Raw genomic sequence first — 96,068 nt, forward strand, 5'->3', positions numbered from 1 at the left:
CCGGGGGGGGGGGGCCCCCCGCCGCGGGGGGGGCCCCCGCCCCCCCCGCGGGCGCGGGCCCCACCCCGTACGGTCTCCCGGCCCCGGGCGGATGCCCGAAACCTCGGGTCAGCCGAAGACCACGCAGGACGCCGCGGGCGCCTCGATCGAGCCCGCGCGGGCGGGTACGCCGGTGTCCGGGTCGATGTCGAACCAGGTGACGTCGCCGGAGCGCTCGTTGGCCGCGTACAGGCGCCGCCCGGACGGGTCCAGGGCCAGGTCGCGCGGCCAGTGGCCGCCGCACGGCACGGTGGTGACCAGCTCGGCCTTCTCGCGGCCCGCGTCCAGGGAGAGCACCGCGATCGAGTCGTCGCCGCGCACGGCGGCCCACACGAAGCGTCCGTCGCGGGAGACGACGACCTCGGAGGGGTAGTCGGGCCCCTCGGTTCCGGCGGGCAGTACGCGCGTCTCGCCGAGCGGTTCGAGGACGCCCGCCTCCGCGTCCCAGCGGCAGGTGGTGAGGACGGGTTCGAGTTCGCCCAGGACGTACGCGTGCGTGCCCGCCGGGTGGAACGCCAGGTGGCGGGGGCCCGTGCCGGGGCGCAGCGGCGTCTCGCCGTGCGCGGTGAGGGCGCCGGTGGCCGGGTCGAGGCGGGCGACGAAGACGGAGTCGGTGCCCAGGTCGACGCTGAGGAGCCAGCGGCCGCTGGGGTCGGGCAGCACCTGGTGGGCGTGCGGGCCGGCCTGGCGTTCGGTGACGGGCCCGGAGCCCTCGTGGTGGAGCAGCCCGGTGTGCGGGCCGGGGGTCCCGTCGGGGCCGAGGGGTACGGCGGTGACGCTGCCGGAGGTGTAGTTGGCGGTGACGGCGTGGCCGTGGGCGAGTGCCAGGTGGGTGGGGGCCCGGCCGTGCACGGGGGCGGGCGCGCCGAGGGGGCGCGGCCGGGGGTCGCGTACGTCGAAGGCCGCGACGGCGCCCTCGTCGGTCTCGGAGACGGCGTACAGCACGTCGCCGTCGGGCGAGAGGGCCAGGTAGGAGGGGTCGGGGACGGCGTCGCTGGTGCCGGTGGCGGTGAGGGCTCCGGTGGCCGGGTCGACGGTGGCGGCGGTGACGCCGCAGCCTCCGGCGGAGGTGAAGGAACCGATGAAGGCCCTTCCGCGGGCCGTGCCCCCGCTGCTCGCGGTGCCGTCCGTGCTGCCGCCGTTCCCTGCGCTGGTGCTCACTGCGCTGTCCCCTCTCCGAACCGTTCGCGACCGCCGTCGGCGCGGGCGTGCGCGATGTGTCGCGCCGACGGTAGCAGGAGGTCTAGACCAAGTCGGAGGGCACGGCGAAGTCGAGCTGGCCCAGGCGGCGCGAGGCGCGCACGGGGACGGGCACGGGCGGGCTCGTGGGGGCGGGCGGGACCGCGGGGGCGGGGACCGGGACGACCTGCCGCAGAAGCGTTTCCCCGCGCGCCCTGGCCGAGGCCTCCGGGTGGTGCACGTACGCGGGGCTGGACGGCGTGTCGTCGTACGTGCGGTGGAAGACCGGGGTCGCCGAGCCGGAGATCGGCGGCACGATCCACGCCCAGTCGGCGCCCACCCGGCGGCCCCTGCGGTCCTCGCGGGCCAGGTGGGCGAGGAAGCGGCGGGACTCGGTGTGGTGGTCGCTGACGGTGACGCCCGCGCGGTCGAAGGAGTCCAGGACGGCCCGGTTCAGCTCGACCAGGGCCCGGTCCTTCCACAGGGAGCGGTCGGTGGAGGTGTCCAGGCCGAGGCGTTCGGCGACCAGCGGGAGCAGGTCGTAGCGGTCGGCGTCGGCGAGGTTGCGGGCGCCGATCTCGGTGCCCATGTACCAGCCGTTGAAGGGCGCGGCGGGGTAGCAGATCCCGCCGACCTCCAGGCACATGTTCGCGATGGCGGGCACCGCGTGCCAGCGCAGCGCGAGGTCGTCCCAGTCGTGCTCGGAGTGGCGTATGGGGACTTCGAGGACCGCGTCGGGCGGCAGCGGGAACCAGCGCGGCCCCTCCCCCGCCGCCTGGACCACCAGCGGCAGCACGTCGAAGGGCGTGCCGTCGCCGCCGGGCCAGCCCAGCGAGCGGGCCAGGGTGGCGAGCCCGGCGCCGCGCGGGTCGCCCTTGATGCGCCCGTCGGGCCGTACGTGACCGGCGTACCGCACCAGCTGTTCGTTCCAGATCCTCGGGCCGGGGCGGCCGGGGGCGTCGGGGGCGAAGACGGTGATGAGCGGGCGGATGCGGCCGCCGTTGGTGGCCAGCCGGAGGTGCTCGGCGCTCTCCCGGGCGACGCCGGCGGCGTCCCGTACCGCGCGGCGGTCGCGCACCCGCAGGGAGTGCCAGTACAGGCGGCCTATGCAGCGGTTGCTGTTGCGCCAGGCGACGCGTGCGCCGAAGACGAGTTCCTCGTGGGTGTGGCGGTACGTGCCGGTGCGCGCGATTTCTTCACGTACCGCTTCCAGGCGTGCGGCGGGACCCTGCGCACCCGGCTCCTCGCGGTGGTGCAGGAGCAGGAACTCCTCGGCGCGTGCGACCAGGTCGGCTACGTCCGATGCCCCATGCGGGTCCTCCGCGAGGCGCGGGAGGGCGGCCGGAACGCGGGCCGCCGCATGTGGACATCCCTGTAGGTTCTCCCGCATCGCACACCCCAGCGTGAGTCAGACGGACCGTTCGATGCGGCCCGGCATACCCACCGCGCGCGGTGATCCACCCTGTACGTGCCGTATGCACGTGCCCCGGACACGTGCCGGTCGTCGACGGCGCAGGTCAGCGGTGTTCCAGCGGTCGTCCACCCGCCTGTTCAGGCGGCTACGAGAGGGGCGCTCGGGGAGGAGCGCAGCGGCGCGGCCAGGTCCGCGAGCGCGCGCTCCAGACCGTGCAGGTGGTGCAGCGCGGCCTCGGCCCCCGGGTGGTGCGCGGGAGCGCCGACCGCGTCCCGGAGGGCGGGCGCGGCGTCCGGCGGCACCAGGGCGTGCACGGCGGCCTCCACGCGCCGGCACGCGGCGGCGAGCCGGGCGTCGTGCGAGGCGTCGGGGTCGGCGGCCACGACGGCCAGGCCGCGCACCTCGCGGGCGCAGTCGTCGAGCAGGGCGAGCACCTGGCGGGCGCGGGCCTTGCGGGCGCGCAGCGGGCTCAGCGGGTGCACCAGCGGGGCCAGCGCGATCCGTACCCGGCCGAGCAGCAGCTCCAGCTCCGCCGCGAGCGGGGCCGGGTCGGCGCCGTCGTCGCCGCCCAGGCGGCGGGCGGCGGCCGCGGTGCAGCCGTGGACGCAGGCCAGGGCCCGCTCGATCCAGGCGTTGGTGGCGCCGTGGGTGGTGACGGGGAGGACCAGGGCGACGCCGAGGGCCGCGCCGAGCGCGCCGACGGCCGTCTCCTCGAAGCGCAGCAGGAGCAGCCCCGGGTGCAGCACGCCGAGCAGTCCGTACAGCAGCCCGGCCATGACGGTCACGAAGAACATCATCCAGCTGTACGACGGCGCCGCCGTGTAGAAGATCCCGAAGACGCAGATGGCGACCAGCGCGGCGGTCGGCGCCGGGGCGCCCGCGATCGGCAGGGCGATCAGCAGCCCGGCCGCGATGCCCGCCACGGTGCCCAGCACCCGGCGGAAGCCACGCACCAGGGTCTCGCCGCGCGACGCGGTGTTCACGAAGATCCACCAGGCGGTGCCGACGGCCCAGTACCAGCGGTCGTGGGAGAGCAGCTGGCCCAGCGTGAGCGCGAAGGCGCAGGCGAAGGTCGCCTGGAACGCCTGGCGGGTCGTCGGCCGGGCCAGGCCCAGGCCGGGCAGCGGCGCGGGCAGCACCGGCACGGGCAGGCGGCGCTCCACGCACCACACGCCGAAGCGCACGGCCGAGGCCGCGGCGAGCGCCAGGGCCACCGCCCCGTACAGCTCGGGCAGCTGCCCCGGCACCGCGTGCAGGAACTGGGTGACGAAGAACATCATGAACGCGAAGATCCCCAGCGCGTGCCCGCGCGGCCCCCAGCGGCGCGCGTACACCCCGGCGAACACCACCGCGAGCCAGCACAGGTCGCGCAGCAGCGTCAGGTCGTGCAGCAGCGTCGCCAGCGCGAGGACGGGGAAGCCGACCACGGGCAGCAGGGCGGTGGTGCCGGCCTGGCCGCGGACGGTGGGGTCGCCGACGGTGAACAGGGCGAGCAGCGCGGCGAGGCCGCCGGTGATGGAGGCGGTGAGGGAGAGACCGCAGAGCTCGGCGGCGGTGACGGCGAGGGCGATGCCGAGGACGGCACGCAGCGAGACGCGCAGGCGGACGCGCCCGGGGTCGGGGGCGTTGAACATGCGGCGGACGCCGGTGCGGAGCGCATGGACCGGGCGGAGCGTACCGGGCGTACCGAGTGTGGGGGACATGCGGCCGGGGGTGGGGGTGGGGACGGCGTCGGGGACGCCGCGTATGCCCTGGGGGCTGTTCACGCCCGGCGCGCCCTCGGTGCTGTTCACCACGGACCCGGTCACCACGTTCTTCACGACGGTCGTCCCGCCCCCTCTGCCGTACTCGCTGTTCTGGATGTTCTGGGTGCTCTAGTTGTTCTGGCTGATCTGGCTGATCTGGCTGATCTGGCTGATCTGGCTGATCAGGGTGTTCACCGTCCGGGATCCGACGCCGCCGGTACACACCGCCGTCACACAGTCCCCGAACACGGCAAAGGCGCCGCGGGTATCCGGTGCGGCAGCGTCGCCCCACCGGCGCTTCGCAGCGCCATTTACTCGGAAAGCAAAACATTCGACCGCCCACTGGCTCAAGCGAGCTGTCTCTGGATGAGCCATTGGTACAGTCATGACGTGGCACGCAGTGCCAGGAGGAGGCCAACGGACCATGCCGGTCGATGTCGTCGACGTACTGGACACCCGCATCCTGCGGCTGCTGATCGAGCAGCCGCGCACGAGCGTGCGCGAGTACGCGCGCGTACTCGGCATCGCGCGCGGCACCCTCCAGGCGCGCCTGGACCGCCTGGAGAGGGAGGGCGTGATCACCGGAACGGGCCCGTCCCTCTCCCCCGCCGCGCTGGGCCACCCGGTGCTGGCCTTCGTCCACATCGAGGTCACCCAGGGGCACCTGGACGAGGTCGGGGACGCGCTGGCGGAGGTCCCGGAGATCGTGGAGGCGTTCTCGATCACGGGCGGCGGCGACCTGCTCACCCGGGTGGTGGCGCGGGACAACGGACACCTGGAGGACGTCATCCAGCGGCTGATCCAGCTGCCGGGGGTGGTACGTACGCGGACGGAGATGGCCCTGCGCGAACGCGTCCCGCACCGGCTGCTGCCCCTGGTGGAGTCGGTGGGCCGGGCGGCAGCGGGACGGGCGGCCCGCGGCGGGCGGTGAGACCGGGGCGGGCCGGGTGTGCGGGAGCGGGTCGGACGGGTGGGGGTGAGGGCGGGCCGGACGGGGGCGGGGTCGGCAGGATCCGGGTACGCCGCCGAACCGCTCGGGCCGAAAGGCCCTCCGGGGCGGCGACCGCGGTGGGGCATGCTGGGGATCATGAGCAGCACTGCGCCCACTTCGGTGATCTTCGACCTAGACGGCACGCTCGTGGACAGCGAGCCCAACTACTACGAGGCCGGCCGCCGGCTGCTCGCCGCGCACGGCGTCGCGGACTTCACCTGGGAGCACCACAGCGAGTTCATCGGCATCGGCACGCGCGAGACGCTGGAGATCCTGAAGCGGGAGTACGGGATCGAGGCCCCGATCGACGAACTGCTCGCGGCCAAGAACCGCACGTACCTGGACCTGGCCCGCTCCTCCACCGAGGTCTTCCCCGAGATGCGCGCCTTCGTGGAGCTGCTGCACGGCAACGGCGTGCCGATGGCCGTGGCGTCCGGCTCGTCGCGGGCTGCGATCGACGCGGTGCTGGGCGGGACGGGGCTCGACGCGTACCTGACGACAGTCGTGTCGGCGGAGGAGGTCGAGCGCGGCAAGCCGGAGCCGGACGTGTTCCTGGAGGCGGCGCGCAGGCTGGGGGCGGATCCGGCTCGGTGCGTGGTGCTGGAGGACGCGGCTCCGGGCGCGGCGGCCGCGCACGCGGCGGGGATGCGGTGCATCGCGATCCCGTACGTGTCGGCGACGGCGCAGGACCCGGCGTTCGGCGGTGCGGGGCTGGTGTTCCCGGGCGGGCAGGGGGAGTTCTCGGCGCGGCGGGCTTATGAGTACGTGCTGGGGTGCTGACGGACTGGCCGATCGCCACTGACGGCTGACGGCTGACGGCTGACGGCTGACGGCTGACGGCTGACGGCTGACGGCTGACGGCTGACGGCTGACGGCTGACGGCTGACGGCTGACAGATACCAGGTGACGGCTGACGAAGCTTGGGGTTTTGTCAGCCGTCAGCTGTTATCTGACAGCTGATATCTGCCCGCTGCCATCGGTCACACGGGCCGCTGTCAGCTGTCAGATGTCGGCTGTCATTGGCAGTCTGTCATCTGTCATCTGGCGGCTGGCGACTGTCACCTGACGGCTGACGGCTGACGCCTGTCATAGCCCCGTCTCGCCCCGCCCCACCCCTCACGCCGTAGCAGCCAACGCCTGGACCTCGTCGGCCGGCTGGCCCAGGGTGTGGCGGAGTGCGGTCGTGCGGGCCTGGGGGTCGGTCTGGTCCAGGAGCGCGGCGAGTACCGCGATGCGCGCCTGGCCCGCGCGCAGGGTGCCCGTCGGGACGGCGCCCGCGGCGACCAGGTCGACCGCGCCGCCGTGCGTGTAGATCTCCGTGACCGGGCCCGAAGGGACGCGCGTGGTCAGGGCGACCAGGACGCCCTGGCGCACCGCGTCGGCGACGGCGCCGACGAACTCCGGCGTGGCGTTCCCCGCGCCCGTGGCGACCAGGACGATGCCCTGGGCCCCGGCCCGCACGGCGGTCTCAAGCAGCAGCGGGTCGGCGTCGACGTGGTGCATGACCATGTCGACGCGCGGCAGCCGGGCGGTGGTGTAGGGCAGGTCGAGGGGCCGGGGGCGTTCGGGGCGGTGGCGTACGGCGACCTTGCCGAAGCCGACCTCGCCGATGCGGGGGCCCGAGGGGTCGGCGAAGGCGTCGGCGACCAGGGTCTGGGTCTTCACGGTGCCGCGGGCGGCGTGCACCTTGCCGTCGAAGACGACGAGGACGCCGAGGCCGCGGACCGTGGCGGCGGTGAGGAGGGCGTCGTACAGGTTGCCGGGGCCGTCGCCGTCGGTGGCGCCGAGCGGCCGCTGGGCGCCGGTGAGGACGACGGGCCGCTGGTCGCGGTGGTAGAGGTCGAGGAGGAGCGCGGTCTCCTCGAGGGTGTCGGTGCCGTGGGTGACGACGATGCCGTCGACGGTGGGGTCGGCGAGGACGTCGTGGACGCGGCGCAGCAGGGTGAGCTGCTGGGCGGTGGTGAGGCGGGGGCTGTTGACGTTGAACAGGTCGACGACCTCGGTGGTGAGGCCTTCGGGGAGGGCGGCGGTGGCGAGGACGTCGCGGCCGGAGGCGTCGGCGGCGTAGCCGTTGCCCTGCCAGCGGCTGGCGATGGTGCCGCCGGTGCTGATGACGACGATGCGCCGTTCGCGTATTGCTGCCATGGTCGTGACCCCTCGTGCTGCTCGTGGTGCTGCTCGTGCGACGCGGGTCGCACGGGCGTGCGCTTGCCCCTCTCGCAACGATAGGTCGATGGGCGCGCAATGTGCTTGCCAACATGTTCGGGCTTTGTTTCAGGCTGAGTGGATAATTGCGCCATGGACCAGATCGACAGGGATATCTTGCGCGAGCTGCAGCGCGACGGGCGGCTGACGAACCAGGAGCTGGCGCAGCGGGTGGGTCTGAGCGCGTCGCCGTGCATGCGCCGGGTGCGGCAGCTGGAGGCCGACGGGGTGATCCAGGGCTACCGGGCGGTGGTGAATCCGGAGGCGGTGGGCCGGGGCTTCGAGGTGCTGGTGTCGATCGAGGTGCGGCGGGACCGGGGGACGGTGGAGGCGTTCGAGGAGGCGCTGCAGGAGATCCCGGACGTGATCGAGGCGTACCGGCTGTTCGGCAGTCCGGGGTGCCTGCTGCGGATCGCGGTGGCGGACCTCAAGGCGTACGAGCGGCTGTGGATCGAGCGTCTGACGGCGCTGGCGGGCGTCACCGAGGTGAATTCGCAGATCATCATGAAGAGGGTGAAGGAGCCGATGGGGTTGCCGGTGGACCGGTGACTCCCCGTGTGCGCGGAGGAGTGCGGAATGACGCAGGCCGGTACTGATGGGGCCACGGCGGCCGGGTCGCCGACGTACGAGGACGTGGTGCTGGCGCACGCGCGGGTGGCGGGGCAGGCGCACCGTACGCCGGTGGTGACGTCGCGGATGACGGACGAGGAGCTCGGGGCGTCGTTCTTCTTCAAGTGCGAGAACCTTCAGCGGATGGGGGCGTTCAAGTTCCGCGGGGCGTTCAACGCGCTGTCGCGGTTCTCGGCGGAGCAGCGGCGGGCGGGGGTGGTGGCGTACTCGTCGGGCAACCACGCGCAGGCCGTCGCGCTGGCGGCGCGGGTGCTGGGGATCCCGGCGACGATCGTGATGCCGCTGGACGCCCCGGCCGCGAAGCTGGCGGCGACGAAGGGGTACGGCGCGGAGGTCGTGCCCTACGACCGGTACGCGCAGGACCGTGAGGAGATCGGGCGGGAGCTGGCGCGGACGCGGGGGCTGACGCTCGTACCGCCGTACGACCACCCGGATGTGATGGCGGGTCAGGGGACGGCGGCGAAGGAGCTGTTCGAGGAGGTGGGTGAACTCGACGTGCTGTTCGTGCCGTTGGGCGGGGGCGGGCTGTTGTCGGGGAGCCTGCTGTCGGCGGGGGCGCTGTCCCCGGAGTGCGCGGTGTACGGGGTGGAGCCGGAGGCGGGTGACGACGGGCGGCGGTCGCTTCGGGAGGGCCGGATCGTGCACATCGAGGCGCCGCGCACGATCGCGGACGGTGCGCAGACGCAGCACCTGGGCGAGCACACGTTCCCGGTGATCCGGGAGCGGGTGACGGACGTGGCGACGGCGACGGACGCCGAACTCGTCGCGTGCATGCGGCTGTTCGCGTCGCGGATGAAGATGGTGGTGGAGCCGACGGGGTGCCTGGGGTTCGCCGCGGCGCGTGCCCGGGCGGCGGAGCTGCGGGGCAAGCGGGTGGGCGTGATCGTGAGCGGCGGGAACGTGGACCTGGAGCGGTACGCGGAGCTGCTGGCGGGCTGAGGGGCGCCCGGCCGGGCGGGCGGTGCGGCGCCGAGGGTTCCGTACGCCTGGGGTTCCGGCGCCGGGGGTTCCCGTACGTCTGGGGTCGCGGCGGGCACGGGTGCGTACGACCTGAGGACGACGCGGAGATCGGCCGACGGGCCCTCTGGCGGCGGCCGGGGCGGGCCTAGCGTGGGGGAAACGCGACGGATCGGGTGTTTCGGACCGGGCTGACGCGTATGTCCCCCACCAGCCTCCGCACCGCTTCGAGGACCGCCGTGAGCCAGAGCCACCCCCGCCCGCGCAGCACCGGCCGCACCTGCTGCCTGTCGTTCGTCATCGCCGCCTTCGTGCTGGTGGTGGCGGGCGCGGGCGGACTGTACCTGGCCCTGAACAACATCGACTGGCTGAAGAAGAAGACGGGCGCGGCCTGGGAGATCACGTACGAGGCGGGGGTGAAGGGCGGCGGTGCCGGGGGCGCGAGGGCGACGCAGGTGACGTACGCGCTCTCGCCGGACCGCACGGAGGACCGGACGCTGGAGCGGCGCGCGGGCGCGGTGGCGCTGCCGTGGAAGGAGGTCGTGCAGCTGCGGGTCGGCGAGACGGCCCGGGTGGTGGTGACTCCGGCGCCGGGGGCGACGGCGACGTGCCGGGTGGTGCTGGACGGGGTGCGTACGGTCGCCGAGGGCGTCTCCCCGGCGCCGGGGAAGCCCGCGGTGTGCTCGGTGGTCACGAGCCCGACGCCGGAGAAGTGGCCGCGCTGAGCCGTCGGCCGTGGTCAGGAGCGCGGGTCAGGAGCGGCGGCGGGGCTTTCCGCTGCCGCCGCCGGTGCGCCGGGGCTTGGCGGCGGCCGCCTTGCGGGCACCGCCCTGCTGCCGGCCGCCCTGGCCCTTGGGCTTGCCCCCGGAGGGCTTGGCGCCCCTGCCACCCTTGTCGCTCTTCTCGCCCTTGCCGGCCGCCTTCTCGTCCTGGTCGGCGCGGCGGCCCCGGGAGCTGTTGACGGTGCGGCCGCGGACGATGCCGATGAAGTCCTCGACCAGGTCCGGGGTGGTCTCCTCGGTGCGCCAGGACAGGGCCACCTGCGACTGCGGGGTGCCCGTGACGATGCGGTACGTGAGGTCGCGGCGGTGGTGGAGCCGGGCGAGCGACATGGGGACGACGAGGAGGCCGACGCCCGCGGCGACGAGCTCGATCGCGTCGGCGGTGGTGGCGGGGCGCTCTACGGCGGGGCGACCGGGCGGCCGCTCCCAGTCGAGGGTGTCGTCGAGGGGGTGGAGCACGATCTCGTCGGCGAGGTCCTCGGGGGTGACCTCCTCCGCGGCGGCGAAGAGGTGGTCCTTGGGCAGGACCACGACGCTGGCCTCGGTGTAGAGGGGGATGGCGCTGAGTTCCGTACGGTCGACGGGCAGGCGCACGAATCCCGCGTCGGCCCCGAGGTCACGCAGGGTGGCGGGGGCCTCGTCGGCGGTGACCGGGACGAGGGCCAGGGGGATGTCGGGCAGGCGCTCGTTCCAGGTCTTCACCCATTTGCCGGGGGTCACGCCCGGTACGTACGCGAGCCTGAACGAAGGGGTGTCTGCCGAGCCTGTCACCCCGCCAGGTTACCCGGCGTGGTCAGCGGTCGCGCACGCGCTCGATACCCTTGGTGTCATGAAGTCGCACCAGAGCACCCAGACGATGAAGCCCGCCACGGCGGCGAAGAAGCTGGGTGTGTACCTCGAGGCCACCCCCGCCGAGTTCCAGGAGGGCGTGGTCTCGCGCGCGGAGCTGAACGCGCTGCAGACCGATCCGCCGCAGTGGCTGCGCGACCTGCGCGCCAACGGCCCGCACCCGCGTCCGGTCGTCGCGTCGAAGCTCGGCGTCTCGATCTCCGGCCTGGCGCGCGGCGGGGTGACCGAGGCGCTCACGTCGGACCAGATCGAGGCGCTGAAGGCGGAGAACCCGGAGTGGCTCCGCAAGGAGCGCGAGACGCAGGCGGAGGTCCGTAAGGAGACCGTCCGCCTGAAGGAGAAGCGCGCGGAGTCCGAGCAGAAGGACGCGTAACCGGGCATTCGCACCTGCCACCAACCGTGGTTCGGGGGCCATTTGCGAACCATCGAATGGCCCCGACCCTGCTTCTACCACACATCCCACTGATATCCTCACGTCCCACCCAGTACCGCACTTGGGTGATATCACGGGTCTCCGGGGGACATGGATGAAGCCGCGTCTGGTATTCGTGCACGGCATCGGCAGGGAGCAAGATGCCCAAGTCCAGCTGCAGGAATGGCTCACAGCTCTCGCCCAGGGGGCGGAGCGCGCCGGGCACAGATCGCGTGTTGACCAGGTCCTCAAGGCAGCAGCCGACGTCCGCTTTGCCTACTACGGCGATCTCTTCAGCCCACCGGCCGGGAACTCCTCTCACCCTGGAGAGCCCAGTCCGAGCCAACGTACGACACTGGCCGCACTGGTGCTCGACGCTGTGGACGAGCGGCTTCCGCAGGCGGATGACCTTGACGAAGCACGGCTGCTCCAGCAGACCAGGAAGCAGCTCATTCCGGAGGGCGAACCTCAAGGCATCGGAGATGTCGGGCGACGTGTCGGGAACGCGGTGACCACGCTCCTGGGCTTGCCCGGGGTGAGGTTCATCGGTAAGAGACTGACCACGGCGCTCATGGTGGGCACCCTTGATCAAGTACGGCGCTATCTAGAGCGCGGTGAAACGGACATCACCGGCGCCACCATCGATCAGCGCATTCGCGCACGCGTCCTCCAGGAATTGCATCCCACGGAGCCTACGATCGTCATCGCCCACTCGCTCGGCACGGTGGTGGCCTTCGAAGCGCTGCACGAACACGCTGGACCCGTTCCCCTCTTCGTGACGATGGGATCCCCCATCGGCCTTCGCGGTGCTGTGCGTCCACAGATCCACCCTCAACCCTTGCACACTCCTCATGGGGTCGGCGCGTGGCTGAACTTCTGGGACCGCGATGACCTCGTTGCGGGCTATCCCCATCTCGAGAAGATCGTGGCGGCGAACGAGTCCACCGTGAAGCCCGCCAGCACCCGTGTGGATTCGGATGGCTTGTCGGTCCACGGTGCCGCCCTCTACCTGGCACAACCTGCAGTGGCCGGGCCTGTCATAGAGGCACTCGAGGCAGTCGTGCTGCGATGACGCGGCACAACACGCCCCGCCATGCTTTGGTCGTGGCTCCACAGTGTCCAAGTCTAGAATTCCTGCAAAGGCTCCAAGCGACAGCCACCTCACTGAACGAAGTCCTTTTGGACGGGCAAGTGGGCGGATGTATGCCTGCCCTGGATGGACAGAGTTCGCTGCTGTACGGGGAGGACGCCACTCAGACTGCCATCAGGGATGCGGTTAGTAGAGCCGCCCAGCAAGCTGGAGATGCGGGGGCTGACCTCATTCTCGCCTTCTTGGGACACGGCAAGACCCAGGGAAATGATCCACGTCTTTATCTGATGGCAAGTGATTCGGATGAAGGCTCTCCCACCACGCTCATCAATGCTGGCGACCTCGTAGCGGGCGTTGCCAACACTCCGGGCATCAAAAGCCTCATTCTAGTCGTCGACACCTGTCACTCCGGCGGCGCCTTGCCCTCCATCGAATCCCTCACTGCCGGGGCCCGTGAGGGCGCAACACGAATATACGTACTCACCTCAGCACGTCCACACGAGTTGGCTTACGACCTCCAGTTCTCGCTGGCCCTTACCGAAATCCTCAGGGCCGGGCTTCCGTCTACAGATCCTTATCTACATCTAGAAGAGACAAAAACAGCACTCACGCTCACAAAGAACCTTAGATGCACATATACGATGTACGACGGGGATACGTCGCAACCCAAACCATGGATAGCACGCAACACTCGTCACCATGCACCGATCGAGGGCTCATTCCTAGGAGAGGTCGGTTCACAGGAACTCGCAAAATCCCTTGCCTCGCTGAGTGATTTTACGATGACTCCCGTATATGGCAATGCTGATTTGATTAGACTCAGGGAAAAACTAATCGCATACCGCCAGACGATTACTGGAGCATCAGGCTCCACGGCGGCGTCTCGGGCGATCGATATAACATCGAGGCTCACCCTGGCCCAGAGGACACTAGATCTGTTCTCCTCGTGGCCTGGTCAGGCTCCGCTCACAACTCAACGGATCCGGGAAACGGCACGAGAGATGGGTTTGCGTCATCAACTGCCTGCCCGCCTAGACGGCAAGGATCTCCTGCGCCACTGCGTTGAAGTACTGTTGATAAAGTCACCCACCGTCCAGCCGGCAAGCCTCATGGGCCCGATAACTCGATTTATTGCAGCCTTCGCCGCGCGGGGCGGAATCGATGCCACAAACCCCAGGATCATTGCATGGGCCACAGCAGCTGGATGCGAAATTGAACTGGCTGACGCCTTTTCGAAAATCGACATCGAATCCAAAGCCAGTCGGCTGCGATTGATCATCTCTCTCACTACACTACTCACAGATGAGTGGCCCAACACCGTCGAAGCCTGGCTCCTTAGCGACGCCAAGGAGCAGGACCACGTTTCCTATCAATGCATAAACACCCAATCCGGCACCGAAGCGGCGATCACGGATGTAATGAAGTGGGCACGCCGCCTGTCAAAGAAGCTACATCTCCCACTTCAACGTATTGAGATCTCAGCATCACCAGAAATCTTGACGCGTTGGCGCCCAGAGATGATCGTGGAAGTGCAGCGCCTTGGCGCCCAATACGACATAGTCTTGCGCTGGGAAGGGCTCCTTTCACCTGCCGCGTTGGATCTCGGCATCGCTGACATTGCACGTAAATTGCTGGAAACGATGCGAGATGATCCTCGCAACGAAGCTCCTGTCGACTGGCTCTCTACTGAGGATCTCGGCCGGCCGGATGAGCTCAACACAAGCTTTCAATCCAACAGATTTCAAGGCGCACTGGCACTTGATCATCACCCCGACAACCTGGCACAAGTAGTCGGTCAGGCACTGAAGTTCGTTCCGATCGTGATCTGGCCCTGCGACGACGCCCCACTTCCCGCGGCGGCAAAAGACACGCTGAGCAACAGGTGGGACCTGCTTCCTGCAGGCTTCAGCAATGCATACAGGGAGAGCTGGCTCACCACGCAACAGGTCGAATCAGACGTAAACTCGTTGGCCAAGTTTCGGGCGATTTGGAATGACGTGGAGTGGCTCGATTTCTGCGAGTACTTCGACCTAAACTCAACCGATGGAGCGATCGCAGAATGACGTGGAAACCTTACTACCGCGGCGATGGTACTTCACGAGCGGGTACACAGATCGGACCACCTCCTCCATGGCGTACCTTCCCTCGCAAGTCGCTCCACACCGAGTTCCATCCTCCAGCTGGTCTCGTCGAAGCAGTAAACGCTGCGCTCGCCATTTCGCGTCCTCTTCTGCTCACCGGTGCACCTGGGAGCGGCAAATCAACCGTGATCGAACAAGTGACAGCAGAGTTGGGTCTGGGAGATGTGCTGCGCTGGCACATCACCTCACGCAGCACTCTTGCGGACGCTCTCTACCGGTACGATGCGTTGGGGCGTATTCACGCTCAAAGGTTGGGCGACATCGACGGGACTGACGACATAGCCCCGTTCATTCGATTCGGCCCCCTAGGTACAGCGCTCTTGCCCGAGAACCGACCGCGCGCACTCCTCATCGACGAGATCGACAAGAGCGACCTCGATCTGCCGAGCGACCTCCTCGATGTTCTCGAGCGAGGAGAGTTTGAAATTCCCGAACTCGCCAGATATAAGTCCGAATCGGTTAACGTCCGCGAATGGGCTCGCGATGTTCAACATCCAATAGCAAAGGGAAAGGTTCAGTGCAGGTCATTCCCGTTTATCGTGATGACGAGCAACGGTGAACGTGATTTCCCTGCCCCCTTCCTCAGGCGTTGTGTGCGCTACACCATGCCAAAACCCACCATCGAATCCCTGACCCGTGTCGTGCGGGCACACCTTTCCATCGAGGATGCACAGCAGGGAAAAATAAACAATCTGGTGAAGGAATTCATTGATCGCGTCGATGCTGGCCAAGCGCTCGCCGTCGATCAACTGTTGAATGCTGCGCACATACTGACTACTAGCCATGCCAGTAGCGAAGAAGACACGGAAAAGGTAACATCCCTCCTTTTGCGTGAGCTGTCCGGTGCCTAAGGAAAAGGACCAACCTTCCGTTGCTGAGGCCCTCGCGCTACAGCGGGTCACGGCCAGCCTACGCACGGCGTTCCCCGGCATGGATGCTACGTGTCTCGCCGAGACCCTTTGGCTAGCGGCTCGCATGCGGGAAGAGCCGCCACCTGCTCTGTCGGGAACTATGCCACCCTCTCCAGAGGCGCAGCCGAACAGGCATGACCAACCAGGAGTCTCCTCTCCACGATTCCCCTCTCTCATTCGTGACTTCCCACCTGTTCCCCCTCCTTTTTCCTCAGCAAGACCGGCCCTTCACGAAGCGCTTCCTCAAGCCGACGCAACACTTCAGGGGCAGGAAGTCAGCATCCCTGGAGGTAGAGGATTCTCCTTCTCTCTTGACTTCGCCCGGGCACTGCGTCCCTGGAAACAGCGCTGGACGCACGGTCCACAGGACTTGCTCGATGTCGAAGCAATCGTCGACCACTATGCCCAAAGCGGCGAGTTGCTCCCGGAGTTCAGTTCTGCACCCGAGCGCTGGTTCGACCTGGCCTTGATCGTCGACCAGTCGCTCTCCATGCAAGTGTGGCGGCACACTATTCGAGGTTTCGAAGAGGTGCTGCGCCAACTCGGCGCCTTCAGGGCCCTGCACACCTACACGCTCGGCCTCTCCGAAAGAGGAGAGGTCGAGCTCCATGATCAGCAAGGGCGCCCAACTCGTCCACAGCAACTCGTCTCTGCTCAGTCTCGGCAACTGGTTTTGCTCGTGACGGACTGCGCGGCACCAGGATGGCGGCATGACGCCATCTGGCAACAGCTGCGTGAGTGGGGCCGGGTGGCCTGTGTCGCACTGGTGAATCCGCTCCCCGTGAGACTGTGGCGCCGGACGGGCCTGAGCCTGCCCATAGCGCGCGTGACACAAGCACAGCGAGGGGCCAGCAACGCTGGTTTCACACTGGACCTACCTGCTTCTCGTCCTGGCATCGCCGACCTGAAGCACTGGATGCCCATACCCACAGTCACCTTTTCGCCGCACTCACTAGGCAGGTGGTCGCAGACTGTCATGCGCGGAGCTCCCGAGGGGTGCGCTGCGGTGCTCATCCCGCCAAGCGATCACCCTTCGACCCTGCGTGAAGGACGCCAGCGTCCCCAACCGCGCGACGAGGAAGCCAGAACAGAAGGTTTCCTCAAGATCTCCGGAAGTACGGTCAGCCGTCTGGCCGTACTCTGCTCAACCTTCAACCGGTTGAGCATGGCTCTGCTGCACCTGATTCGGCAGGAACTCGTACCGGAGGCAACTACGGCGGATGTAGCGGAACTGATGACCAGCGGACTCTTTCAGCTCGAGGCCGGCATCGAAGGTTCCGTCGAGCTGATTGTCCCGCCCAAAGTGCAGGCTCGACTACGACGTGAACTGCGAGAGTACGAAGTCTGGAAGCTCACTAATGCGCTCACGGAAAGGATTACTGCAGACGCATTCCAACATGAAGCCATCATCGCAATGACCGCGGGCACTGGGGCGACCACCCAAGAGGTCCCTGCTGAAGCCCACCCATTCGCCCAGGCGATGTATGAGACGCTCGAACTCCTCGGAGTGAACAGGCCTTACCAAACAGAACACATAGAGCCGTCAGACCCAGAGCCCATAACGCCTGGTGACCGCACAACTCGCGCAGCCCTGAAGGGCGTCTTTGGTGGCGGTTCGCAGGGCGGAATTATCCCATCGACGACAACTCCGAATATTCTCATCTTTACCGATCCGCAGTCAGGTCATCAGTACGGGTACCATGACGGCTGGTTGGCCCCCGGGGATAGTTCCATACCCATCTTTGAATATACGGGAGCCGGCACTCTCGGTGATCAATCCTTCGGGGGAAGGACAGGAAGTGGCAACAAGTCAATTCTCAATCACGTCCAAGCCGGACGAGTCCTGCGTGTGTTCGCGGCTGATGGCAGAGTTGCCGGGTCAGGAACCAAATATCAGCGGTACATTGGCGAGTTCGCGCTCGATCCGAGCCAACCCTACGTCGTCAGGCAAGCCCCGGACAGCGCTGGGAACCAGCGTAATGTCATCGTGTTCCGATTCACACCCATTGGGGCATACAAACGTGACCCCCGCGACGAGATGCCCGCTGCGGAGAAGACTACGGTCAACATCATTTCTACCGCGAGCAGAACACACCCCACGCCTACTCTCGTCAGTGAATTTCAATCCCACTTGGAACGACGCGGGCACACTGTCAGACGTCATCAGATAAAAATCGCCGAGTCTACGCGAACACTACTCACCGACGTCTTCGATACAACCACTCAGACCGTATACGAGGCGGTCGCTTCTACCTCACGTCAAGATGTGCGCTTGGCCCTCGGTCGGCTACTCGACCTGCATAGAATCCTTTCAAATAGCCAAGTAAAACTAGGAATTCTTCTGCCTGGACCTTTGGAGGATTCCTCACTGAAGAGCCTACTTTCCGACAATAGCATCCTCACGGTTCATCGAAATGGAGACTCTTTCACCGAGGACGTGCTTCCCCTCTAGCCTTCTGGGTACGTACCTTTCAAGCTCACCGCCGATTCGGAGTTCGTCGCGACGGTCATGGACTTGGTCGGGCTCCATCACAATCCCCCGGAGGGCGCCGTGGTCTTATGCGTGAGGAGAAGTCTCAGATCCCGGCATTGAAGCGTTCCCAGCGGTGCTGCCTATGGCACCCGGGTGCCAGAACGCCGTACGAGCACTACCGGCATGGCACCACCAGCCCGTTCGTCCTGGGCCCCTCACAGCTCGCGCCCATTACCCCAGGAAGCTCAGTCTCACCTGGCGGTCCGGGTTGTCCTTGTTGGTGTCGACCAGGCAGACCGACTGCCAGGTGCCCAGGGTGAGTTCGCCGTCCACGACCGGGAGCGTCGCGTGCGGGGCGACCAGGGCCGGGAGGACGTGGTCGCGGCCGTGGCCCGGGGAGCCGTGGCGGTGCTGCCAGCGGTTGTCGGCCGGGAGCAGGGTGTGCAGGGCGGCCAGGAGGTCGTCGTCGCTGCCCGCGCCCGTTTCCAGGACGGCGACGCCGGCGGTGGCGTGCGGGACGAAGACGTTCAGCAGGCCGCTGCGACCGGCCGCGGCCCGGCGGAGGAAGGCGGCGCAGTCGTCCGTCAGGTCGTGGACCGTCTCCCGGCCGCCGGTCGCCACATGGAGCGTCGTCGTGGTGAATGCGTTGCTCATGCCCTCCATCGTGGACGACGGGCCCGACCATGTCGCAAGACCGGGCGTCCGCGTGTCGAGACGCCATTGACCCGGCGACGGTGGACTGGCTACGTTCTGCGCCATGTTGCGTACAGCCATGCTCACCACGCGCGGTCACATCGACCTGCTGCGGGTGGCCTCCGCCGCGTGTTGCCCCGGTCGCTGACGCCTTTTCGCCTTCCGCTCGTGGACGCCCGCTGCTGGCCGATCCGGTCCGTCGGGCGCGTCAGTCCGTCGAGTCGTCCGTGAAACCCACCGCGAGTTCCTGATTTCCTCCGTGCGTCCATGAGTTCCTCCGCCATGAGTTCCTCCGCGGCTTCATGGGCTGGTGAGTTCGTGGGCTCGTGAGTCCTTGAGTTCGTGAGTCCTTGAGTTCGTGAGTCCTTGAGTTCGTGAGTCCGTGGGTTCCTGAGCTCGTGGGTTTCTGAGTTCCTCCGCTCTTCGCGTGCGTTCCTGGAGCACCCTCCCGAGTCCCGTCATCCCGGGTCGGGGGCGCCCCTCCGGTGCACCCGCGCGCCCTCGCCCTGTCCCGCCCTCCCCCGCCCTGGAGTCGCCGTGACCGTCGACCATGCCCCGCCGGATATTTCGGCCATGTCAACATCCGATGGACCCGTGCCGCCCGCTTCCGCACCCGAGTTGGAGCCCGTCGTCGCGTCCGGCACCTCCCGCGCCCGGCGCTTCGCGCCGCCCCGCTGGCTGCGGCGGGCCGTCGGGCCGGTGGCGCTGCTGCTGCTCTGGCAGGTGTCCAGCTCCACCGGGCTGCTGCACGAGGACACCCTCGCCTCGCCCGTGACCGTCGCCCGTGCGGCCGGTGAGCTGATCGGTGACGGGACGCTGCCGAACGCGATGGCCATCTCCCTCCAACGCGTCGCGGTGGGGCTGCTGTTGGGCGGTGCGGTCGGGATCGTGCTCGCGCTGGTGTCGGGGCTCTCGCGGCTCGGCGAGGACCTGGTCGACGCGAGCGTGCAGATGCTGCGGACCGTCCCGTGGGTGGGGCTGATCCCGTTGTTCATCATCTGGCTCGGCATCGGCGAGGCGCCCAAGGTCGCCCTGATCGCCCTGGGCGTCGCCTTCCACCTGTACCTGAACGTGTACGCGGGCATCCGCGGCGTCGACGAGCAACTCGTGGAGGCCGGGCAGGCGTTGGGGCTCGGGCGGTTCGGCCTGATCCGGCACGTGGTGCTGCCGGGCGCGCTGCCCGGGGCGATGACGGGGCTGCGCTACTCACTGGCGACCGCCTGGCTGGCCCTGGTGTTCGGCGAGTCGATCAACGCGGACGCCGGGATCGGCTTCCTGATGAACCAGGCCCGCGAGTTCTTCCGCACCGACGTGATCGTCGTCTGCCTCGTCGTGTACGCCCTGCTCGGCCTGCTGGCCGACGCCGTCGTCCGCACTCTCGAAAGGCTGGCCCTGCAATGGCGACCGACCTTCACCGGCCGGTGAGCACGGCCGTACGCGTCGAGGGGCTCAGCCGCTCCTTCGACGGCCGTCCCGTGATCGATGATCTCGAACTGACCGTGCACAGCGGGGAGTTCGTGGCGCTGCTCGGCCGCAGCGGCTGCGGCAAGTCGACGCTCCTGCGGGTCCTGGCGGGCCTGGACCGCGACATCAGCGGCACCGTCCTGGTGCCCAAGCGGCGCGGTGTGGCCTTCCAGGCGCCGCGGCTGATGCCGTGGAAGCGGGTGTGGCGCAACGTACTGCTCGGCCTGGACGGCAAGCCGGGCCGGGAGGTGGCGGAGCGCGCGCTGGAGGAGGTCGGGCTCGAACAACGCTCCGGCGCGTGGCCCAAGACGCTGTCGGGCGGCGAGGCCCAGCGCGCGTCGCTGGCAAGGGCGTTGGTTCGCGAGCCCGATCTGCTGCTGCTGGACGAGCCGTTCGGCGCGCTGGACGCCCTGACGCGGCTGAAGGCGCAGCGCCTGGTGGCCGAGTTGTGGCAGCGGCGCGGCTGCGCGGTGCTGCTGGTCACCCATGACGTCGACGAGGCGCTGCTGCTCGCGGACCGGGCGCTGGTGATGCGGGACGGGGTGATCGCGTACGAGACGCCGGTCGCGCTGGACCGGCCGCGCGCGACGGGCGACCCGGCGTTCGCCGAGCTGCGCTCGCGGCTGCTGTCCGAGCTGGGTGTTGACGAGCCCGCCGCAGCCGCGTGAACCCGCGCCCTCGCCCTGCTCCCCCTGTCCGACGCCCCACCCCACGAGGATCCACGAGGAACCGCCCCATGAGACGACGTACCCTGACCGCCGCCCTGCTGCTCCCCCTGTCCCTGCTCGCGTCCGCGTGCACCGTCTCGTCCGCCGCCGAGGACGCCTCCGGTGGCGCCGGGAGCGTCGACGGCAAGGGCGCGCTGACGCTGAACGTCGGTGACCAGAAGGGCGGTTCGGAGGCGGTGCTGCGCGCCGCCGGCGAGCTCGACGACCTGACGTACAAGGTGAAGTGGTCGACGTTCACCTCCGGCCCGCCGCTCCTTGAGGCGGTGAACGCGGGCGCCGTCGACATCGGCGGCGTCGGCAACACTCCCCCGGTGTTCGCCGCCGGGGCCGACTCGAAGATCACCGTGGTGGCGGCGACCCACGGGAGTTCGGCGGGCGAGGCCATCCTGGTGCCCAAGGACTCGCCGCTGAAGGACCCGCGCGAGCTGAAGGGCAAGCGCGTCGCCGTGGCCCAGGGCAGCTCGGCGCACTTCCAGTTGCTGGCCTCGCTGAAGAAGGCGGGCCTGGAGCTGGCCGACATCAAGGTCAGCCTGTTGCAGCCGGCCGACGCGCTGGCGGCGTTCACCAGCGGCAAGGTGGACGCCTGGGCGGTCTGGGACCCGTACACCTCGCAGGTGCTGCGCAGCGGCAAGGGAAGAATCCTGACGGATGGTCAGGGAGTGACGAACGGGCTGAGCTTCTACGTCGCCGCGCCCGCCGCGCTGGCAGACAAGAAGAAGTCCGCCGCGCTGGGCGACTTCGTGCAGCGGCTGCGGCGCGCCCAGGACTGGGTGTTCGCGCACCCCGAGGAGTGGGCGAAGGTCTGGGCGAAGGAGACCGGGCTGCCCTACGAGGTGGCGCTGGACGCGGTGAAGCGCTCCTCCGGCACCCGGATACCGGTGGCGCTGGACCAGGCGGCCATCGACTCCGAACAGCAGATCGCCGACACCTTCGCCGGACTGAAGCTCATTCCGCGCACGTTCGACTTCGCCGACTACGTCGACACCCGCTTCAACCAGAGCCTCCCGCCGTCCACCACGCCGGGCCGCACCTATGGAAAGGCCTCCTGACGATGACCGTCCACCTGCACTGGTTCCTGCCCACCGGCGGTGACGGCCGTACGCTGGTCGACCGCCACGCCTACACCGACGGCGGGATCACCCGGGGCCGCGCCGCCACCGGGGTGCGCGCGCCCGACATCGAGTATCTGGCGCAAATAGCCAAGGCGGCCGAGCAGTTGGGCTTCGAGGCGGTGCTCACGCCGACCGGCACGTGGTGCGAGGACGCCTGGCTGACGACGGTGGCGCTGGCGCAGCACACCGAGCGGCTGAAGTTCCTGGTGGCGTTCCGGCCGGGGGTGATCTCGCCGACACTGGCGGCGCAGATGGCGGCGACGTACCAGCGGATCACGCGCGGGCGGCTGCTGCTCAACGTGGTGACCGGCGGCGACTCGGCGGAGCAGCGGCGCTTCGGCGACCACCTGGACCACGACCGGCGCTACGCGCGCACGGACGAGTTCCTCTCGGTGGTACGGGGGGTGTGGAGCGGGCGGCCGTACGACTTCGACGGCGAGCACTACCGGATCGACGGCGGGCTGACCGCGCTGCCGCCGGACCCGCTGCCGGAGGTCTTCTTCGGCGGCTCGTCCCCGGCGGCGGGTCCGGTGGCGGCGGCGCACGCCGATGTGTACCTGACCTGGGGCGAGCCGCCGCAGCAGGTGCGGGAGAAGATCGAGTGGATCCGGCGGCTCGCCGAGGAGCGGGGCCGCACGGTGCGGTTCGGCATCCGGCTGCACACACTGTCGCGGGACTCCTCGGCGGAGGCGTGGGCGACGGCCGCCCGGCTGCTCGACGACCTGGACGCGGAGACGGTCGCGGCGGCGCAACAGGCGCTGGGCCGGAGCGAGTCGGTGGGCCAGCAGCGCATGCTCGCGCTGCACCAGGGGGGCACGCTCGACCGCTCGGCCCTGGAGATCTCGCCGAACCTGTGGGCGGGCGTCGGTCTGGTACGGGGCGGTGCGGGCACCGCGCTCGTGGGCAGCCACGCGGAGGTCGCGGACCGGATCGAGGAGTACCACGCCCTGGGGGTGGAGCACTTCGTGCTGTCGGGCTATCCGCACCTGGAGGAGGCGTACTGGTTCGGCGAGGGGGTGCGGCCGGAGCTGGCGCGGCGCGGCCTGCTGCCGGCCCTGGCGTCCCCGCTGACGGGCGTCCCGGCGGCGAACGGCCGCCCGGCTTCGGCTCCGGGCGGGGCACCGCTGCTGGTGGGGGGTGGCCGGTAGGACCTGTCCGGTCGATCATGCCGGCATCGGTGCCGGGTGCCTTCTGGTTCTGCTGAGCGGTGGCTGGTGCGTGCGATCGCAAGGCGGAGGAGGGAAGCGGTGGGGTCTCCCCTGCTCGAGCGAAGCCGAGAGCTTGGGGAAGGAGCGTTGTTGACCGACGAGAACGCCGCGAGCGTGCGTGCCAGGCGCCGCGGCCCAGGCGTGATCGACCGGACAGGTCCTCAAGGTCTCCGCGGACCCGTGGACGTGGGGTGGGGCGGGAGGGGAGGGTGGGACCGGGTTCCTCCGGTGGGACCCGGGTTCCCCTCCCGTGACAGGAAGGCTCTCGATGGCCCCGCGCGACGCCCGCACCTCCCCCGCCGAGTCACCCGTGGACCCCTCGGGCGCTCAACTCCCTGCCAGTGCCCAGGTCGTGGTCATCGGGGGCGGTGTCATCGGCGCCGCCATCGCGTTCCACCTGGCGGAGGCGGGTGTGCGGGACGTCCTGCTGCTCGAACGGGACGCTCCGGCGTCGGGTTCCTCGGGCAAGCCGGTCGGCGGGGTGCGGGCCCAGTTCTCGGACCCGCTCAACATCGCGCTGGGGCAGCGGAGTCTGCGGGCGTGGCGGGACTTCCGGGAGCGGCCGGGCGCGGACGTCGGCCTGGACCCGGTGGGCTACCTGTTCCTGCTCGGCGACGAGGAGGCGGTGGAGACGTTCCGCGACGGCGTACGGACGCAGAACGCGCTGGGCGTGCCGAGCCGGATCATCACGCCGGCCGAGGCGGCCGGGCTGTGCCCGTACGTGGATCCGTCGTCGCTGGCCGCCGCCGCGTACTCGCCCGAGGACGGGCACGCCCTGCCGGGGGCGGCGGTGCTCGGCTACCTGCGGGCGGCGCGAGCGCTGGGGGCCCGGGTGCGCACCGGGTGCGCGGTGACGGGCATCGAGACCAGCGGGGGCGCGGTGCGGGCGGTGCGCACGACGGCGGGGAGCGTCCGCACGGGCGCGGTGGTGTGCGCGGCGGGCGCCTGGTCGGCGGCGGTGGGCGAGATGGCGGGCGTGACGCTGCCGGTGGTGCCGCTGCGGCGGCAGATCGCGCTGACGGGCCCGCTGCGCCCGGCGCCGCCGCGAATACCGTTCACCATCGACTACGGGTCGACGCTGTACTTCCACGGGGACGGTGCGGGCGGCCTGGTCCTCGGCCTGTCCGACGAACGCCAACAGCCGGGTTTCGGGCGCGATTTCAGCACGGAGTGGCTGGAACCGTTCCGCGAGGCGGCCCGGCTGCGGGCGCCCGCGCTCGCGGACCTCGACCCGGTGGGCGGCTGGGCGGGGCTGTACGAGGTGACGCCGGACCGCAACGCGCTGATCGGCGAGGCCCCGTCGGTGGGGCGCTTCCTGTACGCGACGGGCTTCTCCGGCCACGGCTTCCTCCAGGCGCCCGCGGTGGGCGAGGTGGTGCGGGACCTGTTCCTGGGGCGGGAGCCGTTCACGGACGTGTCGGCGTTCTCCGCGGGGCGGTTCGCCGAGGGGGCGGCGGAGGCCGTGGGAGGGGCGCGGCCCGAGGCGCACATCATCTGAGGGCGGAGACCGGGCCGGGGCCGGGGCCGAGGCCAAGGCCGGCAGTCCGGCAGTCCGGGCCGCAGCGGCCGGAAACCGGGGTCCGGTACCGCTGTTCAGCGCTTCAGCTTGACCATGACGGCCGCCCGGGCGATGCCCACGGCCATCCGGACGTCGGCGAGCTTCGCGGCTTGTTCGCGGGTGTGGCGCAGGCCTTCGCCGACGGACTTCTTCCTGGCGAAGGCCCGGTTCAGGCGCCGGGAGCACTCTTCGCTGATCGCCGCATGCTCGTACGCCCCGCCCGTCGCGACGACAGCGGCGAGCGGCAGTGCGGGAAAGCGCGCCTGGCCGTCCCGGATGGCGTTCAGGAGGTCGGCGAACGTCGCGAGGTCGGCCTTCGTCACGGTCCTTCCGGCCAGCCTGCCGCATTCCAGGCCGAGTTCTCCCAGCACGGTGTCCACGTCCTTGAGGAGCCTCGCCCGGTTGTCGAGCCGGCGCAGGACGAGGTTGACGACGAGCGCGATGAGGACGCAGATCGTCGCGGTGAGCGAGGTGAGGGTGAACGTCCCGTCGAATCCGCCGTCGGTGGCGGGGGCCTCGGCCGCGGCGAGGCTCTCCACCTGGGGGCGAAGGGCGCGGCACCACGGGGGCGGGGCAAAGGGAGGCAAGAGAAAGGAAAAGATCACGGATCGTCCTCACCGGTACAGGAACCCATCGGATTGCGCAGGGAATCGATCACTTCGCCTGTGTCGCGTGCTCCGAGTGGGACTGTCGCCGTTGGCTCTTTCGTCGTCTTGTCGTTTTGTCGAAACACCGGGCGCGGGAAGGGTCTTCGGCCGCTCAGCGTGTTCCACGGGCTCGCAATCCCGGAAGACGCTGGGCGGTCCCCCTCCCGTCAGTCGAGCGGATGGCGCCGCACGAGCCGGGCGATGGCCCCGTGGCGGTTCCGCCACGCCACGCGGCCGATCACCGACTTGCGGATGTCGTTGGACGCCGCGTACGCCGATGCGGCGAGGGTGGCCAGTTGGAAGAGGACGACTTCGCGCATCCCCCAGACGAGCAGCAGCGAGGTGCTCGCGGCCAGGTTGCAGGTGAGCGCCGTGGCGGTGACGGCCGGTCCGGGCACCTTCGCCACCCGGCGCCGGGTGCGCTCCTTGTGGGCCAGCCGGGTGGCACGGGCCAGCGGGAACAGGTCCCCGCCGTCGGCGCGCTGCGGCGGGCTGTCGTGCGCGGTGCGCGACGCGCCACGCGCGGGAGTGCGGCGCAGGCAGGTGCCGCCTTCGCCGTCTGCCGTGCCGCAGGCGAGTACGTCTGTCATCCTTCGCTCCTGTTCACTCGGGTGCTTCCCATCGGCGCCGGGGACCGGCGGGGAGCGCCGGGCGCCTCTTCCCCGGCTTCCTCGGCGGTGTCGCTTCCGTCCGGTCCGCGGCCGCCGAGGCGCTCCACCAGCCAGACCATCGCCTCGCGCGAGATCCCTGCCCCCGCCATCCCGGACCAGAGGTCTCGGGCGAGCTCGGCGACGCGCCCCTCCGACACCCCCATGAGCCGCGCGGTCACGTCCCGCGACGTGCCGGTGACGCATTCCAGGTGGAAGCAGACGCGCTGCTGCCCCTCGGGGCCGTCCAGGCCTTCCACGTGCCGGATCCCCTGGGCGACGGCTGCACGCAGGCGCCGGTGGGACCAGCCCTTGAGCGGGTGCCCGCGCGACTGTTCGCGGACCCACGGGGCGTGGATCCGCTCCAGGTCCTGCAGGTGGAGTCGCTTGGGACCGGGAGGGGCCATGAGATCCGCGAGCCTGAGCCGGAGCCGCTCCTCCACGTCACGCAGGAACGAAGCCGTCGACCACCGTCCGGTCAGGCCGTTCAGGTGTACCGCAGCCGCCTCGTCGACGAGTTCCAGGAACCCCGGGACCAGGGGCACGTGCTGGGAGTAGATCTCCATGATCCTGACCTCCAGCCAGACCTCGTCGGAGGGTGGCTCGGTGAGGGTCTTCCATGACATCGACACGTGGCGCTCCCGAAGTGTCTGCCGCACGCCATGCGTCCTGGCGTTGAGCCGACGCTACTCAGGCGCCCGTCGGCCGCACGGTGGCGTACTCACCGCTTGGAGTTCGCCGTACGTGCAGCTCAGAGGGCGTTTCGCACGAGCGGAAGGTTCCCCGGCGCGGAGAAAGACGCTCATCACACTTATGCCGCGCCCCCTCTCCCGCCCCGGGAAGATCCCCACCCCCCGCACGGTTGGTAGAACCGTGAACGATTTCGGGGTGCAGAACGTGGACGTGGACGTCGTCGTCATCGGCGCCGGGCAGGCCGGGCTCTCCGCCGCCCACCACCTGCGGCGGACGGGGCTCGTGCCGGAGCGGGACTTCGTGGTGCTCGACCATGCGCCGCGGGCCGGCGGGGCGTGGCAGTTCCGGTGGCCGTCGCTGACGTACGGCAAGGTCCACGGGATGCACGCGCTGCCCGGGATGGAGCTGACCGGGGCCGACCCGGCGCGGCCGTCCTCGGAGGTGATCGGGGAGTACTTCACGGCGTACGAGGAACGCTTCGGCCTGCGGGTGCACCGGCCGGTCGACGTGAGCGCGGTGCGCGAGGGCGAGGGCGGGCGGCTGCTCGTGGAGAGCTCGGAGGGCACCTACGCGGCGCGGGCGCTGATCAACGCGACCGGCACCTGGGACCGGCCCTTCTGGCCGCGCTATCCGGGGCAGGAGACGTTCCGCGGGCGGCAGCTGCACACGGCGGACTACCCCGGGCCGGAGGCCTTCGCGGGCCTGCGGGTGGTCGTGGTGGGCGGTGGGGCGTCGGGGACGCAGCACCTGATGGAGATCGGCGGTGTCGCGGCGGCCACGACCTGGGTGACGCGCCGGGAGCCGGTGTTCCGCGAGGGGCCGTTCGGCGAGGTGGAGGGCCGCGAGGCGGTGGCGAGGGTGGAGGAGCGGGTGCGCCGGGGGCTGCCGCCGCTGAGCGTGGTCAGCGTCACCGGGCTGCCGCTCAACGACGATGTCCGGGCCGCGCTGGCGAGCGGCGTGCTGGACCGGCGGCCGATGTTCGACCGGATCACCCCGACCGGGGTCGCCTGGGCCGACGGGCAGCACGTGGACGCGGACGTGATCCTGTGGGCGACCGGCTTCCGGGCGGCGATCGACCACTTGGCGCCACTGCGGCTGCGGGCGCCGGGCGGCGGCATCCAGCTGGAGGGCACGCGCGCGGTGCGCGACGAGCGCGTCCACCTGGTGGGGTACGGGCCTTCGGCCTCGACGATCGGCGCCAACCGGGCGGGGCGGGCGGCGGTCGCCGAGGTCCGGCGGCTGCTGCGGCGCGAGCCGGTCGCCGTCTGAGGGACGGACGCCGGGGCTCAGGCGCCCTTGCGGTGGCGGTTGAACTCCTCGACGTTGCGGCGCTGTTCCTCGTACGAAGCGGTGAAGCGGGTGTCCCCCGGCTTCACCGTGACGAAGTACAGCCAGTCACCCGGTGTGGGGGTGACGGCCGCCTTCATGGCCTGCTCGCCGGGGTTGTCGATGGGGGTGGGCGGCAGGCCCTTGCGCGCGTAGGTGTTGTACGGGCTGTCCGTGCGGGTGTCCTGGTGGGTGGTGTCCAGGGTGGAGCGGCCGAGGGCGTAGTTGATGGTGGAGTCCATCTGCAGCGGCATGTCCCGGGCGAGCCGGTTGTGGACGACCCGGGCGACCTTGCCCATGTCCTCGGCGGTGTCGGCCTCGGCCTGGACGATGCTGGCGATGGTGACGGTCTCGTAGGTGCTCAGACCGTGGCGCTGGGCGCCCGCCGTGATCCGGTCGGTGCCGAACCGCTTGCCCGCCGTCCGCGCCATGTAGCCGAGCAGGTCCTGCGGGGTGGTGTCCGCCGCGAAGGGGTACGTGGCGGGGAAGAGGAAGCCCTCGGGGTTGCCCTTGGCGGCGTCGGGCAGTCGCAGCGCGGTGCCGTCGGCGGTGGCGGCCTCGCGGGTGGTGCCCTCGGGGAGGTCGAGGGCCTGGTCGACGGCCGTGTACACCTGGGAGGCGCGCCAGCCCTCGGGGATCAGCAGGGTCTTCGTGTCCGCGGGCGTCTCGCCCAGGAGCGGGACCGCGACGGCGGTCGCGGCGGCCAGCGTGCTCGCCATCAGGACCAGGCGGCCGCGCCGGGTCAGCCGGGTTCTGCGCCGGGGCTCCGGGTGGGGGGACTCGTTGATCATGCGCGCACGCTAACCCGGCGGAGCGCGCGGATCGGACAGCCTGCGCCGGGCGGGCACGGGCGCTACGCCGACCGGCACCGGGCATGCGAACGCACGAACGCTAGAGCGGGTGTTCCCCGGAACGTGTGGCCGTGCCACGTTTCCCGGTCGGGCCGGTGCCCGGCGCACGATGCTTGTGGTGCGCGGGCGACGGGCTGCAGACCTCGTGGCGCGCTGTCCCACATCAGCAACACGCACAAGGAGAACGCACCACCATGAACCTCATCACCAACCTGCTCGCCGGCGTCTTCCACTTCCTGGGTTGGCTGGTCTGACCGTCGCCTGACGGTCCTCGACCGGGCGCCGTCGCTCCCCGTCCCACGGGAGCGGCGGCGCCGTCGTGCGTGTGGGAGGGGGTGGCTGGGCGCGGGGTCCGGCAGGAGCTTTCAGCGTGCGGTGGGGCAGCGGGGGCTTCAGCGTGCGGTGGAGTCCGCGAGGACCGCGTCCCGGGCGACCAGGGCCGCGTACCGGCCCTCCAGGCCGAGGAGTTCCTCGTGGGTGCCGCGCTCGACGATGTGGCCCTGGTCCAGGACGACGATCTGGTCGGCGTCGCGGACGGTGGACAGGCGGTGGGCGATGGTGACGGTGGTACGGCCCACGGACAGCGCGTCGATGGCGTCCTGCACGGCCTGTTCGGTACGGGTGTCGAGGGCGCTGGTCGCCTCGTCGAGGATGAGGACCGGCGGGTCGCGCAGGATGGTGCGGGCGATGGCCAGGCGCTGCTTCTCGCCGCCGGAGAAGCGGTAGCCGCGCTCGCCGACCAGGGTGTCGTAGCCGTCGGGCAGGGACGCGATGTGGTCGTGTATCTGGGCGGCGCGGGCGGCGGCCTCGATCTCGGCGTCGGTGGCGTCCGGCTTGGCGAAGCGGAGGTTCTCGGCGACCGAGGCGTGGAAGAGGTAGGTCTCCTGGGAGACGACGCCGACCGCGCGGGCGAGGCTGTCGAAGTCGAGGTCGCGCACGTCGACGCCGTCGAGGGTGACGCGCCCTCCGGTGACGTCGTACAGCCGGGGCACCAGGTAGCTGAGGGTGGACTTGCCGGAGCCGGTGGGTCCGACGACGGCGAGGCTGCCGCCGGCGGGGACGGCGATGTCGACCTGCTCCAGCGTGTGCCCGTACTCGCGGCCGTACGCCTCGTCGTAGCTGAAGTCGACCTTCTCGAAGCGCAGTTCGCCGCGGGCCCGGTCCAGGTGCACCGGGTGCGCGGACTCGGTGATCTCCACGGGCAGGTCGAGGTACTCGAAGATGCGCTGGAACAGCGCCAGGGAGGTCTGGATCTGCACGCCGGTGGAGAGCAGGCTCACCGAGGGCCGGAACAGGCCCTGCTGGAGCGAGACGAAGGCGACCAGGGTGCCGATGGATATCGCGCCCCCGGAGGCCTGGAGGGTGAGTCCGGCGGCCCAGTAGATCATCGCGGGCATGGCGGCCATGACCAGGCCGATGGTCGACATCCGCCAGCGCCCGGCCATGGAGGCGCGCACCTCCAGGTCGACGAGGCGCTCGGACTCGTCGGCGAAGGACTTCGTGAGGGAGTCGGAGCGCCCCATGGTGCGGCCGAGCAGGATGCCGCTGACCGAGAGGGACTCGGTGACGGTGGCGGACATGGCGGCCATCTGCTTCTGGCGCTGGGTGGTGACCTGCTTGCGCTCGTTGCCCACGCGGCGGCTGATCCACACGAAGACCGGGAGCAGCAGCAGGGACACGACGGTCAGCCGCCAGTCCAGGGCGAGCATGGCGACGACGGTGGCGACCACGGCGGTGAGGTTGGAGACCAGGGAGGTCGCCGTGGAGGTGACGGTCGCCTGCATGCCGCCGATGTCGTTGGCTATCCGGGACTGGACCTCGCCGGTGCGGGTGCGCGTGAAGAAGGCGAGCGGCATCCGCTGGAGCTGGGCGTAGACCGAGGTGCGCAGGTCGTGCATGACGCGCTGGCCGACGGTGGTGCTGACGAGGGTCTGCAGGACGCCGAAGACCGTGTTCATCACGGCGGCGGCGATCATGCCGAGGGCGAGCAGCGTGAGCAGGCCGGTGCGGCCCTGCGGGATGGCGGTGTCGAGGATCTCGCGCAGCAGGAACGGCGAGGCGACGGAGACGAGGGAGGAGGCGCCGACGAGGAGCCCCACGAAGGCCAGGCGGCCGCGGTAGGGGCGGAAGAGCCGCAGGATGCGCCGGATCTCGGCGGGCGGCTGGTCGTCGGTCTTGGGCGGTGGCGTCCAGGTGGACTCGGCGTGGATACGCATGGGCTCCTTCAGGTGGGGACGGGCCCGGTGCGGGAGGGGCCGCGGGTCGGGCAGCGAACTTTTGAGAGCATAGCTCATTGTTACCTATCTTCACAATGAGCGGAGTCCTGATATCATTCCCGGCATGAGCACTCCTCCTCCCCCGGCCACCCCGGCTCCCCCCGCTCCCGCGGTCCGTCCGGCCGTGGACGCCGACGGCCTGCTGGCCGAGCAGCTGCTGCGGCTGACCCGCAGGCTGCACCGCAGCCAGAAGCGGCAGCTGGAGTCGGCCGACATCGACATCACCCCGGCGCAGTCGCGCCTGCTGCGCACCGTCTCGCACTACGAGCGGCCGCCCCGGATGGCCGACCTGGCCGCCCGCCTCGAGGTGGTCCCGCGCGCCGTGACCAGCCTGGTGGACGGCCTGGAGGCGGGCGGCCGGGTGCGCCGGGTGCCCGATCCGACCAACCGCCGGGTGGTGCGGATCGAGGTCACCGACGAGGGGCGCGCCACCCTGCGGCAGCTGCGCAGCGCGCGCCGGGCCGCCGCAGAGGACATCCTGGCTCCATTGACCGTCGAGCAGCGCGAGGTGTTCGGCGGCCTGCTGTCCGCTCTGGTCGACGGGTCGCCCGAGCGCCACTGCTGAGCCCCGCGGGCCGGGGCAGAGGGGACCACGCCATGCCGCTGATGGAGCCGAAGCCGCAGTCGCTCAGGCCGGGCGGGAGCCGCCCGGCCGCCCCCGACCGCGTCCCGGACCACCTGGCGCAGGGCACCCCCGAGCCGCTGCGCGGGGACCTCACGGCGCTGCTGGGCGACCGGAAGGTGCTGTGGAAGGTCTCGGACCTGGTGCGGTACGCGTCGGACGCCAGCCCCTACCGGTTCGTGCCGCAGGTCGTGGTGGTCGCCGAGGACGTGGCCGACGTCTCGGCGGTCCTGTCGTACGCGCGGAGCCGGGGCCGCTCGGTGGTCTTCCGGGCCGCCGGGACGAGCCTGAACGGGCAGGCGCAGGGCGAGGACATCCTGGTGGACGTGCGCCGGCACTGGGTGGGCGTGGAGGTCCTGGACGGCGGGGCCCGCGCGCGCGTGGCGCCGGGCACGACCGTGATGCGGGCCAACGCGGCGCTGGCCCGGCACGGGCGGGTGCTCGGCCCCGACCCGGCGAGCGCGATCGCCTGCACGGTCGGCGGGGTCGTCGCCAACAACGCCTCCGGCATGACGGCCGGGACCACCCGCAACTCGTACCGGACCGTCTCCTCGCTGACCGTGGTGCTGCCCGGCGGCACCGTGGTGGACACCGGCGCCCCGGACGCCGACGCCGCACTGGAGCGGGCCGAGCCGGAGCTGTGCGCGGGGCTGCTCGCGCTGAAGGCGGAGATCGAGGCGGACCCGGAGCTGACCGCCCGGATCCGCGCCAAGTACGAGATCAAGAACACCAACGGCTACCGGCTGGACGCGTTCCTGGACGGGAGCACGCCGGTGGAGGTCCTGCGCGGCCTGATGGTCGGCTCGCAGGGCACGTTCGGCTTCATCTCCGAGGTCGTCCTGGACACCCTGCCGCTGGACCGCGAGGTGTCCACGGCGCTGTTGTTCTTCCCCTCCCTGCCGGCCGCCGCGGCGGCCGTGCCGCTGTTCAACGACGCGGGCGCGCAGGCCGTGGAGCTGATGGACGGCAACACGCTGCGCGCGTCGGTGAGCGTGGCGGGCGTGCCCGCCGACTGGGCGGAGCTGCCGGGCGGGACGGCGGCGCTGCTGGTGGAGTTCCGGGCGCCGGACGAGGCGGCCCTCACGGCGTACGAGGAGCGGGCCGCGCGGGTCCTTGAGGGCCTGGAGCTGGTGGCTCCGGTGGCGTCGGTGAGCAACGCCTTCACCCGGGACGCGGGCACGATCGGCGGGTACTGGAAGGCCCGCAAGGCGTTCGTGACGGCCGTCGGCGGCTCGCGCCCTTCGGGGACGACGCTGATCACGGAGGACTTCGCGGTGCCGCCGTCGAAGCTGGCCGACGCGTGCGAGGCCCTGCTGGAGCTGCAGGAGCGGCACGGCTTCGACGCGGCCGTCGCGGGCCACGCGGCCCACGGCAACCTGCACTTCCTGCTGGCGTTCGACGCCTCGGACCCGGCGGACGTGGAGCGCTACGCGGCGTTCATGGACGAGTTCTGCGCCCTGACCGTGGAGCGCTTCGACGGGTCGCTGAAGGCGGAGCACGCCACCGGGCGGAACATCGCGCCGTTCCTGGAGCTGGAGTGGGGCCCGCGCGCCACGGACCTGATGTGGCGCCTGAAGGAGCTGGTCGACCCGGACGGGGTGCTCGCCCCGCGGGTGGTCCTGGACCGCGACCCGCGCGCGCACCTGCGGGGCCTGAAGACCATCCCGCGGGTGGAGGAGGTCGCCGACCCGTGCATCGAGTGCGGTTTCTGCGAGCCGACCTGCCCCAGCCACGACCTGACGACCACGCCGCGCCAGCGGATCGTGCTGCGCCGCGAGATGGTGCGCCAGGAGGAGGGCTCCCCGGTCCAGGACGGCCTCCTCGACGCGTACGGGTACGACGCCGTGGACACCTGCGCGGGTGACTCCACCTGCAAGCTGGCCTGCCCGGTGGGTATCGACACGGGCGCGCTGATGAAGGACTTCCGCCACCGCAGGCACTCCCCGCGCGAGGAGCGCGTCGCGGCGCTGGCCGCCGCCAACTTCCGTGCCGTGGAGGCCTCCGCGCGCCTCGCCGTGGCCGCCGCCGACCGGATCGGCGACCGGCTCCTGGAGGGCGCGACCCGGCTGGTGCGCAGGGCGGTGCGGCCCGACCTGGTGCCCGAGTGGCTGCCGGAGATCCCCGGCGCCGCCGCGCGCGCCCTGCCGCGCACCGAGCGCCGGGGGGCGGTGGCCGTGTACTACCCGGCCTGCGTGAACCGGATCTTCGGCGGCCCCGAGGGCCGTCCGGGTCCTTCGCTGCCGCAGGCGGTCGTCGCGCTGTCCGCGCGCGCGGACAGGCCGGTGTGGATCCCCGGGGACGTGCGCGGCACCTGCTGCGCCACCATCTGGCACTCCAAGGGCTATGACGCGGGGAACCGGGTGATGGCCAACCGGATCGTGGAGGCCGCCTGGGGCTGGACGGCGGGCGGCCGGCTGCCGCTGGTGGTGGACGCCTCCTCGTGCACGCTGGGCATCGCGCACGAGGTCGTGCCGTACCTCACCGACGACAACCGCGCGCTGCACGCGGAGCTCACGGTCGTCGACTCGCTGGTGTGGGCGGCGGACGAGCTGCTGCCGCGTCTGACGGTGGAGCGCACGGTGGCGTCGGCGGTGGTCCATCCGACGTGTTCCATGCGGCACTTGGGGGACGCCGAGCAGCTGACGGCGCTGGCCCGCGCGTGCGCGCGGGAGGTGCTGGTGCCGGACGACGCGGGCTGCTGCGCCTTCGCGGGCGACCGGGGCATGCTGCACAAGGAGCTCACCGCGTCGGCCACCGCGCGCGAGGCGGCCGAGGTGACCGCGCGGGACTTCGACGCGCACCTGAGCGCGAACCGGATGTGCGAGATCGGCATGGACCGCGCCACGGGCCGCAGTTACTACTCGGCGCTGCTGGAACTGGAGCGGGCGACGCGGCCCGCGTGATCCGTACGCCGTGAGCGTGCGTGCCAGGCCCCGACCGTCAGGCGGAACCGTGGAGACACGGCCTGGAGGGCCCGGACGCCGTAGGGGTCCGGGCCCCGCGGGTCAGCAGCGCGTGCGGTCTTCCGTGAGCGTGCCCTGGACGGTCCTCAGGGTGCGGTCGTAGCAGCCGGCCGAGCCGTGGGAGCGGTAGCGCTCGGCGGAGGTGCCGACGGCGTGGCGCTGGTCGCGCGGCACGTTCAGCGTCCAGGAGGCGTCACCGTCGTACCGGTCGTCCAGGTGCGACCAGGACAGGGGCGAACGGCCGCGCAGCACGGTCGAGTCGGCCCGGTCGGTGAGCGAGATCACGGTGCGCAGCAGGTCGTCGGCCCCGATGGTGATCGTTCCGTCGAGGCGGTACGTGCGCTGGGTGCGGCTGGTCGTGGCGCCCCGGGTGACGCTCTCGTCGTCGCGCCAGGTCGCGTCGAGCGCGTCGAGGTCCTCGGCCTCGGTGAAGCGGTGGGCGGAGGTGTGGGCGAGCGTCCGGGTGACGGTGGTGGTGACGCGGCCGTGCGAGGTGTCGAGGTAGCCGGCGGTGGTGAGCCGGTGTCCGGCCCGCGCGTCCAGCTCCTGCTGGGCGCCGGGGGTGTACGTGACGGAGTCGACCGGCTCGCCCTGCTCGTGGCGGGTGAGCGCGCCGGTGACGACGCGGCGGCCGTGGTCCTGCCAGAGCAGCAGGTTGGCGGGGGTGCTCCAGCCGCTGGTGCCGGGCGGGACGCCGAGGACAGAGACCTGGATCCGGTGCGGGCGTCCGTCGTTGAGGAGTGCGGCGAAGGGGGTGAGGTCGTATTCGACGGGCTTGACGTCGAAGGCGCGGGGGGCCGGGAGCACGTACCACAGGAAGGGGTTGGACCAGCCTCCGGTCCACACGTGGGGGAACGGCGAGGCGATGCCCGCCAGTCGTCCGTCGACGCTGACCTGGACCTCGCGGTTGGGCCCGCCCGGGGCCTTGCACGAGTACGCGGCGCGCTCGGGGACGGTCAGGTACCAGAACTCCTCGCAGCCGCCGCCCGATCCGGTGGCGTACACCTCGGCGACGACGCGTTCGCCGTTGCGGGGCAGGGTCACCGGGGTGGTGCCGCTGCCGTCGCCGAGGGGCAGCACCCGGTCGGGGGCGTCGGCGGCCCGGACCGCGCCGCGGGCGGTGTAGAAGGTGGCGGTGACCTTCACGTCGATGACGCCGGTGTAGGTGTCGTCGACGACGTTGCCGATGAGCATCTCGACCGGCTGGGGGCGGCGGAGGGTGTCGGCGTAGCGGGTGACGTCCTTCTCGACGTGCCAGGCGATGCCGTCGGGCGAGGGCTCGGGGGTGGAGGTGCGCAGGACTTCGACGCCGCCGACGGCGAGGTGGCCGAGCCGGTCGTACTGGCGGCCCTTGACCGTGCCGTCCAGGCGCAGCACCACCTTGCTCCAGCGGGTGCCGCAGGCGGCCGGGGGCGTGTAGGAGCCCCGGTAGGGCGTGAAGTCGCGGAACTGCGCCTGGGCGAGGGTGACGCGGCAGGACGGGGTGGCCGGTTTCGCGACGGGCGGGGCGGCGGTGAGGGGGTCGTGCCAGTCGGTGCCGAACTCGGCGGGCGGGGTGGCCGCGGCCGGGTGGCCGTTCCCCGTCGCGGCCTGGGCGGGGCCGGTGCCGAGCAGGGTACCCGCGGTCAGCGCGAGCCCGGCGAGCATGGACATGATCGGTCGTCTCATGGGCCACGAGTGAAGCGCGGGGCGCCCGCGAGCACCAGGCCGGGGTGGTGGATCTTGGCGGGTTCCGCTCGGTGGTGCCGGAAAATCGATTGCGGGCCCGCACCGCGAAAGGCGAACCTTGCGTGGTTTGAGCCAACCGGCTCGCCATGGCCGGACAGGCCCTGGTCCCCCGTCACGAGCGCTGGGACGCCATGCAGATCCGCGACCTCCCGTACCCCGACCCCGGCGACCCCGACGTCCGGTCCGGCCCGCGGTTCCTGCTGTGGCTGGGCCGGGGCCAGCTGGCCGGGCAGCTCAAGGCGACCGCCTGGGGCCTGCTGCTCCAGCTGGGCATCGCCGCGCTGCCGCTCGGCGTCGGGCTCGCCGTGCAGGCGGTCGTGGACCGCTCCGGCACCCGGCTCGCCGTCGCGGGCGCCCTCGTCGCCGCGCTCGGCGTGGCCATCGCCGTGGGCGACACCATGCTGCACCGCACGGCCGTCACCAACTGGATCACCGCGGCCGCCCGGGTCCAGCAGCTGCTCGCCCGCAGGACCGCCGCGCTGGGCTCGGTGCTGACCCGGCGGGTGGCCGCCGGGGAGGTCGTCGCGGTGTCCACCGGGGACGTCGAGAAGATCGGCTGGTTCGTCGAGGCGCTGTCGCGCTTCGCCGCCGCCGCGCTCACCCTCGTCGTGGTCTGCGTCGGCCTGGTGGTCTACCAGCCCGCGCTCGGCGTGGTCGTCGCGGTGGGCGTGCCGGTCCTGGCGTTCGCCGCGCTGCCGCTGCTGCCCCGGGCCACCCGCCGCGCCGACCTCCAGCGGGAGAAGGCGGGCCGGGCCACCGAGCTGGCCTCCGACACGGTGGCCGGGCTGCGGGTGCTGCGCGGCATCGGCGGCGAGGAGCTGTTCCTCGACCGCTACCGCCGGGCGTCCCAGGAGGTCCGCGAGGCGGCCGTGCGCAGCGCCCGGATGTGGGCGCTGATCGGCGCGCTGCAGACGCTGCTGCCGGGCGTGCTGATGGTCGTGGTCCTGGCGTACGGCGCGGGCCTGGTGGCCGACGGCCGGGTCGCGGTCGGCGAACTGGTCACGGTGTACGGCGCGGTGCTGCTCACCCACCACCCGCTGCGCAACTTCGAGGAGATCGCGATGGCGTACTCCTTCTCGCGGCCCTCCGCCCAGCGCGCCGCCCGGGTGCTCGCGCTGACCCGGACGACCACGGAGGCGGGCGCCGCGCTGAAGGACGGCGGCGACCTGTACGACCCGGTGACCGGACTGCTCGCGCCCGAGGGCCGGTTCACGGCCGTGGTGTGCGGCGACCCGGACGCGGCGGGGCGGCTCGCGGACCGGCTGGGCGGCCACCCGGTGGCGCCCGCCGACGACCACACCTCCGTACTCCTGGGCGGGGTGCCGCTGGACGAGCTGCCGCTGGACGGCGCGCGGACGGCGGTGCTGGTGCAGGACAAGGAGCCGGTGCTGCTGTCGGGGACGCTGCGCGAGCTGCTGGACGTGCCGCGCTCCGGCGGCGTGGACGCCGACCGGGCGCTGCGGGCCGCGCAGTGCGGGGACGTGCTCGACGCGCTGGCGCAGGCGTCGGTGGACGGCGGCGGCGACCCGATGCGCACCCGGATCACCGAGCGCGGCCGGTCCCTGTCGGGCGGCCAGCGCCAGCGCCTGGCGCTGGCCCGGTCGCTGGTGACCGACCCCCGGGTGCTGGTGCTCGACGAGCCGACCTCCGCGGTCGACTCGCACACCGAGGCCCGGGTCGCGGCGGGCGTCAAGGAGCTGCGGGAGGGCCGCACCACGGTGGTGCTGGCGTCCTCGCCGCTGCTGCTGGACCTGGCGGACCGGGTGGTGCTGGTCGAGGCGGACCAGGCGGTCGCGGTGGGCACGCACCGCGAGCTGCTGCGCACCGAGCCGCGCTACCGCGCGGTGGTGACGCGCGAGACGGAAGACGAGATCGCCCTGCGGGGCGCGCTGGAGGAGGAGTCGGCATGATCGGCACACCGCGGCCGGAGTACGACCCGGCGGCGCCGACCTCCGTGACGACGCTGCCCGTCGCGTCGGCGGCGACGGTACGGGCGTACGCGCGCGGGCTGCTGCGCCGCCACCGGACGGCGTTCGCCGTCCTGGTGGGGGTGAACGCGGCGGCCGTCGTCGCCTCGATGGCCGGGCCCTACCTGCTGGGCGACCTGGTGGACCGGCTGTCGGCGGGCGCGGACGAGCTGCACCTGTCGCGCACCATCGCGGTGTTCGTCGTCGCGCTGGTGGTGCAGACGGTCTTCGTCCGGATGGTGCGGCTGCGCGGGGCGATGCTGGGCGAGGAGATGCTCGCCGACCTGCGCGAGGACTTCCTGGTGCGCTCGGTGGGCCTGCCGCCGGGCGTGCTGGAGCGCGCCGGGACGGGCGACCTGCTGTCGCGCATCACCACGGACATCGACCGGCTGGCGAACGCGATGCGCGAGGCCGTGCCGCAGCTCGCCATCGGCGTGGTGTGGGCGGCGCTGCTGGTCGGCGGCCTCACGGTCACCGCGCCGCCGCTGGCCCTTGCGGTCCTGCTCGCCGCGCCGCTGCTGGTGGTGGGCTGCCGCTGGTACTTCCGGCGGGCTCCGTCGGCGTACCGCTCGGAGGCCGCCGGGTACGCGGCGGTGGCCGCCGCCCTCGCGGAGACCGTCGACGCGGGCCGTACGGTCGAGGCGCACCGCCTGGGCGCGCGCCGGGTCACGCTGTCGGACCGGCGGGTCAGGGAGTGGACGGCGTGGGAGCGCTACACGCTGTTCCTGCGCTCGGTGCTCTTCCCGGTGATCAACCTCACGCACGTCACGGTGCTGCTGGCGGTGCTGATGATCGGCGGGGTGTTCGTGCTGCGCGGCTGGATGGACGTGGGGCAGCTGACCACGGGCGCGCTGCTGGCGCAGATGCTGGTGGACCCGGTCGGGATCATCCTGCGCTGGTACGACGAACTGCAGGTCGCCCAGGTGTCGTTGGCGCGCCTGGTCGGTGTGCGGGAGATCGAGCCGGACGCGGGCGACGCCGATGTGGAGCCCGACGGGCGCCAGGTGCGCGCCGACGACGTGCGGTTCGGCTACCGCGAGGGCGTCGACGTGCTGCACGAGGTGTCGATGCGGGTCGCGCCGGGCACCCGGCTCGCCCTGGTCGGCCCGTCCGGCGCGGGCAAGTCGACGCTGGGCCGGCTGCTGGCCGGGATCTACGCGCCCCGCACCGGGCGGGTGACGCTCGGTGCGGCGGAGCTGTCGCGGATGCCGGCCGAGCGGGTGCGCGAGCACGTGGCGCTGGTCAACCAGGAGCACCACGTGTTCGTGGGCTCGCTGCGGGACAACCTGCGGCTGGCCCGCACCGGGGCGCAGGACGCCGAACTGTGGGCGGCGCTCGGCGCGGTGGACGCGGACTCCTGGGCGCGCGGCCTGGACGACGGCCTGGACACCGAGGTCGGCTCGGGCGGGCTCGCGCTGACCCCGGCGCAGGCCCAGCAGGTGGCGCTGGCCCGGCTGGTGCTCGCCGACCCGCACACGCTGGTCCTGGACGAGGCGACGTCGCTGCTCGACCCGCGGGCGGCGCGCCACCTGGAGCGCTCGCTGGCCCGCGTCCTGGACGGCCGCACGGTCGTGGCGATCGCGCACCGGCTGCACACGGCGCACGACGCGGACGTGATCGCGGTGGTCGAGGACGGCCGGATCAGCGAACTGGGCAGCCACGACGACCTGGTGGCGGCCGAGGGGGCGTACGCGGCGCTGTGGCGGTCCTGGCACGGGTGAGCCCGGCCGAGGCAGCGGAGAGGGGTACGGAAGTCCTTCTGTACCCCTCTCCGCTCTCCGCTGTTCCGCGCCGACGGCTCAGCGCGGCAGCGCCGCCTCGACGGCCGCGACGACCTCGGGGGCCTCGGGCTCGGTGCGCGGGCGGAAGCGGGTGACCGCGCCGCCGGGGGCGAGCAGGAACTTCTCGAAGTTCCACTGCACGTCACCGGCCTCGCCCTCGGCGTCGGCGACCCGGGTCAGCTCCGCGTACAGCGGGTGGCGGCCCTCGCCGTTGACGTCGGTCTTCTCCAGCAGCGGGAAGGTGACGCCGTACGTGGCCGAGCAGAAGGTCCCGATCTCCTCGGCGCTGCCCGGCTCCTGGCCCGCGAACTGGTTGCAGGGCACGCCGAGCACCGTGAAGCCCCGCTCGGCGTAGGTCTTCTGCAGCCGCTCCAGGCCCGCGTACTGCGGGGTGAGGCCGCACTTGGAGGCCACGTTGACGATCAGGACGGCCTCGTCGCGGTGGTCGGCCAGCGAGGTGGCCTCGCCCTGGAGGGTGCGCAGCGGGATGTCGTACAGGCTCATCGGGTACTCCTCTTCACCGTAAGGGTCGTGCTCAGGGTAGACAGGGGTCATGAACGATCAGCCACTGAGCGGCATGGAGGACGTCGAGGCGCGCGAGCGGCGCGTCCGGTGCCGGTTGTGCGGGCGTCCGCTGACCGGCGAGTCCTCGCGGCGCACCGGCCTGGGCCCGGCCTGCGACGCCAAGCTGCACCCGCCGGGCCCGGACGTCCCGACCCGCCGCCACGAGGTGCCGCAGGACCCGCTGCCGGGGACGTGAGCGCTCACAGCTTGCGGAACAGGCCCTCCTGGACCACCGAGACGAGGAGGCGGCCCTCGCGGTCGTAGATGCGGCCGCGGGCCAGCCCTCGGCCGCCGGTGGCGATCGGGGACTCCTGGTCGTACAGGAACCACTCGTCGGCGCGGAACGGCCGGTGGAACCACATGGCGTGGTCCAGGGACGCCATGTCGAAGCCGCGCGGCCCCCACAGCGGCTCCACGGGGATGCGGACCGCGTCGAGCAGGGTCATGTCGGAGGCGTAGGTGAGCGCACAGGTGTGCACCAGCGGGTCGTCGCCGAGCGGGCCGACGGCGCGCATCCACACGGCGCTGCGCGGGTCGGCGTCGCGGACCTCCTCGGCGCTCCAGCGCAGCCGGTCGACGTAGCGGATGTCGAAGGGCTGGCGGCGGGCCATCCGCTCCAGGGCCTCGGGCAGGGCGCCCAGGTGCTCGCGGATCTCCTCGGCGACGGTCGGCAGCGCCTCGGGGTCGGGGAACTCCAGGCGCGGCGGCAGCTGGTGCTCGAAGCCCGCCTCCTCCGGGTGGTGGAAGGAGGCGGTCAGGTTGAAGATCGTGCGGCCCTGCTGGATGGCGGTGACCCGGCGGGTGGTGAAGGAGCGGCCGTCGCGGACCCGCTCGACCTGGTAGACGATCGGCACGCCGGGGCGGCCGGGGCGCAGGAAGTAGGCGTGCAGCGAGTGCACCGGGCGGTCGTCCTCCACGGTGCGGCCCGCGGCCACCAGCGCCTGTCCGGCGACCTGGCCGCCGAACACGCGCTGGAGGGACTCCTGCGGGCTGCGGCCGCGGAAGATGTCGACCTCGATCTGCTCCAGGTCGAGCAGGTCGACCAGTCTCTCGGCCGGGTTCGTCATGGTCCGGGGTCCTCTCGGGGGTCGCGGGCGCCGCCCGCGGGGGTCACAGGGTGCCGACGGCCGTCACGCGGACGACCGCGCGGCCCTCCTCGTCGGAGGCCGCGAGGTCGACCTCCGCGCTGATGCCCCAGTCATGGTCGCCGCTGGGGTCGGCGAAGCTCTGGCGGACGCGCCAGAGGCCGTGCGCGGGGTCCTCCTCGATGGCCAGCAGCTTGGGGCCGCGGGCGTCGGGGCCGGTGCCGAGGTCCTCGTACTCGTCCCAGTACGCGTCCATGGCCTCGCCCCAGGCGTCGGCGTCCCAGCCGGACTCGGCGTCCAGCTCGCCGAGCGCGTCCACGTTGTCCAGGGCGGCCAGCTCCACGCGGCGGAACATGGCGTTGCGCACCAGCACCCGGAAGGCGCGGGCGTTGGCGGTGACGGGCTTGACCTGGTCGGCCTTCTCCTGGGCCTGCTCGGCCGTCTCCACCTCGGGGTTGGCCAGCTGCTCCCACTCGTCCAGGAGCGAGGAGTCGACCTGGCGGACCAGCTCGCCCAGCCAGGCGATCAGGTCCTGGAGGTCCTCGGTCTTGAGGTCGTCGGGGATGGTGTGGTCGAGGGCCTTGTAGGCGGAGGCCAGGTAGCGCAGCACGATGCCCTCGGTGCGGGCCAGCTCGTACCAGGAGGTGAACTCGGTGAAGGTCAGGGCCCGTTCGTACATGTCACGGATGACGGACTTCGGGGAGACCGGGTGGTCGCCGACCCACGGGTGGGAGGTGCGGTAGGTGTTGTAGGCGTGCCACAGCAGCTCTTCGAGCGGCTTGGGGTACGAGACGTCCTGGAGCCGCTCCATGCGCTCCTCGTACTCCACGCCGTCGGCCTTCATCTGGCCGACGGCCTCGCCGCGCGCCTTGTTCTGCTGGGCGGCGAGGATCTGCCGCGGGTCGTCGAGGGTGGACTCGACGACGGAGACCATGTCCAGGGCGTAGGACGGGGATTCGGGGTCGAGCAGGTCGAAGGCGGCCAGCGCGAAGGTGGAGAGCGGCTGGTTGAGGGCGAAGTCCTGCTGGAGGTCGACGGTGAGCCGGATGTGGCGGCCCTCGGCGTCGGGGGTGTCGAGCTGCTCGACCACTCCCCCGTCGAGCAGGGAGCGGTAGATCGCGATGGCGCGGCGGATGTGCCGCAGCTGCGCCTTGCGCGGCTCGTGGTTGTCCTCCAGGAGCTTGCGCATGGCCTCGAAGGCGTTGCCGGGGCGGGCGATCACCGACAGGAGCATGGTGTGGGTGACGCGGAAGCGGCTGGTGAGCGGCTCGGGGTCGGAGGCGATGAGCTTCTCGAAGGTGCTGTCGCTCCAGGCGACGAAGCCCTCGGGGGCCTTCTTGCGGACGACCTTGCGGCGCTTCTTGGGGTCGTCGCCGGCCTTGGCGAGGGCCTTCTCGTTCTCGATGACGTGCTCGGGGGCCTGGGCGACGACGAAGCCCGCGGTGTCGAAGCCGGCCCGGCCCGCGCGGCCGGCGATCTGGTGGAACTCGCGGGCCCGCAGGGTGCGCACGCGGTTGCCGTCGTACTTGGTCAGGGCGGTGAACAGCACCGTACGGATGGGCACGTTGACGCCGACGCCGAGGGTGTCGGTGCCGCAGATGACCTTCAGGAGCCCGGCCTGGGCGAGCTTCTCCACCAGGCGCCGGTACTTGGGCAGCATGCCGGCGTGGTGCACGCCGATGCCGTGGCGCACGTAGCGGGAGAGGTTCTGGCCGAACTTGGTGGTGAAGCGGAAGTTGCCGATGAGCTCGGCGATCCTGTCCTTCTCCTCCCGGGTGCACATGTTGATGCTCATCAGCGACTGGGCGCGCTCGACGGCCTGTGCCTGGGTGAAGTGGACGATGTAGACGGGCGCCTGCTTGGTCTCCAGGAGCTCGGTGAGCGTCTCCGTGATGGGGGTGAGCTCGTAGGAGTACGAGAGCGGGACCGGGCGGGTCGCGGAGCGGACCACGGCGGTGGGGCGGCCGGTGCGCCGGGTGAGGTCCTTCTCGAACATGGCGACGTCGCCGAGGGTGGCGGACATCAGCACGAACTGGGCCTGGGGCAGTTCCAGGATCGGGATCTGCCAGGCCCAGCCGCGGTCGGGCTCGGCGTAGAAGTGGAACTCGTCCATCACGACCTGGCCGATGTCGGCGTCCTTGCCGTCGCGCAGCGCGATGGAGGCGAGGACCTCGGCGGTGCAGCAGATGACGGGGGCGTCGGCGTTGACGGAGGCGTCGCCGGTGAGCATGCCCACGTTCTCGGTGCCGAAGATCTTGCACAGGTCGAAGAACTTCTCCGAGACCAGTGCCTTGATCGGGGCGGTGTAGAAGGTGACCTGGTCGTTGGCGAGGGCGGCGAAGTGGGCGCCCGCGGCCACCAGTGACTTGCCGGACCCGGTGGGCGTCGACAGGATCACGTTCGCGCCGGAGACCACCTCGATCAGCGCCTCCTCCTGAGCCGGGTAGAGGCTGATGCCGCGCTCCTCGGTCCACGAGGAGAAGGCTTCGAAGAGGGCGTCGGGGTCGGCGGTCCGGGGAAGCTGATCGATAAGGGTCACGCCCCCATCTTGCCTGGATTCCGTCCGGAAGAGGGAACCGGCCACTTGTTCCATGATCACGGCGGGTAGGCTCCCCTCTCGACCCGGCCGCGGCCGGGTCGGCTGACCCGGCCTCAACTGGGTCCACCGACACGAGGAATGGGGCGGGTAACGGCCATGATGGGACCGGCACACTCACTGTCCGGGGCGGCGGCCTGGCTGGGGGTGGGGGCGGCGGCCGCGGCGGCCGGGCAGCCCATGCCCTGGCCGGTTCTCGTCGTCGGGGCGCTCATCTGCGCGGGCGCGGCGCTGGCGCCGGACCTCGACCACAAGGCGGCGACGATCTCCCGGGCCTTCGGACCGGTGTCCCGGCTGCTGTGCGAGATCGTCGACAAGCTCTCGTACGCCGTGTACCAGGCGACGAAGATGTCCGGCGACAAGCGGCGCACCGGCGGCCACCGCACGCTGACGCACACCTGGCTGTGGGCCGTGCTGATAGGAGGGGGCGCCTCGGCGGCGGCGGTGTTCGGCGGCCGGTGGGCGGTGCTGGGCATCCTGTTCGTGCACCTGGTGCTGGCGGTGGAGGGCCTGCTGTGGCGGGCCGCGCGGGTCTCCAGCGACGTGCTGGTGTGGCTGCTCGGGGCGACCAGCGCGTGGATCCTGGCGGGCGTGCTGGACAAGCCGGGCAGCGGCGCGGACTGGCTGTTCGACCAGCCGGGCCAGGAGTACCTGTGGCTGGGGCTGCCGATCGTGCTGGGCGCGCTGGTGCACGACATCGGGGACGCGCTGACGGTGTCGGGCTGCCCGATCCTGTGGCCGATCCCGGTGGGCCGCAAGCGCTGGTACCCGGTGGGGCCGCCGAAGGCGCTGCGCTTCCGGGCGGGCAGCTGGGTGGAGCTGAAGGTGCTGATGCCGGTGTTCATGCTGCTGGGCGGCGTGGGCGGGGCCGCGGCGCTGAACTTCATCTGACGTACGCGACGGTACGGGCAGGGGGCGGGCCGCCTCGGCGGGCCGCCCCCTCGCCGTACGCGCGTCAGCGGATCGGGACCCCCGACAGGGTGCGGGCGATGACCAGGCGCTGGATCTCGCTGGTGCCCTCGAAGATCGTGTAGATGGCCGCGTCGCGGTGCATGCGCTCGACCGGGTACTCACGGGTGAAGCCGTTGCCGCCGAGGATCTGGATGGCCTGGCCGGTGACCTTCTTGGCGACCTCGCTGGCGTAGAGCTTGGACATCGAGCCCTCGGCGGAGGTGAACGGCTTGCCGCTGACCGCCATCCAGGAGGCCCGCCAGACCAGCAGCCGCGCGGCGTCGATCTGGGTGCGCATGTCGGCGAGCTGGAAGGCGATGCCCTGGTTGTCGATGATCGGGCGGCCGAACTGCTCGCGGGTCTTGGCGTACTCCAGGGCGTAGTCGTACGCGGCGCGGGCGGTGCCCACCGCCATGGCGCCGACCGCGGGGCGGGAGGCCTCGAAGGTGGCCATCGCGGCGTTCTTCACGCGCTCGCCGCCGCCCGCCTTGGCCCGCTCGTGGGCGCGGGCGAGGCGCTCGTCGAGCTTGTCCTTGCCGCCGAGCAGGCAGTGGCCGGGGACGCGCACGTCCTCCAGGACGACCTCGGCGGTGTGCGAGGCGCGGATGCCGTGCTTCTGGAACTTCTGGCCCTGCTTCAGGCCGGGGGTGCCGGGCGGCACGATGAAGGAGGCGTGGCCCTTGCTGCCGAGGGCGGGGTCGACGACGGCGACGACGACGTGGACGTTGGCGATGCCGCCGTTGGTCGCCCAGGTCTTGGTGCCGTTGAGCACCCACTCGTCCTTGGCCTCGTCGTAGACGGCGCGGGTGCGCATGGAGGCGACGTCGGAGCCGGCGTCGGGCTCGGAGGAGCAGAAGGCGGCGACCTTGACGTCGTTCACGTCCCCGTACATCTGGGGTATCCAGGTGCCTATCTGCTCCTCGGTGCCGTTGGCGAGGACGCCGACGGCGGCCAGGCCGGTGCCGACGATGGACAGCGCGATGCCCGCGTCGCCCCAGAAGAGCTCCTCCATGGCGACCGGGACGCCCAGACCCGTCGGGTCGAAGTACTGCTGCGCGTAGAAGTCGAGGGAGTAGATTCCGACCTTGGCGGCTTCCTGGATGACCGGCCAGGGCGTCTCCTCGCGCTCGTCCCACTCGGCGGCGGCAGGGCGGATGACGTCCTTGGCGAAGCCGTGGAGCCAGTCCTTGACCTGCTTCTGGTCGTCGTTGAGATCGAGCGCGAACTCGGTCATGTCCCCTCCAGCGGTACAGTGGCCCATCACGTGTTACTTGCGGTAACAGCAGTGTGTTACCGATGAGTAGCAGCTGTCAACAGCCATCCCGCGACGACCGCGGCCGACACGCTCCGCGCCCGGGTGTTACGTTGCGTTGGCCTCAGGAATTCGCACGGGCGGGGAGAGGGACCATGGAGACCACACACCGGACCGACCACCAGCGCACGGCCGAGGAGCGCCGCCGGGAGTTGCTGGAGGCCGCCGACCGCGTGGTGCTCCGCGACGGGCCCAAGGCGTCCATGAACGCGATCGCCGCCGAGGCGGGGATCACCAAGCCCATCCTCTACCGGCACTTCGGCGACAAGGGCGGGCTCTACCGGGCCCTGGCCCAGCGCCACACCGACGCCCTGCTGTCCGCGCTGCGCGCGGCGCTCGACGCCCCCGCGGAGCGCCGCGAGCGGGTGGAGGCGACCCTGGACACCTATCTGGCCGCCATCGAGGCGCGCCCCCAGGTGTACCGCTTCCTGATGCACCCGTCCGACGAGCCCGGCCCCTCCCCGGAGCAGGGCTTCGACGTGGGCCGCCACTCGGCGCCGCTGCTGCGGCGGATGGGCGAGGAGCTGGGCGTGGTCATCGCCGAGCGGGTCGACCTGGGGCCCGGCGGTGAGGCCCTGGCCCGGGTCTGGGGCCACGGGATCGTCGGGATGATGCACGCGGCGGGCGACTGGTGGCTGGGCGAACGGCCCTGCTCGCGCCCGGAGTTGGTGCGCGGCCTGGCGGACCTGCTGTGGGGCCGGCTGGCCGCGGCGGGCGACCGGGCCGGGGGGCCGGGGTTCTGACGACCGGCCGCGCCCCCGGCCCCCGCCGCTCAGGCCCAGGAGGTGTCGTGACCCGCCTTGCGCGCGTGGCGGACGGCCCGGGCGCGGCGCAGGCCGCCGACCCGGTCCAGGTACACGCCGCCCGCCAGGTGGTCGCACTCGTGCTGGAGGCAGCGGGCGAAGAAGCCGGTGCCGGACACCCGCACCGGCGCCCCGTCGCTGTCCATGCCCTCGACCACCGCGTGGTCGAAGCGCGTGGTGCCCGCCTCGATGCCGGGCAGCGACAGGCACCCCTCGGGCCCGCGCACCTCGGGCCCGTCCGCCTCGACCAGCCGCGGGTTGACCACGTGGCCCAGGTGGCGGACGTCCTCGTCGTCGGGGCAGTCGTACACGAAGACGCTGCGCGCGATCCCGATCTGGTTCGCGGCGAGCCCGACGCCCTGGGCGGCGTACATCGTCGCGTACATGTCCTCGACGAGCCGCTTCAGCTCCGGGCCGAAGTCGGTGACGGGGTCGCAGGGGGCGTGCAGCACCGGGTCGCCGAAGAGGCTGAGGGGGCGAACGCGGCCGCTGGAGCCGGGGATCGGGCGGTTTCGCATGGCGCAAAGCGTACGTTCCCCCGTGACCTGAGGGTTTCCACCGGGTGCCGCGGTTCGGGCCCCTGGCCGGATCTCGATAGGCTGGGCCCGGACCGACGCAAGGAGGAACAAGGACGATGGCAGGACACCCTGGCAACGCGGAGCCGCTCGGCGCGCGCGCCAAGCTGGCGGTGACGGCGGGCAAGGCGGCGGCGGCCGTGTCGCGCGCCGCCGGACGCGGCAGCGGCTCGGTGATCGGCGGCCGGGTGGCGCTGAAGCTCGACCCCGATCTGCTGGGGCGGCTCGCGCATCACCTGGACGTCGTCCTCGTGTCGGCGACGAACGGCAAGACGACCACGACCCGGCTGATCGCCGAGGCGCTGCGGGCCAGCGGCCCGGTGGTCTCCAACGCGCTGGGCGCCAACATGCCCGCGGGCATCACCTCGGCGCTGGCCGGTGGCTCGGACGCGAAGTTCGGCGTCATCGAGGTCGACGAGAAGTACCTGGCGGGCGTGGCCCGCGACGTGACGCCCAAGGCGATCGCGCTGCTGAACCTCTCCCGCGACCAGCTGGACCGCGCCGCGGAGACCCGCATGCTCGCCGAGAAGTGGCGCGAGGGCCTGGCCGGCACCAAGGCCGTGGTCATCGCGAACGCGGACGACCCGCTGATCGTGTGGGCCGCCTCCTCCTCGCCGAACGTGGTGTGGGTGGCGGCCGGGCAGGAGTGGAAGGACGACGCCTGGTCGTGCCCCTCCTGCGGCGGCGTGATGCAGCGGCCGGGCGACGACTGGTTCTGCGGCGAGTGCGGCTTCCGCCGCCCGGCGCCGAGCTGGGTGCTCAGCGGCGACCACGTGCTGGACCCGCACGGCTCGGCCTGGCCGATCCACCTGCAGCTGCCCGGCCGCGCCAACAAGGCCAACGCCGCCACCTCGGCGGCCGTCGCCGCGGTCTTCGGCGTGCCGCCGCAGGTCGCCCTGGAGCGCATGTACCAGGTGCAGGCCGTGGCCGGCCGCTACGACGTGGTGCAGTTCCAGGGCCGCGACCTGCGGCTGCTGCTGGCGAAGAACCCGGCGGGCTGGCTCGAGACGTTCTCCCTGATCGACCCGCCGCCGACGCCGGTGATCCTGTCGGTCAACGCGCGCGGCGCCGACGGCACCGACACCTCGTGGCTGTGGGACGTGGACTACACGCGCCTGGCCGGGCACCCGATCTTCGTGATCGGCGACCGCAGGCTCGACCTGGCGGTCCGCCTGGAGGTCGCGGGCCTGGACTTCCGGGTCTGCGAGTCGGTGGACGAGGCGGTACAGCTGGCCCCGCCCGGGCGGATCGAGCTGATCGCCAACTACACCGCGTTCCAGGACGTACGACGCCGGGTGGGTAACTAGGTGTCGAGGCCTCGCATTAAGGACAAGAGCATGAGCGACAACAGCCTGCGTCTGGTGTGGGTCTACCCCGACCTGCTCAGCACGTACGGGGACCAGGGCAACGCCCTGGTCGTGGAGCGCCGCGCCCGCCAGCGCGGCCTGAACGTCGAGCGCGTCGACGTCCGCAGCGACCAGCCCGTCCCCACCTCGGGCGACATCTACCTGATCGGTGGCGGCGAGGACCGGCCGCAGCGGCTCGCCGCGGAGCGGCTGCGCCGCGACGGCGGCCTGTCCCGGGCCGCGTCCAACGGCGCGATCATCTTCTCGGTGTGCGCCGGCTACCAGATCCTGGGCCACGAGTTCATCAACGACCTCGGTGAGCGCGAGCCGGGCCTGGGCCTGCTGGACGTGGTCTCCACCCGGGGCGAGGGCGACCGGTGCGTGGGCGACGTGCTCGCCGACATCGACCCGCAGCTGGGCCTGCCGCAGCTGACCGGGTTCGAGAACCACCAGGGCATCACGCACCTGGGCCCGACGGCCCGGCCGTTCGCCCGGACCGTGTTCGGCCGGGGCAACGGCACCGGCGACGGAACCGAGGGCGCGTACAACGACACCGTCTTCGGCACCTACATGCACGGTCCGGTGATGGCACGCAACCCGCAGATCGCGGACCTGCTGCTGAAGCTGGCGCTCGACGTGAACGCGCTGCCGCCGACGGACGACCGGTGGTACGAGGCACTGCGCGCCGAGCGCGTCGCCGCCGCGACGGCCGCCACGTCCTCCTGATCCAGGCGCTGCCGAGGGGCTCGTCCGACGGACCGTCAGGTCCGTTCGGGCGGGCCCCTCTTCGCATTGCTCCGCCGGTCGTCGTCGCACGTCAGGGCGGTCATCGGAAGAGCCCTTTTCCGTTCATATGAGCGGCGTCCAGCAGTCGGACGCCGGGGTCGGCACGGTGGCCGGACGCAGGTAGGGTGGCGGGGATCCAACCGGACGACGTGGTCCGGGAGTCGGCCCACGTTGCAAAGGTTTTCGGGCTATGCGCATTGGTGTGCTCACCTCCGGCGGCGACTGCCCCGGTCTGAACGCGGTCATCCGTTCCGTCGTCCACCGCGCCGTCGCCGACCACGGCGACGAAGTGGTCGGGTTCCTGGACGGCTGGAAGGGCCTGCTGGAGTGCGACTACCGCAAGCTCGACCTGGACGCGGTGGGCGGCATCCTGGCGCGCGGCGGCACGATCCTGGGCTCCTCCCGGGTGCAGCCCGCGCAGCTGGTGGACGGCGTGGAGCGGGCCAAGGGCCACGTGGCCGACCTGGGCCTGGACGCGATCATCCCGATCGGCGGCGAGGGCACCCTGAAGGCCGCCAACCTGCTGTCCGAGGCGGGCCTGCCGATAGTGGGCGTCCCCAAGACGATCGACAACGACATCGCCTCGACCGACGTGACGTTCGGCTTCGACACCGCCGTCGGGGTGGCCACCGAGGCCCTCGACCGGCTGAAGACGACCGCCGAGTCGCACCAGCGGGTGCTGATCGTGGAGGTCATGGGCCGGCACACCGGGTGGATCGCGCTGCACTCGGGCATGGCGGCCGGCGCGCACGCGATCGTGGTGCCCGAGCGCCCCTTCGACATCGACGAGCTGACCGCCCGGGTCGGCGCGCGCTTCGAGGACGGCAAGCGCTTCGCGATCGTGGTGGTCGCCGAGGGTGCCAAGCCGCGCGAGGGGTCGATGGACTTCAAGACCGCGGGCAAGGACATCTACGGCCACGAGCGGTTCACCGGCGTGGCCAACCAGCTCTCGGTGGAGCTGGAGCGCCGGCTGGGCAAGGAGGCCCGCCCGGTGATCCTGGGCCACGTCCAGCGCGGCGGCACCCCCACCGCGTACGACCGGGTGCTGGCCACCCGGTTCGGCTGGCACGCGGTGGAGGCCGCGCACCGCGGTGACTTCGGCATGATGACGGCGCTGCGCGGCACGGACATCACGCTGGTGCCGCTGGCGCGGGCCGTGGAGACCCTGAAGACGGTCCCCTCGGAGCGCTACGAGGAGGCGGAGACGGTCCTGTAGGACCGGCCGCCACCGGTCCCGTACCGGTTGCCCGTCGAACGATCCGCCCCCGGCCGCGAGCGCGTCCGGGGGCGGCTCTACTCTGGTGGACGTCAACCGGACAACCCGTACGAATCAGGAGCCGTGGGATGGATCACAGCGGGCACGGCATGCCCATGGATCTGCCGCCCTTCACCTTGGGGCGGGGCCTGGAGTACTCCCCGGACGTCTTCTTCCTGATCGGCTGCCTGGCCGGTCTCGGCCTCTACGGCTGGGGCGTGTTCCGGCTGCGCGCGCGGGGCGACGCCTGGCCGGTGAGCCGGACCGTCGCCTTCGTCACCGGCGTCCTGAGCATCGCGCTGGTGATGTGCACCAAGCTCAACGACTACGGCATGGTCATGTTCAGCGTGCACATGGTGCAGCACATGGTCATCTCGATGCTGTCGCCGATCCTGCTGCTGCTGGGCGCGCCGGTGACGCTGGCGCTGCGCGCGCTGCCGGTGGCGGGGCGGGGCCGCAAGGGGCCGCGCGAGCTGCTGCTGAAGCTGCTGCACAGCCGGTACATGCGGATCGTCACGCACCCGGCGTTCACCATCCCGATGTTCATCGCGAGCCTGTACGGGCTGTACTTCACCCCGCTGTTCGACTTCCTGATGGGCTCCAAGGCCGGGCACATCGCGATGATGGTGCACTTCCTGGCGGTGGGCCTGGTGTTCTTCTGGCCGATCATGGGCGTGGACCCGGGCCCGCACCGGCCGGGTTACGTGATGCGGATGCTGGAGCTGTTCGCGGGCATGCCGTTCCACGCGTTCTTCGGCATCGCCCTGATGATGGCCTCCGAGCCGATGATCAAGACGTACGCGAACCCTCCCGCGTCCCTGGGCATCGAGGCCCTGGCCGACCAGCAGGCGGGCGGCGGCATCGCCTGGGCGTTCAGCGAGATCCCGTCCGTCCTGGTGCTGATCGCGCTGGTCTTCCAGTGGTACCGCTCCGAGGACCGGGCGGCCCGGCGCGCGGACCGGGCCGCCGACCGCGACGGCGACAAGGAGCTGGAGGCGTACAACGCGTACCTCGCCTCGCTCCAGGCGCGCGGACAGCGGTAGCCGCGGCGGCACCAGGGGCCCCCGCGCTCTGGCGGACAGCCCTCCTCCCGGGTCACGATGTGGACCACGACGGCCCGGCGGCCGTGGAGGAGGGCTGGCTCATGTCCGGTTCGGCGAAGTCCATGGGTGTGATGACCGTCGGCGCCCTGGTGGCGGTGACGGCGTACACGGTGGCGCTCGGCAGCAACGGGTGGCTGTGGTTCGGCTGGGTGGTGGTCGGCCTGGTCACGATCGGGGTGATCGCGACCGGCGACCACTGAGAGCCCCTAGAAGCGGAAGACGGCGCCGGTCGCGGCGTCCAGCGTGCAGGCGTTGGGGAACGTGCGGTGCCAGGCCACCGGGCGGCCCTGGTAGGTGCCCGTCGCGCTGGCGGTGACCGGCTCGTACTGCTTGGTGCACGGGTGCGGGTCCTGCGGCAGCTTGTCCAGCACACCGCCCGCGGCGGCCAGCGCACGGCAGGCGCCCGCCGCGTCCGGGTGCGGGCCGCCCGGCTCAGGGGCGCACCACAGCAGGACGCCGCGGATCCAGGTGTTCTCGGCGCCGGAGACCGTCAGGAACAGGCCGCGCGGCTTGGGCGGCGACTCGGCGTCGGCGTGGGCGGGGACCGCGAGGGCCGCGGACGCGGCCAGGGCGAGCAGGGCGGCGGCGGCGCGGGTGCGCAGGGACATGGCGGCTCCTGGGGTAGGGACGTGAGGGACCCGGGGCTGCTGTCAGGGCAGCCCCCGGCGCGGCGTGCGGCAAGCCGACGCGCCGCCGGGTCCCCCGGTCGGCCCGGCGCGTCCCCCCGACGGCCCCGTGGGCGCGTCGGCTTCGTCCCGGGCCGCGCCCTGCGGTTGTGTGGGGCCCATGCACCCGTACCTGAACCGGGCCCGCGCCGCGCTGCTGGCCGCCGCCCTCCTGGTCCCGACCGCCGCGTGCGGCGCGCGGGACGCCCCGGCGCCGGGCGCCCGCCCCACCGCCTCCTCCCCCGCCGCGCGGCCTTCCGGGGCCGCCCGGGCGGTGCGGGAGCTGGCGCGCCTGGAGTCGGCGCACGGGGTGCGGCTCGGCGCGTACGCGCTGGACACCGGCAGCGGGCGCGCGGTCTCCTACCGGGCGGGCGAGCGCTTCCCCTCGCTGTCGACGTTCAAGGCCATCGCGGCGGCGGCCGTGCTGGACCGGGCCCGGCGGGAGCGTCCGGGGCTGATGGAGCGGACGGTGCGCTGGGGCGCGGCGGACGAGGTGGCGAACTCGCCGGTGACCGCGGGGCGCGGGCGGGCCGGGATGACGGTGGCCGAGCTGTGCCGGGCGGCGGTGACCCGCAGCGACAACACGGCGGGCAACCTGCTGCTGCGGCAGCTGGGCGGGCCGCGCGGGCTCACCGCGTACTACCGCTCGCTCGGGGACCGCACCTCGCGGCTGGACCGCTGGGAGCCGGAGCTCAACGACTGGCGGCCGGGCGAGCCGCGGGACACCACGACGGCGGCGGCGATGGGCGCGGGGCTGCGCGCGGTGGCCGTGGGCGACGCGCTGGCGCCGGCGGACCGGGAGCGGCTGAACGGCTGGCTGCGCGGGACCGCCACCGGCGGTGCCCGGATCCGGGCGGGCCTGCCGCGCACCTGGCGCACCGGCGACAAGACGGGGACCAACGGCGGGGCGGGCGCGGCGAACGACATCGCGGTGACCCGGCCGCCGTCGGGGGCGCCGGTGGTCGTGTCCGTCTTCACGCACCGCACCGGCGGGCGCACCGGGACCGACGACGCGGTGCTCGCCAGGGCGGCGGCGGTGCTGGTGCGCGGCCTGGGCCGGACCTCCTGAGTCTGGCCTGACGCAGCGTCAACCCATGGCCGTACGGGGGTGGTTACGGGTCCCGGTGGGTGCGCCTACACTGATCGCCCGCTCGGGGGCACAGGGGCCCCCGGACGGGCGAGACCGAGTGCAGGAGCCGCCGCATGTTCTACTACGTGCTCAAGTACGCGATCCTGGGGCCGCTGCTGCGGCTCCTGTTCCGGCCCAGGATCGAGGGGCTGGAGCACGTGCCGCAGGACGGGGCGGCGATCGTGGCGGGCAACCACCTGTCGTTCTCGGACCACTTCCTGATGCCGGTGATGCTCAAGCGCAGGATCACCTTCCTGGCCAAGCGGGAGTACTTCACCGGGCCCGGGGTCAAGGGCAGGCTGACGGCGGCGTTCTTCCGGGCCGCGGGGCAGATCCCGGTGGACCGCTCGGGCAGGGAGGCGGGCCGGGCGGCGATCCGCGAGGGCCTGGGGGTGCTGGCCAAGGGCGAGCTGCTGGGCATCTACCCGGAGGGCACCCGCTCGCACGACGGGCGGCTGTACAAGGGCAAGGTCGGGGTCGCGGTGATGGCCCTGACGGCGGGCGTGCCGGTGGTGCCGTGCGCGATGGTCGGCACCTTCGAGATCCAGCCGCCCGGGCAGGTCGTCCCGAAGATCAAGCGGGTGACGATCCGGTTCGGCGCCCCGCTGGACTTCTCGCGGTACGCGGGCATGGAGAACGAGAAGGCGGCGATCCGCGCGGTCACCGACGAGATCATGTACGAGATCCTGCGGCTGTCGGGCCAGGAGTACGTGGACGACTACGCGGCGAAGGTGAAGGCGGCCGAGGCGGAGGCGGCGAAGTCGGGCCGGAGGTTCCCCAGGCTGCGGCGCTGAACGGCCGGGGCGGGCGGGCACGGGGGCTTTCCGTGCCCGCCCGGCTCTCAGGGCTGCGGGACGGCGTGCGGGCCGCAGCTGGTGTCGGCCGCGTCGAGGCGGCCGCTGAGGAGGTAGTCCTCGACCTTGGTGTTGAGGCAGGGGTTCGGCAGGTTGGTGATGCCGTGCGAGCCGGCGTCCTTCTCGGTGACCAGGCGGGAGCCCTTGAAGCGCCGGTGCAGTTCGAGCGCCCCGGCGTACGGGGTGGCCGCGTCGCGCTCGGACTGCACGATGAGCACCGGGGGGAGGCCCTTGCGCGTCGTGACCTCGACGGGCTTGACGCTCTTGGCGGGCCAGGTGGCGCAGGGCAGGTTCAGCCAGGCGTTGGCCCAGGTGAAGAACGGGTACCGCTCGTGCAGCCGGGAGTTGTCGCGGTCCCAGGTGCGCCAGTCGGTGGGCCACTGGACGTCGGCGCACTCCACGGCCGTGTAGACGGCGGTGCTGTTCTCGGCGGCGGTGTTGCCCGCGGTGTCGGACGGGTCGGGGGCGGCGGCCGCGGTCAGCGGGGCCGGGTCGCCGGCGGCGTACTTGCTCCAGTTGGTCGCGACCTCGACCCAGTAGGAGTCGTAGTACGGGGCGTTCTGGAAGTAGCCGATGAGCTCGGCGGGCCCGACGGTGCCGCCGAGCGGCTCCTTCTTGGCGGCGGCGCGCAGCACGTCCCAACGGGCCCGCACCTTCGCGACGGTGTCGCCGAGGTGGAAGGCGGCGTCGTGCCGGGCGATCCAGGTCATCCAGTCGGTGAGGCGGTTCTCGAAGGCGACGTCCTGGGCGAGGTTGTTGCCGTACCAGATCTGGCGGGTGTCGGGGTTGGTGACGCTGTCCATCACCATGCGGCGCAGGTGGCCGGGGAAGAGCGTGCCGTAGACGGCGCCCAGGTAGGTGCCGTAGGAGACGCCGAGGAAGTTGAGCTTCGCCTCGCCCAGCGCGGCCCGGATGACGTCGAGGTCGCGGGCGTTGTTCGGGGTGGTCAGGTGGGGCAGCAGGTCGCCGCCGCGCTCGCCGCAGCTGTCCGCGTACTCGGCGGCGGTCTTGCGCTGGGCGCGCTTGTCGGCCTCGCCGTCGGGGACCGGGTCGGGCTTGGGGCCCTTGATGAACTCCTGGGGGTCCACGCAGGACAGCGGGGCGGAGTGGCCGACGCCGCGCGGGTCGAAGCCCACGAAGTCGTACGCCTTGGCGGTCTTCGCCCACAGGGCGCTCTTCGTGGTGACGCGGCGCGGGAAGCGCAGGCCGGAGGCGCCGGGGCCGCCGGGGTTGTAGACCAGGGCGCCCTGGCGCTCGTCGGGGGTGCCGGTGCTGGTGGCGCGGTCGACGGCGAGCCTGATCCGCCGGCCGTCGGGGTGGCGGTAGTCCAGCGGCACGCTCACCCAGCCGCACTGGATGGGCTTCTCCAGGCCCCAGTCGGCGGGGCAGTCCTGCCAGTCGACGCCCGCCCGGGCGGCGCGCGCGGCGGCCAGCGCCACGCCCCGTGCCTCGCTGACCGGGCCGCGGCGGCCGTCGGCGCTCGCGGCCGGTGCGGCGACCGCGCCCGCTATCAGTGCTCCCGCGATGACCGTGCCCGCGGCGCCCAACACCGCTGTGCGCTTCACGTCGTGACTCCCCCTCGGGTGGATGGTCGGTCCGTACCCGTGATCCTGTCGTCCGCGTGACGCCGGGGAACAGGTCGCACAGGTGTTTCTTTACCGAACCAATAACCGGTCGGGGTGTCCCGCTGAGCGGTGCATCCGGGTAGCGGCCACCCGGGGGTACGCCGGGGCGCGCCCCGGCCCGGGTCAGAACCCGAGCAGGGCGCGCGCCTGGTCCAGGACCGCGCGCAGGGCCCGCGCGTCCGGGGCGACCGCGCTGACCAGGGCGCCGGGGCCGGCGAGCGGGGTGAGCACGGCGGTGTCGCCGAGGAGTTCCGGGGTGGCGGGCTTGTCCTCGAACCCGGGGGCGACCACCAGGAGCTGGCCCACCGCGCGGTGCCCGGCCAGGACCGCGGGGCCGTCCCAGCCGCCGGGCGCCGCGGGGCCGTACGCGAGCTCCTGGTCGAGCACCAGCCGTCCGGCGCGGCGCACGGTGAGCCGGGTGGTGAGGCTGCCGGGCTCCTCGCCGTGCCGGCCGAGCACCTGCTCCTCGCGCAGCACCAGCCGGGCGGTGGCGGCCAGTTCGACGGTGGTGCGCATCCGCAGTTCGCTGCCGTGCGCGGAGACCAGCTGCTCGGGGAGCCAGTGCAGCTCGGCCCCCTCGCCGGCGCGCAGCCGTACGTCGTAGTGGGCGGGGCCCGCGTCCCGGCCGGGCAGTGCCAGGGTGGCGGCGGCCGAGTCCACCAGGAGCCGGGTGCCGGGGCGGGCCTCGGCCTCCACGGCGAGCCGGTCGCCGCCGAGCGGGGCGCTCATCGCGCCGACGACGGTGACCCGGACGCGCCCGGCGGCGGCCCGGGTGCGGCGCGGCGCGAACGGGCCCTCGCCCTGGAGGACGGGCAGCCGGTCGCCGTCGGCGACGATGCGCGCGGTGGCGGTGACGCTCATGCGGTCCAGGCCGCGAGGCGCTCGAGGACCCAGTCGGCGATCGGCCCGACGCCCTCGGGGCCGCGCAGCGAGGTGAAGGCCACGGGCAGGTCGCCGCGCTGCTCCTTGGCGTCGCGGGCCATCCGCTCCAGGTCGGAGCCGACGTACGGGGCGAGGTCGGTCTTGTTGACCACGAGCAGGTCGGCGGTGGTGACGCCGGGGCCGCCCTTGCGCGGGATGTCGTCGCCGCCGGCCACGTCGATGACGAAGACCTGGGCGTCGACCAGGCCCTTGGAGAAGGTGGCGGTGAGGTTGTCGCCGCCGGACTCCACCAGGATCAGGTCGAGCGGTCCGACCGCCTCCTCCAGGTCCTCGACGGCCTCCAGGTTGGCGGAGATGTCGTCGCGGATGGCGGTGTGGGGGCAGGCGCCGGTCTCCACGGCCTGGATGCGCTCGGGCGGCAGGACGGCGTTGCGCAGCAGGAAGTCGGCGTCCTCGCGGGTGTAGATGTCGTTGGTGACCACGGCGATGGAGAGCCGGTCGCGCAGGGCCCGGCACAGGGCGGCGACGGTGGCGGTCTTGCCGGAGCCGACGGGTCCGCCCAGGCCGATGCGCAGGGCGCGGCGGGTGCCGTCGGGACGGTGGGCGTCGGCGCTGACGGCGGTGAGGTGGTCGTGGGAGTGGTCGAGGTGCACGGGGGCTCCTTGGGGTGGTGCGGGTGTGCGGGGCGGGTCAGGACGCGAACAGCCGTACCGGCCAGGCCGCGTGCTGTTCGGCGGTGACGTCGAGCAGCGGCGCGGAGGCGGCGGGCAGCGCGTCGATCCCCTCGCGCGCGGCGGCGGCCGCGCGGGCGGCGACGTCGTCCAGTTCGGGGGCGAGCCGGGCGAGCACGGCGGTGGCCTGGAACGGGTCAAGGCCCAGCAGCCGTACGACGGCGGTGGCCGGGCCGCTGACGCTCTCGTACGCGACGCAGTGCGCGGCGTCCTCGGGGCCGAGCCCGGCCGCGCGGGCGGTCGTGCCGAACACCACCGGCTGGTGGGCGCCGCGCGGGAACGCGGCGGCCAGCGCGTCGAGCGCCTCGCACGGCCAGGCGGCGCGGGCGGCCCGCATCAGCTGCCGCCCCAGGCGCCGGGAGACGGCGCGCAGGGCGGGCGAGGGGGTGCGGGCGTCGGCGGCCTCGTCGAGCGCTCCGGCGTCGTGGCCGAGGGCGGCCGCCGCGGCCAGGCCCGCCGAGGTGAGCCCGGTGGTGTGCAGCCGGCCGCGGCAGAACGCGGCGAGGTCGGCCGCGTCGCGCAGCCGGCCGGCCTTGACGGCGGCCTCGGCCCCGCCGGAGTGCGCGTGGCCTCCGGCGGGGAAGCGTCCGTCGGCCAGCACGAGGAGCGCCGCCCTGGTCGTCACGGGGGTGGCCATCAGAAGAGGAAGTAGCGCTGGGCCATGGGCAGTTCGGCGGCCGGGGCGGGTTCGACGGGCTCGCCGTCGATCGTCACGGTGAACGTGTCGGCGTCCACCTCGACCCGGGGCAGCGCGTCGTTCTCGCGCATGTCGGCCTTGGTCACCCCCCGGGTGGAGCGGATCGGCACGAAGCCCTTCTCCGCGCGCAGCCGCTCCGGCAGCCCGTCCTCCAGGGCCGACTCGGTGACGAAGTTGAACGAGTTGCCCGCCGGGGCCCGCCCGGTGGCGCCGAACATGGGCCGGGGCAGGATCGGCTGGGGGGTGGGGATGGACGCGTTGGCGTCGCCCATCTGCGCGTACGCGATCTGGCCGCCCTTGAGCACGAGCTGCGGCTTGACGCCGAAGAACGCGGGCTCCCACAGGACCAGGTCGGCGAGCTTGCCGGGCTCCACCGAGCCGATCTCGTGGTCCAGGCCCTGGGCGACGGCCGGGTTGATCGTGTACTTGGCGACGTAGCGGCGGGCCCGGTGGTTGTCGGCGCGGCCGTCGCCGGGCAGCGAGCCGCGGCGGCGCTTCATCACGTGCGCGGTCTGCCAGGTGCGCATGACCACCTCGCCGATGCGGCCCATGGCCTGGGAGTCGGAGGAGATGATCGAGATGGCGCCCAGGTCGTGCAGGACGTCCTCGGCCGCGATGGTCGAGGGCCGGATCCGGGACTCGGCGAAGGCCAGGTCCTCGGGGACGGCCGGGTTGAGGTGGTGGCAGACCATCAGCATGTCGAGGTGTTCCTCGATGGTGTTGACGGTGTGCGGCCGGGTGGGGTTGGTGGAGCTGGGCAGCACGTGGGGCTGTGAGACCACGGTGATGATGTCGGGGGCGTGGCCGCCGCCCGCGCCCTCGGTGTGGTACGCGTGGATGGTGCGTCCGGCGATCGCGGCGAGGGTGTCGCCGACGAACCCGGCCTCGTTCAACGTATCCGTGTGGATGGCCAGTTGGGCGCCCGTGCCCTCGCAGACCGTCAGACAGGCGTCGATCACGGCGGGCGTGGCGCCCCAGTCCTCGTGGATCTTGAAGCCGAGGGCGCCGCCGCGCAGCTGGGCGTGCATCGCCTCGTGCGAGGTGGTGTTGCCCTTGCCGAGCAGGCCGATGTTGACCGGTGCGCCGTCCAGCGCCTCGAACATCCGGGCCAGGTGCCAGGAGCCGGGGGTGACGGTGGTGGCCTTGCTGCCCTCGGCGGGCCCGGTGCCGCCGCCGACCAGGGTGGTGATGCCGGTGGCGAGCGCCTGGTCGATCAGGGTCGGGGTGATGAAGTGGACGTGGGCGTCGATGGCGCCCGCGGTCACGATCTTGCCGTTGCCCGCGATGACCTCGGTCTCGGGGCCGAGGACGAGGTCGGGGTGGACGCCGTCCATGGTGTCGGGGTTGCCGGCCTTGCCGATGCCGGTGACGCGCCCGTCGCGGATGCCGATGTCGGCCTTGACGACGCCCCAGTGGTCGACGATGACGGCGCCGGTGATCACGGTGTCCGGGGCGCCCTCGGCGCGGGTGAGCCGGGACTGGCCCATGGACTCGCGGATGACCTTGCCGCCACCGAACACGGCCTCGTCGCCGGCGCGTCCGGGGCCGCCGCAGCGGTCCTCCTCGATCTCCACGAGCAGGTCGGTGTCGGCGAGCCGGATGCGGTCGCCGGTGGTGGGGCCGAACAGGTCGGCGTGGATGTCCCTGCGCAGCTCAGCCATCGAGGGGGCCTCCGGTCTCTCCGCGCAGGCCGGGCACGACGCGCAGCCCCGCGAGCGGTACGAGTTCGACGTCGACCGGGATGCCGGGCTCGAAGCGCACGGCGGTGCCCGCGGCGATGTTCAGTCGCTGTCCGCGGGCGGCCGGACGGTCGAAGTCCAGACCGGGGTTGGCCTCGGCGAAGTGGTAGTGGGAGCCGACCTGGACGGGCCGGTCGGCGGCGTTGAGGACGGTGAGGCGGGTGACGGGGCGGCCCTCGTTGAGCTGGATGCGGCCGTCGGCGAAGAAGATCTCTCCGGGGATCATCGACGGCCCCTCAGACGATCGGGTCGTGGACGGTGACGAGCTTGGTGCCGTCCGGGAAGGTCGCTTCGACCTGGACGTCGTGGATCATCTCGGGGATGCCGTCCATGACGTCCTCGCGGCTGAGCACCTTGCGGCCGGACGCCATGAGTTCGGTGACCGTACGGCCGTCGCGGGCGCCCTCCAGGATGTGCGAGGTGATCAGGGCGACGGACTCGGGGTGATTGAGCTTCACACCGCGCGCCTTGCGCTTCTCGGCCACGTCGGCGGCCACATGGATGAGCAGGCGTTCCTGCTCGTGCGGGGTCAGTTGCACGCTTCCACCTCACAGTCTCCCGCCCGGCACAGCGTCCCGAGCGCAGCGGGACCCTACTCCACCTTCAACACTCTGTTGACCTGCGAGGACGAGTCTGGAGGAGAGATATTTCAATCTCTGGCAGAAGTTTTTCCGGCACGTAAACCATGTCTTTGCCGGGCCGTGGAAGAGGGCGCGCGAAAGGCCCCGACCGTATACGGGCAGGGCGAGTTGACGGAGCGTCGACAATCACTTCCGGACATACGGCCCCGATTCGGGGCGAGTGCCCGGCGGCAGCGCGGAGCCCGCCGGAGGGGCGCCGGAGGGGCTAGCGGACCTCGGGGCCCTCGTGGCGGGCGGCGAGGCCGAAGCGGCCCTGTTCGCCCGGAGCGGAGCCCAGCGACCCCAGCGAGGAGACCGAGCTGATCACCTGCTCCTCCGCGGCCGCCTCCCGCTCGGCCCCGGCGGACTCCAGTCGTTCCAGGTCAGCGGCGGAGACCAGCGCCACGAGGGGCTTGCCGTGGCGGGTCACCACGACGCGCTCGCCGCCGTAGACGACTCGGTTGATCAGATCGGCGAGCTCAGCCCGTGCTTGCGTCACCGGAATCTCGTAGGCCATGCTCCCCATCATAACGGGATGTACGTCCTGTACATTTTTTACAGAGACCGGATCGCTGGAGGCACCGTGTTCGAGAACCGCTACGTCCTGCCCGAGTTCACCGAGCGCACCAGCACGGGCACCCGCACCCTGGACCCGTACTCCAAGCTCATGGAGGAGCGGATCGTCTTCCTCGGCACGGCCGTCGACGACACCGCCGCCAATGACGTGATCGCCCAGTTCCTGTACCTGGAGTACGCGGACCCGGACCGGGACATCTGCCTGTACATCAACTCCCCGGGCGGCTCGCCGCAGGCCATGGCGGCGATCTACGACACGATGCGGATCGTCCGCTGCGACGTGCAGACCACCTGCCTGGGGCAGGCCGCCGCCGGCGCCGCCGTGCTCCTCGCCGCCGGTGAGCCCGGCAAGCGGATGGCCCTGCCCGGCGCCCGGGTGGTGCTCCAGCAGCCGGGCGTGGCGGAGCCGGTGCAGGGGCAGCCGAGCGACCTGGAGCTCCAGGCCCGCGAGCTGCTGCGGCTGCGCGAGCAGCTGGCCGGGATGCTGGCGCGCCACTCGGGGCAGCCGCGCGAGCGGATCGACGCCGACATCGACCGGGACACGGTCCTGGACGCGGCCGCGGCCCTGGAGTACGGGCTCGTGGACCACGTGATCCAGAGCCGCCGCGCCACGCTGCCCCTCCAGGGGCGGTGAGCCGTGCTCCCTCCCCCGCTGCCGCCGCTGCCGGCCCTGACCCGGGCCGAGGGCGACTTCGTGGACGCCTGGCTGGCGGCCGTGGACCTGCTCGCCAGGGCCCACCCGGCGCGCGGCGAGCACACCTACGGCGCGCTGCGCGCCGCGCAGGCCCTGGTGGGGCGCGCGGTGGCGCTGCGGGACGCGCTGGACCTGATGCACCGGCGCGGCGAGAGCGAGGTGCACGCCGAGACCCTGGCGCGCGCCCTGCGCACCCTCGACGGCGAGCGCAGGGCCCGCCGGGTCACCGTGCCCGGCCCGGCCGTCCGCTGACCCGTCCGTCCCGGGCGGTACGGCCGCCGCGTGACCGGAAACGGGCCATCGAACGGCGTAGTCGCGGGTCCCGCGATCGGCCCCCGGAAGGTGCGACTTCCGCCTAGCCGTGGGGCGGAATGGGCTGTTCCGCCCCTGGTGCGGCGTTCGGCCCCCGGCTCGGGCCGGGGACCGAATCCACCCTGTCCACCCGAACGGGTCAGTCGTGAGGAGCCTCACATAAGGCCGTTTGGGCTCGGAAATCCGGCGGGGCATGGGTCAAGATCCCTGTCGACGACAAGCCCCCGCCGCCGTGGCGGGGCGGTCCGGGCGGACGCCGAGTCCTGCCACTGTCCCGGACGACTGGTCGACACGGTTTGGTTCGGCAGGAGTGGAGGACCCAGGCAAGGCGGGACGGCCGGAAGGACCGTCCCTTGGGGTGAAGCCGCGCGAGCGGCCGGGCATCTTCGCCTGCCCGAACCCGACAGGTCATCCTTCGCAGGCGGCTGACGAAGGGTTGCGCATGCTTGCGCAGATACGTGTTCCGTCCGTGCTGTCCCGGGCCGGTGCCGTCTCGGCACTCACGCTCGCCGCCGTAGGCGGCACGATGCTCGCCCCGGGCGGCGCCTCCGAGGCCCACGCCGCCACGTCGTCCGCGACGAAGGCACTGAACGTGGCCGCCTCGAAGAAGGGCGCACCGTACAAGTACGGGGCCGCCGGACCGTCCCGGTTCGACTGCTCCGGGCTCACGCTCTACTCGTACAAGAGGGCCGGCAAGACGCTGCCGCGGACCGCGCAGCAGCAGTACAACAAGACCCGTCACATCGGGTCAGGCAGTCGGCAGAAGGGGGACCTGGTCTTCTTCCACAGCGGTCGCGGCGTCTACCACGTGGGGATCTACGCGGGCAGCGGCAAGATCTGGCACTCGCCCAAGCCCGGCTCCGGCGTGAAGCTGGAGCGGATCTGGACCAAGAGCGTGTACTACGGCCGGGTGCGCTGACCGGTCACTACGGCCGGGTGCGCTGACCGGCCGGCACGGGAACCGCACGGCACGTGAACCACGGAGGGTGCGGGGCACACGCCCCGCACCCTTTCCGTTGCGCGCGGGGCGCGCGTGGGGCCGGGGCGGTGGCTGGTGCGCGGTGCCCGGTGGTCGGCGGCCGCTGGCGAAACGTCACGGCACAGGGGCGTACACAGGCCCGTCCCGGTCCTCCGGGGCGGGGGTCACTTCCGTACCGGAACGCTCCACGGCAGGCTGATCCAGACGGTCTTCCCGCCCTCTTCGGTCGGGGTGATCGACAGGCGGCCGCCGCACTCGGCGGTGAGGCAGCGGATGATCACCATCCCCCGGCCGTTGTCCTGCTGGACGGCAGCGGGCAGCCGCTGGGGCCAGCGCGGATGGCTGTCGGTGACGCCGAGGCGCAGGTGCTCGTCGCGTTCGAGCAGGACGTCGACGGTGAAGGTGGGCGACTGCCCGAAGGTGTGCTGCACCGCGTTGGTGGCCAGCTCCGAGACGATCAGCCGCACCGTGTCCGCCACTTCGGCGTCGCCGGGGAGCCCCCACTCGGCCAGCACGTCGGCGACATATCTGCGCGCTGCCGCCACCGAGGCCGGATCGCTCGGCAGCGTGACTGATGCTTCCTGGTGGTCTGCCATGGCGACGCTGTCCCTTTCCCACCGGGGCCGTTCTCCGACACGTCGCGGGTGATGTGTGAGGAAGGCCTCGGACTGTGCTTCGCGCCAGAGTGCCACTTATGGTGCCGCCCTGGGTGGCGATCCACCAAGATATGCATATATCTGTCGCTCAAAGCGGTGAACTCTACGACGACAGAACGGATTTGGGCGGCATACTCACGCCTCGCCGCCCCGGGAAGGGGAACGCCGGGAGGCATCCGGCCCCGGCCCTCCGCCCAGGAGACTCCCCCAGGAAAGGGGTCCGTCATGCGCGGCACGCGAACGGGACCCGCGGTGCGCCGCCGCAAGCTCGGCGAGGAGCTGCGCGGGCTGCGCCAGGCCTCCGGGCTGACCAGCAGGGCCGCCGCGCAGCTGCTCGGCTGGCACCAGTCGAAGATCAGCCGGATCGAGACGGGCACCAGCGGGGTGCGCCCGCGCGACGTGTCGCGGCTGCTGGACGCCTACGGGGTGGGCGACCCCCGGCTGCGCGCGGTCCTGGAGGCGCTGGCCGGGGCGGGTAACGGCGAGGGGCAGGGCTGGTGGCATGCCTACCGGGGGGTGATCCCGCAGCAGTACCGGGACTTCATCAGCCTGGAGTCGCAGGCGAGCGCGGCGCGCACGCTGGAGACCTCGGTGGTGCCGGGCCTGCTGCAGACGCCCGACTACGCGCGCGCGGTGACCCGGGCCGCGCTGGAGGGGATGCCGGAGACGACGGTGTCCTCGCTGGTGGAGGTGCGCCTGGCCCGCCAGGAGGTGCTGCGCTCCGATCCCCCGCTGCAGCTGAACGCGGTGATCGACGAGGCGGTGCTGCGGCGGCAGGTGGGCGGGCGCGGGGTGATGCGCGGGCAGTTACGGAGGCTGGTGGAGCTGGCGCTGCTGCCCCACGTGCGGCTGCAGGTGCTGCCGTTCGCGATGGGCGGGTACGTCGGACTCACCGGGCCTTTCGTTATCTTCTCCTTTCCGAACATCTCTGATCTGGACGTGGTTGTTCTCGACCAGTTGACGAGTAGCCTCTACTTGGAGCGGAAGGAGGACCTCGATGCGTACTCGGCGGCCTTTCGCACGATGCAGGCGCACGCCCTCCCGCCCCGCCACTCGTTGGACCTCATCTCCGTGATCGGAGACCGCGCGTAGGAGGCAACCCCCGCATGTCTGCTCACGCACACCGGATCACCCACGCCGTCACCCACCCCGACGCCCCGGTCGACGTCCTCGTCGACTCCCCGTGGCGGCGCAGCAGTTACAGCGTCGGCATGAACAACTGCGTCGAGACCGCACCCCTGGAGGGCGGGCGCCTGGCCGTCCGCGACTCCAAGCGCCCCGCCGGCGCCCGGCTCGGCTTCTCCGGGCCCGCCTGGCACGCCTTCGCCGCCGCCCTGCGCGCGGAGGCCGTCAGCTGACGGGCGCGCAGTCCAGGATCACCGACACCGCCTGATCGATCTGCTCCCCGGTCAGGTCCGCGCGCGCGGTCAGCCGCAGCCGGGAGATCCCGTCCGGGACCGACGGCGGCCGGAAGCAGCCCACCGCGAGCCCGCGATCACGGCAGTCCGCGGCCCACCGCACGGCCGCCTCCGGCGACGGGGCCCGTACGGAGACCACGGCCGCGTCCGGCCGGGCCGCGGCGAGACCGGCCGCGGTCAGCCGCCCGTGCAGCTCGGCGGCGACCTCGCGGGCGCGCGGCGCCAGGGCGGGCCGCTCGCGCAGCAGCCGCAGCGCGGCGAGCGCCGCCCCGGCCGCGGCCGGGGCAAGACCGGTGTCGAAGATGAACGTCCGCGCGGCGTTCACCAGGTGCGCGATCACCCGCGCCGGGCCGAGCACGGCCCCGCCCTGGCTGCCCAGCGACTTGGACAGGGTGAGCGTGGCGACGGTGTCCGGCGCGCCCGCGAGGCCGTGGGCGTACGCGGCTCCCCGGCCGCCCTCGCCGAGGACGCCGAGCCCGTGCGCGTCGTCGACCACCAGCGCGGCGCCGTGCGCCCGGCAGGCGGCGGCCAGCGCGGTCAGCGGCGCGGCGTCGCCGTCCACCGAGAACACCGAGTCGCTCACCACCAGGGCGCGCCGCCCCGGGTGCCCGGCGAGCGTCTTGGCGACCGCCTCGGGGTCGGCGTGCGCCACCACGGCGGTCTCGGCGCGGGCCAGCCGGCAGCCGTCGACCAGGGAGGCGTGGTTGCCCGCGTCCGAGACGATCAGCGAGTCCCGGCCGCCCAGCGCGGTGAGCACGGCGAGGTTGGCCGCGTAGCCGGAGGAGAAGACCAGGGCCGCCTCGAAGCCGCAGAACTCCGCGAGCTCCCGTTCCAGTTCGGCGTGCAGCTCGGTGGTGCCGGTCACCAGGCGGGACCCGGTCGCGCCGCCGCCCCAGGTGCGGGCGGCCTCCGCCGCGCCCCGGGTGACCGCCGGGTGGCGGGTCAGTCCCAGGTAGTCGTTGCTCGCCAGGTCCAGCAGGACGGCGTCGGCGGGGCGGGGGCGCAGGGTGCGCTCCAGGCCGGCCCGCGCGCGGCGGCTCGACTCCTCGTCGAGCCAGCCGAAGGGGTCGCTCGAAGTCCGGTGCATGGGGCGGCCCCTCCACTGACGGTGTGCGCGTGCTTTTGTAGGCAGCGCACAGACCCTAACCCTCGTGGGCCCGGGTCAGAGTGTGGTCATACACACACCTCAAACGGCGACTGTTGTTCAGTTCCTCCTTGGCCGGGAGGCGCCCGGTAGGTCAGGATCAGCTCTCATGGACCTGCTGAACACGCTGGTGGACAAGGGGCTGCGGCGCGAGTCGCCGACCCGCGAAGAAGCGCTCGCCGTGCTGGCGACCTCCGACGACGAGCTGCTCGATGTGGTGGCCGCGGCCGGCAAGGTCCGCCGCCAGTGGTTCGGGCGGCGGGTGAAGCTCAACTACCTGGTGAACCTGAAGTCCGGGCTCTGTCCCGAGGACTGCTCGTACTGCTCCCAGCGGCTCGGCTCGACGGCCGGGATCCTCAAGTACACCTGGCTGAAGCCGGAGGAGGCCTCGGCCGCCGCGGCCGCGGGCGTGGCCGGCGGCGCCAAGCGGGTCTGCCTGGTGGCCAGCGGCCGCGGCCCCACGGACCGGGACGTGGACCGGGTCTCGAAGACCATCGAGGCGATCAAGGAGGGCAACGAGGGCGTCGAGGTGTGCGCGTGCCTCGGGCTGCTCTCGGACGGCCAGGCCGAGCGGCTACGCGAGGCGGGCGCGGACGCGTACAACCACAACCTCAACACCTCCGAGGGCACGTACGGGGAGATCACCACCACCCACACGTACGCGGACCGCGTCGACACGGTCAACAAGGCGCACGCGGCCGGGCTCTCGGCCTGCTCCGGGCTGATCGCGGGGATGGGCGAGAGCGACGAGGACCTGGTCGACGTGGTGTTCGCGCTGCGCGAGCTGGACCCGGACTCGGTCCCGGTGAACTTCCTGATCCCGTTCGAGGGCACCCCGCTGGCCAAGGAGTGGAACCTCACCCCGCAGCGCTGCCTGCGCATCCTGGCGATGACCCGGTTCGTCTGCCCCGACGTCGAGGTCCGGCTCGCGGGCGGGCGCGAGGTGCACCTGCGCTCGATGCAGCCGCTCGCCCTGCACCTGGTCAACTCGATCTTCCTGGGCGACTACCTGACCAGCGAGGGCCAGGCCGGGCAGGCCGACCTCGACATGATCGCCGACGCCGGCTTCGAGGTGGAGGGCGCGGGCGAGCGCACGCTGCCGGCGCACCGGGCGGACCTCACGGGCTGCGGCACCGACGCGCACGGCTGCGGCGGCGAGGAGCACGCCTGCGGCACGGGCGGCGGCTGCGGCTCCGGCGCGGTGTGCGGGACGGAGGCCCCGCGCGAGGAGGCCGAGGTGCCCGCCGCGCGGGCCGGCGAGGCGCGCACGGACCTGGTGGCGGTGCGCCGCCGCGGCGCCGGGACGGACCTCGCGCCGAATGCGTGACCCCGAACTGCTCGCCCTGGACCGGGCACACGTCTGGCACCCGTACGGCCCGATGCCGGGCCGGGTGGACCCGCTGGTCGTGGAGTCCGCGTCCGGGGTGCGGCTGCGGCTCGCCGAACCGGCCCACGGCCAAGACGAGTTGGTCGACGGCATGTCCTCCTGGTGGTCGGCGGTGCACGGCTACCGCCACCCCGTCCTGGACGAGGCGGTCCGCGCCCAGCTGGGGCGGATGAGCCATGTGATGTTCGGCGGCCTCACCCACGAGCCCGCCGTGCGGCTGGCCGCCCGGCTGGTCGAGATCACCCCCGCGCCGCTGGAGCACGTGTTCCTGTCGGACTCGGGCTCGGTCGCGGTCGAGGTCGCCGTCAAGATGTGCCTGCAGTACTGGCGTTCCACCGGCCGCCCCGAGAAGCGGCGGCTGCTGACCTGGCGCGGCGGCTACCACGGCGACACCTGGCAGCCGATGGCCGTGTGCGACCCCGAGGGCGGGATGCACGAGCTGTGGCGCGGGGTGCTGCCGGAGCAGGTCTTCGCCGAGGCGCCCCCGGCCGCCTTCGAGGAGGCGTACGCCGAGCACCTGCGCGAGACCGTGGCGCGCCACGCCCACGAGGTGGCCGCGGTGATCGTGGAGCCGGTGGTGCAGGGCGCGGGCGGGATGCGCTTCCACGACCCCGGCTACCTGCGGGTGCTGCGCGAGGCGTGCGACGCGCACGACGTGCTGCTCGTCTTCGACGAGATCGCCACCGGCTTCGGCCGCACCGGCACGCTGTTCGCCGCCGACCAGGCGGCCCTCTCGCCCGATGTGATGTGCCTGGGCAAGGCGCTGACCGGTGGCTACCTGTCGATGGCGGCGACGCTGTGCACCGCGCGCATCGCGGACGGCATCTCCCGGGGCGAGGTGCCGGTGCTCGCGCACGGCCCGACGTTCATGGGCAATCCGCTCGCCTCCGCGGTGGCGCTGGCCTCGGTGGACCTTCTGCTGGGCCAGGACTGGCAGGGCGAGGTGAAGCGGATCGGGCGCGGCCTGTCCGAGGGGCTCGCCCCGGTGGCCGGGCTGCCCGGCGTCGCCGAGGTGCGGGTGCTCGGAGCGATCGGCGTGGTCCAGCTCGACCACCCGGTCGACATGGCGGCGGCCACCGCCGCGGCGGTGCGCGAGGGCGTCTGGCTCCGCCCGTTCCGCGACCTGGTGTACACGATGCCCCCGTACGTGACCGGGGACGAGGACCTCGCGCGGATCACCCGCGCGGTGGGCGCGGCCGCGGCCGCGGGATGAGCGAGGAGTACGGCATGGCAGTGGTCGTGGTCAGCGGGACCGGGACCGAGATCGGCAAGACCGTGGTGACGGCGGCCGTCGCCGCGGCGGCGGCCGGCGGCGGGCGGCGGGTGGCGGTCCTCAAGCCGGCCCAGACCGGGGTCGCGCCGGGCGAGCCGGGCGACGCGGACGAGGTGGTACGCCTCTCGGGCGCCGCGCTCGGCACCGAACTGGCCCGGTTCCCGGAGCCGTTGGCGCCCGCGACCGCCGCGCGCCGGGCCGGTATGGCCCCGGTGCGCCCGGCCGACGTGGCGGACGCGGCGGGCAAGCTGGCGGCCGGGCACGACCTGGTGCTCGTCGAGGGCGCGGGCGGGCTGCTGGTCCGGCTGGACGAGGAGGGCACGCTCGCCGACGCCGCCCGGCTGCTGGACGCGCCGGTGCTGGTGGTGACGACGGCGGGCCTGGGCACGCTGAACGCCACGGAGCTCACCGTCGAGGCCCTGCGCGCCCGCGGGATCACCCCGCTGGGCCTGGTGATCGGCAGCTGGCCCGAGGCCCCCGGGCTGGCCGAGCGCTGCAACGTGGCCGACCTCCCGGCGGTCACCGGGGTGCCGCTGCTCGGCGCGGTCCCGGCCCGGGCGGGCGCCCTGGACGCGGCCGACTTCCGCGCGCGGGCGGGGAGTTGGCTGGCGCCGGAGCTGGGCGGCAGCTGGGACGCGGCGGCCTTCGCGGAAGCGGTGCGCTGACCGGCGTACGAGCGGGTCTCGGGCCGGACCCGGCGGGGTCGTACGCTGATCTCCATGCGACTGCGTGTTCAGGAGATCGTCTTCGACTGCGCCGACCCGGCCGGCCTCGTCCGCTTCTGGGCGGCGCTGCTCGGCGGCGAGCCCGTCGACCGGAGCGCCGACTGGTCCTACGTCGACGTCCCCGGCTTCGTCCGGATCGCCTTCCAGCGGGTCCCGGAGGGCAAGGCCGCCAAGAACCGGCTCCACCTGGACCTGGAGGGCGACCCGGACGACCTGGCGGCGGCCACCGCGCGCGCCGAGGAGCTGGGCGCCGTCCGCACCGGCGGCGTGGTGGAGGACCCGCAGGGCCGCTTCCAGGTGCTGCGCGACCCGGAGGGCAACGAGTTCTGCTTCGTCGGCGACTGACCCGCGGCCCGGTGCGCGGGTAGCGCGCGGCGGGGCGGGCACCATCTCGGTGTCCGACCGCCCGCGCGCGAAGGAGGACCTCGATGCCGCTGCGCAGCCGTCACCCGCTCCCCCGCGACCCCGTGCGCCACCCGCTGTTCGCCCGTGCCTACGCCCGTTTCAGCGTCCGGGCCGAGACGGCGGCCGGGATGGCCGGGCACCGGGAGCGGCTGCTGTCCGGGCTCTCGGGGCGCGTCCTGGAGATCGGCGCGGGCAACGGCCTGAACTTCCCCCACTACCCGGGCGCCGTCAGCGAGGTGGTCGCCCTCGAACCGGAGCGCGTGCTGCGGCGGTTGGCGGCGGGCGCGGCGCGGGACGCCGAGGTGCCGGTGGACGTGGTGCCGGGGGCAGCGGAGGCGCTGCCGGTGAAGAGCGAGGCGTTCGACGCGGCGGTGGCGTGCCTGGTGCTGTGTTCGGTGCGGGACCTCGGGCGCTCGCTCGCGGAGCTGCACCGGGTGCTGCGGCCGGGCGGCGAACTGCGGTTCTTCGAGCACGTGCTGGCGCCCTCGCTGGGCCTGGCGTTCGCCCAGCGGGCGGTGGACCTCACGGTGTGGCCGCTGCTGTTCGGCGGCTGCCACACCTCGCGCGACACCCTGGGCGCGATCGAGCGGGCGGGGTTCGAGGTGGTGTCGTACGAGCGGCTGCGCGTCCCGGAGAAGGGGCCGCTGCTGCCGAGCTCGCCGGTGATCACGGGTGTGGCACGTCGCAGGGCGTCCGGGGCACCGTAGTCCCCGTCTCCCCGGGCAGCTCCGCGAGGCCCTCCAGGCTCTCCTTCACCCGCAGCGGCAGGTCGTGCGCGCGGGCCAGGTCCAGGCACCTGAGCCAGCAGTCCCTGGCCCGGTCCCACTCGCCGAACGCGTGGTGCGCCCGGGCCGTGTAGACGAGGCAGTCGGCCTCGCCGCCGTGGTCCCCGAGCCGGTGGCGGATGGCCAGCGCCTCGCGCAGCGCGGCGAACGCCTCGTCGCGCCGCCCCAGTTGGGTCAGCGCCTCCGCGAGGTTGGTGAGCGTGGTGGCGTAGGAGGTGGGGAGGTCGTCGGCGCGCTGCAGCGGCACCATCTGGCGGTAGTGCTCGACCGCGCCCTCCAGGTCGCCCGCCAGCTGCAGGGCGCTGGCGATGCGGGACAGCACCAGGGCCTCGTTGCGGGTGTTGCCGGTGACCCGGTACAGCGCGCGGGAGCGGCGGGCGTACTCCAGGCCCTCGCGCGGGAGTTCCATCTGCACGTAGAGCGCGGACATGTTGCCGAGGATGGACGCCTGGGCGTCGAGGTCGCCGTCGGCGGTGAAGAGCTCCAGGGCGGTGCTCAGGTTCTCCAGGCACTCCTCGTTGCGGTACGCCATGCCGTGCGCGACGGCGATCCTGCGGTACAGCCAGGCGCGGCCCTCGGTATCGCCGTGCTCCTCGGCGATCTCCATGGCGCGGCGCAGGCACACGTCCCACTCGCCGGTCCACCAGTACGTCCCCGCGTAGCCGAACAGGCCGACCGCGATCCGCCAGGCGAGGTCCGGGCGGCCCAGCGCGCCGGCGGTGTCGATGGCGTGCTTGACCGCCGGTATCTCCCGTACGCACCAGCGCAGCGCGTCCTCGGCCCCGGTGAACCGGGGCGGCGGCGCCGGGGCGGGCTCGGCGGGTGGCGGCGGAGGCTGGGTCTGGCGGGTGGTGGCCGAGCAGGCCGCGGTGAGCGCGGTGACGTACCAGACGAGCAGCCGCCGGACGGCCGCCGCGCGCTCCCCGGGCGGCTCCTCCTCGGCCGCGCGCTCGGCCGCGTACTCGCCGAGCAGGTCGTGGAAGGCGTACCGGCCGGGCGCCGGGGTCTGCAACAGGTGGGCGTCGGCGAGGACTTCGAGCAGTTCCACGGTCTCGCGCACACCGCGCCCGAGCAGCGCGGCGGCCGACTCCGGGGCGAGCGCGTGCTCGGGCCACAGTCCGAGCAGCCGGAACGCGCGCGCCGCCGCCCGCTCCACCGGCCGTCCGCTGTCGCGCATCGCCAGGTAGCTCATGGCGAACGTCTCCTGCACGGCGAGGCCGCCCATGGTCAGCGCGCTCAGCCTGCCGTCGTGCGGGGTGAGCCGCTCGGCCAGCAGGGCCAGCGGCCAGCCGGGCCGGGACGCCAGGCGGCCGCCCACGATGCGCAGGGCCAGCGGGAGTCCGCCGCAGGCCGCCAGGATGTCCCGGGCGGCGGCGGGTTCGCCGTGCATCCGCTCGGGCCCGCAGACGGCGGCCAGCAGCGTGTGCTGCTCGGCCCGGTCCAGCGGGGCGAGCGGCACCAGCGCGGCGCCGGGCAGGTCGGCGAGGGTGTGGCGACTGGTGACGACGACGGACGCGCGGTCGCCGCCGGGCAGCAGCGGGGCGACCTGGGCGGCGTCGCGGGCGTTGTCCAGGACGACCAGGACGCGCCGCCCGGCCAGCGCGGCGCGGAACAGGGCGGCGCGGTCGTCGGTGTCCTCGGGCAGCGACTCCGTACAGACGCCGAGGTCGGACAGGAAGCGGGCCAGCAGGTCGTGCGGGGCGCGCGGGGCCCCGGGGCCGAAGCCGCGCAGGTCGGCGTAGAGCTGGCCGCCGGGGAACTCCTCGCGCAGCCGGTGCGCCACGTGCACGGCGAGCGTGGTCTTGCCGATGCCGCCCATGCCGGAGAGCACCACGGGGCGCGGCCCGGTGCCGCCGGACTCGCGCCGCAGCAGCGCGCCGACGGTCTCGACCTCCTCGGCGCGGCCGGTGAAGTCGCTGACGGGCGCGGGAAGTTGCAGGGGCGGCCGGGGCGCGGGCGGTACCGGTTCCGGCGGCGGGGCGGGGGCCAGGACCTCCTGGTGGGCGGCGCGCACGGCGGTGCCGGGCTCGATGCCGAGCTCCTCGACGAGGGTGCGGCGCAGCCGCTGGAAGGCGGCGAGCGCCTCGGCCTGGCGGTCGGTGCGGTGCAGGGCCAGCATCAGCTGGCGGTGGAAGCCCTCGCGCAGCGGGTGGGCGGCGGTCAGGGCGGTCAGTTCGGGGACGATGCCCTGGGGGCGGCCCAGGTGCAGTTCCGCGTCGAAGGACCACTCCAGGGCCTGCAGGCGCAGTTCGCGCAGCTGCTCGACGCGGCGCGCCTGGGGCTCGGCCTCGGCGAAGCAGGGCACGTCGGCGAGCGGGTCGCCGCGCCACAGGGCGAGCGCGCCGGCGCAGCCGCGGGCGACCTCCGCCCAGTCGCCGCGCCGCTGGGCGAGCCGGGCGCGTTCCAGGGCAGCCTCGAAGAGGTCGGTGTCGAGTTCGCCGTCGGCGACGCGCAGCAGGTAGCCGGGGGCGACGGCGGCGAGCCGGGCGGGGTCGGCGCCCGCGGCGGACAGGGCGCGGCGCAGGCGTACGACGTGGTTGGAGAGGGAGGCGTCGGCGGTGGCCGGGGGCCGTTCGCCCCACAGGGCCTGCTTGAGCGCGTCGGAGGAGACCACGCGGCCGGCGCGCAGCAGCAGGGCGGCGAGCAGGACGCGGCCCTTGGGGCTGGTGACGGGGCGGTCGGTGGTGCCGTCGTGCAGGCTCAGCGGGCCGAGGAGGCCGAACCTCGTCATGCTCACCCCCCTGGAAGGAGTCGGCGGCCCGCGGGCCGGTCACGTACGCCCCCGGCGTGTCCGCGTCGGCGGCGCCGGGGCCCTACATGCTAAGGCCCTGTCCGGATCACGCAGCGGACAGGGCCGGGAATCGCCGTGGGGCGCCAGGGCCCCGGGGGCGCGGCGGGGGGATCCGCCGGGGGCTACTTCTCCAGCTGGTCGGCGAACGCCCGGAGCGCGTCGGCGAGTTCCTTCTTGGTGGGCAGCTTGTCGACCTTGCCGTTGAGCTGGTCGACCTTCTTGTTCAGCTCGTCGATCTTCTTGCCGAGGTCCTCCTCGGGCGGGGTCGACGGCCAGGGCGACCCGCCGGAGGTGCCGCCGGTGACCTGTCCGCCGTCGGTGCCCCCGGAGCCGCCGACGCTGCCGCCGCTGTCGGCGCCACCGGTGTCGGTGCCGCCGTCGGTGCCGCCGGACACCTGGCCGGACGTACCGACGGAGGGCTGCGGGGTGGGCTCGACGACGCCCACGGGCTCCTCGCGCGGGGCCTCGGCGCCGTTGGCGGCCAGTGCGCCGATCCCGAGGACGCCGAGCGCGGCGACGCCGACGAGGGCGGTCCTGAATCGTGCGGTACGGGTGATGCGTATGTCAGCCATGGGACGGACGGTAATCGTGAGTCGCCGTGGAGGCGACGCTTCCGGCGCGTCCTCCCACACCTCCGCACACACCCTCCGCGCACACCCTCCGCGCGACGGATACCGCATCGCGCCCGCCCGGCCTAACCTCGGGAAGCCGTACGGGAATCGGGACGACCACGACCCGGGAGGCCGCCTTGTCCCCCACTGGCACCACGAACGGGCACGGCGCGGGCCCCCTCGCCGCGCGGGCCCGCGCCCTCACCAAGGCGTACGGCTCCGGCGAGACGACCGTGCTCGCCCTGGACTCCGTCGACGTCGACATCGCCCGGGGCAGGTTCACCGCCGTGATGGGCCCCTCCGGGTCGGGCAAGTCCACGCTGATGCACTGCCTCGCCGGGCTGGACACCGTCTCGGCCGGCCAGGTCTGGCTCGGCGACACCGAGATCACCGGCCTGAGGGACCGGGAGCTGACCCGGCTGCGGCGTGACCGGGTCGGCTTCATGTTCCAGTCGTTCAACCTGCTGCCGACGCTGACCGCCGCCGAGAACATCACGCTCCCCATGGACATCGCGGGCCGCGCCCCCGACCGCGCCTGGGTCGACCGGGTCGTCGACACGCTCGGCCTGCGCGACCGCCTCGGTCACCGCCCCGCCCAGCTCTCCGGCGGCCAGCAGCAGCGCGTGGCCTGCGCCCGGGCGCTCGCCTCCCGCCCCGAGCTGATCTTCGCCGACGAGCCGACCGGCAACCTGGACTCGCGCGCGGGCGGCGAGGTCCTGTCGTTCCTGCGCCAGGCGGTGGACCAGCTGGGGCAGACGGTGGTGATGGTGACGCACGACCCGGGCGCGGCGGGCCACGCGGACCTGGTGGTGTTCCTCGCGGACGGGCGGGTCGTGGACGTGATGCGGGAGCCGACGGCGGAGGCGGTCCTGGAGCGGATGCGCCGCTTCCCGGGCGGCCCGGGAAGCGCGCCGGAGGCCGGGCGCGGGCCGGGGACGGCGGAGCCCGGGCCGGGTACGGGACGCGGGCCGGGGCCGGGCGGCGAGGGCTGAGGGGGCGGCGGGCGTGCTGAAGGCGACGCTGCGCGGCTTCCTCGAGTACAAGGGAAGGCTGTTGCTGTCCGCCCTCGCGGTGGTCCTGTCCGTGGCGTTCGTCGCGGGCAGCCTGATCTTCTCCGACACGGTGGCCCGTACCTTCGACCGGCTGTTCGCCTCGACGTCCGCCGATGTGACGCTCTCGCCGAAGGAGGGCCTTGCGGAGTCGCTGCCCACCGGTGTCGTACGGACCGTGCCGGCCGCGCTCGCCGGGCGGCTGCGCGCGGTGGCCGGGGTCGCCGGGGCGCGCGTGGTCGTCAGCACCCAGAACGTCACCGTGGTCGACGCCCACGACAAGCCGGTGGGCTCCACCACCGGTGCCCCCACCATCGCCACCAACTGGCGCGTCACCGACCGCAGTCCGGTACGGCTGACCAGCGGGCACGCGCCGCAGGGAGCCGGGCAGGCGCTGCTCGACGCCGACACCGCGCGCACCCGGAAGCTGGGCGTCGGCGACCGGCTGACCGTGGTGGCGCCGCCCGGCTCGTTCCGCGTGGAGGTCGTCGGCATCGCCACCTTCACCACCACCAACCCCGGTGCCGCGCTGCTGTTCCTGGACACCCCGACCGCGCAGGCGCGGCTGCTCGGCAGGGCGGACGCGGCGACGGCGGTCGCCCTCGACGCGGCGCCGGGCGTGTCCGACGACGTGCTCAAGGCGCGGGTGGCCCGGGTCCTGGGCGACGGCTACACGCTGCGCACGGCCGCCGAGGCGGCCAAGTCGGCGACGGAGCAGCTGGGTTCGTTCCTCGACGTCGTGAAGTATCTGATGCTGGGGTTCGCCGGGGTCGCCGTCCTCGTGGGCGTGTTCCTCATCGTCAACACCTTCTCCATGCTGATCGCCCAGCGCACCCGGGAACTGGGCCTGCTGCGGGCGCTGGGCGCCGACCGCCGCCAGGTGCGCCGCTCGGTGCTGACCGAGGCGCTGCTGCTCGGGCTGGTCAGCTCGACCGTCGGGCTCGGCGCCGGCGTCGGGCTCGCCGCCGGGCTGATCGCGCTGATGGGCCTGCTGGGCATGAACCTGAGCACCGCGGAGATGGTGTTCGGCCCGGTCACCCCGCTCGCCGCGTACGCCGTCGGCGTCGGCGTCACCATCGTCGCCGCCTACCTGCCGGCGCGGCGCGCGTCCCGGGTCTCCCCGATGGCCGCGCTCGCCGACGCCGAAGTGGGCGGCACCGGGCGGCCGTTGCGCGTACGGGCCGTGGCCGGCGGGCTCGTCGCGGCGGCCGGGGCGGCGGCCCTGGCCGGGTGCGCGGCGGCCACCCGCACCGCGACCGCGTCCTCGCTGCTCGGCCTGGGCGTGGTCCTCACCCTGGTCGCCACGGTGGTCGCCGGGCCGCTGCTCGTCCGCCCGGTGATCCGGGTCCTCGGCGGGGCCTTCCCGCGGCTGTACGGGCCGGTGGGCCGGCTCAGCCAGCGCAACGCCCTGCGCAACCCCCGGCGCACCGGCGCCACCGCGTCGGCGCTGATGGTCGGCATCGCCCTGGTGGCGGGCCTCTCGGTGGCCAGCGCCTCGATGACCAGGTCGCTCGACGAGCAGATCGACCGCACCCTGGGCGCCGACTTCACCGTGCAGAACGCCGGTTTCCAGCCCTTCCCCCGGGAGGTGACCGACCGCGTCCGGGCGACCGCGGGCGTGGGCACGTTGGTGCGCCAGCGGTTCGCGCCGCTGGAGCTGCGGCTGCCGGACGGCACGCGGGTGCGCACCGGCGCCGCCGGGTACGACCCCGGTCTCGACCGGGTCGCCCACCTCTCGTACGCGAGCGGCGGCACCCGGGCCGCGCTGGCGCCGGGCGCGCTGGGCATGGCCGGGGACTTCGCCGCCGAGCACGGGGTGCGGACCGGGACGGTGCTGCCGGTGGAGTTCCCCGGCGGCCGCACGGCGCGGCTGCGGGTCGGCGCGCTGACCGACCTGGAGCAGGCGGAGTCGCCCGGGGCGCCCGGCGGGGTCTTCATGGGGCTCGGCACGGTCGAGGCGTACCTGCCGGGCGGACAGGACGCGGTGGTGCTCGTGGACGCGGCGCCGGGCGTGGACCCCGGGGTCCTGCGCGCCTCGCTGGAGGCGGCCCTCACGCCGTACCCCCAGGTCCAGGTGCGCGACCGGGCCGACTACAAGGAGCTGGTCCGCCGGCAGGTCGCGGTCCTGCTCTACCTGGTGTACGCGCTGCTCGGCCTGGCGATCGTCATCGCCGTGCTCGGCGTGGTCAACACCCTGGCCCTGTCGGTGGTCGAGCGCACCCGGGAGATCGGCCTGCTGCGCGCCATCGGCCTGTCGCGGGCCCAGCTGCGCCGGATGATCCGGCTGGAGTCGGTGGTCATCGCCGTCTTCGGCGCGCTGCTCGGGCTCGCGCTCGGCCTGGTGTGGGGCGTGGCGGTGCAGCGGGTGCTGGCGCTCCAGGGGATGCGGGCCCTCGCGGTGCCGTGGGGCACGGTGCTCGCGGTGGTGGCCGGGTCGGTGGTGGTGGGCCTGGCGGCGGCCCTGCTCCCGGCGCTGCGCGCCTCGCGGATGAACGTACTGGCCGCGATCGCGCACGAGTGAGCTCCGGAGCATCCGCGGGGCGTCCGGGAGGTGGAAACCCGTCGACGGGGCGGGTGGGGCGGTGATGGGATCCCGCCATGACCGAACTGCGCGTGCGCCACGCCTCCCCCGCCGACCTCGACGCCGTCCTCGACTTCTGGCGGACCTCCGCCGAGGGCACCAGCGTCTCCGACGACCGCGCGGGGGTGGCCCGGCTCGTCGAGCGCGACCCCGAGGCGCTGCTGCTCGCCGAGCGCGACGGGGTCCTGGTGGGGACCCTGATCGCGGGCTGGGACGGCTGGCGGGCCTCGCTCTACCGGCTGGCCGTGCTGGAGCGGGCGCGCCGCACCGGGGTGGCGACCGCGCTGCTCGGCGCGGCCGAGGACCGGTTCGTGGCGGCGGGCGCGCGGCGGGCGGACGCCATGGTCCTGGTCCGCAACGAGCTGGCACGGCATGCGTGGGCGGCGGCCGGGTACGCGCCGCAGGAGGAGTGGCGGCGCTGGGTGAAGCCGCTGGCTCCCGCCGCGCAGGGGCACGGGGCGGGACACTGAGGGGGCGAGGGGCCGCACGAAGAAGCCCTTTGCCGTCCCTTTACCTTGACCTCTACAATGGTGTCGAGCCACGCTTCCGTGGCCCCCGACCCCCGTACGAAAGGTGTGAGCGTCCGCCCATGGGCGAGCCTCCCAGTAGCCGCTTCCTCATCCGTCCCCGCGCGATCCCCGGCCGTCTGGCCGATCATGGTTTCCGTCGGCCGTCCTCTCGGCGGACGGAGGTGAACCGATGACCGAAGTGCTCCTGCTCGTCGTGGCGCTGCTGCTCTCCCTGGCCTGCGGCGTGTTCGTCGCGGCCGAGTTCTCCCTCACCACCATCCAGCGCGGCGAGCTCGAACGGGCCGTGGAGCGGGGCGAGCGCGGGGCCTCCGGCGCCCTGAAGGCCGTACGGTCCCTGACCTTCCAGCTCTCCGGCGCCCAGCTCGGCATCACCGTGACCAACCTGGTGGTCGGCATGCTCTCCGAGCCGTCGATCGCCAAGCTGATCCGCGGCCCGGTCGAGGCCGTCGGCCTCTCCCCCTCCGTCGCCTCCTCGGTCGCGCTGGTCCTGGGCACCGCCCTGTCGACCGTCGTGCTGATGGTCGTCGGCGAGCTCGTCCCCAAGAACTGGGCGATCTCCTCGCCGCTGGCCGTCGCCAAGGTGGTCGCCACCCCGCAGCGCTGGTTCACGGCCGCCTTCAAGCCGCTGATCAGCCACCTGAACAACACCGCGAACCGCATCCTGCGCCGGATGGGCATGGAGCCCACCGAGGAGCTCGCCTCCGCGCGCAGCCCGCAGGAGCTGGTCGCCCTGGCCCGCCACTCGGCCAAGGAGGGCGCGCTGGAGGCCGACACGGCCGAGCTGTTCGTCCGCACCCTCAACCTGGCCGAGCTCACCGCGGAGAACGTGATGACGCCCCGCGTCCAGGTCACCGCGCTGGAGGCGCAGGCCACCGCCGAGGACGTCGCCAACGCCACCCGCGCCACCGGCCTGTCCCGCTTCCCCGTCTACCGGGGCAGCCTGGACACCGTCGTCGGCACCGTGCACATCAAGGACGTGCTGGCCGTCCCGGCCGCCGAGCGCCGCCGCAAGCGCGTCTCGGACCTGCTGCGCGAGCCGCTGCTCGTCCCCGAGTCGCTGACCGTGGACCGGCTGCTCGACCAGCTGTCCGGCAAGCGCACCATGGCCGTCGTCATCGACGAGTACGGCGGCACCGCGGGCGTGGTCACCCTGGAGGACATCGTCGAGGAGGTCGTGGGCGAGGTCCGCGACGAGCACGACCCGCACGAGACCGCGGACCTGGCCCCCGCGGGCGAGGACCCCGAGGGGCGCGCCCTGTGGTCCGCCGACGGCGCGGCCCGCACCGACCAGCTGGAGGCCATCGGCCTGCGCGTGCCGGACGGTCCGTACGAGACGCTGGCCGGCCTGGTCGCCACCGAACTGGGACGCATCCCGGACGCGGGCGACAGCGTGGAGGTCGCCGGCTGGCGCCTGGACGTGGTGGACGCCTCCGGGCGCCGCGCGGCCCGGGTCCTGATGCACGCGCCGGAACCCGCCGCCGCGCACTCCGGTGACGCCGAGGAGGCCGGCCGATGATCGCCGTACAGCTGCTGATCGGTTTCCTCACCCTGGTGGTGAACGCCTTCTTCGTCGGCGCCGAGTTCGCCCTGATCTCGGTGCGCCGCAGCCAGATCGAGCCGGAGGCGGAGCGCGGCGACCGCCGGGCGCGCAGCGTCCTGTGGGGCCTGGAGCACGTCTCGGCGCTGCTCGCCGCCGCCCAGCTCGGCATCACGCTGTGCACCCTGGTGCTCGGCATCGTGGCCGAGCCGGCCATCGCGCACCTGCTGGAGCCGGTGTTCGACATGGTGGGCGTGCCGCACGCGCTGGTGCACCCGATCTCGTTCGTGATCGCGCTGGCCGTGGCCACGTACCTGCACATGCTGCTGGGCGAGATGGTGCCGAAGAACATCGCGCTGGCCGAGCCCAAGCGGGCCGCGCTGCTGCTCGGCCCGCCGCTGGTGGCCGTCGCCCGGGCGCTGCGCCCGGTGATCTTCGCGATCAACGCGTTCGCCAACTTCCTGCTGCGGCTGCTGAAGGTGGAGGCGAAGGACGAGGTCGCGGCGACCTTCTCGGACGACGAGCTCGCCCGGATGGTCACCGACGCCGGTGACGCGGGCCTGCTCGACGACCGCGCGGCCGAGCGGCTGCACGACGCCCTGGAGCTGGGCCGCCGCCCGGTGCGCGACGTCGTGAAGTCCGTGGAGCACGTGGTGTACGCCCGGGTGGGCACCACCCCGGAGGAGCTGGAGCGCCTCGCGGCGCAGTCCGGCTACTCGCGCTTCCCCGTGGTCGACACCGGCCGCCGGATCCTGGGCTACCTGCACGTCAAGGACGCCCTGGACGCCTCGCCGCGGGACCTGCCGATCCCGGTCTCCGACATGCGGCCGATCGCCCGGATCAAGGCGACCACGCCGCTGGACGACGTGCTCACCGCGATGCGCCGCAGCCGTACGCACTTCGCGGCGGTGCTCGACGAGGACGGCAAGCTGGCCGGTCTGGTCACGATGGAGGACGTCCTGCGGGAACTGGTGGGGCGCCCGGCGGCGTGACGCCGGCGGACCACTGGTGAACGGGGCCCGGGGCGCCGGGGGCGGATGCCGCCCCCGGCGCCCCGGCGTCTCAGGAGCCCGTGGGGCGGTCGGTGGTCTCGGTGATGCCGGGCCCCCTGCGCCCCACCCCGGAGGTGCCGACCGCCATCAGCACGGCGAGCAGCGCGGCCAGTCCGGCCGTCGCGAGGGCGGCCTTCCAGTCGACGTCGAAGAGGCTGGTGGCACCGGCCATGAGGACGGCGGCGAGGGACTGCGCGAAGGTGCGGACCGCCCGCTCGGCGGTGGCTTTCCAGAAGTCTGCGGTGAACATGTCCTTGACATACTGCGGAAGGCGTCCGCAGGACAACCCCCTCCGGCCCACGACCGGACCACCCCTCCGCCCCGGGTCGCACTCCCGGCGGGCGCGGGCGCGCGGGCGCGATATACGATCGGGCCGCCATGGGGATCAATGCCACGTACACCAGTCTCGTCGCGGTCGGCGACAGCTTCACCGAGGGCATGTCGGACCGGCTGCCCGACGGCTCCTACCGGGGCTGGGCCGACCAGCTCGCGGTCCGGCTCGCCGCCACCACACCGGGGTTCCGCTACGCCAACCTCGCCGTGCGCGGCAAGCTCATCAGCCAGATCGTCGCCGAGCAGGTCGATGTCGCCGCCGGGATGGGCGCCGACGTCGTCACGCTGGTCGGCGGCCTCAACGACACCCTGCGCCCCAAGTGCGACATGGGCCGGGTGCGGGCCCTGCTCGAAGAGGCCGTGGAGAAGCTCGCGCCGTCCTGCGGGCAGCTGGTGCTGATGCGCAGCCCCGGCCGCAACGGCCCGGTCCTGGACCGCTTCCGGCCGCGCATGGAGGAGCTCTTCGCGTACGTCGACGAGCTCGCCGCCCGCCACGGCGCCCTGGTCGTCGACCTGTACGGCGCGCCCGCCCTGGCCGACCAGCGCATGTGGGACGTGGACCGGCTCCACCTGACCGCCGAGGGCCACCGCCGCGTCGCGGAGGCCGTGTGGCAGACCCTGGGCCTGCCCGCCGAGGACGACTGGCGCGCCCCGCTGCCCGCCTCGCTGCCGCCCGGCTGGACCGCCCGCCGGATCGCCGACGCCCAGTTCGCCAGGCAGCACCTGGCGCCGTGGATCGGACGCCGCCTGACCGGCCGCTCCTCGGGCGACGGCCGCCCTCCCAAGCGCGCGGAGCTGCTGCCCTTCGAGGGCTGAGCACCGCACGGCCCGGCCGTGCGGTGCTCGCGCGCCGCGCGGACGGGTGCGGACAGCGGACGGGTGCGGACGGGTGCGGACAGACGCGACGGCCCGCGTCGAGGCGGTCACCGGGGCCACTGGGCCGTTCGTAGTAACGCACAACCCGGGCCGTGGCGCTGGCCTGCAGAAACCGCCAGTAGAATCTGGACACGTGACTGCCTCGAAGCCCCGCATCCCGAACGTCCTGGCCGGCCGCTACGCCTCCGCGGAGCTCGCCGTCCTGTGGTCCCCCGAGCAGAAGGTGAAGCTGGAGCGGCAGCTCTGGCTGGCCGTGCTGCGCGCCCAGAAGGACCTCGGGATCGAGGTCCCCGACGCCGCCGTCGGCGACTACGAGCGCGTCCTCGACCAGGTCGACCTGGCCTCGATCGCCGAGCGCGAGAAGGTCACCCGGCACGACGTGAAGGCCCGCATCGAGGAGTTCAACGCCCTCGCCGGCCACGAGCACGTCCACAAGGGCATGACCTCGCGCGACCTCACCGAGAACGTCGAACAGCTCCAGGTGCGGCTCTCCCTGGAGCTGATGCGCGACCGCACCGTCGCCGTGCTCGCGCGCCTGGGCAAGCTGTCCGGCGAGTACGCGGAGCTGGTCATGGCCGGCCGCTCGCACAACGTCGCCGCCCAGGCGACCACCCTCGGCAAGCGCTTCGCGACCGCCGCCGACGAGCTGCTCGCCGCCCACGCCCGCCTGGAGGACCTGCTCTCGCGCTACCCGCTGCGCGGCATCAAGGGCCCCGTCGGCACCGCCCAGGACATGCTCGACCTGCTCGGCGGCGACGCGGCCAAGCTCGCCGACCTGGAGCAGCGCATCGCCGGGCACCTCGGCTTCGCGCACGCCTTCACCTCGGTCGGCCAGGTCTACCCGCGCTCGCTGGACTACGACGTGGTGACCACGCTGGTGCAGCTGGCCGCCGCGCCGTCCTCGCTGGCCAAGACGATCCGCCTGATGGCCGGGCACGAGCTGGTCACCGAGGGCTTCAAGCCGGGCCAGGTCGGCTCCTCGGCGATGCCGCACAAGATGAACACCCGCTCCTGCGAGCGCGTCAACGGCCTGATGGTCATCCTGCGCGGCTACGCGTCGATGACCGGCGAGCTGGCGGGCGACCAGTGGAACGAGGGCGACGTCTCCTGCTCCGTGGTGCGGCGCGTGGCGCTGCCGGACGCGTTCTTCGCGTTCGACGGCCTGCTGGAGACCTTCCTGACGGTGCTCGACGAGTTCGGCGCGTTCCCCGCCGTCGTCGCCCGCGAGCTGGACCGCTACCTGCCGTTCCTGGCCACCACCAAGGTCCTGATGGGCGCCGTGCGCGCCGGGGTGGGCCGCGAGGTGGCGCACGAGGCGATCAAGGAGAACGCGGTGGCGTCCGCGCTGGCCATGCGCGAGCAGGGCGCCGAGCGCAACGAGCTCCTGGACAAGCTCGCCGCCGACGAGCGCATCCCGCTGGACCGGGCCCAGCTGGACGCCCTGATGGCCGACAAGCTGTCGTTCACCGGCGCCGCGGCCGACCAGGTGGCGTCGGTGGTCTCCCGCATCGAGGAGATCGCCAAGCAGCACCCGGAGGCCGCGGGCTACGCGCCGGGCGCGATCCTCTGACCCCGGTGCCCCGCACCCCGACGCGGTCGTCCGCGCCGGCCTCCCGCTCCCCGCGCTTCACGCCCGAGGAGCTGGAGGCCGCGCGGGACGCGCTGCTCCCCGACGTGGTCGCGGACGGCCTGTCCGTGCTGTTCTGCGGCATCAACCCGGGGCTGATGTCGGCGGCCACCGGCCACCACTTCGCCCGCCCCGGCAACCGCTTCTGGCCGGTGCTGCACCTGTCCGGCTTCACCCCGCGCCTGCTGCGCCCCGACGAGCAGGACGAGCTCCTCGCGTACGGCCTGGGCATCACCAACGTCGTGGCCCGCGCCACCGCGCGCGCCGACGAGCTGGACGCCCGGGAGTACGTGGAGGGCGGGCGGCTGCTCAAGGCCAAGGTGGAGCGGCTGCGGCCGCGCTGGCTCGCCGTGGTGGGCGTGACCGCCTACCGGACGGCGTTCGGCGAGAAGAAGGCCGCGATCGGCCCCCAGGAGCGCACCATCGGCTCCACCCGGATCTGGGCGCTGCCGAATCCCAGCGGCCTGAACGCCCACTGGACGGCGCGGACGATGGCGCAGGAGTACGGGCGCCTGCGCGAGGCGGCCGGGGCGACGGACTGAGCGTCACGGCGGGTCCACCTCCGTGATCACGGCGAGGAGCCGGAAGGGCAGCTCCCTGTCCCACTGCGAGACCCCGACGGCTATCCACCGCCCCTCCACCCGCCACAGCTGAAGGTCCACCACGTGGCAGCACAGCACCGCCCACGGCTCGGGTATCTCCTCGCCGTCCAGGCTCCGGGTGAGCGTCGAGTAGAGGCTGACCAGGTCCGGCGGCCCCCACCGCCGCTCCAGGACCAGCGCGAGCGCTTCCCGTTCCGCTTCGTACTGCTCGTGGACCGCCTCCCACCGCGAGCTCTCGTCGTCCCAGAACTCGTCCTCCCCCGTGTCCAGCTCGACCACGTGGTAGCCCGGGCCGCTGTCCCCCATGTCCGATCTGCCCTCCCGTGCGGGAAACGCACGGGTGCGGTGCAGCTCGATCGCGGCGACGTGCTGTGCGGTGGTCATGGCTCCCAGTAAAGCTTCCCCCACTGACAATTGGCGGTGCGTCAGGCGCCGGCCGGGGCCCGGCGGTCCCCGGACGGCCCGTGCGGCACTCGCAGCGCACCTTCGCCATTGAGTACGATCCGGCAGACACGCGCTCGAACTGGGAGGACACACGGTGGGGCGGCTGACCGGCGGGGATCCGTCGCTGTTGCGGCGGATCAACTCCGCGGTGGTACTCCATGCCCTGCGGGGCGCGGACGCGCGCACGCTCACGGACCTGACCCGGGTGACGGGTCTGTCCCGGCCCACGGTCGAGGGCGTCGTCGAGGGCCTGATGGAGACCGGCCTCGTCGTCGAGTCGATGCCGGAGGAGGGCGAGACCCGGCGCCAGGGGCGCCCGGCGCGGCGGTTCCGCTTCCGGGCGGAGGCCGGGCACCTGCTGGGCATAGAGATCGGCCCGCACCGCGTCTCGGCGCTGCTGTCCGGCCTGGACGGGCGCATCATCGGCGCCGGTTCGCGCGAGGTGTCCGAGACCGCGTCCGCCGACGAGCGCCTGGAGCGGGTGCGGGGCGTGGTGGCGGAGGTGCTGCGCCGCACCGGGGTGGCCCGCAGCAGCCTGTGGGCGGTCGGCGTGGGCACCCCGGGGATCGTGGAGGCCGAGGGGAACGTACGGCTGAGCACGGCCCTGCCGGGCTGGACGGGGCTCGCGCTGGGCGAGCGGCTGCGGCGCTCCTTCCGCTGCCCGGTGCTGGTGGAGAACGACGCCAACGCGGCGGCGGTGGCCGAGCACTGGAAGGGCGCGGCGACCGACTCCGACGACGTCGTGTTCGTGCTGGCCGGGCTGAGCCCGGGCGCGGGCGCGCTGATCGGCGGACGGCTGCACCGGGGGTTCGGCGGCGCGGCCGGCGAGATCGGCGCCCTGCACCTGCTGGGCCGCGACGTCACGCCGGAGCACCTGCTGTCGACGACGGACGAGCCGCTGCACCCGCTGGACGAGCAGGCGGTCGCGGACGTGTTCGCGCTGGCCCGCCGGGGCGACGTACGGGCGCAGGCGGCCGTGGAGCGGTTCAATCAGCGGCTGGTGCACGACGTGGCGGCGCTGGTGCTCGCGCTCGACCCGGAGCTGGTGGTGGTGGGCGGCTGGGCGGCGGGCCTGGACGGCGTGCTGCAGCCGCTGCGCGACGAGCTGGCCCGCTACTGCCTGCGGCCGCCGCGGGTGGCCCTGTCGCTGCTGGGTGACTCGGCGGTGGCCACGGGCGCGCTGCGGCTCGCCCTGGACCACGTGGAGGAGCAGCTCTTCGCGGTGGAGGGGACGGTCACCGCGCGGCGGTGACGCACGCGCGCACGCGAAGGAGGCCGGACCCCTGAGGGGTCCGGCCTCCTTCGTCCGTACGGTGTCCGCAGGGCGCCGGGTCAGGACGCGATCTGGAGGTCCCCTGAGTCGCCGAAGGTCAGGCGGCAGGTGTCCGCGCGGTAGGTCGCGACCGACACCGCGGAGATGCCGCCCTCGGTGAGGTAGCGGGTGGTGACGACGAGGACGGGCGCGCCGGGGAGGCGGTCCAGCTCCTTGGCGTCGTCGGCGCGCGCGGAGCCGAGCTCGACGGAGCGGTCCTGGCCGCACAGGGCGAGGCGCTGGAGCTCGCGCAGCACGCCACGCGCGCGTGCCTGGCCGGACGGCGCGTCCATGGCCGACAGGGCGGGCACCGAGGAGGCGGGCACGTAGAGGAGCTCGGCGGCGACGGGCTGGCCGTGGCCCAGGCGCAGGCGGCGCACCACGTGCACGGGCTCGTCGGCCTCGACGTCGAGCAGGCGGGAGACGGCGGGGGGCGCGATCGCGCGAGTGCCGTCGACGGCCTGCCAGGCGGTGTCCTCGCCGACCCCCGGCCACTGGTGCTGGGTGGTGGAGACGTCCACGCCCATGCGTGGCGGGGCGACGGTCGTGCCGACGCCGCGGCGGCGCTGCAGCCGGCCTTCGAGTTCGAGCTGTTCCAGCGCCTGCCGGAGCGTGGCCCTGGCGACGCCGAAGCGCGCGGCGAGCTCGCGTTCGTTCGGCAGGATCTCCCCCACCGCGAAGTCCGAGTCGAGCGCCTCGCTGATCACGGTCTTGAGGTGCCAGTACTTCGGCTCCGGTGCCGTTTCGAGCTGCGTGGTCCCCACCCTGAATCCTCCGCAATCGCCGTTGCCCCGGCGGCTTTCCGTGCCCTTGTTTATTAAAGGTTCCTGCACTAACTCTGCGACCATAGGACGGGACACCCCCTTGGTCAAGACCAATCCTCTGTCCGTTACGCAGTGAAGTGCCCCCCGGGCGCACATCGTTCACACAACGTTCGCGATCCGTCGCACGGCGTGCGGGCACACGTCATGACCTGGACGAATACGAAGCGGAATCCGCTCATGCCCGGCCGGCGGAAGCGGAAATGGTCACTCCATGCAGACACCGCGCAGTTTGTCGGGGTTGCGCATGATGTACACGCACTGGACGCGCCCGTCCCTGGCCTCCAACTGGAAGACGGAGTCCGGCCTTCCGTCGGCGAGGAACACGACCGCGGGCGCACCGTTGACCTCGGCGAGCCGCACGGTGAACGCGCCCTCGTTCATCCGGGCCACCCCCGCGAGGAACCGTCCGACCTTGTCGGCGCCCTCGATGACCTGGCGCGGGGCCTTGGACTTGCCGCCGCTGTCGCCCACGATCCGGGCGTCCGGCGCGAGCAGCGCCAGCAGCCCCCGCAGGTCACCGTCGGCGGCCGCCGCCAGGAAGCGCTCGGTGAGGTCGCGGCGCTCGGCGGGGTCCACGTCGTAGCGCGGCCTGCGCTCGCCGACGTGCCGCCGGGCCCGCCCGGCGAGCTGGCGCACGGCGGGCTCGGAGCGGTCCAGGGCAGCGGCGATCTCGGCGAACGGCAGCCCGAACGCCTCGCGCAGCACGAACACCGCCCGCTCCAGCGGCGACAGCGACTCCAGCACCACCAGGACGGCCACGGACACCGAGTCGGCGAGCACGGCCCGCTCGGCGGTGTCGGGCACCGTGGGCCCGAAGTCGGTGACCAGCGGCTCGGGCAGCCAGGGGCCCACGTAGGCCTCGCGGCGGGCCTTCAGCCGTCGCAGCCGGTCCAGGGCGAGCCGGGTGGTGGCCGTGATCAGGAAGCCGCGCGGCTCACGGACGTCCGAGCGGTCGTCGGCGCTCCAGCGCAGCCACGCCTCCTGGACCACGTCCTCGGCGTCGGCGACGCGCCCCAGCATCCGGTAGGCCACGCCCGTCAGGACGGCGCGGTGGGCCTCGAAGACGTCGGTCGCGCGGTCGTCGGCTGGCACGCCCCCATCCCAGCCCACGCGCGCGTGGGCTGTCCACTGGGCTTCCCCCGGGCCTTCACGGCGCCGCACCGGACGGCGGCCGCGGAACGAAGCCCCCGGAGCGGAGGCCCTCGGGACGGAAGCCCTCGGACAGGGCCTCGGGACGGAAGCCCTCGGACAGGGCCTCTTGAACTGGGGGCTACCGAGCGGTAATTGTTGCTGACAGGGTGTCTAAGACGTCCGGGCCGACCGGGTCCGACGGCCGCCCCGCACCGGTGTCCACGTCAGGAGCAGCAGCATGGCCGCACAGGTCTCCTTCACGATCGAGTCCCCGCAGGGCAGCCGCACGGTGTCCGTGGAGTACGAGCGGACGGGCACCGGGGAGCCGCTGCTCCTGCTGCACGGCATCGGGCACCACTGGCAGGCCTGGCAGCCGGTGATCCCCGTGCTCGCCGCCGAGCGGGACGTGATCGCCGTCGACCTGCCGGGGTTCGGGGCCTCCCCCGCGCTGCCCGACGGGATGGCGTACGACCTGTCCTCGGTCGTCCCGGTCCTGGGGGCGCTGTGCGAGGCGCTGGGCGTCGAACGGCCGCACGTGGCGGGCAACTCGCTGGGCGGGCTGCTCGCCCTGGAGATGGGCCGCGAGAAGCTCGTACGGTCCGTCACCGCGCTGTCCCCCGCCGGGTTCTGGTCGCAGGCCGAGCGCCGCTACGCCTTCGGCACGCTGCGCGCGATGCGGTCGGCCGCGCTGGCCATGCCGCTGCCGGTGATCGAGCGGCTGTCCCGTTCGGCGGCCGGACGGGCCGCCCTCACCAGCAGCATCTACGCGCGCCCGGGCCGCCGTTCACCCGAGGCGGTCGTCGCCGAGACCCTCGCCCTGCGGGAGGCGACCGGCTTCCACCAGACCCTGGCCGCCGGGCGCGACGTGCTCTTCCGCGACGACGTCACGGGGATCCCGGTGACCGTCGCCTGGGGCGAGCGCGACCGGCTGCTGCTGCGCCGCCAGGGCGTCCGCGCCAAGCACACCGTGCCGGGCGCCCGGCTGGTCCGCCTGCCCGGGTGCGGGCACGTCCCGATGAACGACGACCCCGCGCTCGTGGCGAGGGTGATCCTCGACACCAGCCGCTGAAGCCGCGGTGTGCGGATGTGCGGGCACGTCCCCGTGAACGACGACCCCGCGCTCGTCGCGCGCGTGATCCTCGACGGCAGCCGCTGACCGGCCCTTCCCGCCGCGCCACGCGCGCGTGAGGGCGCCCGAGCCGACCGCCGCGCCCGCCCCGACGAGCGCGCTGCCGACCGCCTGGGCGGCGCCGTAGGCTCCGGTCCCCACCAGCGGCGCGGTCAGCGCGGCGGCGACCGGGATCATGCCCGACAGCAGGGTCGCCCGCTCCACTCCGATGCGGCGCATCCCGGAGTAGTACAGGACGAACCCGGCGACGGTGACGACGGCGGCCTGCCACAGCAGCGCCGCCGCCTCGGCGCCCGTGGGCACCCGCAGGAACCCCGCGCCGTCCACGACGAGCCCGAGCAGCGCGGACTGCGCGGCGCCCACGGCGCACACCACCGCCGTGAGCAGCCGGGGGCCGAGCACCGACAGGACGGGGACGGCGAGCACGGTGAAGCCGACCTCGCCCAGCAGCGCGCCCACCGACCACACCATGCCCGCCAGGTCGGTGCGCCCCCAGCCCTGCACGGCGAAGGCCCCCGCCGCGACCAGCAGCGCCCCGCACAGCACCGCGGGCGCCGGCCTGCGCCCGGCCGCCAGCGGGACGAGCACCGCGACCACGACGGGCGCGCAGCCGACGAACACACCGGGCACCGCGGGCTCGGCGGTGCGCTCGGCGGCCAGCACGGACAGGTTGAAGCCGACCATCCCGACGGCCGCCAGGAGCCCGACGCGCAGCCACGCGCGCGGGGACAGCGTCCGCACCGGCGCCCCTCCGCCGCCCCGGAACAGCGGCAGGAGCAGCAGGAAGGCGAGGCCGTAGCGCAGCGCCTGGCCGCCCGCGTACGGATAGGAGCCGAGCACGCTGTTGGCGGTGAAGGACGCGCCGACGAGGGCGTAGGCGAGCACCACCAGGAGGGTGCCGCGCAGGGAGTTGGCGTTCATGGGCCCGACGCTAGGCAGGGCGGCGGCCCGGTTTAAGGTCCACTTCCATGACGCCATCGGGGACCACTCGCGGCCGTACGGACGGTGGAGGCGCGGGCGGCGGCGGGGACGGCGCGCCCGGCGGGCCGTGGAGCGCGGCCTGGGAACTGCTGCTGCCCGCCGCCTCGGCGCCCGCGCGCGGGCGTGGCCGCGCCCTCCAGTCGGCGCTGCGCGAGGCGGTGCGCTCGGGACGGCTGGCGGCCGGGACGCGGCTGCCGTCGAGCCGGGAGCTCGCGGCCGACCTGGGGGTGTCGCGGGGCCTGGTGACGGAGGCGTACGAACAGCTGGTCGCCGAGGGCTACCTGCGCAGCGGCCGGGGCGCGGGCACCTGGGTGGGCGAGGCCGCCCGCGCCGCCGCTCCGGTCGCGCGGGACCTGGCCCCGCGCGGCGCCGGGGTGCGGGTGGACTTCCGGCCCGGGGTGCCCGACCTGTCGCTGTTCCCGCGCGCCGCGTGGGCCGCCGCGCACCGGGCCGCGCTGGACCGGCTGCCGCACGCGGGGCTGGGCTACCCGGACCCGCGGGGCCTGCCGGAGCTGCGGGCGGCCCTGGCGGGGCTGCTGGCCCGGCGGCGGGGCGTGGTGGCCGATCCGGAGGCGCTGGTGGTGTGTTCGGGCGTGGCGCAGGCCATGACGCTGCTGGGGACGGCGCTGCGGGCCCGGGGGCACACGGCGGTGGGGGTGGAGGACCCGGGCAGCCCCGAGCACCCGGCGCTGTTCGCCGCGTCGGGGCTCGGCACCCGGTGGCTGCCGTTGGACGGGGCGGGCCTGGCACCGGGGCCGCTGGCGGCGTCCGGGGTGCGGGCGGTGGTGACGACGCCCTCGCACCAGTTCCCCTCCGGCCTCGCCTACACGGCCGACCGCAGGGCCGGACTGCTCTCATGGGCGCGGTCCGTGGACGGCTACCTGATCGAGGACGACTACGACGGGGACTTCCGCTACGACCGGGCGCCCGTGGGGGCCCTCCAGGGGCTCGACCCCGACCGGGTGGCCTACGCGGGCTCGGTGAGCAAGTCGCTGGCCCCGGGGCTGCGGCTGGGTTGGCTGCTGGTGCCGCGGGCGCTGCTCGCGGAGGTGGTGGAGCGCAAGCGGACCATGGACCTGGGCCATCCCGCCCTGGACCAGGCGCTGTTCACGGACTTCGTGGAGCGCGGCGGGTACGACCGGCAGCTGCGGCGCTGCCAGCGCGCCTACCGCGAGCGCCGCGACGCGCTGGTGGCGGCGCTCGCGGAGTGCCTGCCGGGCACGGAGGTGACGGGCATCGCCGCCGGGCTGCACGTCATCGCGCGCGTGCCCGCGCGCTACGGCCCGCAGCCGCGCCTGCTCGCGGCGGCCGGGGAGGCGGGCGTGGCCCTGCGCCCGCTGTCGGACTACGGCAGCGGGACCGCGCCCGGGGCGGGTCCCGTACCCCTGGTGATCGGGTACGCGCACCTGACGCCGGCGGAGATCGCCCGCGGGGTGCGCGCACTGGCACGGGCGGCGGGTCCGTAGCCCTCGGCCACGCGTGCGCGCGCGTTGTTCACGCCGGGTTCGCGTGGGCGCCGTCCCCGTCGCCTAGGCATGGGGGCGCTCCTGCCGCACCGGTCCCGACCCGATCCCCGCCCCGGAGGCACCCCCATGTCGCACCGTCCCGGCCCGCTCTCCCCCGGCCGCCGCACCCTGCTGCGCGGCTCCGCCGCGGCGTCCGCCGCCCTCGCCATGGGCGTGCCGCTCACCGGCGCCGCCCCCGCGCTGGCCCTGTCGGGGCGCCCCGACGCCCGGTGGGGCGTGCAGGTCGGCGATGTGACGCAGTCCTCCGCGCTGGTGTGGGTGCGCTCCGACCGCCCGGCCCGGATGGTCGTGGAGACCTCCGCGACGGAGTCGTTCCGCCGGGCGCGCACCTGGTACGGCCCGCTCGTCGGCGCGGCCACCGACTTCACCGGCGTGACCGCGCTCAGCGGCCTCCCGGCGGGCGAACAGGTCCACTACCGGGTCACGCTCGCCGATCCGCACGACCCGCGCCGCACGGGCCGGCCGGTGCGCGGCTCGTTCCGCACGGCTCCGGCGCGGCGCCGGGACGGGGTGCGGTTCCTGTGGTCGGGCGACGTCGCCGGGCAGGGCTGGGGCATCAACGAGGACATCGGCGGCTTTCGCGCGTACGAGGAGATGCGCCGGCTGGACCCGGACTTCTTCCTGTGCAGCGGCGACAACATCTACGCGGACGGGGTGGTCGAGCCGACCGTCACGCTGCCGGACGGCCGGGTCTGGCGGAACCTGACGACGCCGGAGAAGTCCAAGGTCGCCGAGACGCTCGACGAGTTCCGGGGCAACTTCCGCTACAACTTGCTCGACCGCAACGTCCGCGCGTTCAACGCGCAGGTGCCGTCCATCGTGCAGTGGGACGACCACGAGGTCCGCAACAACTGGTACCCCGGCCAGATCCTGGACGACGCGCGGTACGCGGAGAAGGACGTCGACGTGCTCGCGGCCCGCTCGTCGCGCGCGTTCCGCGAGTACTTCCCGGTCTCGACGCTCCACGCGCGCGGGCGCGAGGGACGCGTGCACCGCGTGGTGCGCCACGGCCCGCTGCTCGACGTGTTCGTGCTCGACATGCGCAGCTTCCGCAACGCCAACTCCCCCGACCGGCAGGCCGACGACACCACCGGCATCCTCGGCGCCGAGCAACTGGTGTGGCTCAAGCGGGAGCTGGCTCGCTCGCGGGCGGTGTGGAAGGTCATCGCGGCGGACATGCCGCTGGGCCTGGTCGTCCCGGACGGGGCGACGGACTTCGAGGCGGTGGCCCAGGGCGACCCGGGCGCCCCGCTGGGCCGTGAACTGCAGATCGCGGAGCTGCTGCGGTACGTCAAGCGGCGGCGGATCACCGGCACCCTGTGGCTGACCGCGGACGTGCACCACACCTCGGCGCAGCACTACCTGCCCGAGCGTGCGGCGTTCAAGGACTTCGCGCCGTTCTGGGAGTTCGTGACGGGTCCGCTGCACGCGGGGCAGTTCCCGGCGAGCGCGCTGGACGGGACGTTCGGCCCGGACCGGGTGTTCGTCCAGGCGCCGACGCGGGCGAACGTCTCGCCGATGGAGACGCCGCAGTTCTTCGGCGAGGTCGACATCGACGGCGACAGCGGCGAACTGACGGTGCGGCTGCGCGCCGAGGGCGGGAAGGTGCTCTTCACCCGGACGCTCCAGCCGGGGCGGGTCGGCCAGTGACGCGGGGGTGGCGGGGCCGCGCCGGACCCGGCACCGCCACCTCCGCCCCAACTCCCCTACGGGGCACCTGACCTGGGGCGTTGTACGTCCGACGGCCGATTGTCAGTGGCGGGTCCTACCGTCCTTGGCATGACGCGATCGATGCAGGCGCTGGCCTACTCACGCCCTTCCGCCCTGGAGTCCTCCTCCGCCGGGCGGCTCCTCGGCCTGGAGACCTCCCAGGGCCTGACCCCCAGCGGCGCCGAGGCCCACCCGCAGTTCTTCGCCGGGTTCCTGACCTCCCCGCGGATAGCCGCGGGCGGGCTCCTCGCGGTCGCCGACGTGGCCGCCACCCGCTACTACCAGCCGCGCGAGCGGGCCTCGCTCGACCCGGTGGTGACGGGCAACGGGGACCGGCTGCGGTTCGAGTCGTTCTCGGGCTGCGGCGGGGTGTACGCGCGCCTGGACGTGCTCAGCGAGGGCCTGGACGGGGCCGAGACGGGCCACGGCACCACCAACGTGGACGTCAACAACCCGCTGCGCGAGGCCCTTTCGCGGATGACCGGCGACGATCCGCTGCACCTGCGGGTGGGTCCCGAGGAGCTGGCCGTCACCACCCTGGAGGGCGGGCTCGTCGAGAAGAGGGTGCCGCTGCCCGACCGGTGGCTGCGCGGTTTCGCCGAGGCCCAAGTGGTCTCCTCCGGCTTCGACCTGCGGGCGGAGCTGCCCGCCGCCGAGGCCGTGCGGTTCCTGCGCGCGCTGCCCCGCTCGGTGAGCGGCGGCGCCCGCGGCGAGCTGTGGGTGGTGCCCGCTGGCCGCTCGCTGCGGCGCACCTCGCGCCCGGTGCCGGGCGCGGTGTGCCTGCCGGGCCCGGACCGGCTGGCCGCGCTGCAGCGGGTGCTGCGGTTCGCGACCTCGCTGCGGGTGTACGGGCCGGTGGCGGACGGGGCGGCCGTGGCGAGCGCCTGGGAGGTGGTGCTGCCGGGGATGCGGCTGACGCTCACGCTCTCCCCGGACGTGGCCCGGGGGTTCTCCGGCGAGGGCGGGGTGCTGGAGGCGCTGGCCACCGACGAGGCCGAGCGGGACGCCGAGCTGGTCTCCGTACTGCTGGCCTGGGAGCCGCGCATCGACCCGGCGGACCTGGCGGCCGAGTCGGGGCTGAGCGTGTCCCGGGTGCGGGCCGCGCTGACGCGCCTGGGGACGGCGGGGCGGGTGGGGTACGACGTGGCGGACGCGGCGTACTTCCACCGGGAGCTGCCGTACGACTCCGGGCGCGCCGAGCGCCACAACCCGCGCCTGGTGTCCGCCCGGGCCCTGGTCGCCGGGGGCGCCGTGGCCCTGGACGGCACCCTGGCGGTGGTCACCTCGGGCGAACGGCGCTACCAGGTGCGGGAGTCGGGCGGCGCGCTGCGCTGCACCTGCCGCTGGTGGGCCGACCACCGGGGCACCCGCGGCCCCTGCAAGCACGCCCTGGCGGTGCGCATCGCGCGCCGGGCGGACGCCCCGCAGGCCCCCGCTCCCGCACCGGCGACGGCCGCGGCGGCCGGCGGCGCGCGCCCGGCCGGGGGTGCCCGATGACGACCACCGCCGTGGAGGAACTGCTGCACGCCGTGCGGGCCGGGCGCGCCCAGGCCGTCGCCGCCCTGGTCCGGCCGCTGGACGCCGCCGCGCGCAAGGAGGCGCTGGGCGGGCTGAAGGCGCTGCGCGCCGAACTGCGCGGCTGGGGCTGGGACCGCTGGCGCGAGCGCG

At 73.1% G+C, this 96,068-nt stretch carries 90 protein-coding genes, 1 pseudogene and 1 riboswitch; of the genes and pseudogenes, 55 read left to right on the forward strand and 36 right to left on the reverse strand.

What is annotated here, in order from left to right; genetic code table 11:
• Window positions 1-108: 108 nt before the first annotated feature.
• The 3 genes from ABT160_RS21800 to ABT160_RS21810 form a co-directional block, all read right to left on the reverse strand.
• Complete coding sequence (locus tag ABT160_RS21800; protein WP_502984280.1) at window positions 109-1,200, reverse strand: lactonase family protein; 1,092 nt, start codon at window positions 1,198-1,200, stop codon at window positions 109-111.
• An 82-nt stretch (window positions 1,201-1,282) separates the two neighbouring features.
• Complete coding sequence (locus tag ABT160_RS21805; RefSeq protein ID WP_351649373.1) at window positions 1,283-2,608, reverse strand: nitric oxide synthase oxygenase; 1,326 nt, start codon at window positions 2,606-2,608, stop codon at window positions 1,283-1,285.
• A 161-nt stretch (window positions 2,609-2,769) separates the two neighbouring features.
• Window positions 2,770-4,266 carry an FUSC family protein gene (locus ABT160_RS21810; protein ID WP_351649461.1) on the reverse strand — a complete coding sequence of 499 codons (1,497 nt, stop codon included), beginning with the start codon at window positions 4,264-4,266 and terminating at the stop codon, window positions 2,770-2,772.
• 112 nt (window positions 4,267-4,378) lie between these two features.
• Here ABT160_RS21810 and ABT160_RS21815 point away from each other — a divergent pair, with 112 nt between their 5' ends.
• Window positions 4,379-4,510: a hypothetical protein gene (locus ABT160_RS21815; RefSeq protein ID WP_351649374.1), complete on the forward strand. Its 132-nt coding sequence runs from the start codon at window positions 4,379-4,381 to the stop codon at window positions 4,508-4,510.
• Here ABT160_RS21815 and ABT160_RS21820 read toward each other — a convergent pair.
• Window positions 4,507-4,728, reverse strand: a complete 222-nt coding sequence (locus ABT160_RS21820; protein WP_351649375.1) for a hypothetical protein — start codon at window positions 4,726-4,728, stop codon at window positions 4,507-4,509. The genes ABT160_RS21815 and ABT160_RS21820 overlap by 4 nt on opposite strands.
• A gap of 73 nt (window positions 4,729-4,801) precedes the next feature.
• Between ABT160_RS21820 and ABT160_RS21825 the strand changes: the two genes are divergently transcribed.
• Window positions 4,802-5,308, forward strand: coding sequence for an Lrp/AsnC family transcriptional regulator (locus tag ABT160_RS21825; RefSeq protein WP_351649376.1), 507 nt, complete (start codon window positions 4,802-4,804; stop codon window positions 5,306-5,308).
• 156 nt (window positions 5,309-5,464) lie between these two features.
• A complete protein-coding gene (locus tag ABT160_RS21830) occupies window positions 5,465-6,148 on the forward strand; it encodes an HAD family hydrolase (RefSeq protein ID WP_351649377.1) in 684 nt (227 codons plus the stop codon).
• Window positions 6,149-6,484: 336 nt separating this feature from the next.
• Here the strand turns inward: ABT160_RS21830 and ABT160_RS21835 are convergent, their stop codons facing one another.
• Window positions 6,485-7,513, reverse strand: coding sequence for an asparaginase (locus ABT160_RS21835; protein WP_351649378.1), 1,029 nt, complete (start codon window positions 7,511-7,513; stop codon window positions 6,485-6,487).
• Between the two features lie 153 nt (window positions 7,514-7,666).
• Between ABT160_RS21835 and ABT160_RS21840 the strand changes: the two genes are divergently transcribed.
• The 3 genes from ABT160_RS21840 (at window position 7,667) to ABT160_RS21850 (ending at window position 9,885) form a co-directional block, all read left to right on the forward strand.
• Window positions 7,667-8,122, forward strand: coding sequence for an Lrp/AsnC family transcriptional regulator (locus tag ABT160_RS21840; RefSeq protein WP_351649379.1), 456 nt, complete (start codon window positions 7,667-7,669; stop codon window positions 8,120-8,122).
• A 27-nt stretch (window positions 8,123-8,149) separates the two neighbouring features.
• Window positions 8,150-9,142 (forward strand): threo-3-hydroxy-L-aspartate ammonia-lyase, encoded by a 993-nt coding sequence (locus ABT160_RS21845; protein WP_351649380.1) that lies wholly within the window; start codon window positions 8,150-8,152, stop codon window positions 9,140-9,142.
• Window positions 9,143-9,399: 257 nt separating this feature from the next.
• Complete coding sequence (locus ABT160_RS21850; RefSeq protein ID WP_351649381.1) at window positions 9,400-9,885, forward strand: hypothetical protein; 486 nt, start codon at window positions 9,400-9,402, stop codon at window positions 9,883-9,885.
• 27 nt (window positions 9,886-9,912) lie between these two features.
• On the opposite strand, the gene ABT160_RS21855 is transcribed toward ABT160_RS21850, so the two are convergent.
• Window positions 9,913-10,713 (reverse strand): LysR family substrate-binding domain-containing protein, encoded by an 801-nt coding sequence (locus tag ABT160_RS21855; protein ID WP_351649382.1) that lies wholly within the window; start codon window positions 10,711-10,713, stop codon window positions 9,913-9,915.
• A 58-nt stretch (window positions 10,714-10,771) separates the two neighbouring features.
• On the opposite strand from ABT160_RS21855, the gene ABT160_RS21860 reads away from it, so the two are divergent.
• From ABT160_RS21860 to ABT160_RS21880, 5 genes are all read left to right on the forward strand, one after another.
• Window positions 10,772-11,164, forward strand: a complete 393-nt coding sequence (locus tag ABT160_RS21860; RefSeq protein ID WP_351649383.1) for a DUF5997 family protein — start codon at window positions 10,772-10,774, stop codon at window positions 11,162-11,164.
• A gap of 154 nt (window positions 11,165-11,318) precedes the next feature.
• Window positions 11,319-12,275 (forward strand): RBBP9/YdeN family alpha/beta hydrolase, encoded by a 957-nt coding sequence (locus ABT160_RS21865; RefSeq protein WP_351649384.1) that lies wholly within the window; start codon window positions 11,319-11,321, stop codon window positions 12,273-12,275.
• A 131-nt stretch (window positions 12,276-12,406) separates the two neighbouring features.
• Window positions 12,407-14,356, forward strand: a complete 1,950-nt coding sequence (locus tag ABT160_RS21870) for a vWA-MoxR associated conflict system protein (protein ID WP_351649386.1) — start codon at window positions 12,407-12,409, stop codon at window positions 14,354-14,356.
• Window positions 14,353-15,285: an AAA family ATPase gene (locus ABT160_RS21875; protein WP_351649387.1), complete on the forward strand. Its 933-nt coding sequence runs from the start codon at window positions 14,353-14,355 to the stop codon at window positions 15,283-15,285. The genes ABT160_RS21870 and ABT160_RS21875 overlap by 4 nt, the downstream gene beginning before the upstream one ends.
• A gap of 79 nt (window positions 15,286-15,364) precedes the next feature.
• On the forward strand, window positions 15,365-17,797 hold the full coding sequence (locus tag ABT160_RS21880; protein WP_351649462.1) for an SAV_2336 N-terminal domain-related protein: 2,433 nt from the start codon (window positions 15,365-15,367) through the stop codon (window positions 17,795-17,797).
• 252 nt (window positions 17,798-18,049) lie between these two features.
• Here the strand turns inward: ABT160_RS21880 and ABT160_RS21890 are convergent, their stop codons facing one another.
• The gene (locus ABT160_RS21890; RefSeq protein ID WP_351649388.1) at window positions 18,050-18,472 is read right to left on the reverse strand and encodes a secondary thiamine-phosphate synthase enzyme YjbQ; all 423 of its coding nucleotides are present in this window, start codon (window positions 18,470-18,472) and stop codon (window positions 18,050-18,052) included.
• Window positions 18,473-18,590: 118 nt separating this feature from the next.
• Between ABT160_RS21890 and ABT160_RS21895 the strand changes: the two genes are divergently transcribed.
• The 6 genes from ABT160_RS21895 (at window position 18,591) to ABT160_RS21920 (ending at window position 24,521) form a co-directional block, all read left to right on the forward strand.
• Entirely contained in the window at window positions 18,591-18,659 is a 69-nt protein-coding gene (locus ABT160_RS21895; protein ID WP_351649463.1) for a putative leader peptide, read from the forward strand.
• A gap of 389 nt (window positions 18,660-19,048) precedes the next feature.
• Window positions 19,049-19,936 carry an ABC transporter permease gene (locus tag ABT160_RS21900; protein ID WP_502984281.1) on the forward strand — a complete coding sequence of 296 codons (888 nt, stop codon included), beginning with the start codon at window positions 19,049-19,051 and terminating at the stop codon, window positions 19,934-19,936.
• Complete coding sequence (locus ABT160_RS21905) at window positions 19,909-20,643, forward strand: ABC transporter ATP-binding protein (RefSeq protein WP_351649390.1); 735 nt, start codon at window positions 19,909-19,911, stop codon at window positions 20,641-20,643. Before ABT160_RS21900 ends, ABT160_RS21905 begins: the two co-directional genes overlap by 28 nt.
• 68 nt (window positions 20,644-20,711) lie before the next feature.
• Window positions 20,712-21,752, forward strand: a complete 1,041-nt coding sequence (locus ABT160_RS21910) for an ABC transporter substrate-binding protein (RefSeq protein WP_351649391.1) — start codon at window positions 20,712-20,714, stop codon at window positions 21,750-21,752.
• Between the two features lie 2 nt (window positions 21,753-21,754).
• A complete protein-coding gene (locus ABT160_RS21915) occupies window positions 21,755-22,963 on the forward strand; it encodes an LLM class flavin-dependent oxidoreductase (protein ID WP_351649392.1) in 1,209 nt (402 codons plus the stop codon).
• 328 nt (window positions 22,964-23,291) lie between these two features.
• Window positions 23,292-24,521: an NAD(P)/FAD-dependent oxidoreductase gene (locus ABT160_RS21920; protein WP_351649393.1), complete on the forward strand. Its 1,230-nt coding sequence runs from the start codon at window positions 23,292-23,294 to the stop codon at window positions 24,519-24,521.
• 95 nt (window positions 24,522-24,616) lie between these two features.
• Here the strand turns inward: ABT160_RS21920 and ABT160_RS21925 are convergent, their stop codons facing one another.
• The 3 genes from ABT160_RS21925 to ABT160_RS21935 form a co-directional block, all read right to left on the reverse strand.
• Window positions 24,617-25,120: a hypothetical protein gene (locus ABT160_RS21925; RefSeq protein ID WP_351649394.1), complete on the reverse strand. Its 504-nt coding sequence runs from the start codon at window positions 25,118-25,120 to the stop codon at window positions 24,617-24,619.
• Between the two features lie 275 nt (window positions 25,121-25,395).
• Window positions 25,396-25,818, reverse strand: a complete 423-nt coding sequence (locus ABT160_RS21930) for a hypothetical protein (RefSeq protein WP_351649395.1) — start codon at window positions 25,816-25,818, stop codon at window positions 25,396-25,398.
• Window positions 25,815-26,534, reverse strand: coding sequence for a hypothetical protein (locus tag ABT160_RS21935; protein ID WP_351649396.1), 720 nt, complete (start codon window positions 26,532-26,534; stop codon window positions 25,815-25,817). Before ABT160_RS21935 ends, ABT160_RS21930 begins: the two co-directional genes overlap by 4 nt.
• Before the next feature lie 214 nt (window positions 26,535-26,748).
• Between ABT160_RS21935 and ABT160_RS21940 the strand changes: the two genes are divergently transcribed.
• Window positions 26,749-27,837: an NAD(P)-binding domain-containing protein gene (locus ABT160_RS21940; RefSeq protein WP_351649397.1), complete on the forward strand. Its 1,089-nt coding sequence runs from the start codon at window positions 26,749-26,751 to the stop codon at window positions 27,835-27,837.
• 17 nt (window positions 27,838-27,854) lie between these two features.
• Here ABT160_RS21940 and mltG read toward each other — a convergent pair whose 3' ends face one another.
• Both mltG and ABT160_RS21950 read right to left on the reverse strand, forming a co-directional pair.
• Complete coding sequence (mltG, locus tag ABT160_RS21945) at window positions 27,855-28,685, reverse strand: endolytic transglycosylase MltG (RefSeq protein ID WP_351649398.1); 831 nt, start codon at window positions 28,683-28,685, stop codon at window positions 27,855-27,857.
• A gap of 452 nt (window positions 28,686-29,137) precedes the next feature.
• The gene (locus tag ABT160_RS21950) at window positions 29,138-30,961 is read right to left on the reverse strand and encodes an ABC transporter ATP-binding protein (protein ID WP_351649399.1); all 1,824 of its coding nucleotides are present in this window, start codon (window positions 30,959-30,961) and stop codon (window positions 29,138-29,140) included.
• A gap of 124 nt (window positions 30,962-31,085) precedes the next feature.
• Between ABT160_RS21950 and ABT160_RS21955 the strand changes: the two genes are divergently transcribed.
• On the forward strand, window positions 31,086-31,586 hold the full coding sequence (locus ABT160_RS21955; RefSeq protein WP_351649400.1) for a MarR family winged helix-turn-helix transcriptional regulator: 501 nt from the start codon (window positions 31,086-31,088) through the stop codon (window positions 31,584-31,586).
• Between the two features lie 32 nt (window positions 31,587-31,618).
• On the forward strand, window positions 31,619-34,546 hold the full coding sequence (locus ABT160_RS21960) for an FAD-binding and (Fe-S)-binding domain-containing protein (RefSeq protein WP_351649401.1): 2,928 nt from the start codon (window positions 31,619-31,621) through the stop codon (window positions 34,544-34,546).
• 102 nt (window positions 34,547-34,648) lie between these two features.
• On the opposite strand, the gene ABT160_RS21965 is transcribed toward ABT160_RS21960, so the two are convergent.
• Window positions 34,649-36,274 carry a peptide-N4-asparagine amidase gene (locus tag ABT160_RS21965; RefSeq protein WP_351649402.1) on the reverse strand — a complete coding sequence of 542 codons (1,626 nt, stop codon included), beginning with the start codon at window positions 36,272-36,274 and terminating at the stop codon, window positions 34,649-34,651.
• A 191-nt stretch (window positions 36,275-36,465) separates the two neighbouring features.
• On the opposite strand from ABT160_RS21965, the gene ABT160_RS21970 reads away from it, so the two are divergent.
• Window positions 36,466-38,244 (forward strand): ABC transporter transmembrane domain-containing protein, encoded by a 1,779-nt coding sequence (locus ABT160_RS21970; protein WP_351649464.1) that lies wholly within the window; start codon window positions 36,466-36,468, stop codon window positions 38,242-38,244.
• Entirely contained in the window at window positions 38,241-40,022 is a 1,782-nt protein-coding gene (locus ABT160_RS21975) for an ABC transporter ATP-binding protein (RefSeq protein ID WP_351649403.1), read from the forward strand. Before ABT160_RS21970 ends, ABT160_RS21975 begins: the two co-directional genes overlap by 4 nt.
• Before the next feature lie 78 nt (window positions 40,023-40,100).
• Here the strand turns inward: ABT160_RS21975 and ABT160_RS21980 are convergent, their stop codons facing one another.
• Window positions 40,101-40,586, reverse strand: a complete 486-nt coding sequence (locus ABT160_RS21980; protein ID WP_351649404.1) for a glutathione peroxidase — start codon at window positions 40,584-40,586, stop codon at window positions 40,101-40,103.
• 49 nt (window positions 40,587-40,635) lie between these two features.
• On the opposite strand from ABT160_RS21980, the gene ABT160_RS21985 reads away from it, so the two are divergent.
• Window positions 40,636-40,842 (forward strand): DUF6011 domain-containing protein, encoded by a 207-nt coding sequence (locus ABT160_RS21985; RefSeq protein WP_351649405.1) that lies wholly within the window; start codon window positions 40,636-40,638, stop codon window positions 40,840-40,842.
• A gap of 4 nt (window positions 40,843-40,846) precedes the next feature.
• Here the strand turns inward: ABT160_RS21985 and ABT160_RS21990 are convergent, their stop codons facing one another.
• Together ABT160_RS21990 and ABT160_RS21995 are read right to left on the reverse strand one after the other, a co-directional pair.
• Window positions 40,847-41,713 (reverse strand): acyl-CoA thioesterase, encoded by an 867-nt coding sequence (locus tag ABT160_RS21990; RefSeq protein ID WP_351649406.1) that lies wholly within the window; start codon window positions 41,711-41,713, stop codon window positions 40,847-40,849.
• 43 nt (window positions 41,714-41,756) lie between these two features.
• Window positions 41,757-44,324 carry a DEAD/DEAH box helicase gene (locus tag ABT160_RS21995; RefSeq protein ID WP_351649465.1) on the reverse strand — a complete coding sequence of 856 codons (2,568 nt, stop codon included), beginning with the start codon at window positions 44,322-44,324 and terminating at the stop codon, window positions 41,757-41,759.
• A gap of 102 nt (window positions 44,325-44,426) precedes the next feature.
• On the opposite strand from ABT160_RS21995, the gene ABT160_RS22000 reads away from it, so the two are divergent.
• Window positions 44,427-45,218, forward strand: a complete 792-nt coding sequence (locus ABT160_RS22000; RefSeq protein WP_351649407.1) for a metal-dependent hydrolase — start codon at window positions 44,427-44,429, stop codon at window positions 45,216-45,218.
• Window positions 45,219-45,282: 64 nt separating this feature from the next.
• Here ABT160_RS22000 and ABT160_RS22005 read toward each other — a convergent pair whose 3' ends face one another.
• The gene (locus ABT160_RS22005; protein ID WP_351649408.1) at window positions 45,283-46,512 is read right to left on the reverse strand and encodes an acyl-CoA dehydrogenase family protein; all 1,230 of its coding nucleotides are present in this window, start codon (window positions 46,510-46,512) and stop codon (window positions 45,283-45,285) included.
• A 173-nt stretch (window positions 46,513-46,685) separates the two neighbouring features.
• Here ABT160_RS22005 and ABT160_RS22010 point away from each other — a divergent pair, with 173 nt between their 5' ends.
• On the forward strand, window positions 46,686-47,333 hold the full coding sequence (locus ABT160_RS22010) for a TetR/AcrR family transcriptional regulator (protein ID WP_351649409.1): 648 nt from the start codon (window positions 46,686-46,688) through the stop codon (window positions 47,331-47,333).
• 29 nt (window positions 47,334-47,362) lie between these two features.
• Here the strand turns inward: ABT160_RS22010 and def are convergent, their stop codons facing one another.
• The gene (gene def / locus ABT160_RS22015) at window positions 47,363-47,911 is read right to left on the reverse strand and encodes a peptide deformylase (RefSeq protein ID WP_351649410.1); all 549 of its coding nucleotides are present in this window, start codon (window positions 47,909-47,911) and stop codon (window positions 47,363-47,365) included.
• 116 nt (window positions 47,912-48,027) lie between these two features.
• Between def and ABT160_RS22020 the strand changes: the two genes are divergently transcribed.
• From ABT160_RS22020 to ABT160_RS22040, 5 genes are all read left to right on the forward strand, one after another.
• Window positions 48,028-49,275, forward strand: a complete 1,248-nt coding sequence (locus ABT160_RS22020; RefSeq protein WP_351649411.1) for a Mur ligase family protein — start codon at window positions 48,028-48,030, stop codon at window positions 49,273-49,275.
• Between the two features lie 30 nt (window positions 49,276-49,305).
• Window positions 49,306-50,040 (forward strand): type 1 glutamine amidotransferase, encoded by a 735-nt coding sequence (locus ABT160_RS22025; protein ID WP_351649412.1) that lies wholly within the window; start codon window positions 49,306-49,308, stop codon window positions 50,038-50,040.
• A gap of 250 nt (window positions 50,041-50,290) precedes the next feature.
• Window positions 50,291-51,316, forward strand: coding sequence for a 6-phosphofructokinase (locus tag ABT160_RS22030; protein ID WP_351649414.1), 1,026 nt, complete (start codon window positions 50,291-50,293; stop codon window positions 51,314-51,316).
• A 128-nt stretch (window positions 51,317-51,444) separates the two neighbouring features.
• Complete coding sequence (locus ABT160_RS22035; protein ID WP_351649415.1) at window positions 51,445-52,398, forward strand: cytochrome c oxidase assembly protein; 954 nt, start codon at window positions 51,445-51,447, stop codon at window positions 52,396-52,398.
• 101 nt (window positions 52,399-52,499) lie between these two features.
• Complete coding sequence (locus ABT160_RS22040) at window positions 52,500-52,658, forward strand: hypothetical protein (RefSeq protein ID WP_351649416.1); 159 nt, start codon at window positions 52,500-52,502, stop codon at window positions 52,656-52,658.
• Between the two features lie 6 nt (window positions 52,659-52,664).
• Here ABT160_RS22040 and ABT160_RS22045 read toward each other — a convergent pair whose 3' ends face one another.
• Window positions 52,665-53,066 carry an SSI family serine proteinase inhibitor gene (locus ABT160_RS22045; protein ID WP_351649417.1) on the reverse strand — a complete coding sequence of 134 codons (402 nt, stop codon included), beginning with the start codon at window positions 53,064-53,066 and terminating at the stop codon, window positions 52,665-52,667.
• A gap of 178 nt (window positions 53,067-53,244) precedes the next feature.
• On the opposite strand from ABT160_RS22045, the gene bla reads away from it, so the two are divergent.
• Both bla and ABT160_RS22055 read left to right on the forward strand, forming a co-directional pair.
• Window positions 53,245-54,192 carry a class A beta-lactamase gene (gene bla, locus ABT160_RS22050; protein ID WP_351649418.1) on the forward strand — a complete coding sequence of 316 codons (948 nt, stop codon included), beginning with the start codon at window positions 53,245-53,247 and terminating at the stop codon, window positions 54,190-54,192.
• 134 nt (window positions 54,193-54,326) lie between these two features.
• Window positions 54,327-55,046, forward strand: coding sequence for a lysophospholipid acyltransferase family protein (locus ABT160_RS22055; RefSeq protein ID WP_351649419.1), 720 nt, complete (start codon window positions 54,327-54,329; stop codon window positions 55,044-55,046).
• Between the two features lie 47 nt (window positions 55,047-55,093).
• Here the strand turns inward: ABT160_RS22055 and ABT160_RS22060 are convergent, their stop codons facing one another.
• From ABT160_RS22060 to ABT160_RS22095, 8 genes are all read right to left on the reverse strand, one after another.
• Window positions 55,094-56,671, reverse strand: a complete 1,578-nt coding sequence (locus tag ABT160_RS22060; protein ID WP_351649420.1) for an alpha/beta hydrolase — start codon at window positions 56,669-56,671, stop codon at window positions 55,094-55,096.
• A 183-nt stretch (window positions 56,672-56,854) separates the two neighbouring features.
• Window positions 56,855-57,592, reverse strand: coding sequence for an urease accessory protein UreD (locus ABT160_RS22065; protein WP_351649422.1), 738 nt, complete (start codon window positions 57,590-57,592; stop codon window positions 56,855-56,857).
• Window positions 57,589-58,266, reverse strand: coding sequence for an urease accessory protein UreG (gene ureG / locus ABT160_RS22070; RefSeq protein ID WP_351649423.1), 678 nt, complete (start codon window positions 58,264-58,266; stop codon window positions 57,589-57,591). Before ureG ends, ABT160_RS22065 begins: the two co-directional genes overlap by 4 nt.
• A gap of 37 nt (window positions 58,267-58,303) precedes the next feature.
• Window positions 58,304-58,981, reverse strand: coding sequence for an urease accessory protein UreF (locus ABT160_RS22075; RefSeq protein ID WP_351649424.1), 678 nt, complete (start codon window positions 58,979-58,981; stop codon window positions 58,304-58,306).
• Window positions 58,981-60,702: an urease subunit alpha gene (locus ABT160_RS22080; protein WP_351649425.1), complete on the reverse strand. Its 1,722-nt coding sequence runs from the start codon at window positions 60,700-60,702 to the stop codon at window positions 58,981-58,983. The genes ABT160_RS22075 and ABT160_RS22080 overlap by 1 nt, the downstream gene beginning before the upstream one ends.
• Window positions 60,695-61,006, reverse strand: a complete 312-nt coding sequence (locus ABT160_RS22085) for an urease subunit beta (RefSeq protein WP_351649426.1) — start codon at window positions 61,004-61,006, stop codon at window positions 60,695-60,697. Before ABT160_RS22085 ends, ABT160_RS22080 begins: the two co-directional genes overlap by 8 nt.
• 10 nt (window positions 61,007-61,016) lie before the next feature.
• Entirely contained in the window at window positions 61,017-61,319 is a 303-nt protein-coding gene (locus ABT160_RS22090; RefSeq protein WP_351649427.1) for an urease subunit gamma, read from the reverse strand.
• 307 nt (window positions 61,320-61,626) lie between these two features.
• Window positions 61,627-61,917: a type II toxin-antitoxin system Phd/YefM family antitoxin gene (locus tag ABT160_RS22095; RefSeq protein WP_351649428.1), complete on the reverse strand. Its 291-nt coding sequence runs from the start codon at window positions 61,915-61,917 to the stop codon at window positions 61,627-61,629.
• Between the two features lie 66 nt (window positions 61,918-61,983).
• On the opposite strand from ABT160_RS22095, the gene ABT160_RS22100 reads away from it, so the two are divergent.
• The 3 genes from ABT160_RS22100 to ABT160_RS22110 all read left to right on the forward strand — a co-directional run bounded on the left by ABT160_RS22100 (window position 61,984) and on the right by ABT160_RS22110 (window position 63,901).
• The gene (locus ABT160_RS22100; RefSeq protein WP_351649429.1) at window positions 61,984-62,610 is read left to right on the forward strand and encodes an ATP-dependent Clp protease proteolytic subunit; all 627 of its coding nucleotides are present in this window, start codon (window positions 61,984-61,986) and stop codon (window positions 62,608-62,610) included.
• Window positions 62,611-62,613: 3 nt separating this feature from the next.
• Window positions 62,614-62,922 carry a hypothetical protein gene (locus ABT160_RS22105; protein ID WP_351649430.1) on the forward strand — a complete coding sequence of 103 codons (309 nt, stop codon included), beginning with the start codon at window positions 62,614-62,616 and terminating at the stop codon, window positions 62,920-62,922.
• A 343-nt stretch (window positions 62,923-63,265) separates the two neighbouring features.
• Window positions 63,266-63,421: riboswitch (cyclic di-AMP (ydaO/yuaA leader) on the forward strand.
• 3 nt (window positions 63,422-63,424) lie between these two features.
• The gene (locus ABT160_RS22110) at window positions 63,425-63,901 is read left to right on the forward strand and encodes a C40 family peptidase (protein WP_351649431.1); all 477 of its coding nucleotides are present in this window, start codon (window positions 63,425-63,427) and stop codon (window positions 63,899-63,901) included.
• A 224-nt stretch (window positions 63,902-64,125) separates the two neighbouring features.
• Here ABT160_RS22110 and ABT160_RS22115 read toward each other — a convergent pair whose 3' ends face one another.
• Window positions 64,126-64,557, reverse strand: a complete 432-nt coding sequence (locus ABT160_RS22115; protein WP_351649432.1) for an ATP-binding protein — start codon at window positions 64,555-64,557, stop codon at window positions 64,126-64,128.
• A gap of 285 nt (window positions 64,558-64,842) precedes the next feature.
• Between ABT160_RS22115 and ABT160_RS22120 the strand changes: the two genes are divergently transcribed.
• Together ABT160_RS22120 and ABT160_RS22125 are read left to right on the forward strand one after the other, a co-directional pair.
• Window positions 64,843-65,709 carry a helix-turn-helix domain-containing protein gene (locus tag ABT160_RS22120; RefSeq protein WP_351649433.1) on the forward strand — a complete coding sequence of 289 codons (867 nt, stop codon included), beginning with the start codon at window positions 64,843-64,845 and terminating at the stop codon, window positions 65,707-65,709.
• A gap of 14 nt (window positions 65,710-65,723) precedes the next feature.
• Entirely contained in the window at window positions 65,724-65,975 is a 252-nt protein-coding gene (locus tag ABT160_RS22125; protein WP_351649434.1) for a DUF397 domain-containing protein, read from the forward strand.
• Here the strand turns inward: ABT160_RS22125 and ABT160_RS22130 are convergent.
• On the reverse strand, window positions 65,968-67,122 hold the full coding sequence (locus tag ABT160_RS22130) for an 8-amino-7-oxononanoate synthase (protein ID WP_351649435.1): 1,155 nt from the start codon (window positions 67,120-67,122) through the stop codon (window positions 65,968-65,970). The genes ABT160_RS22125 and ABT160_RS22130 overlap by 8 nt on opposite strands.
• 166 nt (window positions 67,123-67,288) lie before the next feature.
• Here ABT160_RS22130 and bioB point away from each other — a divergent pair, with 166 nt between their 5' ends.
• From bioB to ABT160_RS22155, 5 genes are all read left to right on the forward strand, one after another.
• On the forward strand, window positions 67,289-68,506 hold the full coding sequence (gene bioB, locus ABT160_RS22135; protein ID WP_351649436.1) for a biotin synthase BioB: 1,218 nt from the start codon (window positions 67,289-67,291) through the stop codon (window positions 68,504-68,506).
• Window positions 68,499-69,779 carry an adenosylmethionine--8-amino-7-oxononanoate transaminase gene (locus ABT160_RS22140; RefSeq protein ID WP_351649437.1) on the forward strand — a complete coding sequence of 427 codons (1,281 nt, stop codon included), beginning with the start codon at window positions 68,499-68,501 and terminating at the stop codon, window positions 69,777-69,779. Before bioB ends, ABT160_RS22140 begins: the two co-directional genes overlap by 8 nt.
• A 14-nt stretch (window positions 69,780-69,793) precedes the next feature.
• Window positions 69,794-70,504 (forward strand): dethiobiotin synthase, encoded by a 711-nt coding sequence (gene bioD / locus ABT160_RS22145; RefSeq protein WP_351649438.1) that lies wholly within the window; start codon window positions 69,794-69,796, stop codon window positions 70,502-70,504.
• A 54-nt stretch (window positions 70,505-70,558) separates the two neighbouring features.
• Window positions 70,559-70,909, forward strand: coding sequence for a VOC family protein (locus tag ABT160_RS22150; protein WP_351649439.1), 351 nt, complete (start codon window positions 70,559-70,561; stop codon window positions 70,907-70,909).
• A gap of 83 nt (window positions 70,910-70,992) precedes the next feature.
• Complete coding sequence (locus ABT160_RS22155) at window positions 70,993-71,676, forward strand: class I SAM-dependent methyltransferase (protein WP_351649440.1); 684 nt, start codon at window positions 70,993-70,995, stop codon at window positions 71,674-71,676.
• Here ABT160_RS22155 and ABT160_RS22160 read toward each other — a convergent pair.
• Both ABT160_RS22160 and ABT160_RS22165 read right to left on the reverse strand, forming a co-directional pair.
• Window positions 71,636-74,485 carry an AfsR/SARP family transcriptional regulator gene (locus tag ABT160_RS22160; RefSeq protein ID WP_351649441.1) on the reverse strand — a complete coding sequence of 950 codons (2,850 nt, stop codon included), beginning with the start codon at window positions 74,483-74,485 and terminating at the stop codon, window positions 71,636-71,638. The genes ABT160_RS22155 and ABT160_RS22160 overlap by 41 nt on opposite strands.
• 182 nt (window positions 74,486-74,667) lie before the next feature.
• Window positions 74,668-75,117: a hypothetical protein gene (locus ABT160_RS22165; RefSeq protein WP_351649442.1), complete on the reverse strand. Its 450-nt coding sequence runs from the start codon at window positions 75,115-75,117 to the stop codon at window positions 74,668-74,670.
• 176 nt (window positions 75,118-75,293) lie between these two features.
• Here ABT160_RS22165 and ABT160_RS22170 point away from each other — a divergent pair, with 176 nt between their 5' ends.
• The 5 genes from ABT160_RS22170 to ABT160_RS22190 all read left to right on the forward strand — a co-directional run bounded on the left by ABT160_RS22170 (window position 75,294) and on the right by ABT160_RS22190 (window position 81,845).
• Window positions 75,294-76,148 (forward strand): ABC transporter ATP-binding protein, encoded by an 855-nt coding sequence (locus ABT160_RS22170; protein WP_351649443.1) that lies wholly within the window; start codon window positions 75,294-75,296, stop codon window positions 76,146-76,148.
• A 13-nt stretch (window positions 76,149-76,161) separates the two neighbouring features.
• Window positions 76,162-78,726, forward strand: coding sequence for an ABC transporter permease (locus ABT160_RS22175; protein WP_351649444.1), 2,565 nt, complete (start codon window positions 76,162-76,164; stop codon window positions 78,724-78,726).
• A 77-nt stretch (window positions 78,727-78,803) separates the two neighbouring features.
• Window positions 78,804-79,256 carry a GNAT family N-acetyltransferase gene (locus ABT160_RS22180; protein ID WP_351649445.1) on the forward strand — a complete coding sequence of 151 codons (453 nt, stop codon included), beginning with the start codon at window positions 78,804-78,806 and terminating at the stop codon, window positions 79,254-79,256.
• Window positions 79,257-79,485: 229 nt separating this feature from the next.
• Entirely contained in the window at window positions 79,486-80,832 is a 1,347-nt protein-coding gene (locus tag ABT160_RS22185; protein ID WP_351649446.1) for a hemolysin family protein, read from the forward strand.
• Complete coding sequence (locus ABT160_RS22190) at window positions 80,829-81,845, forward strand: hemolysin family protein (RefSeq protein ID WP_351649447.1); 1,017 nt, start codon at window positions 80,829-80,831, stop codon at window positions 81,843-81,845. The genes ABT160_RS22185 and ABT160_RS22190 overlap by 4 nt, the downstream gene beginning before the upstream one ends.
• Before the next feature lie 70 nt (window positions 81,846-81,915).
• Here the strand turns inward: ABT160_RS22190 and ABT160_RS22195 are convergent, their stop codons facing one another.
• A complete protein-coding gene (locus ABT160_RS22195) occupies window positions 81,916-82,155 on the reverse strand; it encodes a holin (protein ID WP_351649448.1) in 240 nt (79 codons plus the stop codon).
• A gap of 128 nt (window positions 82,156-82,283) precedes the next feature.
• On the opposite strand from ABT160_RS22195, the gene ABT160_RS22200 reads away from it, so the two are divergent.
• The 3 genes from ABT160_RS22200 (at window position 82,284) to mug (ending at window position 85,283) form a co-directional block, all read left to right on the forward strand.
• Window positions 82,284-83,054, forward strand: a complete 771-nt coding sequence (locus ABT160_RS22200; protein WP_351649449.1) for an SGNH/GDSL hydrolase family protein — start codon at window positions 82,284-82,286, stop codon at window positions 83,052-83,054.
• Window positions 83,055-83,247: 193 nt separating this feature from the next.
• Window positions 83,248-84,684: an adenylosuccinate lyase gene (gene purB, locus ABT160_RS22205; RefSeq protein ID WP_351649450.1), complete on the forward strand. Its 1,437-nt coding sequence runs from the start codon at window positions 83,248-83,250 to the stop codon at window positions 84,682-84,684.
• Window positions 84,685-84,689: 5 nt separating this feature from the next.
• On the forward strand, window positions 84,690-85,283 hold the full coding sequence (gene mug, locus ABT160_RS22210) for a G/U mismatch-specific DNA glycosylase (protein ID WP_351649451.1): 594 nt from the start codon (window positions 84,690-84,692) through the stop codon (window positions 85,281-85,283).
• Window positions 85,284-85,286: 3 nt separating this feature from the next.
• Here mug and ABT160_RS22215 read toward each other — a convergent pair whose 3' ends face one another.
• Entirely contained in the window at window positions 85,287-85,727 is a 441-nt protein-coding gene (locus ABT160_RS22215) for a hypothetical protein (protein WP_351649452.1), read from the reverse strand.
• 154 nt (window positions 85,728-85,881) lie between these two features.
• On the opposite strand from ABT160_RS22215, the gene ABT160_RS22220 reads away from it, so the two are divergent.
• Window positions 85,882-87,039, forward strand: coding sequence for an ROK family transcriptional regulator (locus tag ABT160_RS22220; RefSeq protein ID WP_351649453.1), 1,158 nt, complete (start codon window positions 85,882-85,884; stop codon window positions 87,037-87,039).
• 80 nt (window positions 87,040-87,119) lie between these two features.
• On the opposite strand, the gene ABT160_RS22225 is transcribed toward ABT160_RS22220, so the two are convergent.
• Both ABT160_RS22225 and sigJ read right to left on the reverse strand, forming a co-directional pair.
• Window positions 87,120-87,863 (reverse strand): GntR family transcriptional regulator, encoded by a 744-nt coding sequence (locus ABT160_RS22225; RefSeq protein WP_351649454.1) that lies wholly within the window; start codon window positions 87,861-87,863, stop codon window positions 87,120-87,122.
• 264 nt (window positions 87,864-88,127) lie between these two features.
• The gene (gene sigJ / locus ABT160_RS22230) at window positions 88,128-89,015 is read right to left on the reverse strand and encodes an RNA polymerase sigma factor SigJ (protein WP_351649455.1); all 888 of its coding nucleotides are present in this window, start codon (window positions 89,013-89,015) and stop codon (window positions 88,128-88,130) included.
• Window positions 89,016-89,292: 277 nt separating this feature from the next.
• Here sigJ and ABT160_RS22235 point away from each other — a divergent pair, with 277 nt between their 5' ends.
• Window positions 89,293-90,123 carry an alpha/beta fold hydrolase gene (locus ABT160_RS22235; RefSeq protein WP_351649456.1) on the forward strand — a complete coding sequence of 277 codons (831 nt, stop codon included), beginning with the start codon at window positions 89,293-89,295 and terminating at the stop codon, window positions 90,121-90,123.
• A gap of 576 nt (window positions 90,124-90,699) precedes the next feature.
• Here ABT160_RS22235 and ABT160_RS22240 read toward each other — a convergent pair.
• Window positions 90,700-91,161, reverse strand: a pseudogene (locus ABT160_RS22240) (EamA family transporter); the annotation flags it as partial.
• Between ABT160_RS22240 and pdxR the strand changes: the two are divergent.
• From pdxR to ABT160_RS22255, 3 genes are all read left to right on the forward strand, one after another.
• Window positions 91,152-92,630, forward strand: coding sequence for a MocR-like pyridoxine biosynthesis transcription factor PdxR (pdxR, locus tag ABT160_RS22245; RefSeq protein ID WP_351649457.1), 1,479 nt, complete (start codon window positions 91,152-91,154; stop codon window positions 92,628-92,630). The pseudogene ABT160_RS22240 and the gene pdxR sit on opposite strands and share 10 nt — an antisense overlap.
• Before the next feature lie 126 nt (window positions 92,631-92,756).
• Window positions 92,757-94,340 (forward strand): alkaline phosphatase D family protein, encoded by a 1,584-nt coding sequence (locus ABT160_RS22250; RefSeq protein ID WP_351649458.1) that lies wholly within the window; start codon window positions 92,757-92,759, stop codon window positions 94,338-94,340.
• A 129-nt stretch (window positions 94,341-94,469) separates the two neighbouring features.
• A complete protein-coding gene (locus ABT160_RS22255; RefSeq protein ID WP_351649459.1) occupies window positions 94,470-95,897 on the forward strand; it encodes an SWIM zinc finger family protein in 1,428 nt (475 codons plus the stop codon).
• The last annotated feature ends 171 nt before the right edge of the window (window positions 95,898-96,068 follow it).

Origin of the sequence: Streptomyces sp. NPDC001941, assembly GCF_040296945.1 — a bacterium.
Taxonomy (GTDB): domain Bacteria; phylum Actinomycetota; class Actinomycetes; order Streptomycetales; family Streptomycetaceae; genus Streptomyces.

Excerpts from the sequence above, each read along its gene's own strand:
- ABT160_RS21805 (WP_351649373.1), bottom strand. The coding sequence starts at position 2,608 with ATGCGGGAGAACCTACAGGGATGTCCACATGCGGCGGCCCGCGTTCCG.
- ABT160_RS21810 (WP_351649461.1), bottom strand. The coding sequence starts at position 4,266 with ATGTTCAACGCCCCCGACCCCGGGCGCGTCCGCCTGCGCGTCTCGCTG.
- ABT160_RS21815 (WP_351649374.1), top strand. The coding sequence starts at position 4,379 with ATGCCCTGGGGGCTGTTCACGCCCGGCGCGCCCTCGGTGCTGTTCACC.
- ABT160_RS21825 (WP_351649376.1), top strand. The coding sequence starts at position 4,802 with ATGCCGGTCGATGTCGTCGACGTACTGGACACCCGCATCCTGCGGCTG.
- ABT160_RS21830 (WP_351649377.1), top strand. The coding sequence starts at position 5,465 with ATGAGCAGCACTGCGCCCACTTCGGTGATCTTCGACCTAGACGGCACG.
- ABT160_RS21835 (WP_351649378.1), bottom strand. The coding sequence starts at position 7,513 with ATGGCAGCAATACGCGAACGGCGCATCGTCGTCATCAGCACCGGCGGC.
- ABT160_RS21840 (WP_351649379.1), top strand. The coding sequence starts at position 7,667 with ATGGACCAGATCGACAGGGATATCTTGCGCGAGCTGCAGCGCGACGGG.
- ABT160_RS21845 (WP_351649380.1), top strand. The coding sequence starts at position 8,150 with ATGACGCAGGCCGGTACTGATGGGGCCACGGCGGCCGGGTCGCCGACG.
- ABT160_RS21860 (WP_351649383.1), top strand. The coding sequence starts at position 10,772 with ATGAAGTCGCACCAGAGCACCCAGACGATGAAGCCCGCCACGGCGGCG.
- ABT160_RS21865 (WP_351649384.1), top strand. The coding sequence starts at position 11,319 with ATGAAGCCGCGTCTGGTATTCGTGCACGGCATCGGCAGGGAGCAAGAT.
- ABT160_RS21870 (WP_351649386.1), top strand. The coding sequence starts at position 12,407 with ATGCCTGCCCTGGATGGACAGAGTTCGCTGCTGTACGGGGAGGACGCC.
- ABT160_RS21875 (WP_351649387.1), top strand. The coding sequence starts at position 14,353 with ATGACGTGGAAACCTTACTACCGCGGCGATGGTACTTCACGAGCGGGT.
- ABT160_RS21880 (WP_351649462.1), top strand. The coding sequence starts at position 15,365 with ATGGATGCTACGTGTCTCGCCGAGACCCTTTGGCTAGCGGCTCGCATG.
- ABT160_RS21890 (WP_351649388.1), bottom strand. The coding sequence starts at position 18,472 with ATGAGCAACGCATTCACCACGACGACGCTCCATGTGGCGACCGGCGGC.
- ABT160_RS21905 (WP_351649390.1), top strand. The coding sequence starts at position 19,909 with ATGGCGACCGACCTTCACCGGCCGGTGAGCACGGCCGTACGCGTCGAG.
- ABT160_RS21910 (WP_351649391.1), top strand. The coding sequence starts at position 20,712 with ATGAGACGACGTACCCTGACCGCCGCCCTGCTGCTCCCCCTGTCCCTG.
- ABT160_RS21915 (WP_351649392.1), top strand. The coding sequence starts at position 21,755 with ATGACCGTCCACCTGCACTGGTTCCTGCCCACCGGCGGTGACGGCCGT.
- ABT160_RS21920 (WP_351649393.1), top strand. The coding sequence starts at position 23,292 with ATGGCCCCGCGCGACGCCCGCACCTCCCCCGCCGAGTCACCCGTGGAC.
- ABT160_RS21930 (WP_351649395.1), bottom strand. The coding sequence starts at position 25,818 with ATGACAGACGTACTCGCCTGCGGCACGGCAGACGGCGAAGGCGGCACC.
- mltG (WP_351649398.1), bottom strand. The coding sequence starts at position 28,685 with ATGATCAACGAGTCCCCCCACCCGGAGCCCCGGCGCAGAACCCGGCTG.
- ABT160_RS21950 (WP_351649399.1), bottom strand. The coding sequence starts at position 30,961 with ATGCGTATCCACGCCGAGTCCACCTGGACGCCACCGCCCAAGACCGAC.
- ABT160_RS21955 (WP_351649400.1), top strand. The coding sequence starts at position 31,086 with ATGAGCACTCCTCCTCCCCCGGCCACCCCGGCTCCCCCCGCTCCCGCG.
- ABT160_RS21960 (WP_351649401.1), top strand. The coding sequence starts at position 31,619 with ATGCCGCTGATGGAGCCGAAGCCGCAGTCGCTCAGGCCGGGCGGGAGC.
- ABT160_RS21965 (WP_351649402.1), bottom strand. The coding sequence starts at position 36,274 with ATGAGACGACCGATCATGTCCATGCTCGCCGGGCTCGCGCTGACCGCG.
- ABT160_RS21970 (WP_351649464.1), top strand. The coding sequence starts at position 36,466 with ATGCAGATCCGCGACCTCCCGTACCCCGACCCCGGCGACCCCGACGTC.
- ABT160_RS21975 (WP_351649403.1), top strand. The coding sequence starts at position 38,241 with ATGATCGGCACACCGCGGCCGGAGTACGACCCGGCGGCGCCGACCTCC.
- ABT160_RS21980 (WP_351649404.1), bottom strand. The coding sequence starts at position 40,586 with ATGAGCCTGTACGACATCCCGCTGCGCACCCTCCAGGGCGAGGCCACC.
- ABT160_RS21985 (WP_351649405.1), top strand. The coding sequence starts at position 40,636 with ATGAACGATCAGCCACTGAGCGGCATGGAGGACGTCGAGGCGCGCGAG.
- ABT160_RS21990 (WP_351649406.1), bottom strand. The coding sequence starts at position 41,713 with ATGACGAACCCGGCCGAGAGACTGGTCGACCTGCTCGACCTGGAGCAG.
- ABT160_RS21995 (WP_351649465.1), bottom strand. The coding sequence starts at position 44,324 with ATGGAACAAGTGGCCGGTTCCCTCTTCCGGACGGAATCCAGGCAAGAT.
- ABT160_RS22000 (WP_351649407.1), top strand. The coding sequence starts at position 44,427 with ATGATGGGACCGGCACACTCACTGTCCGGGGCGGCGGCCTGGCTGGGG.
- ABT160_RS22005 (WP_351649408.1), bottom strand. The coding sequence starts at position 46,512 with ATGACCGAGTTCGCGCTCGATCTCAACGACGACCAGAAGCAGGTCAAG.
- ABT160_RS22010 (WP_351649409.1), top strand. The coding sequence starts at position 46,686 with ATGGAGACCACACACCGGACCGACCACCAGCGCACGGCCGAGGAGCGC.
- def (WP_351649410.1), bottom strand. The coding sequence starts at position 47,911 with ATGCGAAACCGCCCGATCCCCGGCTCCAGCGGCCGCGTTCGCCCCCTC.
- ABT160_RS22020 (WP_351649411.1), top strand. The coding sequence starts at position 48,028 with ATGGCAGGACACCCTGGCAACGCGGAGCCGCTCGGCGCGCGCGCCAAG.
- ABT160_RS22025 (WP_351649412.1), top strand. The coding sequence starts at position 49,306 with ATGAGCGACAACAGCCTGCGTCTGGTGTGGGTCTACCCCGACCTGCTC.
- ABT160_RS22030 (WP_351649414.1), top strand. The coding sequence starts at position 50,291 with ATGCGCATTGGTGTGCTCACCTCCGGCGGCGACTGCCCCGGTCTGAAC.
- ABT160_RS22035 (WP_351649415.1), top strand. The coding sequence starts at position 51,445 with ATGGATCACAGCGGGCACGGCATGCCCATGGATCTGCCGCCCTTCACC.
- ABT160_RS22040 (WP_351649416.1), top strand. The coding sequence starts at position 52,500 with ATGTCCGGTTCGGCGAAGTCCATGGGTGTGATGACCGTCGGCGCCCTG.
- ABT160_RS22045 (WP_351649417.1), bottom strand. The coding sequence starts at position 53,066 with ATGTCCCTGCGCACCCGCGCCGCCGCCGCCCTGCTCGCCCTGGCCGCG.
- bla (WP_351649418.1), top strand. The coding sequence starts at position 53,245 with ATGCACCCGTACCTGAACCGGGCCCGCGCCGCGCTGCTGGCCGCCGCC.
- ABT160_RS22055 (WP_351649419.1), top strand. The coding sequence starts at position 54,327 with ATGTTCTACTACGTGCTCAAGTACGCGATCCTGGGGCCGCTGCTGCGG.
- ABT160_RS22065 (WP_351649422.1), bottom strand. The coding sequence starts at position 57,592 with ATGAGCGTCACCGCCACCGCGCGCATCGTCGCCGACGGCGACCGGCTG.
- ABT160_RS22075 (WP_351649424.1), bottom strand. The coding sequence starts at position 58,981 with ATGGCCACCCCCGTGACGACCAGGGCGGCGCTCCTCGTGCTGGCCGAC.
- ABT160_RS22080 (WP_351649425.1), bottom strand. The coding sequence starts at position 60,702 with ATGGCTGAGCTGCGCAGGGACATCCACGCCGACCTGTTCGGCCCCACC.
- ABT160_RS22085 (WP_351649426.1), bottom strand. The coding sequence starts at position 61,006 with ATGATCCCCGGAGAGATCTTCTTCGCCGACGGCCGCATCCAGCTCAAC.
- ABT160_RS22095 (WP_351649428.1), bottom strand. The coding sequence starts at position 61,917 with ATGGCCTACGAGATTCCGGTGACGCAAGCACGGGCTGAGCTCGCCGAT.
- ABT160_RS22110 (WP_351649431.1), top strand. The coding sequence starts at position 63,425 with ATGCTTGCGCAGATACGTGTTCCGTCCGTGCTGTCCCGGGCCGGTGCC.
- ABT160_RS22115 (WP_351649432.1), bottom strand. The coding sequence starts at position 64,557 with ATGGCAGACCACCAGGAAGCATCAGTCACGCTGCCGAGCGATCCGGCC.
- ABT160_RS22120 (WP_351649433.1), top strand. The coding sequence starts at position 64,843 with ATGCGCGGCACGCGAACGGGACCCGCGGTGCGCCGCCGCAAGCTCGGC.
- ABT160_RS22125 (WP_351649434.1), top strand. The coding sequence starts at position 65,724 with ATGTCTGCTCACGCACACCGGATCACCCACGCCGTCACCCACCCCGAC.
- ABT160_RS22130 (WP_351649435.1), bottom strand. The coding sequence starts at position 67,122 with ATGCACCGGACTTCGAGCGACCCCTTCGGCTGGCTCGACGAGGAGTCG.
- bioB (WP_351649436.1), top strand. The coding sequence starts at position 67,289 with ATGGACCTGCTGAACACGCTGGTGGACAAGGGGCTGCGGCGCGAGTCG.
- ABT160_RS22140 (WP_351649437.1), top strand. The coding sequence starts at position 68,499 with ATGCGTGACCCCGAACTGCTCGCCCTGGACCGGGCACACGTCTGGCAC.
- bioD (WP_351649438.1), top strand. The coding sequence starts at position 69,794 with ATGGCAGTGGTCGTGGTCAGCGGGACCGGGACCGAGATCGGCAAGACC.
- ABT160_RS22150 (WP_351649439.1), top strand. The coding sequence starts at position 70,559 with ATGCGACTGCGTGTTCAGGAGATCGTCTTCGACTGCGCCGACCCGGCC.
- ABT160_RS22155 (WP_351649440.1), top strand. The coding sequence starts at position 70,993 with ATGCCGCTGCGCAGCCGTCACCCGCTCCCCCGCGACCCCGTGCGCCAC.
- ABT160_RS22160 (WP_351649441.1), bottom strand. The coding sequence starts at position 74,485 with ATGACGAGGTTCGGCCTCCTCGGCCCGCTGAGCCTGCACGACGGCACC.
- ABT160_RS22165 (WP_351649442.1), bottom strand. The coding sequence starts at position 75,117 with ATGGCTGACATACGCATCACCCGTACCGCACGATTCAGGACCGCCCTC.
- ABT160_RS22180 (WP_351649445.1), top strand. The coding sequence starts at position 78,804 with ATGACCGAACTGCGCGTGCGCCACGCCTCCCCCGCCGACCTCGACGCC.
- ABT160_RS22185 (WP_351649446.1), top strand. The coding sequence starts at position 79,486 with ATGACCGAAGTGCTCCTGCTCGTCGTGGCGCTGCTGCTCTCCCTGGCC.
- ABT160_RS22190 (WP_351649447.1), top strand. The coding sequence starts at position 80,829 with ATGATCGCCGTACAGCTGCTGATCGGTTTCCTCACCCTGGTGGTGAAC.
- ABT160_RS22195 (WP_351649448.1), bottom strand. The coding sequence starts at position 82,155 with ATGTTCACCGCAGACTTCTGGAAAGCCACCGCCGAGCGGGCGGTCCGC.
- ABT160_RS22200 (WP_351649449.1), top strand. The coding sequence starts at position 82,284 with ATGGGGATCAATGCCACGTACACCAGTCTCGTCGCGGTCGGCGACAGC.
- ABT160_RS22215 (WP_351649452.1), bottom strand. The coding sequence starts at position 85,727 with ATGACCACCGCACAGCACGTCGCCGCGATCGAGCTGCACCGCACCCGT.
- ABT160_RS22235 (WP_351649456.1), top strand. The coding sequence starts at position 89,293 with ATGGCCGCACAGGTCTCCTTCACGATCGAGTCCCCGCAGGGCAGCCGC.
- pdxR (WP_351649457.1), top strand. The coding sequence starts at position 91,152 with ATGACGCCATCGGGGACCACTCGCGGCCGTACGGACGGTGGAGGCGCG.
- ABT160_RS22250 (WP_351649458.1), top strand. The coding sequence starts at position 92,757 with ATGTCGCACCGTCCCGGCCCGCTCTCCCCCGGCCGCCGCACCCTGCTG.
- ABT160_RS22255 (WP_351649459.1), top strand. The coding sequence starts at position 94,470 with ATGACGCGATCGATGCAGGCGCTGGCCTACTCACGCCCTTCCGCCCTG.